The 115,014-nt window shown below is 61.4% G+C and carries 102 protein-coding genes, 3 tRNA genes and 1 pseudogene (1 of these 106 only partly in view); 37 read left to right on the forward strand and 69 right to left on the reverse strand.

All coding sequences use genetic code 11. The features are described from left to right. From CFII68_RS03945 to CFII68_RS03925, 5 genes are all read left to right on the forward strand, one after another. Window positions 1–267: type VI secretion system baseplate subunit TssG (locus CFII68_RS03945; protein ID WP_018612717.1), on the forward strand; the 267-nt coding region annotated here is incomplete at its 5' end. Between the two features lies 1 nt (window position 268). Then, complete coding sequence (tssH, locus tag CFII68_RS03940; RefSeq protein WP_018612719.1) at window positions 269–2,812, forward strand: type VI secretion system ATPase TssH; 2,544 nt, start codon at window positions 269–271, stop codon at window positions 2,810–2,812. Between the two features lie 45 nt (window positions 2,813–2,857). Next, window positions 2,858–3,340: a hypothetical protein gene (locus CFII68_RS03935; RefSeq protein ID WP_018612721.1), complete on the forward strand. Its 483-nt coding sequence runs from the start codon at window positions 2,858–2,860 to the stop codon at window positions 3,338–3,340. 45 nt (window positions 3,341–3,385) lie between these two features. Then, on the forward strand, window positions 3,386–5,395 hold the full coding sequence (gene tssI, locus CFII68_RS03930; RefSeq protein WP_018612723.1) for a type VI secretion system tip protein VgrG: 2,010 nt from the start codon (window positions 3,386–3,388) through the stop codon (window positions 5,393–5,395). 13 nt (window positions 5,396–5,408) lie between these two features. Continuing rightward, on the forward strand, window positions 5,409–5,951 hold the full coding sequence (locus CFII68_RS03925) for a toxin-antitoxin system YwqK family antitoxin (RefSeq protein ID WP_018612725.1): 543 nt from the start codon (window positions 5,409–5,411) through the stop codon (window positions 5,949–5,951). Window positions 5,952–6,146: 195 nt separating this feature from the next. Here CFII68_RS03925 and CFII68_RS03920 read toward each other — a convergent pair whose 3' ends face one another. Beyond that, window positions 6,147–6,542 (reverse strand): DUF4280 domain-containing protein, encoded by a 396-nt coding sequence (locus tag CFII68_RS03920; RefSeq protein ID WP_003202818.1) that lies wholly within the window; start codon window positions 6,540–6,542, stop codon window positions 6,147–6,149. A 198-nt stretch (window positions 6,543–6,740) separates the two neighbouring features. On the opposite strand from CFII68_RS03920, the gene CFII68_RS03915 reads away from it, so the two are divergent. The 3 genes from CFII68_RS03915 (at window position 6,741) to CFII68_RS03905 (ending at window position 9,950) form a co-directional block, all read left to right on the forward strand. Beyond that, window positions 6,741–7,808 carry a phosphotransferase family protein gene (locus CFII68_RS03915; RefSeq protein WP_018612729.1) on the forward strand — a complete coding sequence of 356 codons (1,068 nt, stop codon included), beginning with the start codon at window positions 6,741–6,743 and terminating at the stop codon, window positions 7,806–7,808. Window positions 7,809–7,832: 24 nt separating this feature from the next. After that, the gene (locus CFII68_RS03910; protein WP_018612731.1) at window positions 7,833–8,600 is read left to right on the forward strand and encodes an SDR family oxidoreductase; all 768 of its coding nucleotides are present in this window, start codon (window positions 7,833–7,835) and stop codon (window positions 8,598–8,600) included. Between the two features lie 234 nt (window positions 8,601–8,834). Next, window positions 8,835–9,950: a Gfo/Idh/MocA family protein gene (locus CFII68_RS03905; RefSeq protein WP_018612733.1), complete on the forward strand. Its 1,116-nt coding sequence runs from the start codon at window positions 8,835–8,837 to the stop codon at window positions 9,948–9,950. A gap of 4 nt (window positions 9,951–9,954) precedes the next feature. On the opposite strand, the gene CFII68_RS03900 is transcribed toward CFII68_RS03905, so the two are convergent. Next, a complete protein-coding gene (locus CFII68_RS03900) occupies window positions 9,955–11,499 on the reverse strand; it encodes an FAD/NAD(P)-binding protein (protein WP_018612735.1) in 1,545 nt (514 codons plus the stop codon). A gap of 15 nt (window positions 11,500–11,514) precedes the next feature. Beyond that, entirely contained in the window at window positions 11,515–12,078 is a 564-nt protein-coding gene (locus tag CFII68_RS03895; protein WP_018612737.1) for a helix-turn-helix domain-containing protein, read from the reverse strand. On the opposite strand from CFII68_RS03895, the gene CFII68_RS03890 reads away from it, so the two are divergent. From CFII68_RS03890 to CFII68_RS03860, 7 genes are all read left to right on the forward strand, one after another. Further along, on the forward strand, window positions 12,073–13,095 hold the full coding sequence (locus tag CFII68_RS03890) for a DMT family transporter (RefSeq protein ID WP_033062885.1): 1,023 nt from the start codon (window positions 12,073–12,075) through the stop codon (window positions 13,093–13,095). The genes CFII68_RS03895 and CFII68_RS03890 overlap by 6 nt on opposite strands. 296 nt (window positions 13,096–13,391) lie before the next feature. Next, window positions 13,392–16,316, forward strand: coding sequence for a monovalent cation/H+ antiporter subunit A (locus CFII68_RS03885; protein ID WP_033062886.1), 2,925 nt, complete (start codon window positions 13,392–13,394; stop codon window positions 16,314–16,316). After that, complete coding sequence (locus CFII68_RS03880; RefSeq protein WP_003202835.1) at window positions 16,316–16,660, forward strand: Na+/H+ antiporter subunit C; 345 nt, start codon at window positions 16,316–16,318, stop codon at window positions 16,658–16,660. Before CFII68_RS03885 ends, CFII68_RS03880 begins: the two co-directional genes overlap by 1 nt. Then, on the forward strand, window positions 16,657–18,342 hold the full coding sequence (locus tag CFII68_RS03875; RefSeq protein WP_018612746.1) for a monovalent cation/H+ antiporter subunit D: 1,686 nt from the start codon (window positions 16,657–16,659) through the stop codon (window positions 18,340–18,342). The genes CFII68_RS03880 and CFII68_RS03875 overlap by 4 nt, the downstream gene beginning before the upstream one ends. After that, window positions 18,339–18,827, forward strand: a complete 489-nt coding sequence (locus CFII68_RS03870; RefSeq protein WP_018612748.1) for a Na+/H+ antiporter subunit E — start codon at window positions 18,339–18,341, stop codon at window positions 18,825–18,827. Before CFII68_RS03875 ends, CFII68_RS03870 begins: the two co-directional genes overlap by 4 nt. Further along, the gene (locus tag CFII68_RS03865; RefSeq protein ID WP_018612749.1) at window positions 18,824–19,102 is read left to right on the forward strand and encodes a K+/H+ antiporter subunit F; all 279 of its coding nucleotides are present in this window, start codon (window positions 18,824–18,826) and stop codon (window positions 19,100–19,102) included. The genes CFII68_RS03870 and CFII68_RS03865 overlap by 4 nt, the downstream gene beginning before the upstream one ends. Then, entirely contained in the window at window positions 19,099–19,461 is a 363-nt protein-coding gene (locus CFII68_RS03860) for a Na+/H+ antiporter subunit G (protein WP_018612751.1), read from the forward strand. Before CFII68_RS03865 ends, CFII68_RS03860 begins: the two co-directional genes overlap by 4 nt. 177 nt (window positions 19,462–19,638) lie before the next feature. Here CFII68_RS03860 and CFII68_RS03855 read toward each other — a convergent pair whose 3' ends face one another. From CFII68_RS03855 to CFII68_RS03845, 3 genes are all read right to left on the reverse strand, one after another. Further along, window positions 19,639–20,076, reverse strand: coding sequence for a DUF3995 domain-containing protein (locus CFII68_RS03855; protein ID WP_018612752.1), 438 nt, complete (start codon window positions 20,074–20,076; stop codon window positions 19,639–19,641). Between the two features lie 140 nt (window positions 20,077–20,216). Further along, a complete protein-coding gene (locus tag CFII68_RS03850) occupies window positions 20,217–21,227 on the reverse strand; it encodes an ABC transporter substrate-binding protein (RefSeq protein ID WP_018612754.1) in 1,011 nt (336 codons plus the stop codon). Between the two features lie 119 nt (window positions 21,228–21,346). After that, window positions 21,347–21,796 carry a hypothetical protein gene (locus tag CFII68_RS03845; RefSeq protein ID WP_003202850.1) on the reverse strand — a complete coding sequence of 150 codons (450 nt, stop codon included), beginning with the start codon at window positions 21,794–21,796 and terminating at the stop codon, window positions 21,347–21,349. A 428-nt stretch (window positions 21,797–22,224) separates the two neighbouring features. Here CFII68_RS03845 and CFII68_RS28295 point away from each other — a divergent pair, with 428 nt between their 5' ends. The 3 genes from CFII68_RS28295 (at window position 22,225) to CFII68_RS03835 (ending at window position 23,153) form a co-directional block, all read left to right on the forward strand. Continuing rightward, window positions 22,225–22,461 (forward strand): hypothetical protein, encoded by a 237-nt coding sequence (locus CFII68_RS28295; protein ID WP_024619513.1) that lies wholly within the window; start codon window positions 22,225–22,227, stop codon window positions 22,459–22,461. A gap of 137 nt (window positions 22,462–22,598) precedes the next feature. Next, a complete protein-coding gene (locus tag CFII68_RS03840) occupies window positions 22,599–22,829 on the forward strand; it encodes a hypothetical protein (protein WP_003202853.1) in 231 nt (76 codons plus the stop codon). Between the two features lie 87 nt (window positions 22,830–22,916). Beyond that, on the forward strand, window positions 22,917–23,153 hold the full coding sequence (locus tag CFII68_RS03835; protein WP_018612759.1) for a DUF2789 family protein: 237 nt from the start codon (window positions 22,917–22,919) through the stop codon (window positions 23,151–23,153). 193 nt (window positions 23,154–23,346) lie between these two features. Here CFII68_RS03835 and CFII68_RS03830 read toward each other — a convergent pair whose 3' ends face one another. The 13 genes from CFII68_RS03830 to iolC form a co-directional block, all read right to left on the reverse strand. Then, complete coding sequence (locus CFII68_RS03830; RefSeq protein ID WP_371103556.1) at window positions 23,347–25,014, reverse strand: methyl-accepting chemotaxis protein; 1,668 nt, start codon at window positions 25,012–25,014, stop codon at window positions 23,347–23,349. Between the two features lie 116 nt (window positions 25,015–25,130). Continuing rightward, window positions 25,131–25,535, reverse strand: coding sequence for a TraR/DksA C4-type zinc finger protein (locus tag CFII68_RS03825; protein WP_003180518.1), 405 nt, complete (start codon window positions 25,533–25,535; stop codon window positions 25,131–25,133). A gap of 327 nt (window positions 25,536–25,862) precedes the next feature. Beyond that, complete coding sequence (locus tag CFII68_RS03820) at window positions 25,863–26,885, reverse strand: ABC transporter permease (protein ID WP_018612765.1); 1,023 nt, start codon at window positions 26,883–26,885, stop codon at window positions 25,863–25,865. A gap of 34 nt (window positions 26,886–26,919) precedes the next feature. Next, the gene (locus CFII68_RS03815) at window positions 26,920–28,473 is read right to left on the reverse strand and encodes a sugar ABC transporter ATP-binding protein (RefSeq protein WP_018612767.1); all 1,554 of its coding nucleotides are present in this window, start codon (window positions 28,471–28,473) and stop codon (window positions 26,920–26,922) included. Window positions 28,474–28,551: 78 nt separating this feature from the next. Beyond that, complete coding sequence (locus CFII68_RS03810; protein WP_018612769.1) at window positions 28,552–29,478, reverse strand: sugar ABC transporter substrate-binding protein; 927 nt, start codon at window positions 29,476–29,478, stop codon at window positions 28,552–28,554. A gap of 346 nt (window positions 29,479–29,824) precedes the next feature. Continuing rightward, window positions 29,825–30,877, reverse strand: coding sequence for a Gfo/Idh/MocA family oxidoreductase (locus tag CFII68_RS03805; RefSeq protein WP_033062887.1), 1,053 nt, complete (start codon window positions 30,875–30,877; stop codon window positions 29,825–29,827). A gap of 237 nt (window positions 30,878–31,114) precedes the next feature. After that, on the reverse strand, window positions 31,115–32,125 hold the full coding sequence (locus tag CFII68_RS03800) for a Gfo/Idh/MocA family protein (protein WP_018612774.1): 1,011 nt from the start codon (window positions 32,123–32,125) through the stop codon (window positions 31,115–31,117). A gap of 31 nt (window positions 32,126–32,156) precedes the next feature. Continuing rightward, complete coding sequence (gene iolD, locus CFII68_RS03795) at window positions 32,157–34,088, reverse strand: 3D-(3,5/4)-trihydroxycyclohexane-1,2-dione acylhydrolase (decyclizing) (RefSeq protein ID WP_018612776.1); 1,932 nt, start codon at window positions 34,086–34,088, stop codon at window positions 32,157–32,159. Window positions 34,089–34,254: 166 nt separating this feature from the next. Then, window positions 34,255–35,076: a TIM barrel protein gene (locus tag CFII68_RS03790; RefSeq protein ID WP_018612777.1), complete on the reverse strand. Its 822-nt coding sequence runs from the start codon at window positions 35,074–35,076 to the stop codon at window positions 34,255–34,257. A 36-nt stretch (window positions 35,077–35,112) separates the two neighbouring features. After that, window positions 35,113–36,615, reverse strand: a complete 1,503-nt coding sequence (locus tag CFII68_RS03785; protein WP_018612779.1) for a CoA-acylating methylmalonate-semialdehyde dehydrogenase — start codon at window positions 36,613–36,615, stop codon at window positions 35,113–35,115. A gap of 30 nt (window positions 36,616–36,645) precedes the next feature. Continuing rightward, window positions 36,646–37,455 carry a 5-deoxy-glucuronate isomerase gene (gene iolB / locus CFII68_RS03780; RefSeq protein WP_018612781.1) on the reverse strand — a complete coding sequence of 270 codons (810 nt, stop codon included), beginning with the start codon at window positions 37,453–37,455 and terminating at the stop codon, window positions 36,646–36,648. Next, on the reverse strand, window positions 37,452–38,345 hold the full coding sequence (gene iolE / locus CFII68_RS03775; protein ID WP_018612783.1) for a myo-inosose-2 dehydratase: 894 nt from the start codon (window positions 38,343–38,345) through the stop codon (window positions 37,452–37,454). Before iolE ends, iolB begins: the two co-directional genes overlap by 4 nt. Window positions 38,346–38,552: 207 nt before the next feature. Beyond that, complete coding sequence (gene iolC, locus CFII68_RS03770) at window positions 38,553–40,490, reverse strand: 5-dehydro-2-deoxygluconokinase (protein WP_018612785.1); 1,938 nt, start codon at window positions 40,488–40,490, stop codon at window positions 38,553–38,555. 313 nt (window positions 40,491–40,803) lie between these two features. Here iolC and CFII68_RS03765 point away from each other — a divergent pair, with 313 nt between their 5' ends. Both CFII68_RS03765 and CFII68_RS03760 read left to right on the forward strand, forming a co-directional pair. Beyond that, a complete protein-coding gene (locus CFII68_RS03765; protein ID WP_014337867.1) occupies window positions 40,804–41,727 on the forward strand; it encodes a MurR/RpiR family transcriptional regulator in 924 nt (307 codons plus the stop codon). Between the two features lie 30 nt (window positions 41,728–41,757). Beyond that, the gene (locus tag CFII68_RS03760; RefSeq protein WP_018612787.1) at window positions 41,758–42,369 is read left to right on the forward strand and encodes a glutathione S-transferase; all 612 of its coding nucleotides are present in this window, start codon (window positions 41,758–41,760) and stop codon (window positions 42,367–42,369) included. 200 nt (window positions 42,370–42,569) lie between these two features. On the opposite strand, the gene hcnC is transcribed toward CFII68_RS03760, so the two are convergent. From hcnC to hcnA, 3 genes are read right to left on the reverse strand one after another with little or no spacing between them, the layout of a single operon-like run. After that, window positions 42,570–43,829 carry a cyanide-forming glycine dehydrogenase subunit HcnC gene (gene hcnC / locus CFII68_RS03755; protein ID WP_018612789.1) on the reverse strand — a complete coding sequence of 420 codons (1,260 nt, stop codon included), beginning with the start codon at window positions 43,827–43,829 and terminating at the stop codon, window positions 42,570–42,572. After that, entirely contained in the window at window positions 43,822–45,231 is a 1,410-nt protein-coding gene (gene hcnB, locus CFII68_RS03750) for a cyanide-forming glycine dehydrogenase subunit HcnB (protein ID WP_018612791.1), read from the reverse strand. Before hcnB ends, hcnC begins: the two co-directional genes overlap by 8 nt. Continuing rightward, window positions 45,228–45,554, reverse strand: a complete 327-nt coding sequence (gene hcnA, locus CFII68_RS03745; protein ID WP_018612793.1) for a cyanide-forming glycine dehydrogenase subunit HcnA — start codon at window positions 45,552–45,554, stop codon at window positions 45,228–45,230. The genes hcnB and hcnA overlap by 4 nt, the downstream gene beginning before the upstream one ends. Window positions 45,555–45,830: 276 nt before the next feature. On the opposite strand from hcnA, the gene CFII68_RS03740 reads away from it, so the two are divergent. Both CFII68_RS03740 and CFII68_RS03735 read left to right on the forward strand, forming a co-directional pair. Beyond that, entirely contained in the window at window positions 45,831–46,514 is a 684-nt protein-coding gene (locus tag CFII68_RS03740; RefSeq protein ID WP_018612795.1) for a response regulator transcription factor, read from the forward strand. Next, window positions 46,492–47,877 carry a HAMP domain-containing sensor histidine kinase gene (locus tag CFII68_RS03735; protein WP_018612797.1) on the forward strand — a complete coding sequence of 462 codons (1,386 nt, stop codon included), beginning with the start codon at window positions 46,492–46,494 and terminating at the stop codon, window positions 47,875–47,877. The genes CFII68_RS03740 and CFII68_RS03735 overlap by 23 nt, the downstream gene beginning before the upstream one ends. A 158-nt stretch (window positions 47,878–48,035) precedes the next feature. Here CFII68_RS03735 and CFII68_RS03730 read toward each other — a convergent pair whose 3' ends face one another. The 4 genes from CFII68_RS03730 to CFII68_RS03715 form a co-directional block, all read right to left on the reverse strand. Then, window positions 48,036–48,281, reverse strand: coding sequence for a DUF1652 domain-containing protein (locus CFII68_RS03730; RefSeq protein WP_018612799.1), 246 nt, complete (start codon window positions 48,279–48,281; stop codon window positions 48,036–48,038). 239 nt (window positions 48,282–48,520) lie between these two features. Next, a complete protein-coding gene (locus tag CFII68_RS03725; RefSeq protein ID WP_018612801.1) occupies window positions 48,521–50,005 on the reverse strand; it encodes a helix-turn-helix transcriptional regulator in 1,485 nt (494 codons plus the stop codon). A gap of 84 nt (window positions 50,006–50,089) precedes the next feature. Continuing rightward, window positions 50,090–51,373 carry a Zn-dependent hydrolase gene (locus CFII68_RS03720; RefSeq protein ID WP_018612803.1) on the reverse strand — a complete coding sequence of 428 codons (1,284 nt, stop codon included), beginning with the start codon at window positions 51,371–51,373 and terminating at the stop codon, window positions 50,090–50,092. A gap of 150 nt (window positions 51,374–51,523) precedes the next feature. Further along, window positions 51,524–53,008, reverse strand: coding sequence for an NCS1 family nucleobase:cation symporter-1 (locus tag CFII68_RS03715; protein ID WP_033062888.1), 1,485 nt, complete (start codon window positions 53,006–53,008; stop codon window positions 51,524–51,526). A 613-nt stretch (window positions 53,009–53,621) separates the two neighbouring features. On the opposite strand from CFII68_RS03715, the gene hydA reads away from it, so the two are divergent. The 5 genes from hydA to CFII68_RS28025 all read left to right on the forward strand — a co-directional run bounded on the left by hydA (window position 53,622) and on the right by CFII68_RS28025 (window position 59,194). Then, the gene (gene hydA, locus CFII68_RS03710) at window positions 53,622–55,061 is read left to right on the forward strand and encodes a dihydropyrimidinase (RefSeq protein WP_018612807.1); all 1,440 of its coding nucleotides are present in this window, start codon (window positions 53,622–53,624) and stop codon (window positions 55,059–55,061) included. 174 nt (window positions 55,062–55,235) lie between these two features. After that, a complete protein-coding gene (locus CFII68_RS03705; protein WP_018612808.1) occupies window positions 55,236–56,603 on the forward strand; it encodes an NAD(P)-dependent oxidoreductase in 1,368 nt (455 codons plus the stop codon). Continuing rightward, a complete protein-coding gene (gene preA / locus CFII68_RS03700) occupies window positions 56,604–57,878 on the forward strand; it encodes an NAD-dependent dihydropyrimidine dehydrogenase subunit PreA (RefSeq protein ID WP_018612810.1) in 1,275 nt (424 codons plus the stop codon). It begins immediately after the preceding gene. Between the two features lie 241 nt (window positions 57,879–58,119). Then, complete coding sequence (locus CFII68_RS28020; protein WP_018612811.1) at window positions 58,120–58,626, forward strand: RHS repeat-associated core domain-containing protein; 507 nt, start codon at window positions 58,120–58,122, stop codon at window positions 58,624–58,626. Beyond that, on the forward strand, window positions 58,592–59,194 hold the full coding sequence (locus CFII68_RS28025; RefSeq protein ID WP_256211752.1) for a hypothetical protein: 603 nt from the start codon (window positions 58,592–58,594) through the stop codon (window positions 59,192–59,194). Before CFII68_RS28020 ends, CFII68_RS28025 begins: the two co-directional genes overlap by 35 nt. A 61-nt stretch (window positions 59,195–59,255) precedes the next feature. Here CFII68_RS28025 and CFII68_RS03690 read toward each other — a convergent pair whose 3' ends face one another. The 3 genes from CFII68_RS03690 to gcvA all read right to left on the reverse strand — a co-directional run bounded on the left by CFII68_RS03690 (window position 59,256) and on the right by gcvA (window position 61,853). Beyond that, entirely contained in the window at window positions 59,256–59,876 is a 621-nt protein-coding gene (locus CFII68_RS03690; RefSeq protein ID WP_003202912.1) for a TetR/AcrR family transcriptional regulator, read from the reverse strand. A gap of 563 nt (window positions 59,877–60,439) precedes the next feature. Further along, complete coding sequence (locus tag CFII68_RS03685; RefSeq protein ID WP_018612814.1) at window positions 60,440–60,901, reverse strand: GNAT family N-acetyltransferase; 462 nt, start codon at window positions 60,899–60,901, stop codon at window positions 60,440–60,442. A gap of 31 nt (window positions 60,902–60,932) precedes the next feature. Further along, window positions 60,933–61,853 (reverse strand): transcriptional regulator GcvA, encoded by a 921-nt coding sequence (gene gcvA / locus CFII68_RS03680; protein ID WP_018612816.1) that lies wholly within the window; start codon window positions 61,851–61,853, stop codon window positions 60,933–60,935. Window positions 61,854–61,959: 106 nt separating this feature from the next. On the opposite strand from gcvA, the gene CFII68_RS03675 reads away from it, so the two are divergent. Continuing rightward, window positions 61,960–62,568 (forward strand): LysE family translocator, encoded by a 609-nt coding sequence (locus CFII68_RS03675; RefSeq protein ID WP_018612818.1) that lies wholly within the window; start codon window positions 61,960–61,962, stop codon window positions 62,566–62,568. Between the two features lie 10 nt (window positions 62,569–62,578). Here the strand turns inward: CFII68_RS03675 and CFII68_RS03670 are convergent, their stop codons facing one another. From CFII68_RS03670 to ptsP, 5 genes are all read right to left on the reverse strand, one after another. Further along, window positions 62,579–63,715 (reverse strand): sugar ABC transporter permease, encoded by a 1,137-nt coding sequence (locus CFII68_RS03670; RefSeq protein ID WP_018612820.1) that lies wholly within the window; start codon window positions 63,713–63,715, stop codon window positions 62,579–62,581. Next, entirely contained in the window at window positions 63,716–65,272 is a 1,557-nt protein-coding gene (xylG, locus tag CFII68_RS03665) for a D-xylose ABC transporter ATP-binding protein (RefSeq protein WP_018612822.1), read from the reverse strand. 165 nt (window positions 65,273–65,437) lie between these two features. Then, complete coding sequence (locus tag CFII68_RS03660; RefSeq protein ID WP_018612823.1) at window positions 65,438–67,183, reverse strand: PTS fructose-like transporter subunit IIB; 1,746 nt, start codon at window positions 67,181–67,183, stop codon at window positions 65,438–65,440. Between the two features lie 14 nt (window positions 67,184–67,197). Beyond that, window positions 67,198–68,139, reverse strand: a complete 942-nt coding sequence (pfkB, locus tag CFII68_RS03655) for a 1-phosphofructokinase (protein ID WP_018612826.1) — start codon at window positions 68,137–68,139, stop codon at window positions 67,198–67,200. Beyond that, window positions 68,139–71,003 carry a phosphoenolpyruvate--protein phosphotransferase gene (gene ptsP / locus CFII68_RS03650; RefSeq protein WP_033062889.1) on the reverse strand — a complete coding sequence of 955 codons (2,865 nt, stop codon included), beginning with the start codon at window positions 71,001–71,003 and terminating at the stop codon, window positions 68,139–68,141. Before ptsP ends, pfkB begins: the two co-directional genes overlap by 1 nt. 288 nt (window positions 71,004–71,291) lie before the next feature. Between ptsP and cra the strand changes: the two genes are divergently transcribed. Continuing rightward, complete coding sequence (gene cra / locus CFII68_RS03645) at window positions 71,292–72,287, forward strand: catabolite repressor/activator (protein ID WP_014336586.1); 996 nt, start codon at window positions 71,292–71,294, stop codon at window positions 72,285–72,287. A 20-nt stretch (window positions 72,288–72,307) separates the two neighbouring features. Then, window positions 72,308–73,084, forward strand: a complete 777-nt coding sequence (locus CFII68_RS03640; RefSeq protein WP_018612830.1) for a TatD family hydrolase — start codon at window positions 72,308–72,310, stop codon at window positions 73,082–73,084. Window positions 73,085–73,234: 150 nt separating this feature from the next. Here CFII68_RS03640 and CFII68_RS28300 read toward each other — a convergent pair whose 3' ends face one another. The 5 genes and pseudogenes from CFII68_RS28300 to CFII68_RS03620 all read right to left on the reverse strand — a co-directional run bounded on the left by CFII68_RS28300 (window position 73,235) and on the right by CFII68_RS03620 (window position 79,164). After that, window positions 73,235–74,164, reverse strand: coding sequence for a methyl-accepting chemotaxis protein (locus CFII68_RS28300; RefSeq protein ID WP_371103557.1), 930 nt, complete (start codon window positions 74,162–74,164; stop codon window positions 73,235–73,237). Further along, window positions 74,141–75,232, reverse strand: a pseudogene (locus CFII68_RS28305) (methyl-accepting chemotaxis protein); the annotation flags it as partial. The gene CFII68_RS28300 and the pseudogene CFII68_RS28305, both read right to left, overlap by 24 nt. 260 nt (window positions 75,233–75,492) lie before the next feature. After that, entirely contained in the window at window positions 75,493–76,329 is an 837-nt protein-coding gene (gene ampE / locus CFII68_RS03630) for a regulatory signaling modulator protein AmpE (RefSeq protein WP_018612834.1), read from the reverse strand. Continuing rightward, entirely contained in the window at window positions 76,326–76,886 is a 561-nt protein-coding gene (ampD, locus tag CFII68_RS03625; protein ID WP_018612836.1) for a 1,6-anhydro-N-acetylmuramyl-L-alanine amidase AmpD, read from the reverse strand. Before ampD ends, ampE begins: the two co-directional genes overlap by 4 nt. 64 nt (window positions 76,887–76,950) lie before the next feature. Beyond that, complete coding sequence (locus CFII68_RS03620; RefSeq protein WP_018612838.1) at window positions 76,951–79,164, reverse strand: DUF1631 domain-containing protein; 2,214 nt, start codon at window positions 79,162–79,164, stop codon at window positions 76,951–76,953. Between the two features lie 226 nt (window positions 79,165–79,390). Here CFII68_RS03620 and nadC point away from each other — a divergent pair, with 226 nt between their 5' ends. Beyond that, window positions 79,391–80,239 carry a carboxylating nicotinate-nucleotide diphosphorylase gene (gene nadC, locus CFII68_RS03615; protein WP_018612840.1) on the forward strand — a complete coding sequence of 283 codons (849 nt, stop codon included), beginning with the start codon at window positions 79,391–79,393 and terminating at the stop codon, window positions 80,237–80,239. A 38-nt stretch (window positions 80,240–80,277) separates the two neighbouring features. Here nadC and CFII68_RS03610 read toward each other — a convergent pair whose 3' ends face one another. After that, window positions 80,278–80,583: a DUF6388 family protein gene (locus tag CFII68_RS03610; protein WP_018612842.1), complete on the reverse strand. Its 306-nt coding sequence runs from the start codon at window positions 80,581–80,583 to the stop codon at window positions 80,278–80,280. A 306-nt stretch (window positions 80,584–80,889) separates the two neighbouring features. Here CFII68_RS03610 and CFII68_RS03605 point away from each other — a divergent pair, with 306 nt between their 5' ends. Beyond that, complete coding sequence (locus tag CFII68_RS03605; RefSeq protein WP_018612844.1) at window positions 80,890–81,438, forward strand: hypothetical protein; 549 nt, start codon at window positions 80,890–80,892, stop codon at window positions 81,436–81,438. Window positions 81,439–81,447: 9 nt separating this feature from the next. On the opposite strand, the gene CFII68_RS03600 is transcribed toward CFII68_RS03605, so the two are convergent. The 16 genes from CFII68_RS03600 to rlmE form a co-directional block, all read right to left on the reverse strand. After that, a tRNA-Thr gene (locus tag CFII68_RS03600) sits at window positions 81,448–81,523 on the reverse strand. 125 nt (window positions 81,524–81,648) lie between these two features. Next, window positions 81,649–83,754 carry a polyribonucleotide nucleotidyltransferase gene (gene pnp / locus CFII68_RS03595; RefSeq protein WP_003197725.1) on the reverse strand — a complete coding sequence of 702 codons (2,106 nt, stop codon included), beginning with the start codon at window positions 83,752–83,754 and terminating at the stop codon, window positions 81,649–81,651. Between the two features lie 194 nt (window positions 83,755–83,948). Next, complete coding sequence (gene rpsO / locus CFII68_RS03590; RefSeq protein WP_018612847.1) at window positions 83,949–84,218, reverse strand: 30S ribosomal protein S15; 270 nt, start codon at window positions 84,216–84,218, stop codon at window positions 83,949–83,951. Window positions 84,219–84,361: 143 nt separating this feature from the next. After that, window positions 84,362–85,279 carry a tRNA pseudouridine(55) synthase TruB gene (gene truB / locus CFII68_RS03585; protein ID WP_018612849.1) on the reverse strand — a complete coding sequence of 306 codons (918 nt, stop codon included), beginning with the start codon at window positions 85,277–85,279 and terminating at the stop codon, window positions 84,362–84,364. A gap of 3 nt (window positions 85,280–85,282) precedes the next feature. Beyond that, a complete protein-coding gene (rbfA, locus tag CFII68_RS03580; RefSeq protein ID WP_003177871.1) occupies window positions 85,283–85,684 on the reverse strand; it encodes a 30S ribosome-binding factor RbfA in 402 nt (133 codons plus the stop codon). Window positions 85,685–85,843: 159 nt separating this feature from the next. After that, window positions 85,844–88,372 carry a translation initiation factor IF-2 gene (gene infB, locus CFII68_RS03575; RefSeq protein ID WP_018612853.1) on the reverse strand — a complete coding sequence of 843 codons (2,529 nt, stop codon included), beginning with the start codon at window positions 88,370–88,372 and terminating at the stop codon, window positions 85,844–85,846. Window positions 88,373–88,399: 27 nt separating this feature from the next. Continuing rightward, complete coding sequence (gene nusA / locus CFII68_RS03570) at window positions 88,400–89,881, reverse strand: transcription termination factor NusA (protein ID WP_003177868.1); 1,482 nt, start codon at window positions 89,879–89,881, stop codon at window positions 88,400–88,402. 59 nt (window positions 89,882–89,940) lie between these two features. Next, a complete protein-coding gene (gene rimP / locus CFII68_RS03565; RefSeq protein ID WP_024617718.1) occupies window positions 89,941–90,399 on the reverse strand; it encodes a ribosome maturation factor RimP in 459 nt (152 codons plus the stop codon). Between the two features lie 140 nt (window positions 90,400–90,539). Next, a tRNA-Met gene (locus tag CFII68_RS03560) sits at window positions 90,540–90,616 on the reverse strand. A gap of 97 nt (window positions 90,617–90,713) precedes the next feature. Then, window positions 90,714–90,799 (reverse strand) — tRNA-Leu (locus CFII68_RS03555). 21 nt (window positions 90,800–90,820) lie between these two features. After that, the gene (gene secG / locus CFII68_RS27215; protein WP_025211789.1) at window positions 90,821–91,204 is read right to left on the reverse strand and encodes a preprotein translocase subunit SecG; all 384 of its coding nucleotides are present in this window, start codon (window positions 91,202–91,204) and stop codon (window positions 90,821–90,823) included. Between the two features lie 4 nt (window positions 91,205–91,208). Beyond that, window positions 91,209–91,964: a triose-phosphate isomerase gene (gene tpiA, locus CFII68_RS03550; protein WP_018612860.1), complete on the reverse strand. Its 756-nt coding sequence runs from the start codon at window positions 91,962–91,964 to the stop codon at window positions 91,209–91,211. A gap of 66 nt (window positions 91,965–92,030) precedes the next feature. Next, window positions 92,031–93,368, reverse strand: coding sequence for a phosphoglucosamine mutase (gene glmM / locus CFII68_RS03545; RefSeq protein ID WP_018612862.1), 1,338 nt, complete (start codon window positions 93,366–93,368; stop codon window positions 92,031–92,033). 16 nt (window positions 93,369–93,384) lie between these two features. Beyond that, window positions 93,385–94,236, reverse strand: coding sequence for a dihydropteroate synthase (folP, locus tag CFII68_RS03540; protein WP_018612864.1), 852 nt, complete (start codon window positions 94,234–94,236; stop codon window positions 93,385–93,387). An 8-nt stretch (window positions 94,237–94,244) separates the two neighbouring features. Then, a complete protein-coding gene (gene ftsH / locus CFII68_RS03535; protein WP_018612866.1) occupies window positions 94,245–96,155 on the reverse strand; it encodes an ATP-dependent zinc metalloprotease FtsH in 1,911 nt (636 codons plus the stop codon). 200 nt (window positions 96,156–96,355) lie between these two features. Beyond that, window positions 96,356–96,988, reverse strand: a complete 633-nt coding sequence (gene rlmE, locus CFII68_RS03530) for a 23S rRNA (uridine(2552)-2'-O)-methyltransferase RlmE (RefSeq protein WP_003177853.1) — start codon at window positions 96,986–96,988, stop codon at window positions 96,356–96,358. 105 nt (window positions 96,989–97,093) lie between these two features. Between rlmE and CFII68_RS03525 the strand changes: the two genes are divergently transcribed. Further along, entirely contained in the window at window positions 97,094–97,402 is a 309-nt protein-coding gene (locus CFII68_RS03525; RefSeq protein WP_018612868.1) for a YhbY family RNA-binding protein, read from the forward strand. A gap of 10 nt (window positions 97,403–97,412) precedes the next feature. Here CFII68_RS03525 and CFII68_RS03520 read toward each other — a convergent pair whose 3' ends face one another. The 8 genes from CFII68_RS03520 to grpE form a co-directional block, all read right to left on the reverse strand. Next, entirely contained in the window at window positions 97,413–97,817 is a 405-nt protein-coding gene (locus CFII68_RS03520; protein WP_018612870.1) for a hypothetical protein, read from the reverse strand. 28 nt (window positions 97,818–97,845) lie between these two features. Next, window positions 97,846–98,322 (reverse strand): transcription elongation factor GreA, encoded by a 477-nt coding sequence (greA, locus tag CFII68_RS03515; protein WP_027911987.1) that lies wholly within the window; start codon window positions 98,320–98,322, stop codon window positions 97,846–97,848. Window positions 98,323–98,324: 2 nt separating this feature from the next. Further along, window positions 98,325–101,546 (reverse strand): carbamoyl-phosphate synthase large subunit, encoded by a 3,222-nt coding sequence (gene carB, locus CFII68_RS03510; protein ID WP_014336571.1) that lies wholly within the window; start codon window positions 101,544–101,546, stop codon window positions 98,325–98,327. 105 nt (window positions 101,547–101,651) lie between these two features. After that, entirely contained in the window at window positions 101,652–102,788 is a 1,137-nt protein-coding gene (gene carA, locus CFII68_RS03505) for a glutamine-hydrolyzing carbamoyl-phosphate synthase small subunit (protein ID WP_018612875.1), read from the reverse strand. A 255-nt stretch (window positions 102,789–103,043) separates the two neighbouring features. Next, window positions 103,044–103,850 (reverse strand): 4-hydroxy-tetrahydrodipicolinate reductase, encoded by an 807-nt coding sequence (gene dapB / locus CFII68_RS03500; RefSeq protein ID WP_014336570.1) that lies wholly within the window; start codon window positions 103,848–103,850, stop codon window positions 103,044–103,046. 9 nt (window positions 103,851–103,859) lie between these two features. After that, window positions 103,860–104,984, reverse strand: coding sequence for a molecular chaperone DnaJ (gene dnaJ / locus CFII68_RS03495; protein WP_014336569.1), 1,125 nt, complete (start codon window positions 104,982–104,984; stop codon window positions 103,860–103,862). Window positions 104,985–105,305: 321 nt separating this feature from the next. Beyond that, a complete protein-coding gene (dnaK, locus tag CFII68_RS03490) occupies window positions 105,306–107,258 on the reverse strand; it encodes a molecular chaperone DnaK (protein WP_256211756.1) in 1,953 nt (650 codons plus the stop codon). 65 nt (window positions 107,259–107,323) lie between these two features. Then, the gene (gene grpE, locus CFII68_RS03485; protein WP_018612879.1) at window positions 107,324–107,890 is read right to left on the reverse strand and encodes a nucleotide exchange factor GrpE; all 567 of its coding nucleotides are present in this window, start codon (window positions 107,888–107,890) and stop codon (window positions 107,324–107,326) included. A gap of 241 nt (window positions 107,891–108,131) precedes the next feature. Between grpE and recN the strand changes: the two genes are divergently transcribed. Continuing rightward, window positions 108,132–109,805: a DNA repair protein RecN gene (recN, locus tag CFII68_RS03480; RefSeq protein ID WP_018612881.1), complete on the forward strand. Its 1,674-nt coding sequence runs from the start codon at window positions 108,132–108,134 to the stop codon at window positions 109,803–109,805. A gap of 75 nt (window positions 109,806–109,880) precedes the next feature. Here recN and fur read toward each other — a convergent pair whose 3' ends face one another. Then, the gene (fur, locus tag CFII68_RS03475; RefSeq protein WP_003197684.1) at window positions 109,881–110,285 is read right to left on the reverse strand and encodes a ferric iron uptake transcriptional regulator; all 405 of its coding nucleotides are present in this window, start codon (window positions 110,283–110,285) and stop codon (window positions 109,881–109,883) included. Between the two features lie 97 nt (window positions 110,286–110,382). On the opposite strand from fur, the gene CFII68_RS03470 reads away from it, so the two are divergent. After that, window positions 110,383–110,910, forward strand: coding sequence for an outer membrane protein assembly factor BamE (locus tag CFII68_RS03470; protein ID WP_018612889.1), 528 nt, complete (start codon window positions 110,383–110,385; stop codon window positions 110,908–110,910). 59 nt (window positions 110,911–110,969) lie between these two features. On the opposite strand, the gene CFII68_RS03465 is transcribed toward CFII68_RS03470, so the two are convergent. From CFII68_RS03465 to CFII68_RS03455, 3 genes are read right to left on the reverse strand one after another with little or no spacing between them, the layout of a single operon-like run. After that, window positions 110,970–111,272 carry an RnfH family protein gene (locus CFII68_RS03465; protein WP_033062891.1) on the reverse strand — a complete coding sequence of 101 codons (303 nt, stop codon included), beginning with the start codon at window positions 111,270–111,272 and terminating at the stop codon, window positions 110,970–110,972. After that, window positions 111,269–111,712 carry a type II toxin-antitoxin system RatA family toxin gene (locus CFII68_RS03460; RefSeq protein WP_014336563.1) on the reverse strand — a complete coding sequence of 148 codons (444 nt, stop codon included), beginning with the start codon at window positions 111,710–111,712 and terminating at the stop codon, window positions 111,269–111,271. Before CFII68_RS03460 ends, CFII68_RS03465 begins: the two co-directional genes overlap by 4 nt. Before the next feature lie 7 nt (window positions 111,713–111,719). After that, the gene (locus CFII68_RS03455) at window positions 111,720–113,123 is read right to left on the reverse strand and encodes a sodium-dependent transporter (RefSeq protein WP_033062903.1); all 1,404 of its coding nucleotides are present in this window, start codon (window positions 113,121–113,123) and stop codon (window positions 111,720–111,722) included. 118 nt (window positions 113,124–113,241) lie between these two features. Here CFII68_RS03455 and smpB point away from each other — a divergent pair, with 118 nt between their 5' ends. Then, entirely contained in the window at window positions 113,242–113,724 is a 483-nt protein-coding gene (smpB, locus tag CFII68_RS03450; protein WP_003197663.1) for an SsrA-binding protein SmpB, read from the forward strand. Window positions 113,725–113,837: 113 nt separating this feature from the next. Here smpB and CFII68_RS03445 read toward each other — a convergent pair whose 3' ends face one another. Then, window positions 113,838–114,605 (reverse strand): FCD domain-containing protein, encoded by a 768-nt coding sequence (locus CFII68_RS03445; RefSeq protein ID WP_018612898.1) that lies wholly within the window; start codon window positions 114,603–114,605, stop codon window positions 113,838–113,840. Window positions 114,606–114,868: 263 nt separating this feature from the next. Between CFII68_RS03445 and CFII68_RS03440 the strand changes: the two genes are divergently transcribed. After that, window positions 114,869–115,014, forward strand: partial view of a lactate permease LctP family transporter gene (locus CFII68_RS03440; protein WP_018612900.1) — the 5' end (the start) only. It continues 1,549 nt past the right edge of the window; only the first 146 of its 1,695 coding nucleotides appear in the window; its start codon is at window positions 114,869–114,871; the stop codon falls past the right edge of the window.

Raw genomic sequence — 115,014 nt, forward strand, 5'->3', positions numbered from 1 at the left:
CGCCTGACCCTCGGCCCGCTGACCACGGGCCAGGCCAGCGGACTGCTGCCCAACGGCGAAGCCCATCCGCTGCTCGCCAGCCTCTACGCCCTGTACTTCGGCCCCGACCTGGATTGCACCCTGGTGTTGCTGATCCGCGGCGCCGGCCCGCTGCAACTGGACCGCCAGGCAGCGCCACGGCTGAACTGGAACGGCGGCCTGCAACGCCAGCCAACCCTCGCCGTGCAACGGATCGAAACCCGCCTTCGTCAGCCGGAGATTGCCTGAAATGGAACTGGCCAGCCTGATCGGACGCCTCAACCCGGACAACCGCCGCGCCCTGGAACGGGCCGCGCAACGTTGCATGCAGCGCAGCCATCATTACGTGGAAATCGAACACCTGCTGTTGGAATTGCTCGACATCGAGGGCGGCGACTTTGCCTGCCTGCTGCCACGTTTCGGTCTGGAGCGTGACGCGGTGGCGGCGCAAACCAACAAGGCCCTGGACCTGTTCAAATCCGGCAGCACCCGCACGCCCGCCTTGTCGGCACAAACCATCGGCCTGTTGGAAGACGCCGTGGTCCAGGCCAGCGTGCTGGGCCTGGACAGCATCCGCTCCGGGCTGTTGCTGCTGGCACTGCTGGACCGTGATGAGCGCCGCAGCCTGCTGCTCAACAGCGCCTCGTCGTTGCTGCGCATTCCCCGCGACGCCCTGCGCGCCCACCTATTGGAATGGACCGAAAGCTCCCGTGAGCATGTCGGTGGCGTGCGCCCGGCCAAACCCGGCGAGCCTCCCCAGAAACAGGACCCGGTTCTGGACCAGTACACCCAGGACCTGACCGCCGACGCCCGGGCCGGGCGCATCGACCCCATCGTCGGCCGCGACGGCGAGATCCGCCAGTGCATCGACATCCTGCTCCGGCGCCGGCAGAACAACCCGATCCTGGTCGGCGCACCAGGCGTCGGCAAGACTGCGGTGGTGGAAGGCCTGGCCCTGCGTATCGCCGCCGGGGATGTGCCGCCGTCGTTGCAGGAAGTCACCCTGCGTGTCCTCGACCTGGGCCTGTTGCAGGCCGGTGCCGGCGTCAAAGGTGAATTCGAACAGCGCCTCAAAGGCGTGATCGACGCGGTACGCAGCGCCGAAAAGCCGATCATCCTGTTCATCGACGAAGCCCATACGCTGATCGGCGCCGGCGGGGCGGAAGGCGGCAGCGACGCGGCCAACCTGCTCAAGCCGGCCCTGGCCCGAGGCGAACTGCGCACCCTGGCCGCCACCACCTGGCTGGAATACAAAAAATATTTCGAGAAAGACCCGGCCCTGGCCCGCCGCTTCCAACTGGTGCAGGTCGAAGAACCGGACGAACTGACCGCCGTGGAAATGCTCCGCGGCGTGGCAAGCAAACTGGAACAGCACCACGGCGTGCAGGTGCTGGACGCGGCCATCCACGAGGCGGTGAAGCTGTCCCACCGCTACATCTCCGGGCGACAGTTGCCGGACAAAGCCATCAGCGTGCTCGACACCGCCTGCGCCCGGGTCGCCCTCGGCCAGCACGACGTGCCGCCGCCGCTGGAAAGCCTGCGCCATCGGCAAAACAGCCTCAAGGACGAGGTCGAACGCCTGCGCCGGGAACAGGCGACCGGGCTCGATCACCGCGAACGCATCACCCTGTTGGAGAGCGAATCGACCAGCAACGTGCAAGCCATCCGCGAACTGGAAACCCGCTGGGGCGAAGAGCGCGAAGCCGTGCGCGAACTGCTCGACACCCGGCGCGAACTGCTTGCCCTGAGCGAACGCGCCGACGGTGAAAAAGCCGACACCGAGATCGATAACCGCATCGACCACCTGGCCGCCGAACTGCTGCGCCTGGAGGCGGGCCTGGATGCCATTCGCCAGGACGATCCGCTGGTGCCCGAACAGGTGGACAGCAAGACCGTCGCCGCGGTGATCGCTGGCTGGACCGGCATCCCGGTGGGCAAGATGCTCGCCGACGAAGCCCACGCCGTGCGCACCCTAGGCCAGCGCATGGGCCAGCGGGTCATGGGCCAGAGCACCGCGCTGAACACCATCGCCCAACGCCTGCAAGCCTACCGCGCCGGCCTCACCGACCCACAGAAACCGGTCGGGGTGTTCCTGCTGGTGGGCCCCACCGGCGTGGGCAAGACCGAAACCGCCTATGCCCTGGCCGACGCCTTGTACGGCGGTGAGCGCAACCTGATCAGCATCAACCTCTCGGAGTACCAGGAAGCCCACACCGTCAGCCAACTCAAAGGCGCCCCGCCCGGCTACGTCGGCTACGGCAGCGGCGGCGTGCTCACCGAAGCGGTGCGGCGCAAACCCTATTCCGTGGTGCTGCTGGATGAAATCGAAAAGGCCCACCCGGATGTGCTCGAAGCCTTCTACAACGTCTTCGACAAAGGCCTGATGGAAGACGGCACCGGTCTGGTGGTGGACTTCAAGAACACCGTGATGCTCGCCACCAGCAACGTCGGCGCCGAGCTATTGCTGGATACGCCTAGCGCGCAACTGGGCAGCGACGCCTTCAACGAAGCCTTGCACAAAGTGCTGCTGCAAGCGTTCCGGCCGGCATTTTTGGCGCGTATGACGGTGGTGGCTTATCGGCCGCTGGATGAAGCGACGCTGGAAGGGATTGTGTTGGCGAAGTTGGAGAAATTGCGCGGGCGCTACAAGGCCGCGACCGGCAAGCAGTTCGAGTTCGATGCGGGGATCGTCAAGGCTGTGTTGGCCAAGTGCAGCGCGGCGGGGGCACGGGATGTCGAGAATGTGTTGATGACGCAGGTGACGGGGAAGTTGGCGGAGTGGGTGTTGGAATGAAGCCTCGGAGGTACCCCGTCCCATATCCAGAGAGAGGGTTATTGAATGTCTGCGACAACCGTGTGGAGCTGCATCCAGTCGTACCGTACGAGCAAAGCCCAAGACTTTGACCGTATTTTCATATCGCAGCACAAGATAATTGAATGCCTGGAGGGCTATAGCGGAAAAGATGAATACCACGGTCACGAATCAGGCCCTTCCGGTGGACCGGAATCACCTGCCGCGACGATCAACCTAGACAAAGCGATTGCTTATCTTGAGCTGAACAAGCCCACGATCGCCCAGGAGGAAAAGAAAACAAACAGCATGAATCACCTGCAAAAAAAGAGCATGAGCCAGACCGACACGCTGATTCAGATCATCAAGGACACTAGCGATCTTGGCGCCATACCGGCGAAATTGCACAGCAAGACAACCGAGCTGAAAATATCGCAGCCCTGGTACGACATCCGCTTGGTCTGGCAGGCCTTTGAAAGTAAATACCACGGAAAAAAAGGAAAGAATCCGATAAAAACCAACTACAAATGAATCGGCAAGCACTGCTTGCGTCGTAGGCTCTGTCGAGGACGCTCCATGCCCCGCGCCACCGATAGCAACACCACCCTATCCCTCACCGCCACCTCGCTGTCGGCGCTGTACCCTGAATCGCTGTCCGGCGAAGAACGCCTCAACGGCTTGGGCTCGCACATCCTCAACGGCATCAACGATGGCGCCTCGCTGGACCTCACGACGGCCGTCGCCAGCCACGTGACCGCCACGCTGCACAAGGATGCCTTGCTGCGTCCGCTGGATTGGCTGGTGGCCGAGATCCGCCAGCTTCCTGCCGACGCCACCGCCGAGCGCTATCAGCTTTTGCTCCGGCCCTGGCTCTGGTGGCTGAGCCTGGCCAGCAACAACCGCGTGTTTCAGAACCTTGTCACCTCGGACATCGTCACGACGATTTTCAAGGGCCACGGCTTCACCGACTTCCAGCTCAAGCTCAGCGGCAGCTACACACCCCGCGAGTACTGCGTGCAGTACGGCGAAACCGACCTGGCCTTCGTCTCGCGCCTGCTGGAAGAAGACGGGATTTTCTGGTTCTTCAGTCATGAAGACGGTAAGCACACGCTGGTACTGGCCGACAGCAACGACGCCTTCGCGCCCATCCCCAACGGGCCGACGGTGAATTATCTCGGGCAGAAAATGGGCGAACGAGAACTGCACGGCATCCGCTCCGGACAAGTGTGCCTGCAAGCGGTGGCCGGGGTTTACCAGGCGACCGACTATGAATTCACCACGCCGACAACATCGCTCTACAGCCAGGCCGAAGCTGTGGCCGGGCCGAGCTCGGTGTACGAACATCCAGGCAGCTATACCGCCAAGGCCCAGGGCGATGCGCTGACCAAACAGCGGGTGGATGGCCTGCGCAGCCAGGAGAAACGCTTCGTCGGCGAAAGCGACTGCCGCTGGCTGGTGCCGGGGTATTGGTTCACCCTCGCCGGCCATGAAGACTCGACGCTGAATATCGATTGGGTCGTGACGGCGGTCAGCCATGAAGCCAGCCATGACAGCTATCGCAACCGCTTCGAAGCGATCCCCAAGGCCACGGTCTATCGACCGGCCCGCCTCACGCCAAAACCCCGCATGCACACCCAGACGGCGCTGGTGGTGGGCAAGGCCGGCGAAGAGATCTGGACCGATGAATACGGCCGGATCAAATTGCAGTTCCCCTGGGACCGCACCGGCAAGAACGACGAGACCTCATCCTGCTGGGTCCGCGTGGTCTTGCCCTGGAGCGGCAAGGGCTTTGGCATGCAGTTCGTGCCGCGCATCGGCCAGGAAGTCATCGTGACCTTCATCGACGGCGACCCGGACCGCCCCTTGGTCACCGGCTGCGTCTACAACGGCGACAATGCCCTGCCCTACGCGCTGCCGGCGAACCAGACCCAATCCGGGATCAAGACCAATTCGTCCAAGGGCGGTGGTGGTTTCAACGAGTTGCGCTTCGAAGACAAGAAGGACGCCGAAGAAGTGTTTCTCCAGGCCCAGAAAGACTTCAACATCAACGTGCTCAACGACACCACCGCCACCGTCGGCCACGACGAAACCCTCACGGTGCAGAACGCCCGCACCCGCACGGTAAAGGACGGCGACGAAACCGTGACCCTGGAGAAAGGCAAGCGCAGCGTGACCATCCAGACCGGCAGCGACAGCCTCGATGTGAAGGACACCCGCACCGTCACCGTGGGCTCGGACCAGAGCCACAGCACCGGCGGCAATTACGATCATAAGGTCACCGGCAATTACAGCCTGACGGTGGACGGCAACCTGACCATCAAAGTCAGCGGCACCCTGACCCTGCAAAGCGGCGGCAGCTTCGCGATCAAGAGCGGCGCCGACCTGGCCGCCCAGGCCAGCACGTCCATCAGCCAGAAAGCCGGCACGGCCCTGAGCAACCAGGCCGGTACCTCGCTGGAAAACAAGGCCGGCACCACCCTGACCAACGACGCCGGCATCAGCCTGGTGAACAAGGCGGCGGCCGAACAGACCGTGGACGGCGGCGGCATGCTGACCATCAAGGGCGGCCTGGTGAAGGTCAACTGACAGGAGCGCACCGATGGCCTCGAAAAAACTCGACCTGGAGCGTGGTGACAGCCAACTGAGCGGGCAACTGGTCGATGGTCAGCTCGACGGCCCGCTGCAAATCGAAGAAGCCCAACGCCCGCAAGCAAAACTCAACTACAGCCAAGGTGAACTGCAAGGCACCAGCACCCTGTATCACCCCAATGGCAAGGTCTCGGCGGTATTGCCGTTCGTGAGAGGCAAACTGCAAGGTGTGGCGAGCTTCTATGCAGCCGAAGGCGGGTTGCAACGCCAGGCCACGTACCGCCGCGGGTTGCTGCACGGTGAGGCGAACAACTACTTCCCCGACGGGCAACTGGCCGAAGCCGAGGTCTATCGCGACGGCGTGCGCGACGGCCGCTATCGCCGCCTGCACCCCAACGGCAACCCGGCGGTCGAGGCCCGCTACCTCAACGGCCAACTGCTGGAACCAGCCCAGGCCTACGCCGAAGACGGCCGGCCACTGGACGCCGAAGGCAAACCGATCTCCCGGGTGCGCTGGTGGTTCAGGCGCTGGAATGATCCAGCGCAGGCCTGAACACACCACTCCCACAAGAGATTTAGGGCAAGCACAAAACTTGAGGCCACTGAAGACCCAGTGTGGGAGCGGGCTTGCTCGCGAAGGCGGCCTAACAGTCGACATCAATACTGAATGTGCCACCCTCTTCGCGAGCAAGCCCGCTCCCACAGGGGATTGGAGGTGGGCAGCTAGCCTGCGTCCACCGCGCAACCATCAGGGGATGAGCATCTGCACCTGCCCCGGCACGACGATCTTGATCACCCCGGCCCAAGTGCACATCAAGGTGCTGTTGGCATCGATGGCCGGCATGTTGCCCAGCAACAGGGTCGGGGCGCCGCCGGGGATCCAGGGGGCGGCGGTGGCCGGGATGCAGGGCATGGGGGTCAACACGCCGAGTGCCGCCGCGGTGGCGGCGGCCACGGTCGGGTTCGCCAGGCTCATGCACATGCCAAACGTGGTGATGTTCACCAGCGGGATGTGATCCATGATATTCGCCGCCGGCATCCCGCCGGTCAGCAGGCGATTGACCGGCAGCACATTGAGCACCGCCGGGGCAGCGCCGAAGCTGCATTGCAAGGTCGCGGTGCCACAGACTTGCGGGCATCCCATCGCGGTTGCTCCTTTGAAAGCGACAGATCCCGAAACCTTAGCTCGCCCCTACCCAACGCGCACGCCGCCATGCATCAAGCCCGCTGATTATCCGGCAACACGCTAACCTATAAGACCCTGGCGTGCTTGTGACGCCTCCCACGCGCCATTAGATTAGCCAATGATCGATGGCCTCCAAAATAAGCAGAAGGGATAAGCATGGCGTTTACTGATCAGTCCACCCGCGTGCGCGACGGTGAAGAACTCGATGCCAACCTGATCGACCCGTACCTCAAGGCCCACATTCCCGGCCTGACCGGCGTGCCGCAGATCAGCCAGTTTCCCGGTGGCGCGTCGAACCTGACCTACCTGCTGGAATACCCCGAGCAGGAATTCGTCCTGCGCCGTCCACCGTTCGGCCACAAGGCCAAGTCTGCCCACGACATGGGCCGTGAGTTCCGCATCCTCAATCAATTGCGCGAGGGTTTCCCGTACTGCCCCAAAGCCTACGTGCACTGCACCGACGAGTCAGTGATGGGCGCCGAGTTCTATGTGATGGAACGGGTCAAGGGCATCATCCTGCGCTCCGACCTGCCGCCGGAACTGGGTTTCGACGCCGCCCGCACTGAAGCGCTGTGCAAGAGTTTCATCGACCGGCTCGTCGAGCTGCACCGTGTCGACTACAACGCTTGCGGCCTGGCCGACCTGGGCAAGCCCGAAGGCTACGTGGCCCGGCAGATCCGCGGCTGGAGCGACCGCTACGAAAAAGCCCTGACGCCCGATGCGCCGAAGTGGGAAGCGGTCAAGGCCTGGCTCAACGACAAGATGCCGGCCGACCATCCCACTTCGAGTATCGTCCACAACGACTACCGCTTCGACAACGTGATCCTCGATCCAGAGAACCCGATGCAGATCATCGGCGTGCTGGACTGGGAACTGACCACCATCGGCGATCCGTTGATGGATCTGGGCAACAGCCTCGCCTACTGGATCGAAGCCGCAGACCCGGCCCCCGTCCAACTGATGCGCCGCCAGCCAAGCCATGCCCCCGGCATGCTGACCCGCCGCGAGTTCGTCGATTACTACGCCGAGCGCGCCGGGATCCGCATCGACAACTTCGACTTCTATTACACCTACGGCCTGTTCCGCCTGGCCGGCATCGTCCAGCAGATCTACTACCGCTTCTTCCACGGCCAGACCCAGGACAAACGCTTCGCGCAGTTCGTTCAGATGAACACACTGCTGGAGCAGATGAGCCTGCAGGTCATCGACAAATCCACGCTCTGAGCGCACCTATAACAAGGAAACAGCATGTCCAAGACCCAGTTGTTCGACCTCGACGGTAAAATCGCCTTCGTTTCCGGCGCCAGCCGCGGCATCGGCGAGGCCATCGCCAAACTGCTGGCCCAGCAAGGCGCCCATGTGATCGTTTCCAGCCGCAAGCTCGACGGTTGCCAGCACGTGGCCGACGCCATCATCGCCGCTGGCGGCAAGGCCACCGCCGTCGCCTGCCACATCGGTGAAATGGAGCAGATCAGCCAGGTATTCGCCGGTATCCGCGAACAGTTCGGGCGCCTGGACATCCTGGTCAACAACGCCGCCACCAACCCGCAATTCTGCAACGTCCTGGACACCGACCTGGGTGCGTTCCAGAAAACCGTGGATGTGAACATCCGCGGCTACTTCTTCATGTCGGTGGAAGCCGGCAAGCTGATGCGCGAGAACGGCGGCGGCAGCATCATCAACGTGGCGTCGATCAACGGCATCTCGCCGGGGATCTTCCAGGGCATCTACTCGGTGACCAAGGCTGCGGTGATCAACATGACCAAGGTCTTCGCCAAGGAATGCGCGCAATTTGGCATCCGCTGCAACGCCTTGTTGCCAGGCCTGACCGACACCAAGTTCGCCTCGGCACTGGTCAAGAACGACGCCATCCTGAAGACCGCCCTGGCGCAGATCCCCCTCAAGCGCGTGGCCGACCCAAGCGAAATGGCCGGCGCGGTGCTGTACCTGGCCAGCGATGCGTCGAGCTACACCACGGGTGTGGCGTTGAATGTGGATGGCGGGTTCCTGTCCTGACAACAGGCTCCATGGCAGACCTGTGAAATCCCCTGTGGGAGCGGGCTTGCTCGCGAATGCGGTGCGTCAGTCACAGTTGCATTAACTGATCCACCGTATTCGCGAGCAAGCCCGCTCCCACAGGGGGATCCTCAGCAGTCACGGAAATGAATATTTATTCCAGTATTTGCAATTAACGAATATTTATTCCATAAATAGCCCTCCTGAAAATAACAATTCAAAGGGCTCTTTCTCATGCGTGAACTCGGCATCGGTCTGATTGGCACCGGCTTCATGGGCCGTGCCCATGCCTTGGCGTTCCACAATGCCAAGGCGGTGTTCGACCTCCCCCTGAACCTGAAACTGGCGGCTCTGGCCGACGCCGATCCGCAGCGTGCCCGGCAATGCGCCCACAGCTGGGGGTTCGAGACGGCCCACAGCGACTGGCAACAACTGATCGACGACCCGAAGGTCAACCTGGTCGCCATCACCACGCCCAACCACCTGCACTTCCCCATGGCCATGGCCGCGTTGGCGGCGGGCAAGCCGGTCTATTGTGAAAAGCCCCTGGCGGTGTCCCTGGAACAGGCCGAGCAGATGCGCCAGGCGGCCAAGGCAGCCGGAGTGGTGACGCGGGTCGGCTACAACTACCAGCACAACCCGATCATTCAACGGGCGCGGGACATGATCCAGCGCGGCGAACTGGGACAGATCATCAGTTTCCAGGGCGAATTCAGCGAAGACTTCATGGCCGACCCCGCCTCGCCGTGGTCATGGCGCTGCGAAGCCGCCCACGCCGGCGGCGCACTGGCGGACCTGGGCAGCCACTTGCTGGCCATGGCCCGGCACTTGTTGGGCGATGTCGAAGCGGTGTGCGCCGACAGCCAGACCGTGCACAGCCAACGCCCTGCCAGCGCGGGCAATGCCGAACAACGTGCCATCGCGGTGGACGACCAGGTCCACGCGCTGCTGCGTTTCGCCAATGGCGCCCGAGGCACGGTGAGCAGCAGTTGGCTCAAGCACGGCTACAAGAACCACCTGAGCTTCGAGATCAGCGGCACCCTCGGCACCCTGGCGTTCGATCAGGAACGGCTCAATGAACTGCGCCTGTGTCGCGTCGGCCAAGCGGGTTTCCAGCGCCTGCTGGCCGGCCCGGATTTGCCCGGTTATGCCGCGTTCAGCCCAGCCGCCGGTCACCAGTTGGGGTACAACGAATTGAAGACCCTGGAAGTCCAGGAACTGGTGATGACCCTCGCAGGCGAAGGCGGCAGCGGGACCGACTTCGAAGAGGCCTGGGAAGTGGAGCGGTTGGCGGCGGCGATTCGTGTGGCGGCGCGGGAGGAGCGTTGGGTCAAGGTCAGCAAGCTATAAGCGCTCATTTATGCCCATTTTGTGAATCCCTGTAGAAAGGGGATTTATCCCCATCTGTGGGAGCAAGGCTTGCCCGCGATGAAGATGACGCGGTCTCCCTGGGAACCGAATCTTGGGTTTGCAGTTCAACCAGCCACACCGCCAGCGCCTTAGCCTGGCTCGCCACATCAGTCACAGCAGTACTTTCCCACCACATCCCCCGCAACGGCGGGCCCATGGCGAACAGGCGCTCGGCAGGCTCGCCTCGGGCGTCCAGCACCGCACCGTCAGCACGCGCGGCGATGCCCAGGGCCAGCGGCCCGGGCTGGATCAGCCCCCGGGCCAGCAACTGTTGCGGCAACGGTCGTGCAACCCGGCGCCAGTCATATTCGATGCCACTGGAGTTGATCAGCGCCGCGCCCTGCACCACCGTCAGCCCGGTCTCGCCCCGGCGGCGGATGGTAATACCCAGCGTGCCCTCGGCAGAGGACGCCAGCCCCTTGAACGATGCCGCCTGAATCCGCAACCGCCCTTCTTCGTGCAGACGCGCCACCAGCTCCGCGCTCAACGGCGGCGAGCGATGATGATGACTCTCCCACCACGGCCGCACATGCCGCACGAACTGCCGGCGCTGCACATCGCTGGCCTGGTTCCACAACCGCCCGATGTGCGCGCGCACCGTGTCCAACGGGGCCTGCCAATCGATGCCTTGGGCCTGGGCCTGACGGCATTGCTCGCGCAGGGCCCGCATCAACTGGCGTGGCGACCGCAGGCTGTGATCGTCGGCGAGGAAATCCACCCAGGCGGGGGGCTGGCGGCGCACATGGGGCAACAAACCATGGCGGGAAAACACTTCGATCGGCCCACGGTGCCCGGACTGCTCCAGGGACACGACGGCATCAACCATGGTCAGCCCCGAGCCGATGATCAGCACCGTGGACTGCGGATCGAGCTGGCGCATCGCAGCCACATCCCAAGGGTCCAGGGCCGCGGCATTCAAGCCGCTGGATTCGGTTTGCGGGGTTCGCGCCGCCGGGAACATGCCGGTGGCCAGTACCGCGAAACGGCCGCGCAAGACCTGGCCGTCATCAAGCGTCAGCATTACGGCATCGTCGGCAACCCGCAGGTCCACGGCCTCCCCGCGCACGTGCTCGGCGGTCGAACCGTTTTGCGCGCCTATCTCGCGAGCCTCGGCCAGCCGTTGTTGCACATAAAGGCCAAACATTCCCCGGGGCGGGAACAACTCGCTGATGGGCACGTGCTGCTGATCCGACTCGGGCCAGCCGCCGGTCTCGATGAACGCGGTGAGCCATTGGGTCAGGTCATCGGCGTTGTCCGGGTCGACGCTCATGCGCGCCGCGTTGCCGTTCAAGGTGTGGCCCAGTTCCACGGCACTGTAGGCCTCGCCCCGGCCCAGTTCGCTGCGCGGCTCGACGATCAGTACCTCGCGCCGGCCCGGCAGGCGCAGCAGCTGCGCGGCCAACATGGCACCGCTCAGGCCGCCACCGATAATCAGGATATCGGCCTCCCGGGTGATGCCCTGCTCATGTCGCTCCAGCGCTGTTTCCATACCGCTCTCCAGGAATCAAATCACCACGTTGCGTACGAATCTCGCCGCCACCGGGCCATCGTTGCGATAGGCATGGGGCTGGTTGCTGGCGAACATGAAGAACTCGCCGACGCCTATGCGGCGCTCTTCGCTGCCCAGCAGCAACGTCAGGCAGCCTTCGAATACATAAAGTTGTTCGCTCCATCCATCTGCGTCGCACTCGGAATGGTAATGCTCGCCCGGCTCCAGCCGCCATTCCCAGAGTTCTACCTCACGGCTGGCGGTGGCCTTGGCGAGCAACACAGCTTTGCTGCCCGGGATCACACCGGCCCAGACCAGTTCGTTGATGCGGCTCGGGTCGCGGGCTTCGGGGGCCTGGATCAAGTCGCTGAAGGCCACGTCCAGGGCTTCGGCGACCCGGTCCAGGGTGGTCAGGCTGACGTTCTTTTCCCCAGCCTCAATGGCCACCAGCATCCGCCGGCTGACCCCTGACAGCTCGGCCAGCGCCGTCTGGCTGAGCTCGGCGGCATGCCGCAGACGACGGACGTTCTGGCTGACGTGTTGCAGGACTGAGGCCCGCTGGCCGGATTCTTTGTGCACTATATTGCTCACATGGCTGGGTTGCGCATTATACTGCCCAACTTCGGACGCATTGTGCGTCCGCCTCAAGTGGCGCGCAAGGTCATGGCATCGGTGAACTCCCCGCAAGCTTCCTCCCGTTTCTCAAGGTTCAGCAAGGCCGAATGCGTGCTGGTGCTGATTACCATGATCTGGGGTGGGACTTTCCTGCTGGTACAACACGCCATGACGGTCAGTGGGCCGATGTTTTTCGTCGGCCTGCGATTTGCCGCCGCGGCCGCGTTTGTCGCGCTGTTTTCCTGGCGGCATCTGCGGGACCTGACCCTCTTCGAACTCAAGGCCGGGTGCTTCATCGGTGTGGCGATCATGCTCGGCTACGGCCTGCAGACCGTCGGCCTGCAAACCATCCCCAGTAGCCAATCGGCGTTCATTACCGCGCTTTACGTGCCATTCGTGCCCTTGTTGCAATGGCTGGTGCTGGGCCGTCGGCCTGGTTTGATGCCGAGCATCGGCATCATGCTGGCGTTCACCGGGCTGATGCTGGTGTCGGGCCCGGCCGGGGCCTCGCTGAACTTCAGCCCCGGTGAAATCGCCACGTTGATCAGCGCCATCGCAATCGCCGCCGAGATCATCCTGATCAGCGCTTATGCCGGCCAGGTCGATGTGCGCCGGGTGACCGTGGTGCAACTGGCAAGCACCGCGGTGCTGGCCTTCCTGATGGTGGTGCCGACCCAGGAAAAAATTCCGGATTTTTCCATGTTGCTGCTGGTCAGCGCCGTCGGCCTGGGCGCCGCCAGCGCAGCGATCCAGGTGGCGATGAACTGGGCACAGAAAAGCGTCTCGCCGACCCGTGCCACGCTGATCTATGCCGGTGAGCCGGTGTGGGCCGGCATCGCCGGGCGCCTGGCGGGCGAGCGGTTGCCGGCGATTGCCTTGTTCGGCGCGGCACTGATCGTGGCGGCGGTGATTGTCAGTGAGCTGAAGACCCGCGGAAAAGGTGTTGTCGAGGTGGATGAGGGGCTTGAGCAGGAGCAGTGAGGCCGGTAGAAGCTTAGAAGCCGTGCAGGAGCTGTGTAGGAGCTGACGAGTGCAACGAGGCTGCGATCTTTCCCCAGACACTTGAATCCCAAGCGAAAGACCAAGATCAAAAGATCGCAGCCTTCGGCAGCTCCTACACAAGCCCAACGGGAGCAAGCTCCCTCGCCACGGGTGATGTGTAGGGCGCAAAGTAAGAAAACTCCACCTCTCTTGTAGGATTCTGCGACACCCTCGCGGTTGGTGATCGGGAATACGCCACGTATGATCCCTCACAACCTCCCGCCGAATAGAAGCCTATGTCACTGATAGTTCTATTGCTTTTGCCCTTCATCGGCAGCTGTGTCGCGGCGCTGCTGCCGCATAACGCCCGTAACGCCGAATCACTGCTGGCCGGCCTCGTCGCCCTGGCCGGCACGGTTCAGGTGGCCTTGCTGTACCCGCAGATCGCCGATGGCGGCGTGATCCGTGAGCACTACACCTGGTTGCCCAGCCTGGGCCTGGATTTCGTATTACGCCTGGACGGCTTCGCCTGGCTGTTTTCGTTGCTGGTGCTGGGCATCGGCACGCTGGTGTCGCTGTACGCTCGCTACTACATGTCGCCGGATGATCCGGTGCCGCGCTTCTTCGCATTTTTCCTGGCGTTCATGGGCGCCATGCTCGGGTTGGTGATCTCCGGCAACCTGATCCAGATGGTATTTTTCTGGGAACTGACCAGCCTGTTCTCGTTCCTGCTGATCGGCTATTGGCACCACCGCGCCGACGCTCGACGCGGTGCCTACATGGCGTTGATGGTGACCGGGGCTGGCGGGCTTTGCCTATTGGCCGGGGTGATGCTGCTCGGCCATGTGGTGGGCAGCTATGAGCTGGACAAGGTCCTGGCCGCCGGCGACCTGATCCGTGCCCATGCCCTCTACCCCATCCTGTTGCCGCTGATCCTGATCGGCGCCTTGAGCAAAAGCGCCCAGTTTCCGTTCCACTTCTGGCTGCCCCATGCCATGGCCGCCCCCACGCCGGTGTCGGCGTATCTGCACTCGGCCACCATGGTCAAGGCCGGGGTGTTCCTGTTGGCGCGGTTATGGCCGTCGCTGTCGGGCAGCGAAGAGTGGTTCTACATCGTCGGCGGCGCGGGAGCCTGTACGTTGCTGCTGGGCGCCTACTGCGCGATGTTCCAGAACGACCTCAAGGGCCTGCTGGCCTACTCCACCATCAGCCACCTCGGGCTGATCACCCTGCTGCTGGGCCTGAACAGTCCACTGGCGGCCGTGGCGGCGGTGTTTCATATCCTCAACCACGCCACGTTCAAAGCGTCGCTGTTCATGGCCGCCGGGATCATCGACCACGAAAGCGGCACCCGCGACATTCGCAAGCTCAGCGGCCTGGTGCGACTGATTCCGTTCACCGCGACCCTGGCCATGGTCGCCAGCGCGGCGATGGCCGGGGTGCCGTTGCTCAATGGTTTCCTGTCCAAGGAAATGTTCTTCGCCGAGACCGTGTTCATTTCCGCCACGGCCTGGGTCGAACTGGCGCTGCCGATCATCGCTACCATCGCCGGGACCTTCAGCGTCGCCTACTCCTTGCGGTTCACCGTGGATGTGTTCTTCGGCCCCACCGCCACCGACCTGCCCCATACCCCTCACGAACCACCGCGCTGGATGCGCGCGCCAGTGGAGTTGCTGGTGTTCACCTGCCTGTTGGTGGGGATTTTTCCGGCCCAGGTGGTCGGCTCGTTGCTCGCGGCCGCCGCGTTGCCGGTGGTGGGCGGCACACTGCCTGAATACAGTCTGGCGATCTGGCACGGCCTGAACGCACCGATGATCATGAGCCTGGTGGCCATGTCCGGCGGCATCGTCCTGTACCTGCTGCTGCGCAAACAGCTCCGGCAAGGGCACATCAAGCACCCGCCGTTCATTGGCCGGCTCAGTGGCAAGCGCTTGTTCGAGCGCTGCCTGGTGCTGATGATGCGCCAGGGTCGGCGGTTGGAGCGCAAGATCAGTACCCGGCGCCTGCAAGCCCAACTTTTTTTCCTGGTGCTGGCGGCGGTATTGGCCGGGCTGATCCCGATGCTGCACAGCACGCTCGTCTGGGGCGACCGGCCGAAGATCCCCGGTTCCATCGTCTTCGTCACCCTGTGGCTGCTGGCGATCGCCTGTGCCCTGGGCGCGGCCTGGCAGGCCAAGTATCACCGGCTCGCGGCCCTGACCATGGTCAGCGTCTGCGGCCTGATGACCTGCGTGACCTTCGTCTGGTTCTCCGCCCCCGACCTGGCCTTGACGCAACTGGTGGTGGAAGTGGTTACCACCGTGCTGATCCTGCTGGGCCTGCGCTGGCTGCCACGGCGGATCGAGGACGTCTCGCCGCTGCCCAACAGCGAGCGGCGCGCGCGTATCCGACGCCTGCGGGACTTGCTGCTGTCCATCGCCGTCGGCGGCGGTATGGCGCTGTTGTCCTATGCGATGCTCACGCGCCAGACGCCTAACGACATCTCTTCGTTCTACTTGAGCCGTGCTCTGCCCGAAGGCGGCGGCAGCAATGTGGTGAACGTGATGTTGGTGGACTTCCGGGGCTTCGACACCCTCGGGGAAATCACCGTGCTGGTGGCGGTGGCCCTGGCGGTGTTCGCCCTGCTGCGGCGTTTCCGCCCACCGAAGGAAAGCATGCAGTTGCCAGCGCAACAGCGCCTGCTGGCGCCGGACGTGGTCACCGATCTGGTCAACCCGCGCCATGCCAGCGATACCGCATTGGGCTTCATGATGGTGCCGTCGGTGCTGGTGCGCCTGCTGCTACCGATCGCCCTGGTGGTGTCGTTCTACCTGTTCATGCGCGGCCACAATCAACCCGGTGGCGGCTTCGTGGCCGGGCTGGTGATGTCCGTGGCGTTCATCCTGCAATACATGGTCGCCGGCACCCAGTGGGTCGAGGCGCAAATGAGCCTGCGGCCGCTGCGCTGGATGGGCACCGGGCTGTTGTTCGCCACCGCCACCGGCCTGGGATCGATGGCCGTGGGTTATCCGTTCCTGACCACCCACACCTGGCATTTCGAATTGCCGCTGCTGGGGGATATCCATCTGGCCAGCGCGCTGTTCTTCGACATCGGTGTGTACGCCGTGGTGGTCGGTTCCACCCTGTTGATCCTCACCGCCCTGGCTCACCAGTCGGTACGGGCCCATAAGCCGGGCCTGCAAGCCAAACCCGTCGCCGCCGTCAAAGGAGCCACCGCCTGATGGAAGAAGTCATCGCAATCGCAATCGGCGTACTGGCCGCCTCCGGTGTCTGGCTGGTGTTGCGGCCACGGACCTTCCAGGTGGTCATGGGCCTGTGCCTGCTGTCCTACGGCGTCAACCTGTTCATCTTCAGCATGGGCAGCCTGTTCATCGGCAAGGAACCGATCATCAAGGACGGCGTGCCCCAGGACCTGCTGCACTACACCGACCCGCTGCCCCAGGCGCTGGTGCTGACGGCCATCGTGATCAGCTTCGCCATGACTGCGCTGTTCCTGGTGGTGCTGCTGGCGTCCCGGGGCCTGACCGGCACCGACCACGTGGACGGCCGGGAGCCCAAGGAATGATCTTGACGCCCCATCTGATCGCCGCGCCCATCCTGCTGCCGCTGCTGACCGCCGCGTTGATGCTGATGCTGGGCGAGAAGCACCGCCCGCTCAAGGCCCGGATCAATCTGCTTTCCAGCCTGCTGGGCCTGGGCATCGCGGTGCTGTTGCTGTACTGGACCCAGGACCAGGCCCTGCCCGCGTCCATTGGCGTGTACCTGCCCGGCAACTGGCAGGCGCCGTTCGGCATTGTCCTGGTGGTCGATCGCCTGTCGGCGCTGATGCTGGTACTGACCGGCATCATCGGCGTCAGCGCCCTGCTCTTCGCCATGGCCCGCTGGGACGGCGCCGGGGCGAGTTTCCATGCGCTGTTCCAGATCCAGTTGATGGGCCTCTACGGCGCCTTCCTGACGGCAGACCTGTTCAACCTGTTCGTGTTCTTCGAAGTGCTGCTGGCGGCCTCCTACGGCTTGATGCTGCACGGGTCGGGCCGGGCGCGGGTGTCGTCAGGCCTGCATTACATTTCCATCAATCTGCTGGCCTCGTCGTTGTTCCTGATCGGCGCGGCGCTGATCTATGGCGTCACCGGCACGTTGAACATGGCCGACCTGGCCCTGAAAATCCCGCTGGTGCCAGAGGCCGACCGCGGCTTGCTGCACGCCGGGGCAGGCATCCTTGCGGTGGCGTTCCTGGCCAAGGCTGGGATGTGGCCGCTGAACTTCTGGCTGGTGCCAGCCTATAGCGCCGCCAGCGCACCGGTGGCGGCGCTGTTTGCGATCATGACCAAGGTTGGCGTCTACACGATCCTGCGCCTGTGGACGTTGCTGTTCTCCGGCCAGGCCGGCGCCTCGGCGTATTTCGGCGCCGACTGGCTGGTCTATGGCGGCATGGCGACGATCGCCTGCGCCGCCATTGCCATTCTCGCGGCCCAACGGCTGGAGCGCATGGCGAGCCTGAGCATCCTGGTCTCGGCCGGGATCCTGTTGTCGGCCATCGGCTTCGCCCAACCGAACCTGGTGGGGGCGGCGCTGTTTTACCTGGTGAGCTCGACCCTGGCGCTTTGCGCGCTGTTCTTGCTGGCCGAGCTGATCGAACGCTCGCGCTCGGCCAATGAACTGTCCCTGGACGACGACTTCGACACCTTGCCGCGACCGCTGGAATCCCTGCAACCGCCCAAGGGCATCAACCTCGACGACGAGCAGAAAGCCGTGGTCGGGCAAGTGATTCCCTGGACCATGGCCTTCCTTGGCTTGAGCTTTATCTTCTGTGCGCTGTTGATTATCGGCATGCCGCCGCTGTCGGGGTTCATCGGCAAGCTGAGCCTGCTGAGCGCCTTGCTCAATCCCCAAGGCTTCGGAGCCAGCGGCGGGGAGTCGGTATCAAACCAGGCGTGGGGCCTGTTGGCCTTGCTGATCCTCTCGGGGCTAGCCTCGCTGATTGCCTTTTCACGCCTGGGCATCCAACGTTTCTGGACGCCCCAGGAACGCCCGTCACCGTTGCTGCGGCCGTTCGAATGCCTGCCGATCGTCGTGCTGCTGGGCCTGGGCATCGCCCTGACCTTCAAGGCCGAACCGTTGCTGCGCTACACCCAATCCGCCGCCGATACGCTGAACAATCCGGAACATTATGTGATGTCGGTACTCGCCACCCGCGCCGTGCCCAACCCCGAGACCCGCACCGCATTGCGGGAGGTGCAGCCATGAAGCGCCTGTTGCCCGCCCCGTGGTTGTCCCTGGCGCTGTGGTTGCTGTGGCTGGTGTTGAACCTGTCCGTCAGCGCCGGGCATCTGCTGCTGGGCGCAGCGCTGGGCTTCCTGGCGCCGTTGATGATGCGCCCGTTGCGCCCACGGCCCATCCGTATCCGCCGGCCGTGGGTGGTGTTGCGCTTGTTCCTGCTGGTGGGCCGTGATGTGCTGGTGTCCAACGTGGCGGTGGCCTGGGGGGTGCTGAACGCCGGACGCCGCCCGCCTCGCTCGCGGTTCATCAAAGTGCCGCTGGACCTGCACGACGCCAACGGCCTGGCCGCGTTGTCGATGATCACCACGGTGATCCCGGGGACAGTCTGGTCGGAACTGGCCCTGGACCGCAGCATCCTGCTGATGCACGTGTTCGATCTGGAAGACGAGGCGTCTTTCATCGCGCATTTCAAGGCTACGTACGAGCGCCCGTTGATGGAGATTTTCCAATGAGCCCCCTGCTGTCCAATGCGATCCTGTTGAGCCTGTTCCTGCTCTCCCTGGCGATGGTGTTGACCCTGTGGCGACTGTTCAAGGGCCCTTCGGCGCAGGATCGGGTATTGGCCCTGGACTATCTGTACATCGTGGCGATGCTGATGATGCTGGTGCTGGGCATCCGTTATGCCAGTGACACCTATTTCGAGGCGGCGCTGCTGATCGCCCTGTTCGGCTTTGTCGGCTCGTTTGCCCTGGCCAAGTTCCTGTTGCGTGGCGAGGTGATCGAATGACCGGCGAACTGTCGATGTGGGTCGAAATCCCGGTGGCGATCCTGCTGGTGCTCGGCAGCCTCTTCGCCCTGGCCGGAGCGATCGGCCTGGTGCGGCTGAAGGATTATTTCCAGCGCATGCACCCTCCGGCCCTGGCATCCACACTGGGCGCCTGGTGCGTGGCACTGGCTTCGATCGTGTATTTTTCGGCGCTCAAGTCCGCGCCGGTGTTGCATGCCTGGCTGATCCCGATCCTGCTGTCCATCACCGTCCCGGTGACCACCCTGCTGCTGGCCCGGGCGGCGTTGTTCCGCAAGCGCATGGCTGGGGATGATGTGCCGGCGGAAGTGAGCAGTCGCAGGACCGGGCACGACGGCTGACCGCTACCTTAAGGCAAACACCCTTTGTGGCGAGGGGATTTATCCCCGCTGGGCTGCGCAGCAGCCCTAAGTGCAGTCACCTCGGTGTGTCTAGCTAGTTGTGCTCTGCCTTTTTGGGGCTGCTACGCAGCCCAGCGGGGATAAATCCCCTCGCCACAGGCCGGGTGACGGAGTGACTCAGGCCCACGCCACCGCCAGCAACCCGGCCCCAAGCACCACGCACAGCGGCGAATAGACCCAGGTGTCGAGCCTGGCGAATGTCGAGTCCTTGACCTCCTTGAAGAAGCCCACCAGGTTCGACTCGCCAATGGCCCGGGCGAACATCAGCAAGGCAATCGCGCTGATCAGCCACTGCAACGCCCGATGAGTGACCGGCTGCGCCAGCAGGCCGACCCGCAGGCACACCAGCAGCGCCACCATCAGCAGCGCCAGGGCCACCAGCAAGGTCAGCCAGCCCGAGGGATCGAACGCCGGTCGCAGCGCCTCCCCCTGCTTCACCGGTACCTGAGGCACCACAGCCTTGGCCGCCCACCGCCCACCCAGGGCCCAATACATATGAATCAAGCTGATGGTCGCAAACACTGCGACCAGCGACCGAGCCAATAAAAGCGTCATTCGCCAGCCTCCTGAAAAGGGTTGAACAATCATCCTAGCTCGAATTTGGCATTTCGCTGGACGGGCGCAGATTGCCAGTTCCCAGCGAATGATTCATTGCCCAGGATCAAGCGTTCAACCTGCTGGCACGCGAGAACGCCCTAGAGACCGGCAGACACCTTGTCCGCCACCTCCTTGGGCAGCCAGGCCTGCCAGACCTGTGGATGCGCCTTGAGGAACGCCTCGGCGGCTTCACGAGGTGGGATGCGCTTCTCGCTCATGTCGGCCAGAGCCTTGTTCAACGGTTCGATGGGCAAGTCGACCTTGCTGAAGAACTCGGCAATCTCCGGGTATTGCTTCTGGAACGGCGCAGAGACGCCAATCGACAGTTTCGAGGCCAGTGAGCGGGTCGGCTTCGGGTTGGGGTTATCGGCGTCGGTCAGGGTTTTCCAGGCCTCGGCATCGAACGGCGGCTCTTGCAACTGCACCAGCTTGAAGCGCCCGAGCAGTGGCGTGGGCGACCAGTAATAAAACAGGATCGGCTTGCCCCGGCGGATCGTCGAGCTGATTTCCGCATCCAGCGCCGCCCCCGAACCGCTGCGAAAATTCACGTAGCTGTCAGACAGGCCATACGCCTTGAGCTTCTGTTTGTTGACCACCTCGGAGGTCCAGCCAATGGGGCTGTTGAGGAAGCGCCCCTTGTCGGGGCTCTCCGGGTCCTTGAACACATGCTTGTAGCGCGACAGGTCCTCGACACTGCGCAGGTTCGGCGCCAGGGGCTTGATGCCCTTGGCTGGGTCGCCCTTGATGACGTATTCGGGCACCCACCAACCTTCCGTCGCGCCTTTGACCGTATCGCCCAGGGCGATCACCTTGCCTTCGGCCTCGGCCTTGACCCACACCGGGCTGCGGCCGGCCCATTCCTCGCCGATCACCTGGATGTCGTTATTGGCCAGGGCGGTTTCCAGGGTAATGGTGGTGCCCGGCAATGTGTCGGTCTGCAACCCGTAGCCTTTTTCGACGATGATCCGCAGGATATCGGTGATCAGGCTGCCACTTTCCCAGTTCAAGTCGGCAAAGTGGATCGGCGCTGTGGCGGCCGACGTCGGAAGGGGTGAAACCAACACCGCGAAGGTGGCCCAGGCAGCCAGCCACTGTCGAACTCGTTTCATGCTTTGCACCTCATGCCAGATACAGCAATCGCTGAACGGCCCTGCGCAACCGAACGCAAGCCCTGAATAGTTCAGTCAATTGACTGTAGCCGAGGTTCCAGCGAGATCTTGCGAAACGGTCACTCGCTGGCCTTGAAGGTCACCAGTTCGCCCTTGCGCCACTTGGCGGCCTTGGCGGTGACCGCCTTCAAGGTCTTGGTCAAGCCTTCCTGCAACTGTTCGTTGGCCGCAAACACGGTCACCACGCTGTGGCCTTCCTTGAACAGGATTGCCTGACCACCGGGGGTCGTGACGAAAGCGTAATCGCCAAGGCCATAGACCGTCAGCTTGATTTCGCGAAAGCGGATTTCAAACTTGCCACCTTCGCGGCTGGGCAATACCGCCGCGCGAAAATGATCACCGACCTTGAGCTCCAGCCTGGGCTTGTCATCGACCACCAGGGCCGACTCGGTGTCGATTTCGGCGACATAGATACCTTCGGCTGTCTGCTCGGTGATGTAGACGAAACGTGACTGGAAGAGTTTGACCAGTTTTGCCCGCAGGTCACCAAGTACGAATAACGCATGCATGTCGAGATTACTTACTGCCAAGGAAACATCCCCATCATTTGAAAAAGGCCCGTCCTGCACAAAGGACGGACCACGAGAACCCGTACCGACTGTAGTGTCGTAATGGACCTGTAACTGAAATTCGAAGTGAACGGAGCGCCCTGTCCCGGGCCGAGAGCAGACTAAAGGTTGCCGCTCTCGCCGTCTTTCCCGGGGGGTCGCCAGAGGCTGAAGGAAAAAGCCACTCTGAGCATCGGAAAAGATGGGACTACTAACTTTAGGGAAATTTCTCACTTAAAAAAGCATTTTTCTGACATCGAGCCCAAAAAAAATTGCTTTAGATAGGCGCAACCGTCCACACGACACTGCCGATTCTAGAGCAGCCGACAGCGTGGAGACTACTCGAAGTACCCGACAATTCGTCGGTAAACCATAGAAAAGGAATTCACATGGCCACTTTTACAACCCTGCCCCACCCCGTCGCCCCTTGCATCGTCGACACAGATGACACCTTTGACGGGGTCGATTGCTTGCCCATTTCGTTGATTCAACCACGTTATCGGGTCGTTTTGGCCGGCAAGTGTTTTTTTCACATTGAGGAAACATCGACTGGACGAGTAAGAGGTTTCCGAACCGACCATAACGAAGCCTGCTACCTGGCCAGGCGTCTCGAACGCAGCGCCTGAGCCTATATATGCCCGTCCATGACTTAACTCAGCCGCCGACGGGCAACTGCTGCCATACTGCCCGCCCAGCGAAGCCGTCGCCCATCGACGGATTGCGCACCCATAGCATGAGTATGACTTCGAGGAGAAGGCGCGACGTGACGGAATTTGATATCGGCGAATTTTTTATCCGGGGCGAAGCCAGAGAAGTCGAAGGCGAGTTCCAGGCCGTCATCGTTATGCGCGCCAAGCCACCCTTGACCACCGTCAGTTGCCACCAGGTGGAGAAGGATCGCTGGTTCAAGACCGCGGAGATCGCTGCCGAGGCCGCCAGGGAAGCGGCCAAGGCGTTGAAGGCCGCCGTGGATGAAGGGGCCTTGAAAGCCTGAGCCCGATCGAACTCCTGATGAGCGCTTGCCTCAGATAAAGGGAAGCACCGAGGCGCCACGACGGCGCCCCGACCAAAGGAGACTCCCATGGAACAACCTTCCCACGAACTCAAGACCCTGTTCGACCAACTGGGCCTGCCCTCCGACGACAAGGCCATTGACGACTTCATCATCGCCCACCCCCTGGCCCCGGAGATCAAGCTGGTGGAGGCCGATTTCTGGTCGAACCAGCAGAAAGACCTGCTCCGGGAATGGCTGCTCGCCGACGGCGAAGAAGCGGTGCTGGTGGATCAGCTGAACGTGCGTCTGCACGGTGGCAAATAGCCTCAAGAGCCACCAGCGCTTTTTGTGGCGAGGGGGATTTACCTGTGGGAGCAAAGCTTGCTCGCGATGAAGACGACGCGGTTTTCCAGGAAACCGAGGCGCTTGCATCGCGAGCAAGCTTTGCTCCCACAACCACAGCGGTGGCGCATCGCGGGCAAGCCTTGCTCCCACAGCCACTCGGTGCTATTGAAGCCTAGCGCGGCTTCTCGGGTTTGTAGCCCAGGCGCAAACCACCCCAGTGACGCCCCTTGAGCATGATCGGTACGGAAAGATCGTGCATCAACTCACCCGTGTCTCGGGTGTAGGTCTGGAGCAGCACTGGCTGCTGGTGGCTGCCGCAGCGGATCCCGGTGCGGTCGGAGAATTTGCGCTTGGTACGGTTATTCAGCGTGTCCACCTGGGGATCGCCGGTCAGCGGCTGGCTGAAGACCTTGTTATGGGTCGGCACGTAGCCCTGCTGGGTGCAGGCAATCGCAAACACCAGGCCCTCATGCCGAGCAAGCAAGGGCTCTTGGATCGCCGGCAGTACCTGGTCGGTGTAACGGTCGAAACGGGTCTGGAATTTGGCTGGCTGGGTATTGGGGATCGGCTGGTAGTTGCGGTCGAACAGATCCTCCAGGCTGACACGGCCCTGGTCGATATCGGCCTCGAACTGCGCGGCGATCTGGCCCGCCCCTTCGCGCGCCAGGTCGTAGACCCGTTGGTGATAATCGTCGAGGCCCACCTCGGCCAGGCGTTCGCTGATGGTTTCGGCCTGGCCTTCCATTTGCACCGCCGCTTCGGCCAGGCGCTGGGTCTGCTGGTCGCTGATGGACAGGTCGCCGCGCATCTGCTCGATGGCGTGGAACAGGCTATCGAGTTGTTCGCGATTGGTGTCGGTGCCTTCGGCGATGGCGCTGACCTGGGTTTCGACGCCGGCGGCGAGCCGGGCGATGTTTTCCAGATGCTGGCCGGTGTGCTCGACCTGCTGCACGCCAATGTCCAGGTCAGCGGCCAGTTGACGGATCTGCTCCACCACCTGGGCGGTGCGCTGCTGGATGTCGGCCACCATCACCCCGACCTCGCCGGTCGCTGCCGCGGTACGCCCGGCCAGGCCACGGACTTCATCGGCCACCACCGCGAACCCACGGCCATGCTCACCGGCCCGTGCCGCCTCGATGGCCGCGTTCAGCGCCAGCAGGTTGGTCTGGCTGGCGATCGACTGGATCACCAGGCTGACCCGCTGGATTTCATCGCTGCGTACGCTCAGGGCTTCGATCAACTCACGGCTGTCGTTTGCGCGCTGGCTGAGCTGGTGCATGCGGCTGATGGACTCCACCAGTTCGCTGCGCCCGGCCACGCTGCTGCGATGGGCCTCGCTGGCGGCGCTCAGGGCCTGCTGGCTGAGTTGCGAAGTGGCTTGCTCGGTGGCGATCATCGATTCGGCATTGCTGACGATCTGCGCCGCCGCATCGAGTTGGGACTGGACCTTGCCGGCCAGTTGCTTGACCGAATAGGCGACACCGGCCGCTGACAGCGCGTTATGGCTGGTGGTGTAGGACAGGTCGCGGGTCAGCTCGGCCAATGTGTCGGTCGCGGGTGCGGGCGCCGCGGCCACGCGCGAACGCAGGCGCGGTAACCAGACGATGAGCATGACCAGCGGCAGGCCCAAGTACAGCGACCAGCCGCCCAGGGCCATACCGCACAGCAGCAAGACCAGGGCGAGACTCTGCAAGGTCGGCGTCAGCCAGCGCGCCGCGCTTTTTGTCTCAGGTACCGAGGCCGGCACCGCACCCGCCAGCGTTCCGTCTGTCGCCATGTTCGTCACCCACATTCTCGTTGTTATGAGCGCATTAAACGCCACTACCGAGCCATTATCCATGGTCCATTAGTCGCGTTCTTGCAGCAGATCAACAGGAGTAGACGAACGAGCACGGGCGAAAGCAAAAGATCGCGGCCTTCGTCAAAAGGTCGCGATCTTTTGTTGGAAAACGCGAATCAGGCCTGACGCTGGTGCTTGTCGATCTGTTCGTGACGTTCCTGGGCTTCGATGCAGTACTTGGTGGTCGGGCTGATCAGCAGGCGCTTGAGGCCAATAGCCTCGCCACTGTCGTCGCACCAGCCGAAGCTGTCGTCGTTGATGCGGTCCAGGGCTTGCTCCAACTGAGGCAGCATGCGCTGGTCGCGATCGATGGCATTGACCAGCCAGGTACGCTCTTCTTCTACGGAAGCAGCGTCCGCCGGGTCAGCCGGGGTGTCCAGGCTCTCAATGGCGATTCGGTTCTGTTCGATGCGCTCGTGGGTTTCGACCTTCATGTTCTGCAACAGCTTGGTGAAGAAAGCCAGCTGCTCGGCATTCATGTAGTCATCCGCCGGCATGGCCAGCAACTTTTCCTTTGTCATTGATATCTCTATAAAAAAACGTGCATTAAGGCGAATTATGGAGCGTCCCGCAGCGCAGCTGCCACGCTCATCAGGAAGGCGCCGTCTATTCCAAGCGCCACCCGGCACTCAATTTACGAGGGGCGGCAGTCTAAGGCCGAGTCGAGGCCTCAGCAACTGAAAACATAGGGAAAATGTCCGACAACCCCTTCAAATGTTCTCTGACAGGCTTTTGGCAGTCATCGGAGTGCGTTTATAACAAGAAATTCGGTGCAATAGCTGTATTAAGAAGACAAATGGCAACGCCACGCGGGTCAGGCGTGGCGCTTTGTCGCAACTTCCCGGGTCTCAGCGCTTGAGTTTGCGCTTGTTGCGGTACTGGTCGATGACCACCGCCACCACGATGATCAGCCCCTTGATGATGTCCTGGATGTAGGCATCGACACCGACGAAGGTAAAGCCGCTGGCCATCACCCCAAGGATCAGCGCGCCGATCACGGTGCCGGTGATGCGCCCCACCCCGCCTGCCAGGCTGGTGCCGCCGATCACGGCCGCGGCAATCGCGTCCAGTTCATAGGACATGCCCATGCCCGCCTGCCCGGTCGCCGCCCGCGCCGAGGCCACCACGCCGGCCAACCCCGCCAGCAACCCGGCGATGCTGTAGACGATCACCAGGTGGCGCTTGACGTTGATGCCCGAGGTACGCGCCGCCTGCATGTTGCCGCCGATGGCATAGGTGTACTTGCCATACTTGGTGTAGCGCAGGGCGATGTGGAAGATCACTGCTACCACCAGGAAGATGATCACCGGCATCGCGCCATGCCCAATGGCGGTATAGGAATCGGACAGCATGCTCACCGGTTGGCCTTCGGTGTAGTAGCGCGCCAGGCCACGGGCCGAGACCATCATGCCGAGGGTGGCAATGAACGGCGGAATACCGGTCATGGCGATGATGCTGCCGTTGATCGCCCCGGCCAGCAGCCCTACCCCGAGCCCCGCCACCACCGGTATCCACACCGGCAAGTCCGTCAAGGAGGGAAACACCGCCCGGGCGAAGTCAGAAGTCTGGGCCAGGCTGGCGGCGATCATCGCCGATAGCGCCAGCACCGAGCCGGACGACAGGTCGATACCGGTGGTGATGATCACCTGGGTCACGCCGATGGCCAGCAGACCGATGATCGACACTTGCAAGATCATCAGCACCAGGCGCTGGGAGTTCATCAGGAAACTCTGGTCACGCATGATCCAGCCGAACATTTCGAACACCAGGCCGATGCCGATCAGCACCAGGAAGATACTCAGTTCCGTCGGCAGTCGCCGGCGCGCCCTGGCCGGTGCGGCCGCGGGTTTGTTTTCCAGTATCGCGTTCATAACCATTCACCTTTTTTATCTGGACTGACGGGCATCAGGACAGGCCTGAAGCCAATTGCATGACTCGTTCCTGGGTCGCTTCGCTGCGGTCGAGGGTGCCCATCAGGTCGCCTTCGTGCATCACCATGACCCGGTCGCTCATGCCCAGTACTTCCGGCAGCTCCGAGGAAATCATGATCACCGCCATGCCTTCGCTGGCGAGGAAGGCAATCAGCCGATAGATTTCGGCCTTGGCGCCGACATCGATGCCACGGGTCGGCTCGTCGAGGATCAGGATCCGCGGGTTGGTCATCAGCCAGCGGGCCAGCAGCGCTTTCTGCTGGTTGCCGCCAGACAAAGTGTCGATGCACTGCTCCAGCGACGGGGTCTTGACCCGCAGCTTCTTGCACATGTCCTCACACAAGGCGCGCAGGGCTTTCTGCTGGATGAAGCCGTTGCCCACGTAATGAGGCAACACGGCCATCTCCATGTTTTCCAGCACCGACAGGCACGGGAACAGGCCACTGAGCTTGCGGTCCTCGGTCAACAGCGCGAAGCCTTTCTCGATGGCCATGTGCGGGTCGCTGATGCGCACCGGTTGGCCGTCCAGCAGGATTTCGCCGCCGGTACTCGGGGTCACGCCGAAAATCGCCTCGGCCACGTTGGTCCGGCCCGAGCCCATCAACCCGGCGATGCCCAGGATCTCCCCGGCATGCAGGTCGAAGGACACGCCTTTGAAGATGCCGTCCAGACTCAGGTCGCGCACCGACAGCACCAATTCACCGATGGGTTGCTCGCGCACCGGGAACAACTGGCTCAGTTCGCGCCCGACCATCATCGAAATCAGGCTGTCGCCATCCATGCTGTCGGCCCGTTGCAGGCCGATGTAGGCGCCGTCGCGAAACACCGCCACTTCATCAGCGATGGCGAACACTTCGTTCATCTTGTGGGTGATGTAGATGATGCCCTTACCCTGGGACTTGAGGTCGGCAATGATCGAGAAGAGGTGGGCGACTTCGGTCTCGGTAATGGCCGAGGTCGGCTCGTCCATGATCAGGATGTCGGAGTCGTAGGACACGGCCTTGGCGATTTCGACCATCTGCCGCTCGGCGATACTCAGGTTGCCCACCTGCTCCTCGGGGTCGAGGTTGATGCGCAGGCGCTCCAACAGCCGGGCAGTGCAGCGATGCATTTCGCCATGGTCGACCATGTGCAGGCCGTTGAGCTGCTCGCGGCCGATCCAGATGTTCTCGGCGATGCTCATGTGGGGCATCAGGTTCAGTTCCTGATGGATCATCGCGATGCCAGCCTGCAAGGCCGCCAGGGGCGTGTCGAATTTCACCGGTTTGCCGCGCAAGCGCAGTTCGCCGGCGTCCGGCTGATAGATGCCGGCGACAATCTTCATCAAGGTGGATTTGCCCGCACCGTTCTCGCCCATCAGGGCCAGTACGGAACCGGGGCGTACCCGCAGTTGTACATCGGACAGGGCCACCACGCCGGGAAAGCCTTTGCTGACATTGACGACTTCCAGCAGATACGGTTCATCAGGTATTACGTCCGGCCGGAAAGTCATCGCCGGGGCGCTCGAAGCAGTCGCTGAAGCGAACATGATCAGGTACTCCCTCGGCAAGGTCGGCGTTGCAACCTTGCCTGTTTTATTGTTGTGGTGGGACCGGTGCGTCAAACGTCACTTGAACTGATCGACGTTTTCCGGCGTGATCAGGCGATACGGCACCCAGACGGACTGTTCGACCGGTTGTTTCTTGACCATTTTCACCGCCGTATCGATCGATCCATCGGCCTGGCCCTTGGCGTCCTGGAACACCGAGACCGCCATGTCGCCTTTCTTGATCGCGTTCAAGCCGTCCGGTGTGCCATCGACCCCGGCAATCAATACGCTGCCCTTCTTGGTGCCCGCTTGCTTGAGGGCCATGGCGGCGCCGATGGCCATCTCGTCGTTGTTGGACACCACGGCATTGAAATCGCGACCCTGGGTCAGCCAGTCGTTGACCAGGGTCATGCCCTTGTCCCGGGACCAGGTACCGGTCTGTTCCTGCTCGATCTTGATGTTGGGGTATTTGGCCAGCACCTCCTTGACGCCCTTGGTGCGGTTGGCGGTGGAGTTGTTGGCCAGGTCGCCCAGCAGGATCACGATGTCGCCCTTGCCGCCCATCTTGTCGGCCAGGTATTGCATCTGCATGCGCCCGGCTTCCAGGTCATCGGAGGCCACGGTGACCACGCCTTCTGGCAACTTCGGATCGTCCGGGCGGCGGTTGACGTACACCAGTGGGATACCGGCGGCCACGGCGGCCTTGGTGATGCGCTGGGTCGCGGCGGTGTCCACCGGGTTGACGATGAGCGCGTCGACCTTCTGGCTGATGAAGCTTTCCACCTGGCTCAGCTGCTTGACCACGTCACTGCGCGCGTCTTCGAACTGCAGGGTGACGCCGTCCGGCAGGGACTTGGCTTTCTTGTCCATGGATTCGCGCAGGTACGTCAACCAGGTGTCATCGAACTGGGACATGCTGACGCCGATCTTCAGGTCCGCCAGGGCAGCGCCGCTGGTGAGCATCAACGACAGGGCCAGCGAGGCGATACGGGTCTTGGTCTTCATGAACGGTCTTTCTCCACTTTTTTGTTGGTTTTATGGATAAGGCGTGACGGATCAGGAACGGGGCAAGCGCACGATGGGCGCGCCGGGCATGCAACACACCATGGCGCCGTTACGCTGGATACACAGGGATTCGAACAGGGGAAGGACTGCGGACAGGCGCAGCAGATGTGACAGGTGAAACGCAGAGCGGCTGAAGGTTTTCATCGACGGTACCTAGCTGTGTTTCTTGTTTTTGTTTCGTCTATCGTCCGTTCAAGGCTGGCTTGGCGGGAGACAGACAGGATTGTCGGTAACCTGGAATCGACTTTATTGGAAAATATTTTCCATATCAACTAATTTTAGAATTTTATTCGTTTTTTATTCCATGGCCCACAGGCGTGGATAAACGCACCACTTCGCCCTGCTCGGCACTCTGCCGGGCAGCATCAAGGATGCGCGTGGTCGCCAGTGCATCACGGGCCTCCACCGGCAGCGGGCCAGCGCCCTGCAATGCGGTTTGCAGCTGTTGGTAGAACGCCAGCCAGCAGCCACGCTCCGAGGTCACCCGCTCGCGCTCGGTGCCGTGTTCGAACCAGCCCCAGCGCCGATGTTCTTCAGCGCCCCAGCGTTCACCCTCGGTCGCCGGGCTCAAGCCCGCCAATGCCTGGGCCTCTTGCCCGTCCAAGCCTTCTACGGTGTAGCACCCTTGGGTGCCGTTGACCCGAAAGCGTGGGCGCGCCGCGTTCTGCACACAGTTGCCGCTCAAGTGGGAAATCACGCCGCTGGCATGGGTCAAGGACAGGAAGAAGCCGTTGTCGAACACCTGGTCGGGCTGGCGGTAATCCAGCTCGGCGTAGACCCGCGCCACCGGCCCGAACAGTTGCAGCGCCTGGTCCACCAAGTGGCTGCCCAAGTCGCGCAGGAACCCGCCACCGCTGCCTTTGCCGACCGAGGTCGGCGAATAGCGCTCGACGCTGGATTCAAAACGAATGACCTGCCCCAGGGCGCCGGACGCCAGCAGCTTGCGCAGGGTCAGGAAATCCGAATCCCAGCGGCGGTTCTGGTACACGCTCAGTGGCACGTTGCGGCGTTCGGCGGCCAGCACCAGCGCCTCGGCCTGGGCGGCGTCAGGGGCGAACGGTTTGTCGCTGACCACCGCCACGCCGAGTTCGATGGCTTGCATCACCACCTCCGGGCGACCGTCCAGCGGTGTGGACACCACCACCGCATCGACGCCGGCCGCCACCAACTGCTCTAGGGTGTCGAAGGCCTGGGCATCCGGGTGATCGCTGGCCAGTTGTTGGCGCCGTTCAGCGGACCGGGTCACCACGCCGACGAACGTAGCCCCGGGCAGACTGCTGATCAGCGGCGCGTGAAAGAACCGCCCACCCTTGCCGTAGCCCACTAGTCCGATTCGCATGAAAGCTCCTTGTTGGTCACTGAATGAGTGCAATCCCTGTGGGAGCTGAGCTTGCTCGCGATGGCGGCGGCGGCACATTCAGCATCAATGCAAGCTGATCCACCGCCATCGCGAGCAAGCTCAGCTCCCACAGTTTGTTCTCGGGTAACTGCGGGAACTCTGCTCACAACAGATCCCCTGTGGGAGCGAGCAGGCTCGCTCCCACAATTTGACCGCATCCCAAAAGGAGAAATGTGGTCAGCCGTAGAAACGCGGGCGCTCGGGCAGGTCGACCTTGACGATCTGCCCACTCTGCTGCGCTGCCACACAGGCATCCGCCGCCACCGCTGCGGCAAAACCATCCCAGGCCGACGGCCCGCCCACCTGCCCGGCGCGCACGCCGTCGATGAAGGCCTGCAATTCGACGTCGTAGGCTGCGATGAAACGGTCCTTCCAGTCCATCAGGATCGCATTGGACAACTTGGCGCCACTGCGCAGTTGCACCTGGGACGGTTCCGGGAGCTTGGCGATGCCGGTCTCCCCCACCACTTCGCACTGGATGTCGTAGCCGTACTGGCAGTTGACGAACACTTCCACATCGATGCGCGTGCCCCGGGCGGTTTCCAGCAGGACGATCTGCGGATCGCGCAAGTGGGCCAGGGCCTTGCTGGTCTTGCGCGGAAACACCACCTGCACCGACACATAGTCATCGGCCAGCAGCCAGCGCAACACATCCAGCTCATGGATCAAGGTGTCGGTGATCGCCATGTCGGTCTTGTAGTTTTCGCCCACGCTCGGGTTGCGGTGGGCGCAATGCAGCATCAGCGGTTCGCCGATCTGGCCGCTGTCGATCACCGCTTTCAGTGCCCGATAACCTTCATCGTACGGGCGCATGAAGCCAACCTGCACCAGGCGCTTGCCGTGGGCCACTTCGGCCTCGACGATCTTGCGGCAGCCTTCGGCCGTGACCGCCAGGGGCTTTTCACAGAACACCGGTTTGCCCGCCGCAATCGCCGCCAGCACGAATTCTTCGTGGCTCGGGCCCCAGGAGGTGACGAGGATCGCTTCCACGTCCGGCGCCTTGATCAATGCATGACCGTCGGGGTAGACCTCGGCGGTCAACTTCAGATCGGCAACGACCTTGGCCGCTTGTTGCAGGTTGATGTCGGTCACCGCCACCACCTGGCTGTTGAGCAAGGTCTGGCTGCAACGACGGATATGGTCCTGGCCGATGGCCCCGGTGCCGATGACGCCCAGCTTCAAAGACATGTAGAGAACTCCTTTCGTATTGTTGGGGCAATCAGTATTGACGGGCCTTGGCCAGTCGTTCATTGAGGGTCTTGGCGACGGCATCAGTGCGGGCGCTGGTGGAGACTTGCGCCACGCCAACCCGCCACCACGACAGGTATTTGTGGATCATGGTCTTGGGCAGGACCTTGATGTCGATCAGCGTCGAGACGCTCTGGCGCCGCGCATCGGCCAGGGCCGCGTGCAGTTCGTCGAGGGTCTTGACCTTGTAGGTCTTGCAACCGTAGGCCGCGGCGCTCATGGCGAAGTCCACCGGCACAAAACCGCCGTCGAGCTTGCCGGTGTCCGGGTTGCGGAAGCGGAACTCGGTGCCGAAGCTGTCCATGCCGTGTTCCATTTGCAGGTTGTTGATGCACCCGAAGGTCATGTTGTCCAGCAGCACCACATTGATCTTGCGGCGCTCCTGGATCGAGGTCGCCAACTCCGAGTGCAGCATCATGTAGGAGCCATCGCCCACCAGCGCGTAGACCTCTTTGTCGGGCTCGGCGAGTTTCACCCCCAGCGCCGCATTCACCTCATAGCCCATGCACGAATAACCGTACTCGACGTGATAGGTATTCACGCCCTTGCTGCGCCAACTGCGCTGCAAATCGCCGGGCAGGCTACCGGCGGCGGCGACGATGATGGCGTCATCCGCCAGGGTCTGGTTGAGGGTGCCGAGCACGCGGCTCTGGGTCAGGCAGGAACCGGTGAGTTCGATGAATTCGCGAAACACCGCCGGGTCCATGTGATCGTTGATTTCCGGGACAAAATCCTCGGTCTGGAAATCCGCCTGATAGATCCGGTCCACTTCGGCGTCGAGCTGGGCCTTGGCATCGGCGATCTGTCCGCCCCATTCGGCGCGATAGTCGCCCATCGCGGCGGACATCGCTTCCAGCCCCGAACGGGCGTCCGCCAGCAGTTGCACGCCGTCGAGTTTCAAGGCATCGCACGGGCTGATGTTGAGATTGAGGAACTGCACATCCGGGTGCTGGAACAGCCATTTCGACGCGGTGGTGAAATCGCTGTAGCGGGTGCCGATGCCGATGATCAGGTCGGCTTTCTTGGCCAGCAGGTTCGCCGCCAGACAACCGGTTTCACCGACACCGCCAACGTTCAGCGGGTGACTGGACACCACCGCGCTCTTGCCGGCCTGGGTCTCGGCGAACGGAATGTCGAAGCGCTCGGCAAAGGCCTGCAACGCGGCGTTGGCGCCGGAGTAGCGCACACCGCCGCCACAGATGATCAACGGCTGGCGCTTGCCCTTGAGCAGCGCCAGGGCATCGCTGAGCATCGCTTCGGTGGCCGGGCGGCGGTCGATGCGGTGCACACGTTTTTGCAGGAAGTAATCCGGGTAATCGTAGGCTTCGGCCTGCACGTCCTGGGGCAAGGCCAGGGTCACCGCGCCGGTTTCGGCCGGGTCGGTCAGTACGCGCATCGCATGAATCGCGGCGGTCATCAATTGCTCGGGGCGGTTGATGCGATCCCAGTATTTGCTCACGACCTTGAAGGCATCGTTGGTGCTGATGCTCAGGTCGTGGAACTGCTCGATCTGCTGCAGCACCGGGTCCGGCTGGCGACTGGCATAGACATCGCCGGGCAACAGCAGCAACGGAATGCGATTGGCCGTGGCGGTGGCCGCGGCGGTCAGCATGTTCGCCGCACCGGGGCCGACCGACGAGCTGCAGGCGTAGATCTTGCGCCGCAGATGCTGCTTGGCAAACCCGATGGCGGCATGGGCCATGCCTTGCTCGTTACGGCCCTGATGGACCACCAGGTCGCCGCTGTCCTGCTCCAGCGCCTGGCCCAGGCCCAGCACGTTGCCGTGGCCAAAAATGGTAAAGACCCCGGCGACGAACTTGCTCTGGACGCCATCGACTTCGATGTACTGGTTATCGAGGAATTTCACCAGGGCCTGGGCCATGGTCAGTCGTGTTGTGGTCATGCTTGCACCTTGTCTGGAATGCAAATTTGGCGGTTTGCTCAATCCCCTGTGGGAGCGGGCTTGCTCGCGAAAGCGGCATGTCAGTCGACATCAATGTTGGATGTACTGCCGCCTTCGCGAGCAAGCCCGCTCCCACAAGGGGATCTTCATCAGGTCGATAACGGGGTCAGGCCTGGGAGCTTTGCAAGTGGTTCATGCTCGCCCCCAACGCCTGGCGGATGTCGGCCAGGTCATGGACGCTCTCGGCGAACGGTTCGAAGGACAGATAGCCCTCGTAGCCACCGGCCCGCAGCGCCTCGATCTGCACGGCATTGCCAAGGATGTCAGCCGCACCCACCAGCACCCGGTGGCCGTCACGGATCGTCGCCAGCGGCGCCTGGGCATCCTCGACACCGGAGATGTGCACCAGCCCGGTCAGCTCGGGGAAGAATTCCTGTTCACCGGCCAAATGATGGTGAAAGGTGTCATGCACCAGGCGGAACACATCCAGCCCGCCAATGCTCTTGATCGCTTCCACCGCCGTGCGCTTGCGGCGCAACGAGCACTCTTCGAAACCCAGGGGCTCGATGAACCCGTAGATGCCAAAGGCGCGCAGGATCGGCGCCAGTTCGCTGAGGGCTGTACGCAGCCCAGCCGCGCGTTCAGCCTCGCTGCGCGGGTCGGCGCGGTCGTTGAGCGGGCACATTACCAGGCCCTCGGCACCGCATTCGCGGGCGTAATCGGCCAACCGCACGGCCTGGGCACGACGCTCTTCGTTCCACACGTCAAAAGGATACAGGGCGTTGATCGACAGCACCTTGATGCCGCGCGCCTCGCACAACTCGCGCACCCGGGCCGGCGGCATACCGTCTTCGATCTCGACGCCCTTCAGATCGTTGCGGATCTCGATGGCGTCGGTTTTCAACGCCAGGGCCAGGTCGATGAAAGCGGGCAGTGACAGGCGTGGGGCAACCATTCGGTTCAAGGCAAAACGCAGGGGCTTGTTCATTGTTGTTCTCCCTCCGGCAGACATTCGAAAAATGCGTTATTGGGCAGTCGGCATGCTGAATTCAGGCCCCTTGGCGATGCTGTCGGGCCAGCGCTGCATCACGCTTTTGTAGCGACTGTAGAAGCGCAGGCCTTCTTCGCCGTAGGCATGGTGATCGCCGAACAACGAACGCTTCCAGCCGCCAAAGGAATGCCAGGCCATGGGCACCGGAATCGGTACATTGATGCCGACCATGCCAACCTTGATATTGCGGGCGAACGCCCGGGCAATGCCGCCGTCACGGGTGAAGCACGACACGCCGTTGCCGAATTCATGGGCGTTGATCAGCGCCACCGCCGTGGCGAAATCCGGTACACGGACGATCCCCAGCACCGGGCCGAAAATCTCTTGCTGGTAGATGCTCATCTCGGCGGTGACCTGGTCGAACAGCGTCGCGCCGACAAAGAACCCCTGCTCGGCCCCGGGCACCTTGAAACCACGGCCATCGACGATCAGCCGAGCGCCCTCGGCCACGCCGGCGTCGATGAAACCTTCGACCTTGGCCTTGTGTTCGGCGGTGACCAGCGGCCCCATGTCGGTGCCGGGCTGCTGACCGTTACCGATCTTCAGTTGGTCGATACGGGGCAACAGCTTGGCAATCAATTCATCGCCCACGTCGCCCACTGCCACAGCGATGGAAATCGCCATGCAGCGCTCGCCGGCCGAACCGTAGGCGGCGCCGATCAGGGCATCCGCCGCCTGGTCGAGGTCGGCGTCAGGCATGACGATCATGTGGTTCTTGGCCCCGCCCAGGGCCTGCACACGTTTGCCGTGTGCCGTGCCCTGCTGGTGGATGTACTCGGCAATCGGCGTGGAGCCGACAAAGGATATCGCTTCGATGTCCGGGTGCTGCAACAGCGCATCCACCGCCACCTTGTCGCCCTGGACCACGTTGAACACACCGTCCGGCAAGCCGGCTTCGGTCAGCAACCGGGCCATCAGCAGGCTGGCGGAGGGATCGCGCTCCGAAGGCTTGAGGATGAAGCAGTTGCCGGCAACCAGCGCCAGGGGAATCATCCACAACGGCACCATCACCGGGAAATTGAACGGCGTGACCCCGGCGCAAACGCCCAGGGGCTGGCGCAGATTCCAGTTGTCGATGCCGCCGCCGATGTTGTCGCTGAAATCGGTCTTGAGCAGGTTCGGCGCACCGCAGGCGTACTCGACGATCTCGATGCCTCGGGTGACTTCGCCGTGGGCGTCGGACAGCACCTTGCCGTGTTCACGGCTGATGATCTGCGCCAGTTCGTCGTGGTGCCGGTCCAGCAGTTCCTTGAACTTGAACATCACCCGCGAACGGCGCAATGACGACTGCTCGGACCAGGCCGGGAACGCCGCCAGCGCCGAGGCCACTGCCGCGTCGACGGTGCCCGGCTCGGCCAGGGCCACCCGGGCCTGCACCGCACCGGTGGCCGGGTTGAAGACATTGCTGAAACGCGTGCTGTCGCGGTCCTGCACGTGGCCGTTGAGGTAATGGCCTACTACCGGGGCGTCACTCATTGTTCTTGTTCTCCGTGCGAATGTTGGAAATCAGAGGTCCAGCAGCCAGCTGTGCTGCGGATCGTTATGGAACTGCCAGACCCGCTTCGGGCCGGCCATGACGTTCAGGTAATACGACTCGTAACCGTAGGGCACGCTGACCGGGTGATAGCCCTTGGGCACCACCACCAGGTCGCTGTTCTCCACGGCCATGGCCTGGTCGATGCTGCGGTCGTCGGTGTAGACCCTCTGGAACACGAAGCCTTGGGACGGGTTGACCTGGTGGTAATAGGTTTCTTCCAGGAAGCTCTGGTGCGGCAGGTCGTCGGTGTCGTGCTTGTGCGGCGGGTAGCTCGAGGAGTGCCCCGACGGTGTGCGCACTTCCACCACCAGCAGCGAATGGGCCGGTTCGCTGTCGGGCAGGATGTCGCAGACATAGCGGGTGTTGGCGCCCTTGCCGCGCACACTGCGCTTCATGCTGTCCGGGCGGATCAGCCGTGGGGCATAACTGTTTTGCGCAGAACCCGGCGCGGCGCACACGGCAATCTGCACATCACTCAACGCGGTGACCTGGGCCTGACTGCCGGGCGGCAGGTAAGCGGCATAGGGTGACTTGTCCTCGAACACCGACTGGCGATCACCGAGGTTGTCCCAATGGAAAGCGCCCTGCCCCGGCGCTTCGCCCTTGAGGCTGATGCGCCCGCTGAGCAGCACCAGGCACAATTCCTTGTCACCGGCGGCCACCGGCAGGGTTTCACCGAGGCTCAGGCGGTAGGCGGCGAACCCGACGTATTCCAGCTCACCTGCCGGCAACTGGACCATGGTTCGACCGCTGGCATGGCTCTTGATCAACAAGCTCATGACGGACTCCTTTCTTGCAGCAAGGCACGCAGCGTGTCGTAGCCCTTCTTGGCGTAGGCATAACTCGGTGCTACGGCAGGGTCCTGCTCGGCTTCCACCACCAGCCAGCCTTGGTAATCGGCGGCCAGCAGGACGTCGAGCAACGCGGCGAAGTCGATGTCGCCGTCCCCCGGCACGGTGAAGGTGCCGTTGATGATGCAGTCGGGAAAACTCCACAGGTTATTGCGCGCCAGTTGCACCACCGGTTTGCGCACGTCCTTGAAGTGCACATGGCAGACTCGCTCGATGTGTTTGCGCAGCACCTGCAACGGTTCGCCACCGCCCATGTAGCAGTGGCCCGAGTCGAACAGCAGGCCCACTTCGCTGCCGGTCAGGGCCATCAGCTTGTCGATGTCCGCGGGTGACTCGACATAGGCGCCCATGTGGTGGTGATAGGCCAGGCGCACGCCCCGGGACAAGGTGAAGCGCGCCAGCTCGGTGAGCTTGTCGGCGTAGGCTTGCCAGGCTTCATCCGTATGGAAACGCGGCCGCTCGATCAGTGAAATGCGTTGGCCTTGAATGGAATCGGCGACTTCACCATAGACCAGCACGTTGGCGCCGTTCTGTGCCAGCAGCTCGACGTGGCTGGCGATGGCGTCGATTTCCTCAGCCGCCGAACGCCGGGCCAGGCGGCTGGAATACCAGCCGGAGACCAGCGCCAGGTCATAAGGACGCAGCACATCGCCGACACCCTTGGCGTCCTTGGGGAATTTGCCGTTGAGTTCAAAACCTTCGTAGCCGATTTCCTTGCCCTCGCTCAGCGCCGTGCTCAACGGCGTCTCGCCGCCCAACGACGGCAAGTCATCGTTGCTCCAGGAAATCGGGTTGATGCCAATTCGAATAGCGGGCATGGCTGCACCTTTTATTGTTTTCAAACTGAATATCGAAAACCGTTTGGAATACTTATTGTGGCTAGGGGATTTATCCCCGCTGGGGTGCGAAGCAGCCCCAAACCCAGCAGCTCGGTGTGTCAGGCAAATTGAATTAAACCTTTAAGGGGCCGCTTCGCAGCCCAGAGGGGATAAATCCCCTCGCCACAAGAGCCGGCGCAACATCCATCAAGCACGGGCACTGCGCCACGCCTCGATCAATTCCACAAACCTGCCCTGCACCTGCCGGATCAGCGTCTCATCATCGATTTCCCCGGCCAGCCAGGCCCGGCTCGGTTCCTGGAAGATCGTGCGGCCCACGGCGAAACCGCGGCAGGTGGTGCTCTGGCTGGCCTGGCGGAAGCCTTCGGCCAGGGCGGCGGCCGGGGCGTTGAGGCCCAGCAGGACCACGCCACGGCAATACGGGTCGCGGTGCTGGATCAGCTCATCGAGCTGTTTCCATTCCTCCGCGCTCTGGGCCTCGATCTTCCACCACGCCGGGAAAATACCCAGGTTGTAGAGGCGCTTGAGGGCGCGATAGAGCACGTCCGGGTGGGGTGACGGATGATCCTTGGGCGGAATGACTTCCAGCAGCAATTCATGGCCGCTGACCTGGGACGCCTTGTACAAGCCCATCAATTGCGCTTCCTGCTCCAGGCGCAGCAGTGGTTCGTCGTCAGGGTGAAATTGCACCAGGCACTTGATGATCTGTTCCTGTGGCCAGGCGATCAGATTGCTGCCAATGGAGCGCCCGTGTTCGAACGCCAGTGGCCGCGAGCCCTGCACTTCCACCGGCCGCGCCACCCACCAGCCACGTCCGGTGGCAGCGTTCAGCGAGTCCTGGCCGAAGCGCTGGTCAGCCAGCAGACCGACGTCGGCCTCGACGCCTTGGCGTTGCAGGTCGGCTTCGACCCGCTCCACCGCCTGGATGAACAATTGCTTGAGGTCACCAATGCAGCTCAGGTCGCGGCCGCCCTTCTGCGCCAGTTCCACCAGTTGCCAGCGATGGTCGAACGCAAAGATGAACAGTTGTTTCCAGGTCTTGCGGGGCACGCTGACCTGATGCAGTCGTTGCAGCACGGCATCCTGGTCCGGACGGGTAATCGGCACCGGGCTCTTGAATAAATAGTCGAGCTCGGCCCGGGTCGGCATCGCCGGGGCACAGGCATGACGCGACACCACCAGGCCGCCGCAGGCATTGGCCAACTGACAGCAGCGCTCATCGCTGGCGTCCTGCAGCCAGCCGGCGAGGAACCCCGACATGAATGCATCACCGGCGCCCAGTACATTCAAGACCTCGACCCGGACACCAGGGTAAAGGGCGCCGTCTTCAAGGCGGGCGGGAATGGCGCCATGAATCACCGTGCAACCTTGCGGGCCAAGCTTGACCACCAGGGTCGCCGCCGTCAGCGAGCGCACGGTGCGCAGCGCGGTCAGCAGATCTTCGCTGCCGCCAGCGATGAGGAATTCTTCTTCGGTGCCAACGATCAGGTCGAAACGCGGCAGGATGCCTTGCACATGCTGGCTGACCTTCTGGTCGGCCACAAAACGGGTTTCCCCATCGGCCTTGCCCGCCAGCCCCCAGAGCACTGGTCGATAATCGATGTCCAACACGCATTTGACGTTGTGTTTCTCAGCGTAATCCAGCGCCTGGGTACTGGCCTTGTAGACGCCATCGGTAGAGAAATGCGTGCCGGTGATCAGCAGCGCCTTGCTGGAGGCAATGAAGGCTTCGTCGATGTCTTCGGCGCGCAACGCCATGTCGGCGCAGTTTTCCCGGTAGAACACCAGGGGAAAGGTTTCCCGGTCCTTGATCCCCAGCAGGACCATGGCCGTCAGGCGTTCGGAATCGACCTTGATGCCACTGACATCGCAGCCTTCACGTGCCAGGGATTCCACCAGGAAGCGGCCCATGTGGTCGTCCCCTACCCGGCTCAGCATCGCCGACCGGAGCCCCAGGCGTGCCGTGCCGAAAGCGATGTTGGCCGACGAACCGCCCAGGTACTTGGCGAAGCTTGCGACATCTTCCAGGCGCGCGCCGACTTGCTGCGCGTAAAGGTCGACGCCCAGGCGTCCCAGGCAGATCACATCCAATTGACGCCCACTGGCAAAACGAGTCTGGCCCATGCTGGCTCCTGTTATTTTTATCAGCCTGCGCTTGTCGCCAAAATCGACGCCAGCGCTGTTGGTGAATGCAGACTAAAACGAGCGGCGCGCAATAATCAATAATTATTCTATAAATTTTTTACGTGGAATATTTTTTCCAATACGCTATGAGCAAAGCGAGCCAGGCGCAGTGCATCGTTTCAGCAGATGCTGCAACATTTGTCCGCCCATGATTTTCCCTGCGCCTACGCTGTAGACTGCGACCAGCCAACCTATTGTCGAGGGCCGGCCTTTTTTCGGGCCGCCCTATAAGAACAAGCCAGAAGGATTTTCTATGACCCGCCCTGATGATCTGCCGGCGCCGTCCGAGAGCGCGTCCGAACCCGCCCTCTCGAGCCCACCGATCAATGCCGAGCGCCTGCTGCAACTGATCACCGATGAATACGAAAGCCTGCCGCGCCAGCTCAAACGCATCGCCAGCTACATGAGCCAGCAGAGCGACCGGATCATGGTCGACCGCATCAGCGACATCGCCCGGGAATGCGAAGTGCACCCCTCGGCCATCGTCAGGTTTTCCCAGCGCTTCGGCTTCAGCGGGTTCAGCGAAATGCAGGCGTTGTTCCGCGAGGCCTACACCCACAAGACCACGCCGGTGCAGAACTACCAGCAGCGCATCCGCAGCATGATCGCCAACAAGTCGCAGAAGGCCAGCGGCGGCGACCTGGCCCGCGAGTGCGTCAACGCGACCCTGTCGGGCATCGAGCGACTGGGGTTGGAGCTGGACGACCAGGCGTTCGAAAAGGCCGTGGACCTGGTGGTCAACGCCGACAACATCTACGTGGTGGGTGTGCGCCGCTCGTTCGCGGTCGCCGATTACCTGGTCTACAACCTGCAACACACCAATAAACGCATTCACCTGGTGTCCGGCCTGGGGGGCAGTTACCGCGAGCAGATGCGCAGCGTGCGCGCCAACGACCTGGTCATCGCCATCAGCTTCACGCCCTATGGCAAGGAAACCCAGCACTGCCTGCGCATTGCCCAGCACCACCAGGCCAAGACCCTGATCATCACCGACAGTAACCTGTCGCCCCTGGCCAAACGGGCCAACGCGGTGTTGCTGGTCAACGAAGGCAGTTCGTTCGCCTTCCGCTCCCTGAGTGCCACGTTGTGCCTGTGCCAGGCGTTGTTCATCGCCGTGGCTTACCGACTGGAACTCAAGGTCGATGAAATCCATGAACAGGTCGGGTTCGAGGATTAACGCCCGCAAAGGATTACTCAAGGAGAAGTCATGAAACTGATCGGCATGCTGGACTCGCCCTATGTAAGACGCGTCGCCATTTCCGCCAAGTGCCTGGGGGTTGCCCTGGAGCACGATTCCGTTTCGGTGTTCAGGCATTTCGAACAGTTCCAGCGCATCAACCCGGTGGTCAAGGCCCCGACCCTGGTACTGGACGACGGCAACGTGCTGATGGATTCCACGTTGATCATCGACTACCTGGAGGCCTTGGCCGCCCCGGGGAAAAGCTTGATGCCGGTCGACATTGGCCAACGGCTGCGCGCACTGCGCCTGATTGGATTGGCCCTGGCGGCGTGCGAGAAGTCGGTGCAGATCTACTACGAACGCAACCTGCGGCCAACGGAGATCCAGCACGCCCCCTGGGTTGAACGCGTGGAAGGCCAACTGGCGGCGGCTTATGGAATGCTGGAGCAGGAACTGGAGAAGCAGCCGCTGGGCACTGATGGCAAACTCGATCAGGCCGGCATCACCGTGGCAGTGGCCTGGAGCTTCACCAACCTGGTGGTGCCAGACCAGGTGCAAGGCAAGGCTTTCCCGTTGATCAGCGCATTCACCGCCTATGCCGAAGGGTTGGAGGCGTTTGTCAGCACGCCGATGGAATAACCGGCTGTGAACAAAAAAGCCTGGGGGTAATCAGAGTACCTGTGGGAGCAAAGCTTGCTCGCGATAGCGGTATACCAGTCAACATTGTTGCTGGATGATCCAGCGCTATCGCGAGCAAGCTTTGCTCCCACAGGCTCCCCACAGGCGCACACAGTTTGTTTTCGGGTGACTGCGAGATTTTTGTTCCTCACCGAGTTTCTTCAGGCCAGTTCCATTTCCTGGGGCTTTACTGTCGGCGCCACCTCGAAGCGATCTTCCAGGAAGGGGGTGATGTCCAGCGGCAAGGGTTCGTTGTTCACCAGCTTGTCCAGCAGCACCCCGGTGATGGCCGAGGTCAGGATGCCGGTGCGGAAATGCCCGCAGGCATTGAGATAGCCTTCCACCCCGCGCATCGGCCCCAGGATCGGCAATTCATCAGGTGACCCCGGGCGCAGGCCGGCCCAGGTTCGTTTCAGGTTGATGTCGACCAACTGCGGAATACAGCGCACCGCGCCTTGCACCAGCCCTTCGATCTCGGGATAGGTCGTGGTCACGTCGAAGCCTTTGTCTTCGGTGGTGCTGCCAATGAGGATCTCACCGTTGTCTTTCTGCGCCACGTAGCAGTCGCTGGTGGTCAGGCAGCCGTTGAGGATTTTCGGCATGCGCTCGGTCAACAGGATCTGCCCCTTGACCGGTTTGACCGGAATCCGCACGCCAGTGGCCTGCTCACTCAGGTCCGCCGCCCAGGCACCGGCCGCGTTGATCAGGGTCCGGCAGTTGAACGTCCCCGCCTCGGCGGTTTTCACACCTGTCACCCGCGTGCCGCTGCGCAGCACCTCGGTCACGCTGGTGTTGAAGAACAGGTCGACACCGTTCTGCCGGGCGCCTTCGGTGTAGGCATCGGCCAGGCGGAACGGGCTGACCTGGTGATCGCAGAGAAACTCCAGCGCACCCAAGGCTTCATGGCTGACACTCGGCTCCGCCTCACGCAGGGCCGCCTGGTCCAGCCAGCGCACCTGGTCAGCCAGGTGAGGAATGCAGGCGACGATGTGCTCGGCGTACAAACGGTCTTCGTCGTCGTAGATCACGAACTTGAGCCCGGTCTCCTCGAACTTGAAATCCATGCCGTGGTTGTCGATCAATTCGCGGTGCAACTGCGGATACATCGCGTTGGACTGCAAGGCGAAATCAAAGAACGACTGGGGCAGGATGTGCGGCGTACTGGCATCCACCGCCACGGCGGCGCCCTGGGTCTGGCGCTTGCGGTTGGCCGACATCATGCGAAAGAAAATCACCCCGCAACCCAGGCCCACCGACTCACCAATGGCCCACAGTCCGCCTGCCGAGGCACGGGTCGCGTTGCCGGGGCGCTTGGCGTCGATCAGGGCGATCTTCAGGTGTTTGCGCTTGGACAGTTGATAGGCACAGGAGGCCCCGATCACACCGCCACCGGCGATGACCACGTCATAATCCTTAATCATGGGAAACGGCCTCCATGCCGACATTCTGGAACGCTGAAAAGGGAATCGGATCGATGGGGAAACGCGGTCGCAGCCAGCCCACGTCGGCACGCCCGGTGGCTTCGCGCAAGCGGTCGCTGCAGTAGCCGACGCACATCCGCCCCTGGCAATCGCCCATGCTCACGCGGGTGCGCATCTTCAGGCTGGCCATGTCTTGCACGCCTTGCTCCAGTGCCCGGTCGATGTCGGCGCGGGTGGCGTGCTCGCAGCGGCAGATCACCGTATCGGCGGCCGGCAACGCGGTTTGCCCGGCGCCACGCTGGGTGTAGCGATCCACGGCGGCGCGAAAGCGAATGATCCGCTCCAGTTGCGCCTGGTAGCGTTCGCGGTGCGCCAGGGCCGTGGACGGATCGAGCACGTTGCGTTGCATCAGGATCGACAGCGCCGCGATGCGTCCACTCAGCATGGCCGCTTCACCGCCGCGCATCCCGCCCATGTCGCCGGCCAGGTGAATGTGCGCTTCGCTGCTTTGTTGCCAGGCATCGGACACGGCCCGCAAATAGCCGTCGTCGCTGAAACCGTGCTCCAGGCCCATCTGCTGGCTCAATTGAGTCCGCGGGATAAACCCGTAGCCGACCGCCAGCGTCTGGGCCGGCACCTGTTCCGCGCGTTTGAGGTCGGGTTCCCAGGTCGTGGAATAAGGCGCGACGGTAACGACGCTCAACTCACCCTCGCCGTCAGCCTGCACCACGCCCCAGCCATAGCGCACGGGAATGCGCTTGAGCTTGAGGTAGGCCAGCATGCTCAGGCCGTCGAGGAACAGTTGCGGCTTGTTCAGCAACGCCAGGCTTTCCTTGGCGATCCGGCCGAACGCACAGGCCTCATACACCCCCGCCACCGCGACGCCCGATGCGTGCAGTTGGCAAGCCACCAGTGGCAGCAACGGACCGGTGCCAGCGATCACCACCGGGCTCGGCGGTTTGACCACACCGCTCTTGATCTGCAATTGCAGGCCGCCGAGCATCATCACGCCCGGCAGGGTCCAGCCAGGAAACGGCACGCTGCGTTCGTGACAACCGGCCGCCAGGACCAGATGGGAATAGGCGACCTCGCCCAGGCGCTCGTCGGCATCCAGCAGCATCAGCGCCCGGAAGCCTTCGGCACCGATGACCCGGCTGCTCAATCGCACGTCGATCAGGCCGGCGTGTTGCTGGAATTCACCGTGGAGTTTCTCCAGGGCGTCGCTGTAGCGCGGGCCCAGGTAATCCAGGCGCACGCCATCGCGTAACGGTCCGCGATACACCACGCCACCCAGGCGCGGCGCTTCTTCGAGCAAGGTGCAGCGCACGCCGTGGGAGGCCAGTTCAATGGCCGCGGCCATGCCCGCCGGCCCACCGCCGACAATCACCGGATCGAGGCTCATGGCGCCTCCGTTTCGGTGATGCGGTTGACCCGGGTTTCGATCTGCATGCCGGGGCGTACCAGGGTCTGGCAGGCGCGGCGCTTGTGGCGGCCGTCGATCCTGACCAGGCAGCATTGGCACACGCCCATGCCGCAGTAGGCGCCGCTGATCTGGTCGTGGTCGTTGCGGGCCACCTGGCGTTGCCCCAGGGACTGGATGACGGTGAGGACGGTTTCACCGTGGGCAGCACTGACAGCCTGCCCGTCCAGGCGCACCGTCATATCGGCCTGTGCCAGCGGCTGGATATCGAATTTTCGGCGTAGAAGGTCTGAAGGTTGCATCATACGGCTCTTCCTTGAAGATTCTGTGGGGGCTCGGCTCCTTGCGGCACACCATCACCGGTTCGCATCAGTACCCGGCAGCGGCGGTGCGCCAAAGCAGGGCAACAGACGCCACATGATAGTGCGCAAGAAAATTATGTTAGGGATTATTTGTGACCAAGTGTTGATCCAGGCCAGCGAATCGGCTCGTCGGCTCATGAACTTTTTTTCAGAAAGCCGACAGGTATTCTTTGGCAGAATGCTGCGCAATAGCACCAACTTCCCAACACGGTACCGCCCATGAACCGCATCCTGACCATCGAAGACGACGCCGTGACCGCCCGTGAAATCGTCGCCGAGCTGACCCGCAACGGCCTGGACGTCGATTGGGTCGACAACGGCCGCGAAGGCCTGGAACGGGCGGTCAGCGGCGACTACGACCTGATCACGCTCGACCGCATGCTGCCCGAGCTCGACGGCCTGGTGATCGTCACCACGCTGCGCACCATGGGCGTGGCCACACCGATCCTGATGATCAGCGCCCTTTCCGATGTGGATGAGCGTGTGCGTGGCCTGCGGGCCGGCGGCGACGACTACCTGACCAAGCCGTTCGCCACCGACGAAATGGCCGCCCGGGTCGAAGTGCTGCTGCGACGCAACAACGGTACCCGCGAGCCGGAAACCGTGCTGCGGGTAGCCGACCTGGAGCTGAACCTGATCAGCCGCGAAGCCAGCCGCAACGGCCAACTGCTCAGCCTGCTGCCCACCGAGTACAAGCTGCTGGAGTTCCTGATGCGCAACAGTGGGCAGATTCTTTCGCGCATGATGATTTTCGAGGAAGTCTGGGGCTATCACTTCGACCCCGGCACCAACCTGATCGATGTCCACATCGGCCGCCTGCGCAAGAAAATCGACCCGCCGGGCCTGGAACCGCTGATTCGCACGGTACGGGGCTCCGGCTATGTCATTGCTGAACCCCGCTAAGGGCTGGCGCTCCTCCAGCAGCCGTCTGCTGGCGCTGTACAGCTCGCTGTTCGTGATCTGGAGCGCGATTCTGATGGGGGTCATGTATTACGAAGTATTCGGCTACCTCGACAGCCTGGCCAAGCACTCCTTGATGCAACGCCAGCACCTGTTCGCCCGCATCCATGGCAATCAACTGGAAGACGCGCTCATGGCCAGCCTGACGCTGGACGAGCGCGGCGTCGATGCCTACGGCCTGTTCGATCCGCAATTGCGCCATCTGAGCGGGCCGATCCAGCGCGTTCCCGCTGACCTGCCGCTGGACGGCAAGATCCACATGCTCGGCGGCTGCGTCGATTCCGATGAACCGGGCGTGCCTTCCGACAGCTGCGACGCGGTGGCGACCCGGACCCAGGACGGTCGCTGGCTGGTCCTGGCCCGGGACAACGGCTCGCTGTTCGCGGTGACGCGGATCATCTTGCACGCGCTGTTCTGGGGAGTATCGCTGACGATCCTGCCGGGCATCGCTGGCTGGCATCTGCTGCGCCGGCGACCGTTGCGGCGGATTCGCAAACTGCAGGCCAGTGCCGAAGCCATCGTCGCCGGCGACCTGACCCATCGCCTGCCGCTGTCGAGCCGACGTGATGAACTGGACATGCTCGCGGCGATCGTCAACGCCATGCTCGAGCGCATCGAACGCTTGATGAATGAGGTCAAGGGCGTGTGCGACAACATCGCCCATGACCTGCGCACCCCATTGACGCGTCTGCGTGCCCAACTTTATCGCATCCAGCAGCAAGCGCCGGACGGCTCGCCCGAGGCCTTGCAAATGGACCAGGTGATCGCCGAGACCGACACGCTGATGGCGCGGTTTCGTGGCTTGTTGCGGATTTCCGAGCTGGAAGACCAGCAGCGGCGCTCGGGCTTCGTGCGCCTCGACCCGTTGCAGTTATTGCAGGAGCTGCATGACTTTTACCTGCCGCTGGCCGAGGAAGGCGAACTGACCTTCATCCTCGAAGTGCCTGATGCGCTGCCCCTGCTCAACGGCGACCGGGCATTATTGTTCGAGGCTGTGTCGAACCTGCTGAGCAACTCCATCAAGTTCACGCCGCCGGGAGGCACCGTGATCCTGTGTGGGGTCGATCAGGGCGACAGCACCCGCATCGAAGTGCTCGATTCGGGCCCGGGCATCCCCGAGGCGGAGCGCAAGGCCGTGTTTCGCCGCTTCTACCGCGCCGAGGGCAGCAGCCAGCACGGCGGATTCGGCCTGGGCCTGTCGATCGTCGCGGCGATCGTCAATCTGCATGGGTTCACGCTGGAGGTGGGCAGCAGCGAACACGGCGGCGCGCGGTTGGTGCTCGATTGCCGGGCGACGTTGTTGTAAACACTGCAGGGCATGAGGTGCAAACACATACTTGTGGCGAGGGGATTTATCCCCGCTCGGCTGCGAAGCAGACGCCAGTCGTTATAACTGATTGGGCCTGCTTCGCAGTCCAGCGGGGATAAATCCCCTCGCCACAATGGATTCTGCTCACTGCTCGATCAGGACTCACTGCGATGCAACGGGGTGTTTTGCAGCTCATAGCGCAGCTCATCGATCAACTTGGCGATACTTTCTTCCGAGCGGACGCTGTCGACACTCATGCCACTCACCACCAGGTCCACCTCACCGCTTTCACGGTGATACAGGCGCACAGTGAGGGTGCCGTCACCATTGAGGCTGCATTCACAAGCCAGCGGCGTAAAGCTTTCTTCCAGGCGGGTGCGCAAGGGGGCCAGATGGGTCATGCGATGCACCTCAGCCCCGGGGGCGCAAATGAACGGTGGACAGCGCCGACCTCCTGGTCCGCATAGGCATCCTGTCGCGCTCATACTGGGTTGGTTCGCTGCACATTGTGGCGTATTCCTTGACTGTTTCGTGGGGACGCGACATCACAGACGATGTCGCACACTGACAGCCTAAGGAACCGCCCCCCCCTGCAAAACCCGAATTTGCACCAGCCTGCCCGGTGCATTTGCACTGGCTATCATGGTGCCTTCATTCGCCATTCGTTAGCGAACAAACCCCGCTCCCGCGCCCAGACAATCGCCTCGCTGCGGCTATGGACATCCAGTTTCGAATACAGCGTCGCCACGTGATTACGCACAGTGTTAGGCGCCAGCTTCAGGCGCGCGGCGATTTCCTTGTCGGCCAGGCCTTCGCAGATCAGCCCCAGCACGTCGCGCTCCCGGGCCGTCAGCTCGGTGAATGACACGCTGGGCACCTGGGCGTTGATGCTCTTCACGTTAGCCAATTTTTCAATCAGGGTCCGGCTGAACCAGGACGCGTCTTTCATCACCTCTTCGATAGCCGCCACCAGCTCCAGCTCCGAGCGCTTGCGCTCGGTGATGTTCATCAGCACCAGCAGATAGCAGGGCTTGTCCTGGATCAACACCGTATCAGCGGCCACCTCACAGTCGATGAGCTCGCCGCCCTTCTTGTGCACCTTGACGTCGATACTCGAGACCGCGGCGGCCTTTTCCAGCCGGGCGAACAGCGCGGCGCTGGCGTTCTTGTCGAGAAAGCCGATTTCCTCCACGGTTTTACCCAGCAGCTCTTCGCTGGCGTAACCGGTGGTCTGGAGAAACGCTTCGTTGATTTCCAGCAACTGCTGTTCGGCGCTGCACACCAGGGTCGGTACGGGCGACAGGCGGAAAGACTTGGCAAAGCGCTCCTCGCTCTGGCGCAGCGCCGTTTCCGCCTTGCGTCGCGGCTCCATGTCCATGAAGGAAAACAGCATGCAGTCTTCGTCATGCAGGTCCAGGGGCTGGCCGGCGACGATGACCTGCTTGATGGTGCCATCGGGCAATTTCAACTCGGCCTGCATTTGCGGAATGGTCGCGCCCTGCCCCAGGCGTTCGATGGCCAGGTCGCGCCTTTCGGCGGCTTCAAGCACATCAAGCTCGTACACCGAACGCCCGATCACCTGCTCGCGGCTGTAGCCGGTCATCTCCAGGAACCCCGGATTGACCTTGATGTAACGCAGGTCACTGAGGCGACAGATCACCGCCGGCGCCGGGTTGGCCCCGAAGGTTTTTTCGAAACGCTGCTCGGCGCTGGCCCATTCGGTGGCATCGCTGAGGATCAGCACGAGCAGTTCCGGCTCGCCGTTGCGGTCGGCCAGCACCATGCTGCGGATGCGATGGACCCAGGTGCGATCCGGATCAGCCTGGGGCGTGACTTCCACCAGCACATCGCTGAACTCATCACCACGGGCAACCCGGGCGATGGGGTAGTTGTCGTCGGTCAGTGGGTGGTTGTTGCGATAACGCAGATTGAAACGCCGGGCGTATTGCCTCCCCGTGGTGCCCAGCTCACTGAGGTCCTCGACCCCGTGCATCGCCAAGGCCGCCGCGTTGGCCCAGGCAATGGTCTGGTCGACCTCGATCAACATCACCCCGTCGGACAGCCCGGCAATGATCTGCAGCAATTGACGACGGTTGGTATCGGTGGTCGGGACTTGCTGATTCATTGGGTCTCCATGTGGTCAGTAGGTTTCAAGCATGGATGCGTTGAAGGTTACGACCACATGGGTTTGCAATAGTGCATCGGCCCTTCAAGCCGCCATGCGCCCCTCGGCAATCGCCTGGGAGGCCGCCAGCATCGCTCGCAGCAGCACCGCGCAACCGGCGGCGAGGTCGTCAGGGGCGGCGTTTTCGATTTCGTTGTGGCTGATGCCGCCTTCGCAGGGTACGAAAATCATCCCGGCCGGGCCCAGTTCGGCGAGGAAGATCGCGTCATGGCCGGCACCGCTGACGATGTCCAGGTTGGACAGGCCCAGCCCCTGGGCAGCGCCGCGTACGGCGTCGACGCAGCCCTTGTCGAAATACAGCGGCGGGAAGTCGGCCGTGGGTTTCAAATCGAAGGTCAGGCCGTGCTGCCGGCAGGTGTCTTCGATCACCTGCTTGACCTCGGCGATCATCGAATCCAGCCGCGCCGGTTCCAGGTGACGAAAATCCAGGGTCATGCGCACTTCGCCGGGGATGACATTGCGCGATCCCGGATAGGCTTGCAGGCAACCGACCGTGCCGCAGGCATGGGGTTGATGACCGAGGGCGGCACGGTTGACGGCGCCGACGATGATCGAGGCGCCCACCAGGGCGTCCTTGCGCAGGTGCATCGGGGTCGGGCCGGCGTGAGCTTCGACACCTCGCAAGGTCAGGTCGAACCACTTCTGCCCCAGGGCGCCCATCACCACGCCGATGGTCGTGCCCTCGTCTTCGAGGATCGGCCCCTGCTCGATGTGCGCCTCGAAATACGCCCCAACCGGATGCCCACTGACCGGACGCGAGCCAGCATAGCCGATGGCATTGAGCGCCTGGCCCACGCTGATGCCTTCGGCGTCGACCTTGGCGAGGGTTTCTTCGAGGGTGAATTTCTCGGCGAACACGCCGGAGCCCATCATGCACGGAGCGAAACGCGAGCCCTCTTCGTTAGTCCACACCACCACTTCCAGCGGTGCTTCGGTTTCGATGTTCAGGTCATTGAGGGTGCGCAGCACCTCCAGCCCGGAAAGCACGCCAAAGCAGCCGTCGAACTTGCCACCGGTGGGCTGGGTGTCGATGTGGCTGCCGGTCATTACCGGCGGCAGGTTCGGATTGCGCCCCGGGCGACGGGCGAAGATATTGCCCACCGCATCGATGCTGACGGTGCAGCCCGCCGCCTGGGTCCATTGCACGAACAGGTCGCGGGCCTGGCGGTCGAGGTCGGTCAGGGCCAGCCGGCACACACCGCCCTTGACCGTGGCACCGAGCTGGGCCAGGTCCATGAGCGATTGCCACAGGCGATCGCGGTTGATGTGCTGATGGGTGGATTGCAGAACGTCGATGGCTGCGTTCATGGGGATCTCCTTCAGGCAGTTATCTCATTTCGACGCGGTCCAGTGTGGGAGCGGGCTTGCTCGCGAAGGCGGTGTATCAGCCAGCAGTGATGTTGATTGACCCACCGCATTCGCGAGCAAGCCCGCTCCCACAGGAACCGCATTCATCTGTTATTGCAGCGGTGACTTGGCGACAGCCGGGCTGGCTCCCTGCATACTGCACAACCCGTAATAAATCACCCCGCCCAGCGCCGAGCCGGTGAACCAGCCATAGCTGTAGAACCAGCTGAACGCATCGCTGCCCAGGGACAGCAGCGTCAGCACCACCGGCACGCCAAAGGCGATAAAACCGTTCCAGTTCCACGCCGGGTAAACGTCGTCGCGGTACAACCCGGCCAGGTCCAGTTGCTGTTTCTTGATCAGGAAATAGTCCACCACCATGATCCCGGCAATCGGCCCCAACAGGCTCGAATAACCCAGCAGCCAATTGGAATAGACCGACTCCAGGCTAACCTCGGACACGATCAGGCCGAGTTTTTTCAGCAGCTCGTGGGCCATCAGCGCCAGCCCCACCAGCCCGGTGAGCATCACCGCCTTGGTGCGGCCGATCAGCTTGGGTGCCAGGTTCTGGAAGTCGTTGGTGGGCGAGACGATGTTGGCGGCGGTGTTGGTCGAGAGCGTGGCGACAATGATCAGCACCATCGCCAGGGCCACCCAAACAGGGCTCTGGATGTGCCCTATCAAGGTCACCGGGTCGGAGACGGTCACCCCCACCAGCTTTTCCGAGGCCGCGGTCATGACTACGCCGAGGGAGGCGAACAGGAACATGGTCAATGGCAGGCCGATGATCTGCCCCACGACCTGGTCTTTCTGGCTCTTGGCATAACGGCTGAAGTCCGGAATGTTCAACGACAGCGTGGCCCAGAAACCGACCATCGCCGTCAGCCCGGCGAGGAAATAGCTCGTCACCCCGGCGCCTTCGGGCCGCTTGGCCGGGACCGCCATCAGTTCAGTCAACGAAACGTTGGGCAACGCCCACACCAACAGCCCGACGCCCACCAGTACCAGCAGCGGCGCAGACAAGGTTTCCAGCCACTTGATCGACTCGGCACCGCGCAGCACCACCCATAGGTTGATGACCCAGAACACCATGAAGCCGATCACTTCGCCGGTGCCCCCCAGGCTCTTCCAGCCGTCGAACACCGAGCCGAGAAACAGGTGGATCGCCAGCCCGCCGAACATGGTCTGGATGCCGAACCAGCCGCACGCCACCAGCGCGCGGATCAGGCACGGCACGTTGGAGCCGATGACGCCAAAGGACGAGCGCAACAGCACCGGAAACGGAATGCCGTACTTGGTCCCGGCGAAGGCATTCAGGGTCAGGGGGATCAGCACGATGATGTTGGCAAACAGTATCGCCAGCAGCGCCTCGCCCACCGTCAAGCCGAAATAGGCGGTGAGCACGCCGCCGAGGGTGTAGGTCGGCACGCAGATCGCCATGCCCACCCACAAGGCGGTGATGTGCCATTTGTTCCAGGTTCGCTCGTGCACCTTGGTCGGCGCGATGTCGTGGTTATAACGGGGGCTGTCGAGGACGTCGTTGCCGGCTTCAAGCTCGAACAACCCGTCGCGCTCAGTCACTGTTGATCTGGTCATGTCCGCTCCACTGTTTTCATTATTTTTGCTCATCGACTGGCGATGGCCGGAGTACTTGCACGCGTGCTACCGACCACCCCGCCAGACCACGACGGCACTCAATAACCGTGCCGAATAACGCGCCGAGCTGACCAGATGATCGATATAACCTTCTCAAACATTTGATATTTAAAGATTTAAAGCCAATTAATCGCCCTGCTTCACTTCGTACTCATCAACTTGAGGCTAGATGACCTGTACGTCCTGTCGAGTTCGAGATTCAAAGTGGTGCACCCCGAATCAAGACGAGGTGTCTGGACCGCACTTCAAGCGCTTTCAAGCCGCTGATTTACCATGACAAATCTCGCTCAAATAACGATCCTGTCAAGTGCGTCAAAATGGTGAGCACGCTCACCATTTTGGGGATTTTATTATTTAATTCTTTAGTTTCAATGAGTTAACAAGAGTATAAGCTTATAAAAAATTATCTTGCTCATTTCAATAACTCCAGCTAGCGTCTAATCCTGACAGTTGTGACAAGAATGAAAATCTGCACGACGTCGTCACTTAATAACCGTGATCGATAAAACATAAAGAACCGGCAACAGTCGGTCATGCCTGCGAGGAACTCGGAATGTCTCTGTTGATCCGTGGTGCCACCGTTATTACCCATGATGAAAGTTATCGCGCCGATGTGTTGTGTGCCGACGGCGTGATCAAGGCCATTGGTGAAAACCTGGATGTTCCGGCCGGCGTCGAAGTGCTCGATGGCAGCGGCCAATACCTGATGCCCGGCGGCATCGACCCCCATACGCACATGCAGTTGCCGTTCATGGGCACGGTCGCCAGTGAAGACTTCTTCAGCGGCACGGCGGCAGGCCTCGCCGGCGGCACCACCTCGATCATCGACTTCGTGATTCCCAACCCCCAGCAGTCGCTGATGGAAGCCTTTCATCAATGGCGTGGCTGGGCCGAGAAAAGCGCCAGCGACTACGGTTTTCACGTGGCGATCACCTGGTGGAGCGAGCAGGTCCGCGAGGAAATGGCCGAGCTGGTCAGCCATCACGGCGTGAACAGCTTCAAGCACTTCATGGCCTACAAGAACGCAATCATGGCCGCCGACGACACCTTGGTGGCGAGCTTCGAGCGCTGCCTGGAACTGGGCGCGGTGCCCACCGTGCACGCCGAGAACGGCGAACTGGTCTATCACCTGCAACGCAAACTGCTGGCCCAGGGCATCACCGGGCCCGAAGCCCATCCGTTGTCGCGTCCCTCGCAAGTGGAAGGCGAAGCCGCGAGCCGCGCCATCCGCATCGCCGAAACCCTGGGTACACCGCTGTACCTGGTGCACGTATCCACCAAGGAAGCACTGGATGAAATCACCTACGCCCGCAGCAAGGGCCAACCGGTCTACGGTGAAGTACTCGCCGGGCACCTGTTGCTGGACGACAGCGTCTATCGCGACCCGGACTGGCAGACCGCCGCCGGCTACGTGATGAGCCCGCCGTTCCGCCCGCGCGGGCATCAGGAAGCACTCTGGCACGGCTTGCAATCCGGCAACCTGCACACCACCGCCACCGACCACTGCTGCTTCTGCGCCGAACAGAAAGCCGCCGGCCGTGACGACTTCAGCAAGATCCCCAACGGCACCGCCGGCATCGAAGACCGCATGGCGGTGCTCTGGGAAGAAGGGGTCAACAGCGGCAAATTGTCGATGCAGGACTTCGTCGCCCTCACCTCCACCAACACCGCGAAGATCTTCAACCTCTACCCACGCAAGGGAGCGATCCGCGTCGGCGCCGATGCCGACCTGGTGCTTTGGGACCCGCAAGGCAGCCGCACGATTTCCGCCAAGACCCACCATCAGCAAGTGGACTTCAACATCTTCGAAGGCAAGACCGTGCGCGGCGTGCCCAGCCACACCATCAGCCAGGGTCGGCTGGTCTGGGCCGATGGCGACCTGCGCGCCGAACGCAGCGCGGGGCGTTATATCGAACGGCCGGCGTATCCGGCGGTGTTCGATTTGTTGAGCAAGCGGGCGGAGTTGAATAAACCCACTGCCGTGAAACGCTGACCCCAGGATCGTTCCCACGCTCAGCGTGGGAATGCCTCTGGGGACGCTCCGCGTTCCGCTTTGGGACGCAGAGCGTCCCGGGCTGCATTCCCACGCGGAGCGTGGGAACGATCAGGTCGACCGAATAACACTGCCCACCAGAGGCAGCACCTCAAACACCGTGAGGCCCACTCCATGATCCAGCCCTTGAGTCACCTCCCCCATTCCCAGGAAGACCCGGCCACCCTCGCCGCCCGCTTCAGCGACCTGGCACCGCCACTCAACGCGCGCCAGGCCCACCTGGAAGCGTCCCGGTGCCTGTACTGCTACGACGCGCCGTGTGTGAACGCCTGTCCAAGCGAAATCGACATTCCCTCGTTCATCCGCAACATCCATCAGGACAACGTCCAAGGCGCGGCGCAGAAGATTCTTTCGGCCAACATCCTCGGCGGCAGTTGCGCTCGGGTCTGCCCCACCGAGGTCCTGTGCCAGCAAGCCTGCGTGCGCAACAACGCCCATGAATGCGCGCCCGTGCTGATCGGCTCGCTGCAACGCTACGCAGTGGACAACGCCCACTTCAGCGAACACCCCTTCCAGCGTGCCGCCGCCACCGGCAAGCGCATCGCCGTGGTCGGGGCTGGGCCGGCGGGCTTGTCGTGTGCGCATCGCAGCGCAATGCATGGCCATGAGGTGGTGATGTTCGAAGCCCGGGAGAAAGCCGGTGGCCTCAACGAATACGGGATCGCCAAGTACAAACTGGTGGACGACTACGCCCAACGTGAGCTGGACTTCCTGCTGGAAATTGGCGGCATCGAAATCCGCCACGGTCAGAAACTCGGCGAGAACCTGAGCCTGAGCGACCTGCATCAACAGTTCGACGCAGTGTTTCTCGGCCTCGGTTTGGCCGCCAGCAAACAACTGGGCCTGAGTGACGAACAAGCGCCAGGGCTGCTGGCCGCCACCGAATACATCCGCGAATTGCGCCAGGCCGACGACCTCAGCCAGTTGCCCCTGGCCGAGCGTTGCATCGTCCTCGGCGCTGGCAACACCGCCATCGACATGGCCGTGCAAATGGCTCGCCTCGGCGCCCGGGACGTCAACCTGGTCTACCGTCGCGGCCTTGAAGACATGGGCGCCACCTTGCACGAGCAAGACATCGCCAAGGCCAATCAGGTACGCCTGCTGACCTGGGCCCAACCGCAGCAGGTGTTGCTCGATGACGCCGGGCAGGTGCGCGGCATGCGCTTCTCTCGCACGCATCTGGAGAACGGCCGGCTGGTCATCGGCACCGACACCTTCGACCTGCCCGCCGACGCCATTTTCAAAGCCATCGGACAAGCCTTCGACGACAACGCGCTGGTGGATCCGCTGGCCCGGGAACTCAAGCGCCAGGACGGGCGGATCTTGGTGGACGAACACCTGCGCACCAGCATTCCCGGTGTCTACGCCGGCGGCGACTGCACCAGCCTGGACCAGGACCTCACCGTGCAGGCCGTGCAACACGGCAAGCTCGCCGCCGAGGCGATCAACGCTCAACTGATGCTCAATGTGGAGGCTGCGTAAATGGCCGATCTGTCGATTGTCTTCGCCGGCATCAAAGCGCCCAACCCGTTCTGGCTGGCCTCCGCGCCGCCCACCGACAAAGCCTACAACGTCGTGCGTGCCTTCGAGGCCGGCTGGGGTGGCGTGGTCTGGAAAACCCTCGGTGAGGACCCAGCAGCCGTGAACGTGTCCTCGCGCTATTCGGCCCACTACGGTGCCAATCGCGAGGTCTTGGGCATCAACAACATCGAGCTGATCACCGACCGTTCCCTGGAGATCAACCTGCGGGAAATCACCCAGGTGAAGAAGGACTGGCCGGACCGGGCGTTGATCGTGTCGCTGATGGTGCCCTGCGTTGAGGAGTCCTGGAAGAGCATCCTGCCCCTGGTGGAAGCCACTGGCGCCGACGGCATCGAGCTGAACTTCGGTTGCCCCCACGGCATGCCGGAACGGGGCATGGGCGCGGCGGTCGGCCAGGTGCCGGAGTACGTCGAGCAAGTGACCCGCTGGTGCAAGACCTATTGTTCGCTGCCGGTGATCGTCAAGCTCACGCCGAACATCACCGACATCCGCGTCGCCGCCCGCGCGGCCCATCGCGGCGGTGCGGATGCGGTGTCGTTGATCAACACCATCAACTCCATCACCAGCGTCGACCTGGACCGCATGGTCGCCCTGCCCAGCGTCGGCAGCCAGAGCACCCATGGCGGTTACTGTGGCTCGGCGGTTAAACCCATCGCATTGAACATGGTCGCCGAAATCGCCCGCGACCCGCAGACCCAAGGCCTGCCGATCTGCGGCATCGGCGGCATCGGCAGTTGGCGCGACGCCGCCGAATTCATCGCCCTGGGCAGCGGCGCGGTGCAGGTCTGCACGGCGGCGATGCTGCATGGTTTTCGCATCGTCGAAGAGATGAAGGACGGCCTGTCGCGCTGGATGGACGATCACGGACATGCCAACCTCCAGGCGTTTTCCGGTCGCGCGGTGGGCAACACCACTGACTGGAAGTACCTGGACATCAACTACCAGGTCATCGCCAAGATCGATCAGCAGGCCTGCATCGGTTGCGGTCGCTGCCACATCGCCTGCGAAGACACCTCACACCAGGCCATCGCCAGCCTCAAGCAGGCGGATGGCACCCATGTGTATGAGGTGATCGATGACGAATGCGTGGGCTGCAACCTGTGCCAGATCACCTGCCCGGTGCAGGACTGCATCGAGATGGTGACGGTGGACACCGGCAAGCCGTTTCTGGATTGGAATCATGATCCGAGGAATCCCTACCATGTAACGGCTTGAGGGCTGCGGTGTCTGGACTGGCGCCATCGCGAGCAGGCTCGCTCCCACATTGGATTTGTGGCGAACACAAATTTTGTGTTCACAACCGATCCCCTGTGGGAGCGAGCCTGCTCGCGATGAGGCAATCCGCTTCACCACAAACCTCAAGGCGCCCCCCTCGGACTAACAGTTCTGCTAGTAGACACCCCCCGAAAAATACCCGAGCCTGACCCAGCCAAGCCCATCAACAAGAGCCAAGCCCATGTCGACGTCAGCGATGAAGATACTGTGCCGCTACCAATACGACCCCCTGGACCGCCTGACAGGCTTGAAGCCTGCGGAGCACCTGGACACACAGCGCTTCTACCAGAACGACGAGTTGGTCAACGAGATCGAAGGCCAGGTGGAACTCACCCTCCTTCGCCACGAAACCCAGCCCCTGGCGCAACGTATTACCAACGCCAATGTCACCGAGACGACGCTGCTGGCAACGGACCAGCAGCGCTCGGTTTTGCAGACGCTGGCTGGCACTGATACCCAGCCGATGGCTTATACCGCCTATGGGCATCGGTCTACGGAAAGTGGTTTGAGTAGTTTGCTCGGGTTCAATGGTGAACGTCCGGATCCGTTTACCGGGCATTACTTACTGGGACAGGGTAATCGGGCTTTTAATCCGGTGTTGATGCGGTTTAATAGCCCGGATGAGTTGAGTCCTTTTGGGGATGGGGGGATTAATGCGTATGCGTATTGCGGGGGGGGATCCGGTTAATCGGTATGATCCGAGTGGGAATATTCCTCTCCGACTTTGGGACATCCCAATGAAAAATAAAATATTTAGGCCATGGGAACAACCAAAGGCGCTGAATCTCTCATCTAAAGCTATTTCCCGAGCCAAACATCAGACAGCAACTGGCCAGGCAATAGCTTCACTACTCCGACCTAGCGTAAGTACATCAGCCCCCACCGTACCCGCCACTCCCAAGCCAATACCCTTCGAGAGAGCCTCCAGCAACATAAAAGTTAGGAGCACAAAAGCAGAAGCTCAAGCACAAACAACACGCAGGGAGAAGGCACGCGCCTACGACGCTCACGTACAAAAAAATCCAAACTTTAAAATAAAAGAAAACAGCACGTTGCGGGCAAACTTTGAAACAGCCAGTTCGCATTATAGTAGTTTTAAACAAGAAAAAGATCATCTAATAGCTGAACTTGGAACTAATGAATACTACAAGCAGTATCGCGACGCATTATCGAGATACCAAAACACTCGAATCACCCTCAAGATCAGCAATCTCTCTATACTTGAAGAAACAATAAAACAAACTCGCAGACAATAGCACGAATAACAACTCACCATTACTTCATACACTAGCGCGCCTACCAATCCTGGCGCGCAAGTTATGGCTCCAACCCAATCCCCCGCAATATCACACTGGTCACCGTCTGCACCGCCCGTTCGAACTGCATGTCCGACAGCGGCTGGTGGTCGTTGAGGATATTGATCTGGTGGTCGAAGTCGGCGTAGTGCTGGGTCGAGGCCCAGATCATGTAGAGCAGGCTTGAAGGCTCCACCGGGAGGATGCGTTTGTCCTCCACCCACTGGCGGATTTTCGCTTCTTTCATCTTGGCCCAGTCATAGAGGCTGGCGTCCAGCGCCTGGCCCAGCGTCGGGGCGCCGTGGATGATTTCGTTGGCCCAGACCTTGGAGCCGTAGGGCCGGCTGCGGGAGTGGTTCATCTTGGCGCGGATGTAGCTGCTGAGCACCACCCGCGGGTCGTCGAACATTTCGAAGCACAAGGCGTCCTGTTTCCAGACCTCCAGCAGGTCGAACAGCACGGCGCTGTACAGCTCGCTCTTGGTGCTGAAGTAGTAATGCAGGTTGGAACGAGGCAATTGCACTTCGGCGGCGATGTCGGCCATGGCGGTGCTGCCGAAGCCTTTCTCGGCAAAGACCTTCTCGGCGGCCAACAGGATTTTCTCGACGTTACTGCGACGAATCTCGATCTTGTGATTGCCCATGAGGGCTCCCTGGCAACAGCGTTGAGCAAGACTAGCATTCACCCACTCTTGAAAACACCGCAGATCCCTGTGGGAAGGCTTTTGTGGCGAGGGAGCTTGCTCCCGCTCGGCTGCGCAGCAGTCGCAAAACCGGTGCCTGCGGTGTGCCTGGCGAAATAAGGTGCCTGGTTTGGGGCCGCTTCGCAGCCCAGCGGGGATAAATCCCCTCGCCACAGAGGTAAATTCCTACGAGATTTTCGGACCGATTTTTGCCGCTACCACTGGAGTGCATGGCTTTCTGTGGGAGCAAAGCTTGCTCGCGATGCAGACACCTCGGTTCCCCGGAAGACCGCGTCGTCTTCATCGCGGGCAAACCTTGCTCCCACAGGAACAGGGCTCCCACAGGAGGCTTGCGGCGAGTATTTTCAGATTTTTCTAGCGACAGCCGCGAAAAAAAGCCCTGATATCCTCCGCCAACAACTCAGGCAGCCTTGCGTTCAGCAGGCGGTGCCGAAGCTCCTTGAGGGCGCTGTCGGGGATGTCGATGGCGAAAGGCTCGATGAGCCTGCGTGTTTTCGTCCTGATTACCCAACATCTGAAAATGATAGGACATGGGTCGCAAAATCATCTTCTACCGGCCGAAATCCGCAGCGAAGGTAAAAGGCTGCGCCTTCCGGTGTATCCGTGGACAAACGCACCACACTGAAGTTTTGCGCTGCATACCCAAGAAGCCGCTGCACTAACGCTTTCCCCACATGTTGACCCCTTGCTGCACGCCAGACGTATACCCTACGCAGCCTGCCGATATCCGCCCCGGCATAGGGATCATTTGACAGGCCACCAATGGCAACCAGCTGCCCATTGCTGAAAGCTCCAAAAAGACCCTCCCCGGGTTGATCGAACCGATTGGAACCGTCTTTCCAATCAGCAATCAGGCGCGTGAGAAACCTGAAACCTTCCGTTATTGCCTGCGCTTCTAGCCGCAGAATTTCCGGGGGAAGTGCTGAGATCTGACGTATCGCGAGTTCATCCGTTGGTGTAATCATTGGAGATCCATCTGACTGAACAAATCGAGCATCAAAAACCGGCATCGATTCTAGATGTCGCGGCGGCTGCATCTTGCTGGATCTGAGAAAACAACCAATCAACAAAAACCTGCGTCTCAGCCACCGCATCCCTGGACACCCCGTAGTAATAGCGGGCTAACGGCAGGCGCAACGACGGCAGTGGACAGGTCAGGCGCCCGTTGGACAAATCCTTGCCCAGCAGCGAAACCGGACACAACGCTACGCCCAGCCCATCGACGGCGGCCTGCAGCACGAGGTGCATGTGATCGAATTGCAGGGTCGGCAGGTTGTTCAATGGCTCGATCCCTGCGTGTTCCGCCCAGTCTTGCCAATCGCTGCTGCGCGTCCTGCCCGACAATAAGGTGTGTCGGGCCAGATCGTGGATGTTTTCCAATGGCACGCTGTGCAGCAACGACGGTGCGGCGACCAGCAGCAGGTCGTCTTCCAGCAGCATCGTGGGCTGTACATGGGGCGACCAGCCGGCGTGCCCGCGACGGATGACCACGTCGAACGTTTCCCGTGATGGATCGGGAGGCCGGGTGCTGGTGACGACGTCGGGCTTGATGTCTGGATGGCGCGCCATGAAGTCCGGCAGCCGAGGGATCAACCAACGCACCGCGAAGGAGGGGCGCACGTTGATGGTCACTTTGCGCTGGGCCGCATTGCGCGTCAGTGCGCTGGCGGCGTTGGCGATCTGGGTCAGGGCCTCGCTGACCTGCTCGTAGAAAACCCGACCGGCCGGGGTGAGCAAGGACTGGCGGGTTCGACGTTCGAACAGCAGCACGCCCAAGCGCTCTTCGAGCAACTTTACGTGGCGGCTGACGGCGCTGTGGCTGACGTGCAGTTCTTCGGCGGCGCGGCTGAAACTCTGGTGGCGAGCGGCAGCGGCGAAGGCGCGGACGGCGTTCAACGGGGGGAGGTTGGCGATCATGTGTCTAATTTAGTCACATAGGCGCTGCAATTAAAGCGTTTGTCAGCGTCCCGGTGCCACGCCACCCTGAAGGCCACAGTAATTCGCCTTCAATGTGGAGTGATGCATGGCCGGTTACGGACTTTTTCTGATCCTGGCGACCCTGACGGTGCTCAGCCCGGGCCCCGGTGTGGTGCTGACGATTTCCAATGCCTTGCGCCATGGCTGGCGCGGCGCACTGCCGGGCATCTTCGGGATCGCGTCGGGCGCGTTTATCGTGGCGGGTATCTGCGCCAGCAGCTTGGGGTTGATCCTGGCCGCCTCGGCAACGGCCTTCACGCTTTTGAAATACATCGGGGCGCTGTACTTGTTGTACCTGGGCATCAAGATGTGGCGCACCCAACGCTTCGTGCCCGAACTCACGGTCACGTCCACGCGCCCGTGGCGGCGATTCGGCGAGGCGCTGTCGATCCAGTTGCTCAACCCCAAGGCCGGGTTTTTCTTCCTCGCCGTGTTCCCCCAATTCATCAAGCCGGCGGGTGACTACTACAGCCAGTTCTTCTTGCTGGTGTCGTCCTATAGCGTGCTTGTGGTGCTGGTGCATTGCGGTTATGCGCTGACGGCCAATGGCGCCAGGGGCTGGCTCTCCTCAAGCCAGGGCGCCAGGATTGTCGGTAAGTTGTCGGGTATCACCTTCCTGGGTTTCGGCGTGCTGATGGCGTCTGCCAGCAAGTGACGAGTACAGGTCAGCGCCGCCCCGTCCGCGTACTCACGTCCACCCACACCGCCAGCACCAGAATGCTGCCTTTGACGATCATCTGCCAATAACTGTCGACGTCGAGCATGGACATGCCGTTGTCCAGGCTAGTGATGACCAGCGCGCCGAGGAGGGCGCCGTAGACCGTGCCGGAGCCGCCGCGCATGGAGGTGCCGCCGATGAAGCAGGCGGCGATGGCGTCGAGTTCGCCCATGTTGCCGGCCGAGGGTGAGCCAGCGGCCAGGCGTGCGGTGTTGACCACGCCGGCGAGGGCGCACATCACGCCCATGATGCCGAAGATCCACAGCTTCACGGCCTGTACGTTGATGCCGGACAGGCGCGTGGCTTCCATGTTGCTGCCCACCGAATAGACACGTCGGCCGAACACGGTCTGGCTGGTGACGTAGCTGAATACGCCCAGCAGGATCAGCAGGAGCAGCACCGGCACCGGGATGCCGTCGTAACTGTTGAGGGTATAGACGAACCCGGCCAGCACTGCGCCGATCACCACCACGCGCAAAACGTCGCGCACCAGGGAGTGGGCCGCGAGGCCATGGAGGGCACGGTTGCGCCGCTGTTTCCAGGTCAGGAACAGGGTCAGGGCGAACAGCAGGATGCCGAGCCCGGTCCCGACCGTGTGCGGCAAGTAACCCTGGCCCACGTAGACCAGTTCCGGTGACACCGGGGCAATGGTGGTGCCGCCGGTGACTCCCAGCAGGACGCCGCGAAACGCGAGCATGCCACCCAGCCCGACGATGAACGATGGGATGCGCAGGTAGGCGGTCATGTAGCCGTTGCCCAAGCCGATCACCAAGCCGCACAGGGCCACCAGGCTCAGGTTCGCCAGCAGCGGGATGTGATAGACCACATCGAGAATCGCCGCCAGGCCACCCAATAGCCCAAGCAACGAACCCACCGACAAATCGATTTCGCCACTGATGATCACCAGCACCATGCCGCAGGCAAGGATCCCGGTGATGGACATTTGCCGCAGCAGGTTGGAGAGGTTGCGCGGGGTCAAGAATCCGCCGTCGGTCTGCCAACTGAAGAACAGCCAGATCAGCGCCACGGCGATCACCAGCGCGAGCATTTTGTAGCGGGAAAACAGCTGTTTGACCTGATTCATCTACGCGGACTTCCGATCATTATTGTTATGGCCATCGGGATGGCTGAGCGCGGCGGCGAGCACCTGTTCCTGGGTCAGTTCGTGGTTGATGAAGTCGCCGCGCAACTGGCCTTCGCCGATCACCAGGACACGGTCGGAAACCCCCAGCACCTCGGCCAACTCCGAGGATACCATGATGATCGACACGCCTTCGGCCGCCAGCGCACCCATCAACTTGTAGATCTCGTACTTGGCGCCGACGTCCACGCCGCGGGTGGGTTCATCGAGAATCAGCACGCGGGGTTTGGTCAGGAGCATTTTCGCCAACACGGCTTTTTGCTGGTTGCCACCGGAGAGGCTGGTGATCGGCAGGAACGGGCTCGCGGTCTTGAGGTGCATGCGCGCGATTTCCTTGTCGATGCTGCCCAGTTCGGCTTCGGCGTCGATGCGGGTCAGTTTCGAATAATTGTCCAGCACCGCCAGGGTGATGTTCTGGCCCACGCCCAGGTCCGGAATGATGCCTTGGCGCTTGCGGTCTTCGGGGACCATGCACAGGCCGGCACGGATCGACTTGAGTGGTGTGCGCGTGTCGATTTTTTGGCCGCCCAGCCAGACTTCACCTTCGTAGCGGCCGGGGTAGGCGCCGAACAGCGCTGACACCAGTTCCGTGCGGCCGGCGCCGACCAGCCCGGCGATGCCGAGGATTTCCCCACGCTTGAGAACGAATGAAATATCGTCGACCCGTTTGCGCCTGGGGTTGTCGACGTCGTAGCAGGTGACGTGGCGCGCCTCGAAAATCACCTCGCCGATGTCGTGGGGTTCGGTGGGGTAGAGGTTGCTCATTTCCCGTCCGACCATCTGGGTGATGATCTTCGGGATGCTCATGTCCGCCATGGCGGTGGTAGCGATGTGTTTGCCATCGCGGATCACCGAGATGGTGTCACACACGGCGGCCACTTCATCGAGCTTGTGGGAGATGTACACGCAAGCGACGCCCTTGGCCTTGAGGTCGCGGATGATGTCCAGCAGCACCTCGATTTCCGAACGAGTCAGGGCCGAGGAGGGCTCATCGAGGATCAACAGCCGCGCCTGCTTGTTCAGCGCCTTGGCGATTTCCACCAGTTGCTGGTAGCCACCGCCGTACTGCGAAACCGGCAGCGAGACGTTCATGTCCGGCACTTTGAGTTCACGCATCAGGGCTTCGGCGCGGTGGATCATCGCCGGGTAGTTCATGCGCCCGCCGGGCAGCGTGAGTTCGTGGCCCATGAAGATGTTTTCAGCCACCGACAGGTCGGGGACCAGGGTCAGCTCCTGGTGAATGATGACGATCCCGGCGGCTTCGGTTTCGCTGATGGACTGCGCCTTGAGCGGCTGGCCGTCCCAAAGAATCTCACCCTCCCAGGTGCCGTAGGGATAGACCGCCGACAGCACCTTCATCAGCGTGGATTTGCCGGCGCCGTTCTCACCGCACAGGCCGACACACTCACCCGGCCTGACCTTGATGTCGATGCCGTTCAGGGCTTTGACACCACCAAAGGTTTTGACGATGCCGTTCATTTGCAGCAGGTAGTCGGACATGGCAAGGACTCATGAAAAAGGGCTCACACATCAGCAGTGGGGCAGGTGTGACCTTGTGGGAGCGGGCTTGCTCGCGAAGGCGGTATGTCAGGCACCATCAATGTTGACTGGTGCACCGCTTTCGCGAGCAAGCCCGCTCCCACAGGTAGGGTGGTGTGACTTAAATCAGGCTTTTGCCGGCTCCAACGCCATCTCTACCACTTCCGGCCGCTTGAGCAGCGCATACGCCACCCCCGTCAGCAGGCTCCCCGCCACGATCGCCAGCAGGTACAACAATGCATGGTTGATGGCGTTGGGGATCAGCATCACGAACAGGCCGCCGTGGGGGGCCATGAGCTTGCAGCCGAAGTACATCGACAGCGCACCAGTCAGCGCGCCGCCGGCAATGCTGGCCGGGATCACCCGCAGCGGATCCTTGGCCGCGAACGGGATCGCGCCTTCGGAGATGAAGCACAGCCCCAGCACCAGCGCGGCTTTACCGGCCTCGCGCTCGGTCTGGGCGAATTTGCGCCGGGCGATGAAGGTGGCGATGCCCAGGCCAATCGGCGGCACCATGCCGGCGGCCATGGCCGCGGCCATCGGTGCATAACTCTGGGAAGCCAGCAGCCCCACCGAAAACGCGTAGGCCGCCTTGTTGATCGGCCCACCGAGGTCGACGCACATCATCGCCCCCAACAACACGCCCAGCAGAATCGCATTGGTGGTGCCCATGCTGTCGAGGAAGTGGGTCAGGGCGTCGAGCATGCCCGCCACCGGTTTACCGACGATGTAGATCATCACCAGGCCGGTGAACAGGCTCGCCAGCAGCGGAATGATCAGGATCGGCTTGAGCGCTTCCAGGCTCTGGGGCAAACGCGCATAGCGATTGATCGCCTTGGCCGTGTAACCGGCCAGGAAACCGGCGATGATCCCGCCAATGAAGCCGGCGCCAAGGGTGCTCGCCAGCAACCCGCCGATCATGCCTGGCGCCAGGCCTGGCCGGTCGGCGATGGAATAGGCGATGTAGCCGGCCAGCAACGGCACCATCAATTTGAACGCGGTTTCGCCGCCGATCTGCATCAGCGCGGCAGCCAGGGTTCCAGGTTCCTTGAAGGCCTCGATGCCGAATACGAACGACAAGGCGATCATCAAACCACCGGCCACCACCATCGGCAACATGAACGATACGCCCGTCAGCAGGTGCTTATAGGCACCGCTTTTTTCCGCTTTCGCCGGCCCCGAGACGGCGCCACTCGCCGCGCTTTCCTGGCGCCCTTCGGCCAAGGCTTTTTTCAGCGTGGCTTCGGCCTGTTTCAAGGCAATGCCGGTGCCACAACGATAAATTTTCTTGCCGGCAAAACGTTCGGTGGCGACTTCGATATCAGTCGCCAGCAGTACCACATCGGCCTCGGCGATTGCCTCGGGGCTCAACGGATTGCGCGCGCCCACCGAGCCTTGGGTTTCGATCTTCAGGTCGTAACCCAAGCGCGCCGCCGCCTGCTGCAAGGCTTCGGCGGCCATGAAGGTATGGGCAACGCCCGTTGGGCATGCGGTGATGGCAACCAGGCGCGGCGCACGCTCGGTCGACACCGCGGGGGCCTCCTCCACGACATCCGAGGCGAGAAAAACCTCGGCCTCTTCGGCGCCACGACGCAGCACCGCATCAACGTCCTGGAGAGCCAGGGCCGGTGTGCTGCGGAACACCCGCTTGCCAACAAACCGCGACAGGTCCACCGGGCCGCTGGCGACCAGCAACACCCACTCGGCCGCTTCGAGGGTCGCGGCCGACAACTGGCGCTCCGGATGGGCCGCGTCATGGACTTCGACACTGGTGCTCCAACCCTGGCGCTGCGCCGCAGCGTCCAGCAGGCGAGCGCACAACACACTGGTGACCATGCCGTTCGGGCAGGCCGTCACAATGGCTAGTTTCATTCTTGCTAACCCTCTTATTGTTCTGTCAGGGGGCGCACGCGCACGCCCTGTTCAAGCGACGCCAGCAACGCGGTGTCGTGGATGCCAAAACCGATCTGCGTGACCGCCATGGCAGCGATGGCCGTGGCGGTGCGCAACGTCTGTTCCGGGGTGTCGGCGCTGAGCAGGCCGTGCAGCATGCCCGCCAGCAGCGAATCCCCGGCGCCCACGGTGCTGGCGACGCTGACCTTGGGTGGCGAGGCATGCAGCGCCGTACCGACACTGAACCAGTTCACGCCATCGGCACCGTGGGAAATCACCACATGCTCGACGCCCTGGGCGTGCAGGCGCTGCGCCGCTTGCGCCTGGGCCAATTCGCTCACCACCTCGCAACCCAGCGCGTCGGCCAGCTCCTCGGTGTTCGGCTTGATCAACCAAGGCCCCGCCGCCAGGGCGACACGCAAGGCTTCGCCACTGGTGTCGAGGGCCACGTTCAGGCCGAGTGTTTTCAAACGCGTGATCAAGGCCTGCAACCACTGCGGGCTGACACCCCGGGGCAAGCTGCCCGCCACCACAACCACGTCGTGACCGGGGGCGATTTGCTCAAGGCGCGCCAGCAAGGCGTGCTGTGCGGCTTCATCAACCACCGGGCCCGGGCCGTTGAGGTCAGTGATGCGTCCGTCCTGCTCAGCCAGTTTGATATTGCTGCGAGTTTCGCCGGGAACACGGATAAAAGCATCGACAAAACCACGCTGGGCAAACAGCGTCTCGAACACCTGGGCATTGTCTTCGCCCAGAAAACCACTGACCGTCAGCGTATGGCCGAGATCGGCCAACACCTGGGCCACGTTCACGCCCTTGCCGGCGGCGTGGGCGTGCATGCCGTCGCTGCGGTTGACCTGGCCCGGCTCCAGGCGCGCCAACTCCACCGTGAGGTCGAGCGCCGGGTTGAGGGTCAGGGTAAGAATCTTCGCCATTACAGCGCCTCCACTAATGCGCGCACATCATCGGCGCTGCCCACGGCCAAGGCCTCTTGGGCCAGGGTTTGTACTTGCGCCAGGCTCAATTCGCGGACCCGCGCCTTGACCTCGGCAATGCTGCGGGCCGAGACACTCAGTTCGTCCACGCCCAGGCCCACCAGCACCGGCACCGCCAGTGGGTCGGCCGCCAGTTCGCCACACACACCGACCCATTTGCCATGGGCATGGGCGGCGCGCACGGTGATGTCGATCAGTTGCAGCACGGCCGGGTGCAAGCCATCGGCCTGGGCCGACAGGGTCGGATGACCACGGTCGATCGCCAGGGTGTATTGCGTCAGGTCGTTGGTGCCGACGCTGAAGAAGTCGACTTCCTTGGCGAGCACCGGCGCCAGCAATGCGGCGGACGGCACTTCGATCATGATCCCCAGTTGCAGGTCTGCCACGGGGATTTCCCGGCGCAGGCGCTCGGTCATGTCCCGGGCCTGGCGCCACTCATCGACGCTGCCCACCATCGGGAACATGATCCGCAGCGGACGGCTGTCCGCCGAACGCAACAAGGCCCGCAGTTGCGCTTCCATGACCTGCGGACGCTGCAAGGTCAGGCGGATGCCACGCACGCCGAGGAACGGGTTTTCTTCTTTCGCGATCGGCCAGTACGGCAGCGGCTTGTCACCGCCAACATCCAGCGTACGCACCACCAGCGGTCGACCGGCCAGGCCGTCGAGCACCTTGCGGTATTCGGCTTCCTGGGTCGCTTCATCCGGCGCCTGGGTGTGGGCCATGAAAATCAGTTCGGTGCGCAACAGGCCAATGCCTTCGGCGCCCTGCTCCACCGCGCTGGCGACGCCGGCGCTTTCGCCAATGTTGGCAAACACTTCCACGGCATGACCGTCACGGGTCACCGCCGGTTCGTGACGCTGCTCGGCGGCCACCTTGAGGCGCTGCTCGCGGGTGTCGCGCTCTTCAGCAGCCCGTTGCAAGGTGGCAACGTCAGGGTCCACGTGCAGGCGACCGCGCTGGCCATCCAGCAGCAAGGACGTGCCCGGCGCCAGCAACAATACCGCCGCACCGGCGCCCACCAGCGCCGGAATGCCCAGGGCCCGGGCGACAATGGCGCTGTGGGCGGTGGCGCCGCCACGGGCGGTGAGAATCCCCGCCACCCGCGTCGGGTCCAGGCGGGCCACGTCGGACGGGCCGACTTCGTCCATCACCAGGATGTAGGGTTGATCAGGTTCGTTCGGGGTTTCGACGCCGCACAGTTGCGCCAGCACCCGACGGCCGACGTCTCGCAGATCGGCGGCCCGTTCGGCCAGCAAGGCGTCCTGCAAGGCTTCCTGTTCTTTCGCGGCGGCTTCAACCACCCCCATCCACGCCGCTTGCGCACTCTCGCCCAGCTTCAAGCGAGTGTCGACTTCGTCGCTCAGCTCCGGGTCGTCGAGCATTTCCTGGTGGGTGATGAATATCTCGCGGATGGCCTTGGCCTTGGCGCGTTCAATCAGGCCTTGGATATCGCGGCGCACCTGGTTCAAGGCGTTTTGCAGGCGTTCGCGCTCGATGGCCGCCGATTCACCGCGCAACGGGTAGTCGATGGCCTGCAATACCTGGATGTGGGCCGGGCCGATGGCGATGCCCGGGGCGGCGGCGACGGCCTGGATCAGGCTGCCAGATTCGGGCGCCAACACGACAGTCGCCACTTCGGCCATCACGGTTTCCCGCGGCGCACTCGGCGGCGGCAGCGGTTCGACTTCTTCGCCAAGGCCTTCTTCGATGGCCGCCAACAGTGCCGGCAACGCATCGGCGGCAATGCTCGGTTCGGCGATGAACTCCAGGACCTGGCCGCGACGGGCGCCCAGGCTCAACAGCTTGCTCAGGCTCTTGGCCGACACGGCACTGTCCTGGCCGTCGACGATGCGCACGCGGATCTCGCCTTCGAAACTCTTCGCCAACTGAGCGAGGATTTTCGCCGGGCGTGCATGCAGGCCATGGGCATTGGCCAGGCCGATGCGCGCGCTGGGCCAATCGGCGGGCAATTCGCCGCCGAGCACTTCCAGTACTTTGCGGCTGCTGGTGGCGCGACCCAGTTCGTGGCCGCGGCCTTCGATCAGCAAGGCACAGAGCCTTTCCAGCAGGGCCTGGTGAGCCTCGCCGAGACTGGCGAGGCAGAACAGACCGCTCAACGGTTGACCCAGGTAGCGGATGGGCTTGTCCGGCGTGACGAACGCCAGGCCCGGACGCTTGACGGTCTGTTCGCTGTGCAGCCACCACAAGCCATCGCCCAGGGGCAGCGCATCGACTTGTTGCAACACCCCGGCAAAGCCGTTGCTCACGCAATCGGCCTGGCGCAGCAAGCGGGCGCCGCGCCATACCAGCTCTTCGAAATCGTCAGCCGACACACCGAGGCCGATCATCTGGGCATCCAGGGCCAGTTCCTGCGGCGCGCCTTGCAGCAGCTTCAGCAACGCTTCGGCGGAACTGGCACGGCGCAGGGCCTGGCCCAGGTCCGTCTCGCCGAGGGCGCGGGTCAGCAGTTGCAGCAGGCGCAGGTGTTCGTCGGACTTGGCCGCGATGCCGATCGCCAGGTAGACGATCTGACCATCGCCCCAGTCCACGCCCTCGGGGAATTGCAGCAGGCGCACACCGGTCGAATGAACCAGGTCGCGGGTCTGCGGGGTGCCGTGGGGGATGGCAATACCTTGGCCAAGAAAGGTCGAGCCCTGGGCTTCGCGAGCCTGCAAGCCGGCGAGGTAACCCTCAGCCACCAAGCCATCGGCCACCAGTTTGTCGGCGAGCAGTTGCAGTGCAGCGTCTTTATCCACAGCCGTCTGAGCCATGGATATCTGCTCTAGAGTGAGCTCGAGCATGCTTTCTCCTTTTTGGCGTCCGGTTGGCGCCAGGTATTGTTTTGAATGAATCAGCTTAGCGTTGCAGGATGATTTTTGGCGTGATCACGGCAGAAGGGCCAAAAATCCTGCTAGCCTTGAAAATACGCTTGCTGAAACGTTTAATCTAGAAAGATTGGCACGTTACTCGATAATCTCTCATCCTTGAAGTGCAACTTGTCGTAAGCGCTTGGACGGTGACCGTCGGCTTGAATCGGGTAGGATGGCCCTTATCGTCGGGGCTAACTCGAAAAAACAAGGAAAACCGGGTTGAAACTCAGTGATATTGCCCAACTGGCCGGTGTGTCCGTGACCACCGCCAGCTATGTCATCAACGGCAAGGCCGAACAGCAACGCATCAGCAGCGCTACCGTCGAACGGGTGCGGGCGGTGGTCCAGGAACACGGCTTCACGCCCAATCCCCAGGCCGCCGGGCTGCGCAGCCGCCACACCCGCACCCTGGGCTTCATCCTGCCAGACCTGGAAAACCCCAGTTACGCACGCATCGCCAAGTTGCTGGAGCAAGGCGCGCGGGCGCGGGGCTACCAATTGCTGATCGCCAGTTCCGACGACGCCCCCGACAGCGAACGACAGCTGTTGCAGTTGTTCCGCGCCCGGCGCTGCGATGCGCTGATCGTCGCCAGTTGCCTGCCGGCCGGCGACGACAGTTACCAGCAGTTGCAGGCCAAGGGCATTCCGATCATCGCCATCGACCGGGTGATGGAGCCGGCGCATTTCTGCTCGGTGATCAGCGACGACCGCCAGGCCAGCCTGCAATTGACCCGCAGCCTGTTGGAGACCCACCCTCGACAAATCGCGCTGATCAGCGCCCGTCCCGAGCTGAGCATCAGCCAGGAACGGGCCGCAGGCTTTCGCGAGGCCTTGGCCGGGTTCGAGGGCCAGGTGCTGATCGAGCATGGCGAGTCGTTCAGCCGTGAATGCGGCCGCCAGTTGATGGAGGAAATGCTCGCGCGCCTGGGGCATCTGCCCGACGCGCTGATCACCACGTCCTATGTGCTGCTGCAAGGGGTGTTCGACGCCCTGCACGATTTCCCGCTCAAGTCGCGGCCGTTGCGCCTGGGTACGTTTGGTGACACGCAGTTGCTGGATTTCCTGCCGCTGCCGGTCAATGCCATGTCCCAGCAGCACCAACTGATCGCCGACAAAGCCCTGGAACTGGCCCTGGCGGCCATCGAAAACGATGACTACCAGCCCGGCGTGCAGGCCATCGCGCGGACGTTCAAGCAGCGTATTCACCAAGGCTGACGCTTCTTCAGGATTGATCCATGGAGTTGATCGACACCCACACCCACCTGGATTTTCCAGACTTTGATGCGGACCGCCCGGCACTGCTGGCCGAAAGCCGCGCCTTGGGCGTGCGGCAAATGGTGATACTGGGCGTGTACCGGGACAACTGGCAGCGGGTCTGGGACCTGGTGCAAAGCGACCCGGACCTGCATGCCGCACTGGGCCTGCACCCGGTGTATCTCGATCAGCACCGACCCGACGACGTGGCGCTACTGCGCGAGTGGCTGAGCCGCCTGGCCGGACATCGGCAATTGTGTGCGGTAGGGGAAATCGGCCTGGATTACTACATCTCCACCCTGGATCGCGAACGCCAGCAGGCACTGTTCGACGCACAACTGCAACTGGCAGTGGAGTTCGAACTGCCAGCGCTGATCCATGTACGCCGCAGCCATGCCGACGTGATCGCGACCCTCAAGCGCATGGGCTCCAACCGCGCCGGGATCATCCACGCCTTCGCCGGCAGCTTCGAAGAGGCCCGCGAATACATCAAGCTCGGCTTCAAACTCGGCCTGGGCGGTGCCGCGACTTGGGCCCAGGCCTTGCGCATGCACCGGGTGCTGGCGCAATTGCCGCTGGACGCGGTGGTGCTGGAAACCGATTCCCCGGACATGGCCCCGGCGATGTTCCCCGGCCAACGCAACAGCCCGGCGCATTTGCCGGCGATTTGTGAGGCGCTGGCCGGGATCATGGGTATCAGCCCGGAACGCTTGGCCGAGGCCAGTACGGCCAATGCCCGCCAACTGTTCAACTGGTAAAAAAACCTGTGGGAGCGAGCTTGGTGGGAGCAAGGCTTGCTCGCGATCCAGGCACCGCAGCACTCAAGAGACCGCGGTGTTTTCATCGCGGGCAAGCCTTGCTCCCACCAAGCTCGCTCCCACATTGGACCTGCGGTGAATCAGCGGCAATCACACCCGAAACGCATTGATCAACTGCTTGAGCTGCACCACCTGGGCAGACAATTCGCGGCTGGCGTCTTCGGTCTGGTGGGCACCTTCGGCGGTGCGTTCGCCGGCGCGGTTGATTTCGACGATGTTCTGGTCGATGTCATGGGCCACGGCCGTCTGCTGCTCCACAGCGGCGGCGATCTGCTGGTTCTGGTCGACGATCATGCCGACGGCACCGAGGATATTTTCCAAGGCCTGCTGGACCTTTTCCGATTGGCTGACCGTGCCGCTGGCCATCTCATGGCTGGTGCCCATCGCCTTGACCGCGGCGCCGACACCACCGTGCAGGCGGGTGATCATCGCTTCGATTTCTTCAGTCGATTGCTGGGTTCGCTTGGCCAGGGTCCGCACCTCATCGGCCACCACCGCAAAGCCGCGCCCCTGTTCACCGGCCCGGGCCGCTTCGATGGCGGCATTGAGGGCCAGCAGGTTAGTCTGCTCGGCGATGCTCTTGATCACATCCAGCACGCGACTGATGGCCTGGCTGTCGGTCGCCAGTTGATTGATCACCTGCACCGACTGATCGATCTCGCTGGCCAAGCGGGCGATGCTGCCCTGCTGGGATTCCACCAGCCCGCGCCCGCTGAGGGTCTCGTCGTTCACGCTGTGGGCACTGCTCACCGCTGCAGCGGCACTGCGGGCCACTTCCTGGGCCGTGGCCGACATTTGGTTCATCGCCGTGGCCACCAGTTCGATCTGGCTGCGCTGGCCGGCGACGGCCTGGTTGCTCTGGGCCGATACCGTTTCCACCTGCCCGGCCTGGCGTTCGACTTCGGCGACGGTGCGGCCGACCTGTTCGATCAGGTCATGGATCTTCGCCACCGTACCGTTGAACACTTCACCCAGCTCACCCAGTTCGTCTTTGCTGCGCGCGACGAAATTGACCGTCATGTCCCCCGCCGCCACCTTGTCCATCATCTGGCCCAGGTGCTGGAGCGTGGTGCGGGTCGAGGCGTAGAAACCGGCGTACAGGTAAAAAATCAACAGGAACACCAGCACCAGCGCCACGGCTTGCAGCACCATGTGACTGCGATTCTGTTCCAGGCGCTGCTGCAACTGCACGCCGAGAAAGCCCTGGGTCGCTTCGTTCAGCCGATAAGTCTGCTCCATCAGGCCGCTGACCTGCTCAAAGAATGCCGGCCAGGGCGCATCGAGGGTGTCGGCCATCACCACCTGCTCCTCGATCAGTTCCGAGGCCTTCTTGAGGGCACTCTTGCTGCCGCTGGCCTGGGCGGCCAGGGTTTGTCCAGCCGCCTGGCTGGAGCCGAGGGCGTCCTGCAGTTTCAAGTCGTACTCGCCCTGGAGCTTTTCGATCTGCGCCAGCAACTCGTCGAAGCGGGTGCTCGACGCCGAGTTGAGAAACCCCAGCCCCAACGAGGACGCGCCCAGCGCCCGGCCTTCACCGAGAATCTGGGTGACCTTGGGGGTCGTGCCGATGATCAGCTCACTGAGCTGGCGGATGTCGCTCTGGTTGTCGCGGCTCAGCCCCGCCTGGCTGGCGATGATCTGGCCGAACATCTGGGCGCTGTTGAGCAACTTGCCGATCAGCGCACTTTTGCTCTGCAGGGAGCTTTCGGCCTGCTGGGCCTTGAAAGCACCGATCATTTCGTCGCGCTTGGCCTCGAAGGCACTGACCTGCTCAGGCTCGATGGCCATGGCCGTCATGCCTTGCAGCCGTGCGAGGACCTGTTGTTCCAGGCTGCCGATCTTCGCTTCGACATCACCGGCCTTGCCGGATTGGCCCAGGCTGGCGTTGATCTGCACCAGATTATTGAGGGTTTCCAGGTCCCGGCGCAGGGTCAGGCTGCTGCCCAGCAGGTCGAGGCTTTGCAGCTCCACTTGGGTGCCCTGGAATTCCCGATAGGAATCGCGCACCAGAAAGAAGTTGGTCACCAGCATGGGCAGCAGGAACAGCACGCTGATCAGGCTGAACTTCATGCCGAAGCTCAGGCGGTTCATCAGCGCGACGGCGGGCCAGAGCAAACTCTTCACAAGGAAGTCTCCCGGTAGTGTTCTTATTGTTATGAGCTCGCGCACGGAGACAGCAGAAAGCCACTATTCGGGCGCTGCTCTTGTATAGCCTAAATTGGCGGGGAGATTTGTAACTTAAGGTTAACGAGAAGGACTGACACGGTTCAGCTGTGGCTAGGGGATTTATCTGTGGGAGCAAGGCTTGCTCCCACAGAATCCCTCGCCACAAGGAAATGTGTTGGTTGTTCTCAGGCCAACACCGTCCACAACGCAAACCCGGCATACCAGAGCACCGCCGCACGCAGCAACAATTCCCAGAGACGGTCCAGGCTGTTGATGCCGTCCGGCCCGGCGACGGGTCGGGGGATCTCGCCCGCCACCAGGCCGACCTTGTCGATGAGGGCGGCGGCGCTGATGTTCCAGTTCAGCAGCTCATGCAGCATGACCCGGCTGACCGCAACGAAATTGCCCACCAGGGCGAAGCTCGCCGCCAGCAACCGCACCGGCACCCAATCGAAGGCATGGCGCATTTGTGCTGCCCGCTCGGCCACGCCGGGGTTCTGGCTGTGCTCGGCGGCTAGCGCCAGCAGCCGATAACTCAGGGCGGCGACCGGGCCCAACACGAAGTACCAGAAAATTACCGCGAAAAAGCTCTGGTAGGCCTGCCACAACAAATGCCCCTGGACCCGCTCCAGCAACTGCTCACCGTCATCGGCTTCAATGTCCAGGTCGCGCTTGGCCACATGGGCCGCCGCTTGCAGGTCTTCCCGACGCCACGCGTCGCGAAACGGCCCGAGGCCGGCCAGCAGATCACCACGCCCCAGGCTGTAGATCACCACCAGCAAATGCACCGGCAGCGCCAGCAGACCATAGGCCACCGGCTCCAGCACCCACAAAAGCAACGCCAGCAGCGCCACGGGCAGCACCACCATCAGCGTCAGCACCAGCCAGGGTCGGCTGAGCCAACGCGGGCTCGCCTCGAGCTTGTTCAGCTCGAGCAGCCAGCCGCCGTCGCGCTGGACCCGCTGGCGCAAGGCCGAGAACTTCTCGATCCAGACGGCCAGCAGCAACACCAGAAAACTCATTGTCCTTCCCCTTCTGTCAGGGCCGCGCGATAGCGCACCCAGTCGAATGCCGGTCCCGGATCGGTCTTGCGTCCCGGTGCGATGTCGCTGTGCCCGCAGATACGCTGCACAGTGATCGCCCTGAACGCCGCTTGCAACTGCCGGGTCAGGTCCACCAATGCGACATATTGCGCGTCGGTGAACGGCAGATCATCCGTGCCCTCAAGCTCGATGCCCAGGGAAAAATCGTTACAAGTCTCACGCCCCTCGAAGCACGAGACACCCGCATGCCACGCGCGATCCAGACAAGAGACAAACTGGGTCACGGCGCCGTCACGCTCAATCAGAAAATGCGCAGAAACGCGAAGGTCGGCGATACCCAGAAAGTAGGGATGTTCCGTGACATCCAGACGATTCTGGAAGAATTCCTGCACCTTGCCCGTGGCGAACTGTGCCGGTGGCAGGCTGATGTTGTGGATCACCAGCAGGGAGATTTCGCCTTCCGGGCGCGCATTGAAGTTGGGCGATGGGCAATGACGCACCCCCTCGCACCAACCGCTCGCGGAGTCCAACTGCATACAGGTTCCTTCGATGACGACGCTGAATGCCGCCAGTATGCCGTGATCGGACCGGGCTGCGCGATCACTTGCCGCGATTGAGCTGGCGCAGATTGCCCAGCACCGACTCCAGCGCGCGGTCGAACAACAGGGTGTCGTCCAACAGCCGCGCCGCTCCCCGGCGAAATTCCAGGGCCAGGCTGGTGCGGCTATGCTCCAGCACCTTGAGGCCGGTGCGATTGACGAAGACGTATTTGCCGGTGGCCTCGATGATCGCCGCCAGCTTGCAACGCAGGGTGTTGTCATCGTCCTCCTGGAACTCGACCCAGCTTCCCAGGTGCAACTGGTCGACCTGCAGCAGGCCCACATCATCGGCCGGCAAATGCACCGCGACGCTCTCCCCCGCCGATTTCTGCGGGGCACGCAGGACGATTTTTTCCAGCACCTCGACCATGGCCGGCGAATCGAACGACTGGGCCTGCTCCGTTGCCTGGCCCATGCGCTCGAGCGCCTGGACATGCAGGAGCTCCAGTTCACTGAAAAACTCGCTGGTGGCAAACGGGTCGAACGCTGAGCGGCTCAGGCCTTCACGCAGGGCCTTGAGCAGTTCGGGCACCATTGCCAGCAAGCGCAGGCCGGCGTCGGGTTCGTCGTGAGGCTGGACGCTCCAGATCAATTGCTCCAGGGTCAAGACGTCGGCCTGCCATTCGGCGGAATACTTGCCATGCTTGAAGCACGTCAGCAGCAACACTTGGCTCCAGGCGTGTTGCACGAACTCCACCACGGCTTGCGGCAAGACTTTGCCCAACATCACCTGGTTCAGCGCCCCTTCAACGCGATGACGCGCCAGTTCGGCCTTGGCCCGGCCCTCTTCGGCGTCGCGAATACGCTGTTCAAGCAATTCGCTGCGGCGGCGCTCGTCACTGGTGAAGGCCAGGAAATCGGCCAACAGCTCGGAGAAAATCGCCGGGTCATCGACGAAGTCGTTCAGCAGGCGCTGCACCACCTGCTCGATGCGCAGGTACAGGCTGTCGCGCTGATGGTCGTCGCAATCGCCCCAGCCCATGGCCGCAGCCGCGATTTCGTTAAGCAGCCGCCGGGCCGGATGATTGCCACGGCTGAAGAAGCTCTTGTCCTGCACCGCGACCTTGAGCATCGGGATTTGCAGGCGGCCGATCAGGGCCTTGAAGGAGTCTGGCAGGTTATGATCGTCGAGGATGAATTCGAACATCATCGAGATCAGGTTGATCACGTCTTCATCGGCGCCTTCGACCACCCGGGACTTGCCACTGCGCACGCTGACCCGGGTCAACAATTGTTCGAGCTGGCTACGCAAATCGAACTCGTCGTGAACGGTAGGCGCCGGTACGTATTGCTGCAAATGAGAGAGCAACCGTAGCAGGTCACGGGTAGAAATCGGCTGGGGCGGTACGCTGGGTTCCAGGGTCGGCGCCACGCTGCCACGCACCTGCATCAGCAGTTTCTGCAAGGCGGCGAACACTTCCTGCACGCTGTCATCGACCTCGGCATCGCCGGGCTTGTCAGCGACCTCGGCGCTGGGCCGCAGAGTTTCCTCGGGGCGATCCGACGTCCGGCGCGCCGGCGTAACCTTGAGCTCCGGCAGCACGCCTGTGGCGGCCAGCAACTGGTTGGCCTCGGTATAGAGTTGGTCGCAATCGCTAAGCACATAACGCTCGAACAGCTTGAGCAGGATCAGCTTGACCTTGATGCCCACGCCCAGGTTGCGCCCGGCCTGCAGGAACTTCTCGCACAGCAGTGCCGGGCTCAGGGGATTGTGCTGATTGGCCAGCGGTCGGCCCAGCAGCGCACCGAGCCGGGCCGTCAGTTGCTCCAGCGCCACGCCATCGCGCCTGAACACCCGAGTGACCATCGCCTCGACCGCCAAATGGCGCTCCAGCTCGTCCTGGGAGCGCTGGGCTTGGCTGTCCGGCGCCAGGGTGGGCGCCAAGCTGGTGTGGGTCAGGTCGTACTGGGCAAGGCTGACGAAGGTCTCGAAAAACTGCTCGATGAATTCACGCTCGATGCTTTTACGCTTCAGGCGCAGGTCGCGCATGGCCTCGAAGTACAGGTTCTGCTCGACGTCGTCGCGTGCCCGGTCGGCCATTTCAAACAAGGTGTCGTCGGCGTTATCGAACAGCCCTTGCAGGCCCAGGCGCAACTGCTGGGCAGCCTTGTCGCGAACCTGAAGCAGAATCACAGGCAGGCGGGCGAGCGGCGAGGGATTCGCCTGATCGGTAGCGACCTTGTGCAAAGGCACTACATTCCCGTCGTTGTGCATCCTGGCCTCCTGAAACGGCTTTCTTCGGCTCGTAACGTCAAAGCTATGACGTCAATCGAAAGGCGGATTATCGGGTAAAACAACCCTGTCGTACCAGCACACTCTGTGATCCATCTCGAAATACGGCGCAATAAGTGACCCGGGAAATGAGGAAATGTTGCGAGGACGCGACCAAATGCAGGTTTCGACACCCTATAATCAGGCCACTTTGTTTGTGGAGCCCGTTATGCCGAATCTACGCCTCGCCGATCTGACCGCCGAAATCGAAGCCAACGTGCGCCGTGCGTTGCTTGAAGACATCGGCAGCGGCGACATCACCGCGCAACTGATCCCCGCCGAACGCCTGGCCAAGGCCACCATCATTACCCGCGACGCGGCGATCATCAGTGGCACGGCCTGGGTCGATGCCGTGTTCCGGCAACTGGACCCGCGTGTCGCGGTGCATTGGCAAGTGCGCGACGGCGACCGGGTCAACCCCGATCAGGTGCTGTTCCACCTGGAAGGCCCGGCCCGCTCGCTGCTGACCGGCGAACGCAGCGCGCTGAACTTCCTGCAAATGCTTTCCGGCGTTGCCACGCGGGCCCGTTACCTGGCCGACTTTGTCGCCGGTACCCAGGTCAAGCTGCTGGACACCCGCAAGACCCTGCCCGGGTTGCGCCTGGCCCAGAAGTATGCGGTCACCTGCGGTGGCTGCCACAACCACCGCATCGGCCTGTACGATGCCTTCCTGATCAAGGAAAACCACATCGCCGCCTGCGGCGGAATCGCCCAGGCCATCGCGGCCGCCCACAAGATCGCACCGGGCAAACCGGTGGAAGTCGAAGTGGAAAGCCTGGCGGAATTGAAAGAAGCGCTGGCGGCTGACGCCGACATCATCATGCTCGACGAACTGAGCCTGGACGACATGCGTGAAGCCGTACGCCTCAATGGCGGCAAGGCGAAGCTGGAAGCCAGCGGCGGGATCAACGAAAGCACGTTGCGCCCGATTGCCGAGACTGGGGTGGACTACATCTCGATCGGCGCAATGACCAAGGATGTGAAGGCAGTGGATCTGTCGATGCGCTTGAGCCTCTGACAATAAAAAACGCCAGCCTTGAAGGCTGGCGTTTTTTTTCAGACCACCAGATTGTTCATCTCGCAGTACTCATCCCATTCCACACCCAGCACCTCGGCCGCTTCCTTGTGCAACGCAAGACGCTGCGCCTCGAATTCTTCAGGTGGGCTGGTGTACTTGAGCGTCAACTCCCAAGGCTGCAAGCCCTGGGCTTCGGCCTCGTCCTCGAACGCCCATTGGATCTGGTCTTTTTGATCATCGGCAGACAAGTCCTTGATCTCTTCCAGCAACTGGGGCGCATCCAACACATACTTCTTCAGCGCTTCTTCGTGCCTGGCTTCCTGGGTCAATTCTTTAACAGTCATGGCGTTCTCGTTGATCTGGGGAATGGAAGATGGATCTGGATCATCAAGGATCTCTCTGACGCAAAAAAACCGCTTGAAGCCCGGTTTATCTGGCCTTCAGAACCATTCGGGGATCATCTGAAAACTGCTGGGCGATGCACATGCAGGCAATGAATATAGGACGTTTTGCCGATGATTTACACGGTTCTTTACATCTATCCCACAAAAAAACCATGCGCCTGAGAAACCAGGGAAGCTTGGGAACATCTGTCAAAATAACCAGTCATAGCCATGTGCCATGCCGGCACTTCACAAGGAACCCCAGTGATGCGCAGCTTTTCGAAACGTTCGTTGACCCGGCTTGCTACCGCGACCTTGCTGCTCGGCAGCCTGACCTTGACCGGCGTTGCCCAGGCGGCTGTTGAAGTCTCCTCCGATGGGCCGTCTTCCGACGACACCATTCCTGCCCTGCGTTTTGACCGATTTGATAAGTACGTACTCGTCAAGACCAACGTCAACGTCAGTGCCTTGGAAAACCTGCCAAAAACCGTGAAGAACAACGCCGAGGAACTGGAAAGCCAGAAACGCACCCTCAGCGAGCAGGCCCGTCAGATCGAAGAACTCAAGCGCAACAGCGGCTCCAGTTCCACCTCCAGCAGCAAGGAAATTGACGAGCTCAAACGCACCATAAAGGAACAGGAACGCGACCTGAACGATCTGGGCAAGCAAGTGGAAGAACTCAAGCGCAATAGCGGCTCCAGTTCGAGTTCGAGCAACAGCGAGATCTCGTCCCTGAAACGGGAGCTCAGCGATCAGGATCGCGAGATGGATCAGCTCAAACGCACGGTCGAGGAGCTGAGCAGGAAAGTGAAATAACGAGGGGGATGGTGCCCGAGACAGGAATCGAACCTGCGACCTTCGCGTTACGAGTGCGCTGCTCTACCGACTGAGCTACACGGGCGGTGGCTAAACCTAGCACCGTCCCCTGTGGCCAGGCAACCCGCGACACAGGGATTTTCACCGCACAGCAAAACGCCCCGAACCAGTCGGGGCGTTTGCTTGTTCAGCGGTTAGGCTACGGGGTGATTAAACGCCCGATGCCTTGGCTGCTGCGACGTCCTTGATGGACAGTTTGATACGGCCGCGGTTGTCCACGTCCAGTACCAGCACTTCCACTTCCTGGCCTTCTTTGAGGATGTCGGTCACTTTCTCGACGCGAGCATCGCTCAGCATGGAGATGTGAACCAGACCGTCCTTGCCCGGCAGGATGTTGACGAACGCGCCGAAGTCGACGATGCGCTCAACCTTGCCGACGTAGATCTTGCCGATCTCGGCTTCTGCGGTGATACCCAGGACGCGCTGGCGTGCTGCTTCTGCCGCTTCCTTGGTTTCGCCGAAGATCTTGATCGAACCGTCGTCTTCGATGTCGATCGAAGCCTTGGTTTCTTCGCAGATCGCACGGATGGTCGCGCCGCCTTTACCGATGACATCACGGATTTTGTCGGTGTCGATTTTCATCGCGATCATGGTCGGAGCATTTTCCGACAGTTCGGTACGGGACTGACCGATAATCTGGTTCATCTGACCGAGGATGTTCAGGCGCGCTTCCAGGGCCTGGCCCAGGGCGATTTCCATGATCTCTTCGGTGATGCCCTTGATCTTGATGTCCATCTGCAGTGCGGTGACGCCTTTGGCGGTACCGGCCACTTTGAAGTCCATATCGCCCAGGTGGTCTTCGTCACCCAGGATGTCGGTCAGGACGGCGAATTTCTCGCCCTCTTTAACCAGACCCATGGCGATACCGGCAACCGGCGCCTTCATCGGCACACCGGCGTCCATCAGGGCCAGGGAAGCGCCGCAGACCGAAGCCATCGAGCTCGAACCGTTGGACTCGGTGATTTCCGATACCACGCGAATGGTGTACGGGAACACGTCAGCGGCAGGCAGCATGGCCTGGACCGAACGACGGGCCAGACGGCCGTGACCGATTTCGCGGCGACCGGCGCCACCCATGCGACCACACTCGCCCACCGAGAACGGAGGGAAGTTGTAGTGCAGCATGAACGGGTCTTTCTTTTCGCCTTCCAGGGTGTCCAGCAGTTGCGCGTCACGGGCGGTGCCCAGTGTTGCAACGACCAGCGCCTGGGTTTCGCCACGGGTGAACAGCGCCGAACCGTGGGTCTTTGGCAGAACGCCGACTTCGATGTTCAGCGGACGTACGGTACGGGTGTCGCGACCGTCGATACGTGGCTTGCCGTTGACGATGTTTTCGCGAACGGTGCGGTATTCGATTTCACCGAAAGCGGCTTTGACGTCGCTGGCCGATGGTTGGCCTTCTTCGCCGGACAGCTTGGCAACGACCTGGTCTTTCAGCTCGCCCAGGCGTGCATAACGGTCGGCCTTGACGGTGATGGTGTAGGCCTGGGAGATGGCTTCGCCGAACTCGGCACGGATCGCGCCCAGCAGCTCGGTGGCTTCGGCTTGCGGAGCCCAGGTCCAGGTTGGCTTGGCGGCTTCGGCGGCCAGTTCCTTGACGGCGTTGATCACCACCTGGAACTCGTCGTGGGCGAACAGTACGGCGCCCAGCATCTGGTCTTCGGTCAGCTCTTTGGCTTCGGATTCAACCATCAGCACGGCTTCGGAAGTACCGGCCACGACCATGTCCAGGCTCGACGCCTTCAGTTGCTCGTAGGTCGGGTTCAGCAGGTAGCCGGTGCTTTCGTGGAACGCGACGCGGGCAGCGCCGATCGGGCCATCGAAAGGAATGCCGGAGATCGCCAGGGCAGCCGAGGTACCGATCATCGCAGCGATGTCCGGATCGGTTTTCTTGCTGGTGGAGACGACGGTGCAGACAACCTGCACTTCGTTCATGAAGCCTTCTGGGAACAGCGGACGGATCGGACGGTCGATCAGTCGGGAAGTCAGGGTTTCTTTCTCGGAAGGACGGCCTTCGCGCTTGAAGAAACCGCCAGGGATCTTACCGGCAGCGTAAGTCTTTTCCTGGTAGTGGACAGACAGAGGGAAGAAGCCCTTGCCTGGATCGGCTTGCTTGGCACCGACAACGGTCACCAATACGCTGACGTCGTCGTCAACGGTGACCAGCACTGCGCCGGAGGCCTGACGGGCGATACGGCCAGTCTCGAGGGTAACGGTCGACTGACCGAACTGGAATTTTTTGATTACCGGGTTCACGGTGTCCTACCTTCTTTGTGGCTCTTGGGGAACTTGTCTTCTTGCGAAATTCTTGGGCAATGGCGGGAATCGGCCCGACGTCTGTCCAGGGTAAAACGTGTATCCAGATAAAACTTGAGGCTGGGAGCCTGCCATGCGCCAGCGGGAAACCCACTGACGTACGACAGACCACCAACCTCTAGCGCAATCGCTGATTAGCGACGCAGACCCAGGCGAGCGATCAGAGCGCTGTAACGGCTCAGGTCCTTGCCTTTCAGGTAGTCCAGCAGCTTACGACGCTGGTTTACCATGCGGATCAGACCACGACGGGAGTGGTGATCTTTACCGTTGGCCTTGAAGTGACCTTGCAGTTTGTTGATGTTGTGGGTCAGCAGTGCAACTTGCACTTCTGGCGAACCAGTGTCACCAACAGCTTGCTGGTAGTCAGCTACGATTTGAGCTTTTTCTTGAACGTCGAGAGCCATGAGGCAATCCTTTTAGTCAGGAAACTGTTTCAAGGAAACAGCTTCAACAGGCCAGGGACAAATCCCTGTATCTATAAATGAGTAGTGACCGTGCCTGTTAACAGCCACACTCGCCAACCTGCTGTTACGCAGGCTGGTTCCGGTCATTCCGACCGAATCAGTCGACGCGGCGCAATGCGCCCGTCTTCGCTCACTTCACCGATACCGATGAAGCGACCATTATGATCCTGCACCCGGACCATGCCGAACTTCGGCGCATCCGGGGCACGTACCGGCTGGCCGTTGAGCCAGTAGAACGCACTGTGTTCCGAGAACTGCAACAGCGGCCAATCCAGCAACCCGCTGTCCGATGGCATCAGGAAACGGTCGACCGCTTCGTTGCCGCCTTCGGCATGTACCGCTTCAAGCTCTTCCAACGTGACCGTCTGGGCCAACGTGAAAGGCCCGGCCTGGGTCCGTCGCAATTCTGCCACGTACGCGCCACAGCCGAGCTGTTCACCAATATCCTCCACCAGGGTGCGGATATAGGTGCCCTTGCTGCAATCCACGACCAGCCGCGCAGTATTACCGTCAAAGGCCAGCAATTCCAAGCGCGCAATAGTAACAGAACGCGGTTCACGCTCCACTACTTCGCCTGCACGAGCCAGTTTATACAGCGGCTGGCCATCACGCTTCAGAGCCGAGTACATCGGCGGTATCTGACTGATTTGCCCGCGAAATTTCGGCAACACCGCTTCGATATCGGCCTGACCAACGGTCACCGGGCGCTCCAGCAAAACCTCACCTTCGGCATCCGCCGTGGTGGTGGTCTTGCCCAGTTGCGCCAGGGTTTCATAACCCTTGTCGGAATCGAGCAGGTACTGGGAGAACTTGGTCGCCTCGCCAAAGCACAGCGGCAGCACGCCGGTGGCCAGCGGATCGAGGCTACCGGTGTGCCCGGCCTTTTCAGCATTGAGCAGCCAGCGAACCTTCTGCAACGCCGCGTTGGACGTGAACCCCAGCGGCTTGTCGAGCAGGATGATACCGCTGACGTTACGACGGATACGTTTGACCTGAGCCACCGATTACTCCTTGGTGTCTTCGGGTTCAGCCGCAACCGGGTGCTGACTGTCTTCAGCCACGGCGCGTTCGATCAGGGCCGACAGATGCGCACCACGCACGACGCTTTCGTCGTAGTGGAAGTGCAACTGTGGAACGCTGCGCAGCTTCATCTCCCGGGCCAGCTGCATACGCAGGAAGCCGGCGGCCGAGTTGAGCACCTTGATGCTCTGGGCGATTTCTTCGGCGCTGTCCTGGCCCATCACGGTGATGAAAATCTTGGCGTGACCGACGTCACGGCTGACTTCCACTGCGGTAATGGTGACCAGGCCGACGCGCGGGTCTTTGACTTCACGACGGATCAGTTGGGCCAGCTCACGCTGCATCTGATCGCCGATTCGTTGGGTACGGCTGTACTCTTTTGCCATGTCTTGTTACCTGTTACTGCCCCACGGTGAAACCCGCGAGGTCTGAAAGCGGCAAACGCCCGGCCTGGCAAAAGCCAGACCGGGCGTTGCGTTTAGAGTCCGCCAGCAAGGCAGCGCATGTTCATGCGGCTGCCCGGCGCGGCTCTTGAAGTGCGCGAGTCAGAGGCTGCGAGCAACCTGGACCTTCTCGAAGACTTCGATCTTGTCGCCGACCTTGACGTCGTTGTAGCTCTTGACGCCAATACCGCATTCCATGCCAGCACGTACTTCGGAAGCGTCATCCTTGAAGCGGCGCAGGGATTCCAGCTCGCCTTCGAAGATCACGATGTCTTCACGCAGTACACGGATCGGACGGTTACGGTGAACAACACCCTCGATCACCATGCAGCCAGCGATCGCGCCAAACTTCGGCGAACGGAACACGTCACGCACTTCAGCGGTACCCAGGATGTTCTCGCGAACATCGCTGCCCAGCATACCGGTGAGGGCTTTCTTGACGTCTTCAATGATGTCGTAGATCACGTTGTAGTAACGCATATCCAGGCCTTCCTGCTCGACGATCTTGCGAGCGCCGGCATCGGCACGCACGTTGAAGCCGAACAGTACAGCGTTGGAGGCCAGTGCCAGGTTGGCGTCGGACTCGGTGATACCACCGACACCGCCACCGACAACACGCACTTGCACTTCGTCGTTACCCAGGCCGTTCAAGGCACCGTTCAACGCTTCCAGCGAACCACGGACATCGGACTTGAGGACGATGTTAAGCGTCTTCTTCTCTGCCTGGCCCATGTTCTCGAAGATATTTTCCAGCTTGCCGGCGTGAGCGCGAGCCAGTTTGACTTCGCGGAACTTGCCTTGACGGAACAGAGCCACTTCACGGGCTTTCTTCTCGTCCGACAGCACGCTCATCTCGTCGCCAGCGTCCGGGGTACCGTCCAGGCCGAGGATCTCGACAGGGATGGAAGGACCGGCTTCCTTGATTGGCTTGCCGTTCTCGTCGAGCATGGCACGTACACGGCCATAGTTCGAACCGACCAGCACCATGTCGCCTTGGCGCAGGGTACCGTCTTGAACCAGAACGGTAGCAACCGGACCACGACCTTTGTCGAGGCGCGATTCAACCACGACGCCTCGGCCTGGAGCCGAAGGAGTCGCTTTCAGTTCCAGAACTTCAGCTTGCAGCAGAACAGCTTCGAGCAACTCGTCCACACCAGTACCGACTTTCGCCGAAACCGATACGAACGGGGTGTCGCCGCCCCACTCTTCCGAGGTCACGCCGTGAACCGACAGTTCGCTACGGATGCGATCGAGATCAGCGCCCGGCTTGTCGATTTTGTTCACTGCAACAACCAGTGGAACGCCGGCAGCCTTGGCGTGCTGGACCGCTTCAATGGTCTGCGGCATTACGCCGTCGTCCGCTGCAACGACCAGAATCACAATGTCAGTCGCCTTGGCACCACGAGCACGCATTGCGGTAAACGCGGCGTGACCCGGGGTATCGAGGAAAGTGACCATGCCGCGGTCAGTTTCAACGTGGTACGCACCGATGTGCTGGGTGATACCGCCGGCTTCGCCAGCAGCTACCTTGGCACGACGGATGTAGTCGAGCAGCGAAGTCTTACCATGGTCAACGTGGCCCATTACGGTCACGACTGGCGCACGGGAGAACGTCTCACCTTCAAACTTCAGGGACTCAGCCAGGGAGTCTTCCAGGGCGGTATCGCTGACCAGAGTCACTTTGTGGCCCAGTTCTTCGGCTACCAGTTGAGCAGTTTCCTGATCAAGCACCTGGTTGATGGTCGCTGGAGTACCCAGTTTGAACATGAACTTGATGATTTCAGCAGCCTTGACCGACATCTGATTGGCGAGATCGCCAACAGTGATGGTCTCGCCGATCTGCACATCACGCACGACAGGGCCGGTAGGGCTCTGGAAACCGTGGGCGTTGCGCTTCTTCAGCTTGGCCTTGCCGCGACCACCACGACGGAAGCCATCGCTTTCTTCGTCGGTAGTACGTGGGGCAACGCGTGGAGCAGGCGCTTTCTCTTTGACCGAGGCACGATGCGGAGCGTTTTTGCGCTCACCATCACCGCTACCACGACGACTGTTATCGTCGGCACGTGGCTTGTCCGGACGGCGCTGTTCGTTCTGCTTGTTGCGAACGTCAGCAGACGGTGCTGGAGCAGCGGCTACAACCGGTGCGCTTTCGCGTACTGGCTCGGCAACTGCAGCAGGCGCTGCAACGGCGTCGTTAGTAGCGGCTTGCGCAGCAGCAGGCTGGCGGCGCGCTTCTTCTTCGGCGCGACGCTTGGCTTCTTCTTCAGCCTTCTGACGAGCAGCATTTTCTACTGCGCGACGTTCTTCCTGTTCGCGTTTGCGCTCGGCTTCGATTTCTTCCGGGCTGCGCTGTACGAAGACTTTCTTCTTGCGTACTTCAACGCTGATGCTTTTGCTACCGGCAACACGCAGGGTGCTGGTGGTTTTACGCTGCAGAGTGATCTTGCGCGGTTCTTCCACTTTCGCCTTGTGACTGCTCTTCAGGTGAGTCAGCAGGGACTGCTTCTCACTGTCGGTCACATGTTCCTCGGCGGCGGTGTGCGGCAGACCTGCCTCACGCATCTGCTGCAACAGGCGCTCTACCGGTGTTTTGACCTCATCGGCCAGTTGTTTCACCGTGACTTGCGTCATGCACTTCTCTCCTCAGGCCGCGCCTAATTACTCGAACCAGTGGGCTCGGGCGGCCATGATCAACTTGCCGGCACGATCATCGTCAATGCCGTCGATGTCGAGCAGATCGTCAATAGACTGCTCGGCCAGGTCTTCGCGGGTAATTACGCCGCGCACCGCCAGTTCCATCGCCAAATCCTTGTCCATACCCTCAAGCGAGAGCAGGTCTTCGGCCGGATGGGCGTCTGCCAGCTTTTCCTCAGTAGCGATGGCTTTGGTCAACAAACGATCCTTGGCCCGAGCGCGAAGCTCGTTGACGATCTCCTCGTCAAAGCCGTCGATGTTGAGCATTTCCTCCACCGGTACGTAGGCAATCTCTTCCAGGCTGGTAAAGCCTTCATCCACCAGCACCTGTGCCAGCTCTTCATCGACTTCAAGCTCTTCGATGAAGTTGCGCAGGATGTCACCGGTTTCAGCTTGCTGCTTAGCCTGGATGTCCGATTCGGTCATCACGTTCAGGGTCCAGCCAGTCAACTGGCTGGCCAGACGCACGTTCTGACCACCGCGACCGATGGCCTGAGCCAGATTGTCTGCGCCAACGGCGATGTCCATGGCGTGGGCATCTTCGTCGACGATAATTGCCGCCACTTCAGCAGGCGACATGGCATTGATCACGAACTGAGCCGGGTTGTCGTCCCACAGGACGATGTCCACGCGCTCGCCGCCCAACTCGCCGGATACGGCCTGGACACGCGAACCACGCATGCCGATGCAGGCACCTTGCGGGTCGATGCGCTTGTCCTTGGAGCGGACCGCGATCTTGGCACGCGAACCCGGATCACGGGAGGCGGCCATCACTTCGATCAGGCCTTCGGCAATTTCCGGCACTTCGATGCGGAACAACTCGATCAGCATTTCCGGCGCTGTACGCGACAGGATCAGCTGCGGGCCGCGATTCTCGGTGCGGATTTCCTTGAGCAGCGCACGCAAGCGCACGCCAACCCGGAAAGTTTCGCGAGAGATGATGTCTTCGCGAGCCAGCAACGCTTCGGCGTTGTTGCCCAGGTCGACGATCACGTTGTCGCGGGTCACTTTTTTCACGGTACCGGAGATGATTTCCCCCAGGCGCTCGCGATAAGCGTCGACAACTTGCGCGCGTTCGGCTTCGCGAACTTTCTGCACAATAACCTGCTTGGCAGTCTGTGCAGCGATGCGACCGAACTCAATGGACTCGATTTTTTCTTCTACTACATCACCGACCTTGGCGCCCGGATGCGTTTCTGCAACCTTGCTCGGCCAGGTTTCGATAGCCGGATCGTCCAGGTCGGCTTCCTCGACCACCGTCCAGCGACGGAAAGTCTCGTAGGCACCGGTGTGGCGATTGATTTCCACACGCAAATCAACTTCGTCTTCAAACCGCTTCTTGGTAGCAGTGGCCAGAGCCAGCTCCAGCGCTTCAAAAATAACGTTAGCCGGTACGCCCTTTTCATTGGATACCGACTCAACAACCAGCAGTACTTCTTTGCTCATCGTACGCCTCGCCTTTCGCAAGCCATTGGATCCGCGGGATCCGCAGTATCTGGCACGTATCAGTCAAAACTGGGAATAATGTTGGCCTTGTCGATCATATCGATCGGCAACAGGAACTCATGGTCATCTACCTGCACCACGACGTCCTGCTCTTCTACACCGCGCAGAAGGCCTTGGAAGTTGCGTCGACCTTCGAAAGGCGAGCGCAGCTTGATCTTCACTTGTTCACCGGCAAACGAAGCGAACTGTTCAATTGTGAACAGGGGGCGCTCCATGCCAGGCGAGGAAACTTCAAGGGTGTATTCGGAGGTGATTGGATCTTCAACATCCAGTACACCGCTGATCTGACGGCTGACGATGGCGCAATCATCCACCAACACGCCGCCTTCCTTATCGATATAAACGCGCAACAGTGAGTGGCGACCTTGAGCCGAGAACTCAATACCCCAGCATTCATAGCCAAGGGCCACGACCACCGGGGCCAACAAGGCCTGCAACTGTTCTAGCTTGCTCGACACCTGAACCCCCTCGTGCATGTTTGTGCATGCTGTGCAAATAAAAAAAAATGGGCGAATCGCCCATCCCTGAAACGCCGTCGAACAGCGGCGTTGTAAAGTGTCCAGCTAACAAAAAGCCCCTTGGAAGGGGCCCCTGAAACTGGTTGCGGGAGCCGGATTTGAACCGACGACCTTCGGGTTATGAGCCCGACGAGCTACCAGACTGCTCCATCCCGCGACAAAGCTGGGGCGGAAGTATACGACCGATCCCTTACAGGGTCAATGTAACCCTTCCACCTACAAGAAAGCCCGCAATCGCGGGCTCTCCTGATAATTGGTACCGAGAAGGGGACTCGAACCCCTACACCCTATGGGCACAACCACCTCAAGGTTGCGTGTCTACCAATTCCACCACCTCGGCAATACAGCGTTTGAAACCTTCTTACTTCTGCTCTTGAGCTGGAGGTACGTCAGTCGCCGGGTTGGCCGACTTTTGCTCTTGAAGCACCGGGACATCATCAGAAGCCGGTTGTTGCTTTGGCGCTTCCAGTACCGCTGGGTTTGGCAAACCTACTTGAGTCAGCTCATGAGCTTTCTCTTTAGCAAAGTAACCTAACCCTAAGCTGGTTATGAAGAAACCGGCGGCAAGTATAGCAGTAAACTTACTAAGAAAGGTAGAGGAACCTTGGCTTCCGAACACAGTATTTGAAGCACCTGCACCGAAAGACGCACCAGCATCCGCACCTTTACCCTGCTGCAGCAATACGAGAGCAACTACGCCCAGTGCACCCAGCAGATGAAAAACGACTACGACTGTTTCCAGCATTTTTTCAGTTTCCCGCGGCGCGACAAATCGCACCGAACTCATCTGCATTCAGGGACGCTCCACCAATGAGCCCCCCATCGATATCCGGCATGCCGAACAGTTCGACCGCATTGGCCGCCTTCACGCTGCCGCCGTATAGAAGCCGCACACCTCGTGCCACTTCAGAATTCTCTGCCGCCAACTGTGCGCGGATGGCTGCATGCACATCCTGCGCCTGTTGCGGCGAAGCAGTCAGCCCGGTGCCAATGGCCCAGACCGGCTCGTAAGCAATGACCGCCTTTGCAAAAGCACCGACACCCAGGTCTTCGATGATGCTGCCCAGCTGACGCCCGACAACTTCAAGGGTCTTGCCGGCTTCACGCTGCTCGAGGGTTTCCCCTACGCACAACACCGGAATCAGACCGCAGGCCTGAGCCGCAGCAAACTTGCGGATCAAGGTCTTGTCCTGCTCGCCCATGATCTGGCGACGCTCGGAGTGCCCGACCAGGACCAGGGAGCAACCTGCATCCACCAACTGACTCGGCGCAATCTCGCCTGTCAGCGCACCTTGCATGGATTCCACCGCAGAATTCTGCGCACCGACCGAAATCGATTTACCTTTCAAGCCATCAACCACTTGGTTGATATACAGGCAAGGCGGGAATACCGCGACATCAACACCGCTAGGCAAGGCCAGATGACGAAGGCCATTGATCAGCTCAGCGACGCTGGCGCGGGTACCGTGCATCTTCCAGTTACCAGCTACCATAGGGCGACGCATGCTGTACCTCGTCGGTCAAAGTGGGCGCAGATGTTACCCAACCGATTCATGACTGGCAAGCCGAATTCAGGCAGAAACTTCAGTAACCAGTTTTGCCAGCTCTTCGGCATAACCGCGAACTTGCGCTTCATCCTCTCCTTCGACCATGACACGCACCAAAGGCTCTGTGCCGGACTTGCGCAACAACACGCGCCCACGCCCGGCCATTGCCTGCGTCACACGCTCACTGGCCTGCTTGACCTTCGCATGCTCGAGAGGATTTACACCGCCACCGAAACGCACGTTGATCAACACTTGCGGGCATTTGCGCAATGCCTGGCGCGACTGCGCAAGCCCTTCGTTACGCGCCTTGAGTGCCATCAGCACTTGCAGGGCCGCAATGATCGCATCACCCGTGGTGGTATGGTCGAAGCACACGATGTGGCCGGAGTTCTCGCCACCGATCACCCAGTTGCGCTCCAGCAGCTCCGAGATCACGTAGCGGTCACCCACGTTAGCCCGCACGAACGGGATATCCAGGTCCGCCAGGGCCAGTTCAAGGCCGAGGTTGCTCATCAACGTACCGACCACGCCGCCCTGCAGCTTGCCACGCCCATGCAGGTCGCGAGCAATGATGAACAGCAGCTCGTCACCATCGACGACCGTACCGGTATGGTCAACCATCAGGACCCGATCACCGTCGCCATCGAAAGCGATCCCCAGATCAGCCTGCTCGGCCAGCACCGCAGCCTGCAACGCCTCGGTATGGGTGGAACCACAGTTGTCATTGATGTTCAGGCCATTAGGCTGGGCGGAAAGCACCACCACCTCGGCGCCCAGCTCGCGAAAGACGCTCGGCGCGACCTTATAGGTTGCCCCGTGTGCGCAATCGACGACGATTTTCAGGCCGGAAAAACTGGTGCCGGTCGGCACACTGCCTTTGCAGAACTCGATGTAGCGACCCGACGCATCGTTGATCCGCGACACTTTGCCGATCTTGCTCGACTCAACCACAGTCATCGGCGTGTCCAGCAGCTCTTCGATCATCAGCTCGATATCATCCGGCAGCTTGGTACCCTGGCCGGAGAAGAACTTGATGCCGTTGTCATCATGCGGGTTGTGCGAGGCACTGATCACGATGCCTGCCTGGGCCTGGAACGTACGCGTCAGGTAGGCAATGGCTGGCGTCGGCATCGGGCCCAGCAGCATCACATCGGCACCCGCCGATGTCAGGCCGGCTTCGAGTGCCGATTCGAACATGTAGCCGGAAATTCGCGTGTCCTTGCCGACCAGCACCTTGCACGCGCCCATTTTGCGGAACGCCATGCCGGCCGCCCAGCCGAGCTTGAGCATGAAATCAGGGGTAATAGGGTATTCGCCGACCCGACCACGAATACCGTCGGTGCCAAAGTATTTCTTGCTCATAAGTGCTCCGTCATTCTTATTCGGCTGAATCCACAGCTGCGATCATCCGCACGACATCCATCGTCTCGGCTACATCGTGCACGCGCAATATGCGTGCACCTTTGGCAAGGGCCAAGGCCGCAAGGGCGAGACCGCCATACAGGCGCTCGCCCACCGGGCGGCCCAAGGCATTGCCTATCATGCTCTTTCGCGAGACCCCAACCAACAGGGGCCGCCCCAGGGCATGCAAGGCTTCCATATGCTTGAACAGGCTCAGGTTGTGAGCCAGAGTCTTGGCAAAGCCGAACCCGGGGTCAAGAATGATCCGCTCGGCGGGAATGCCCGCGGCGGCACACTGGTCCAGACGCTCCGCCAGGAATTCACTCACTTCCCTGGTTACATCATCATAGTGCGGGTCATTCTGCATGGTCCCCGGCTCACCGAGCATATGCATCAGGCACACCGGCAACCCGGTGGCCGCCGCCGCATCCAGGGCTCCATCGCGCCGCAAGGACCGAACATCATTGATCAGGCCCGCCCCCAGTCGCGCAGTCTCACGCATGACCGCAGGCGTGGACGTATCGACCGAGATAATGACATCAAGTTCACGATGGATACGCTCGACAATCGGCGCCACTCGCTCCAACTCTTCGGTAGGCGAGACCGCACGTGCGCCCGGCCGGGTCGATTCACCACCCACATCGATCAGCGTTGCGCCCGCGACCACCATGGCCTCGGCATGCCGCAGCGCAGCATCGAGCTGGCTGAATCGACCACCATCGGAAAAGGAATCAGGCGTGACATTGAGAATGCCCATGACATGCGCATGGGCCAAATCAAGAACCCGGTTGCCGCAAGGCAACCGGGTCGAGGACTGAACAGAAGTCATTTCAAGCCTTAGACATCAGCGGCCGGACCGCCAATCGGTGTTTCCGGACGCTCACCCTGTACAGCCGGAGGTGTACCGGAGGTGCCAGTACCACCCGACCAGTCACGAGGCTCGCGAGGTACGCGACCCGCCATGATGTCGTCAATCTGCTCGGCATCGATGGTTTCGTACTTCATCAGGGCATCGGCCATGGCATCGAGCTTGTCACGGTTGTCCGTGAGAATCTGCCGGGCTGTGCCGTAGCACTGGTCGATGATGCTGCGCACTTCGGAATCGATCAGCTTGGCCGTTTCGCCAGAGAAGCTTGCATGCTGGCCACCGCCACCACGACCGAGGAATACTTCCCCCTCTTCTTCGGCATACATCAGCGGCCCCAACTTCTCGGACAGGCCCCACTTGGTGACCATATTCCGGGCGATCTGACTCGCACGCATGATGTCGTTGGACGCGCCAGTGGTCACACCGTCGAAGCCCAGCGTCATCTCTTCAGCGATACGGCCGCCGTACAACGAACAGATCTGGCTGATCAATGCACGCTTGGACAAGCTGTAGCGATCTTCTTCCGGCAGGAACATGGTCACGCCCAGGGCACGACCACGCGGGATGATCGAGACCTTGTAGACCGGATCATGCTCAGGCACGACACGACCGACGATCGCGTGACCCGCCTCGTGATACGCAGTGTTCTGCTTTTCTTTCTCCGACATGACCATGGATTTGCGCTCCGCGCCCATCATGATCTTGTCCTTGGCCAGCTCGAATTCCTTCATTTCCACGACGCGCTTGCCGGTACGAGCAGCAAACAGCGACGCTTCGTTGACCAGGTTCGCAAGGTCGGCGCCGGAAAAGCCCGGCGTACCACGCGCGATGACTGCCGGGGCGACGTCGTCACCCATTGGCACCTTGCGCATATGAACCTTGAGGATCTGCTCGCGGCCGCGAATATCCGGCAACCCCACCACGACCTGACGGTCGAAACGACCTGGACGCAGCAGCGCAGGGTCAAGTACGTCAGGACGGTTGGTGGCGGCAATCACGATGATGCCGTCGTTCATTTCGAAACCGTCCATCTCGACCAGCAACTGGTTGAGGGTCTGTTCACGCTCGTCGTGACCGCCACCCATGCCGGCGCCACGGTGGCGACCGACGGCGTCGATTTCGTCGATGAAGATGATGCATGGCGCGTGTTTCTTGGCCTGCTCGAACATATCGCGAACACGACTGGCGCCCACGCCGACGAACATTTCGACGAAGTCGGAACCGGAAATCGTGAAGAACGGCACCTTGGCTTCACCGGCAATCGCCTTGGCCAGCAAGGTTTTACCAGTACCTGGTGGGCCCACCATCAGTACGCCGCGCGGGATACGGCCGCCCAGACGCTGGAACTTGCCCGGATCACGCAGGAACTCGACCAGCTCGCCCACTTCTTCCTTGGCTTCGTCGCAACCTGCGACGTCGGCCAGGGTGGTTTTCACCTGGTCTTCGGAAAGCAGCCGAGCCTTGCTCTTGCCAAAGCTCATCGGCCCGCCCTTGCCTCCACCGCCACCCTGCATCTGGCGCATGAAGAACATGAACACGGCGATGATCACCAGGATAGGGAAGCTGGCGACCAGGAGCTGGGTCCAGATGCTTTGCTGCTCAGGCTGCTTGCCTTCGACCACGACACGGTTGTCCACCAGATCGCCGATCAGGCCATTGTCCTGGATTGCCGGACGAATGGTCTTGAAGCTGTCGCCATCGGTGCGCTTGCCGGTAATCACATAGCCATCAACGGCTACACGCTCGACCTTGCCATCCTTGACCTGCTGGATGAAGTCGGAATAGTTGAGGGTCTGCGGCTCGTTAGGACTGGAGAAGTTGTTCATCACGGTCACAAGGACAGCGGCGATGATCAACCACAGGATCAGATTCTTTGCCATATCGTTCAATTAACTACCCTCTGAAGCAAGCTCCGCTACTGGCGCGTGCTTCGCATGATATTCACCGGCCTAACTTACTACATTACCTACGACTCTGGCAGGCGCCGTCTGTAACCCTTTGTGAAACACTTTCTACACAGTATTCGCTAATGCTCACGGGACGAAATACGAAAAACCTATCGCCCCGGTCGAAAAACCTCTTATTCCTCACTGCGACCACGGAAGCCACGGCCCAGCAGGTACTGCTCACGGGAGCGATCACGCGATGATTTCGGCTTGCGCGTCGTGACCTTCTCGAACTGCTTGCGCACGCTCTTGTGGTATTCGTCGAAGCCTTCACCCTGGAAGACCTTGATCAAAAAATCACCACCTGGCTTCAACACCCGAGTCGCAAGATCCAGTGCCAACTCGCACAGGAACATCGATCGCGGCATATCAACAGATGCCAGTCCACTCATATTGGGGGCCATATCGGAAATCACAAGGTCCACCTCGTTTTTTCCAACCGCTTCAAGGATCTGCGCCAGTACGGCGTCCTCGGTAAAGTCGCCCTGAATGAAGGTCACATCCGGGATGCTGTCCATTTCCAGGATATCGGAAGCGATCAGGGTGCCTTGCCCACCAATCAGACGACTGGTCACTTGGGACCAGCCACCCGGGGCGGCGCCCAAGTCGATCACGCTCATGCCTGGACGGATCAAACGGTCTCTTTCCTGAATCTCCAGCAGCTTGTAGCTGGCACGGGAACGATACCCGTCTTTTTGCGCCATTTTCACGAATGGGTCGTTGAAATGCTCTTGCAGCCATTTAAGACTTGTCTTGGAACGGGCCACGGGCCACCTCAAAAATAAAACGGGTCGTGATTAAGTGGGCGGTCCCGGACTTGCTCGGGTAAACTGGCCGCCGCTTTTTACAAGATCAGACGCAGGGGTCAGATTATGCCGCTCACTCAAGAGCAGAAGAAACAATACAAATCCATTGGCCACTATCTGAAACCGGTTTTGACTGTGGCTGACAACGGTTTGACTGAAGGTGTACTCGCCGAACTGGAACGCGCATTGGGCGATCACGAGCTGATCAAGATCAAGCTCAACATCCTCGATCGCGAAGCCCGCCTGGCTGCCGTTGCCGAACTGTGCAAGACCGGCAAGGCCGACCTGGTGCAGGTCATCGGCAAGATGGCACTGATTTATCGCAAGAATTTCAGCGTCAACAAGCAACTGTCGAACGTTCACCGCTTCAAGTGATGTCAAAGGGTCAAGGGTGTGCTTCGCGCACCCTGCCACTCCAGCCGGGAACCGGTTGCAACACCAGCACCAATCCGGAAAAACCCAGCACCAGGTAACTGAATGCCTGCCACTGGCTCGCATCCGGCCAGCCGAGACGCACCGCGAAGAACATCCCGCACGCGTACAACGACATGAGCAACAATTGCCCACGAATGTCGCGCCATAGACTGGCAAGGCCCTCGGCCTGAACCAGCACCAAAGCCTGAAACATTACGCACGCCGCGGAAAAACCCACCAGCAGCGCCGTCAGCATGCCTGCGATTTCATCGATGAGCAGCGGTGCCAGGCCGACTCGACCCAGCACCGGCAGCAAACCGACGTGCAACAACCAGACACCGCCCACCCACAACATCTGGGTGAGCTGCCAGAGCATGGCGCCCGCTCGCAGCGGGCACCTTCGTTCAGATGTGACGGACTTCGACAATCTCATACTCGATGACACCACCTGGCGTCTTCACCACCACCACATCGCCCTCTTCCTTGGCAATCAAGGCGCGAGCGATGGGCGAACCAACGGAGATCTTGCCGAGCTTGATGTCTGCCTCGTCCTCTCCCACGATCTGGTAAGTGACGCTTTCATCGGTCTCGACGTTGGCGATTTCCACGGTAGTGCCAAAGATCACCTTGCCGGTGTGCGGGATCGTCGTGACATCGATGATCACCGCATTCTGCATGCGACCTTCGATATCACGGACACGCGCCTCGACCATCCCCTGCTCCTCTCGGGCAGCGTGGTATTCAGCGTTTTCCTTGAGATCGCCCAGCTCACGCGCTTCACCAATTGCCTGGCTCAAGCGGGGACGCTCGACCTTGGTCAGGAAAGCGTGTTCTTCTTCCAGGGCCTTCGCGCCCTGAACTGTCATCGGGTACTTGGTTATGCTCATGCCTTCAATCCTGCATGTAGATCCTGCAAGCGACGCACGGTCTTCTCGGGACCGAACTTGAGCGCTTCGCAGATCGCTTCGCCCGCAGCAATGGTCGTGGTGCAGTAGATCTTGTGCTGCAGCGCATTGCGACGAATGGAGTAGGAGTCGGCGATCGACTGGCGACCTTCGGTGGTGTTGATGATCAGCGTGACTTCGTCATTCTTGATCATGTCGACCACGTGCGGACGCCCCTCGGTCACCTTGTTCACGCGGCGCACTTTCAGGCCTGCCGCTTCGATCAGCCTGGCAGTACCGGCAGTGGCGACCACTTCGAAGCCCAAGTTGATCAGATCACGGGCTACGCCTGCAACCAGTGGCTTGTCGTCATCACGCACGCTGATGAACGCCGTGCCGCCAGTCGGCAACACTTCGCTGGCACCCATCTGGGCCTTGGCGAAGGCTTCACCAAAGGTATCGCCCACACCCATCACTTCACCGGTGGACTTCATCTCTGGGCCGAGGATCGGATCGACGCCAGGGAACTTGGCGAACGGGAACACCGCCTCTTTCACACTGTAGAAGTTCGGAATGATTTCCTTGGTGAAATTCAGTTCCTTCAGGGTTTTGCCCGCCATGACCCGTGCAGCGATCATCGCCAGGGAAACACCGATGCACTTGGAGACGAACGGTACGGTCCGGGAAGCGCGCGGGTTGACTTCGATGACGTAGATGTCTTCGCCCTGCAGGGCCAGTTGCACGTTCATCAGGCCGATAACGCCCAGTTCCAGGGCCATTTTCTTGACCTGCTCGCGCATCTCGTCCTGGATGTGCGCCGGCAGCGAGTAAGGCGGCAGCGAGCAAGCGGAGTCACCGGAGTGAACGCCCGCTTGTTCGATGTGCTGCATGATCGCGCCGATCACCACGTCCTTGCCATCGCTGACCGCGTCCACGTCCATTTCGATGGCGCAGTTGAGGAAGTGATCCAGCAACACCGGGCTGTCGTTGGAGACCTGGACCGCTTCACGCAGGTAGCGCTTGAGCTCGTCTTCCTGATAGACGATTTCCATCGCACGGCCGCCCAGTACATAGGACGGACGCACCACCAGCGGGTAACCGATCTTGGCGGCGGCACGAATCGCTTCGTCTTCGCTGCGCACGGTAGCGTTTGGCGGCTGGCGCAGGTTCAGGCGCTCGACCATCTGCTGGAAGCGCTCACGGTCTTCGGCGCGGTCAATCGCATCCGGGCTGGTGCCAATGATCGGCACGCCGGCGGCTTCAAGGGCACGCGCCAGTTTCAGCGGGGTCTGGCCACCGTACTGGACGATCACGCCTTTTGGCTTCTCGACGCGGACGATTTCCAGCACGTCTTCCAGGGTCACTGGCTCGAAGTACAGGCGATCGGAGGTGTCGTAGTCGGTGGACACGGTTTCCGGGTTGCAGTTGACCATGATGGTCTCGTAACCGTCGTCGCGCAGGGCCAGTGCCGCGTGTACGCAGCAGTAGTCGAACTCGATGCCTTGGCCGATCCGGTTAGGACCGCCACCCAGGATCATGATCTTGTCGCGAGTCGATGGCGCGGCTTCGCACTCTTCTTCGTACGTGGAGTACAGGTACGCAGTGTCGGTGGCGAACTCGGCCGCGCAGGTGTCGACGCGCTTGTAGACCGGGAACACTTCCAGCTTGTGGCGATGCGTGCGCAGGCTCTTCTCGGTCACACCCAGCAGCTTGGCCAGGCGCATGTCGGAGAAGCCTTTGCGCTTGAGGCGGTACATCATGTCGCGGTCGATGCTGGACATGCCCAGGGTCTTGACCTTCTCTTCTTCCTTGATCAGATCTTCGATCTGTACCAGGAACCAAGGGTCGATCATGTTCATGCCGAAGATCTGCTCGACGGTCATGCCGGCGCGGAAGGCGTCGGCCACGTACCAGATGCGCTCGGCGCCCGGCACGGTCAGCTCGCGCTTGAGCACGCTCATGCTTTCCGGGTCGGCCAGGTCCAGCTTCGGATCGAGGCCGCAGACGCCCACTTCCAGACCGCGAAGGGCTTTCTGCAAGGACTCCTGGAAGGTCCGGCCGATGGCCATGACTTCACCGACCGACTTCATTTGGGTGGTCAGGCGGGCGTCAGCCTTGGCGAACTTCTCGAAGGCGAAGCGTGGCAGCTTGGTGACGACGTAGTCGATGGACGGTTCGAAGGACGCCGGGGTCTTGCCGCCGGTGATGTCGTTCGACAGCTCGTCCAGGGTGTAGCCCACGGCCAGCTTGGCCGCGACCTTGGCAATCGGGAAACCGGTGGCCTTGGACGCCAGGGCCGACGAACGGGATACCCGCGGGTTCATCTCGATGACCACCATGCGACCGGTGTTCGGGCAGATGCCGAACTGGACGTTGGAGCCGCCGGTTTCCACGCCGATCTCACGCAGCACCGCCAGGGAGGCGTTACGCAGGATCTGGTATTCCTTGTCGGTCAGGGTCTGGGCTGGTGCGACGGTGATCGAGTCACCGGTGTGCACGCCCATCGGGTCGAAGTTCTCGATGGAGCAGACGATGATGCAGTTGTCCTTTTTGTCGCGGACAACTTCCATTTCATATTCTTTCCAGCCGATCAGGGATTCGTCGATCAGCAGTTCCTTGGTCGGCGACAAGTCGAGACCACGGGCGCAGATTTCTTCGAACTCTTCACGGTTGTAGGCGATGCCGCCACCGGTGCCGCCCATGGTGAAGGACGGACGGATGATGCACGGGAAGCCAAGGCGTTCCAGGACAGCGTTGGCCTCTTCCATGCTGTGGGCGATGCCCGAGCGTGGGCAGTCCAGGCCGATGGATTTCATCGCCTTGTCGAAGCGCGAACGGTCTTCGGCCTTGTCGATGGTGTCGGCGTTGGCGCCGATCATTTCCACACCGAACTTCTCCAGGACGCCTTCGCGTTCCAGGTCCAGGGCGCAGTTCAGCGCGGTCTGGCCGCCCATGGTCGGCAGCAGCGCGTCCGGGCGTTCCTTCTCGATGATCTTGGCAACGGTCTGCCACTTGATCGGCTCGATGTAGGTGGCGTCGGCCATGGCCGGGTCGGTCATGATGGTGGCCGGGTTGGAGTTCACCAGGATGACGCGGTAGCCCTCTTCGCGCAGGGCCTTACAGGCCTGGGCGCCGGAGTAGTCGAATTCGCAGGCCTGGCCGATCACGATCGGGCCAGCGCCGAGAATCAGGATGCTTTTTATGTCTGTACGTTTTGGCATGGGTTTGTCACTCAAATCCGCAGGTCAGTCGGCTAGGCCGTCGAACAATCTTTGAAGCGCCCGAAGGGGCCGCCGCGCTCGGGGCCGCCCTCGGGCTTCTCGCGGTCAGCGTCGCTTGGCCATCTCGTTGATGAAGCGATCGAACAGCGGCGCCACATCGTTCGGGCCCGGGCTGGCTTCAGGGTGGCCCTGGAAGCTGAACGCGCTCTTGTCGGTACGCTCGATACCTTGCAGCGTGCCGTCGAACAGCGACTTGTGAATCGCGCGCACGTTGGCCGGCAGGGTAGCTTCGTCCACCGCGAAACCGTGGTTCTGGCTGGTGATCATCACCACGCCGGTGTCCAGGTCCTGCACGGGGTGGTTGGCACCGTGGTGGCCGTGCCCCATCTTCAAGGTCTTGGCGCCCGAAGCGAGGGCCAGCAGTTGGTGACCGAGGCAGATACCGAATACCGGGATCTCGGTTTCCAGCACGTCCTTGATCGCCTGGATCGCGTAGTCGCAAGGCTCCGGGTCACCCGGGCCGTTGGACAGGAACACACCGTCGGGCTTGAGGGCCAGGACGTCGGCAGCCGGGGTTTGGGCCGGCACCACGGTGACGCGGCAACCACGCTCGACCAGCATGCGCAGGATGTTCAGCTTGACGCCGTAGTCGTAGGCCACCACGTGGTAAGGCAGCTCGCAAGCCTCGATCGTCGCGTGACTGTCGGTCTTCAGGTCCCAGACCGTGGAGCGCCATTCGTACTGCTTCTTGGTGCTGACGACTTTCGCCAGGTCCATGCCCTTGAGGCCGGGGAAGCCCTGGGCAGCGGCGATGGCGGCTTCTTCGGAAATGTTGTCGCCGGCCATGATGCAGCCGTTCTGCGCGCCTTTTTCCCGAAGGATGCGGGTCAGGCGACGGGTGTCGATACCGGCGATCGCCACGACGTTGTTGGCTTTCAGGTAGTCGGACAAGGACATCGTGTTACGCCAGTTGCTCGCTACCAGCGGCAAGTCACGGATGACCAGGCCGGCGGACCAGACACGATCAGACTCGGCGTCTTCCGGCGTGGTGCCGGTGTTGCCGATGTGCGGGTAAGTCAGGGTAACGATTTGTTGGGCGTAGGAAGGATCGGTAAGAATTTCCTGATAGCCGGTCATTGCGGTGTTAAACACCACCTCACCAACGGTCTGACCGTCGGCTCCAATGGCTTCGCCGCGAAAAATGCTGCCATCAGCAAGGGCGAGTATGGCTGGCTTAGTCAAGAAGACCTCCCGTAAATAAAGCCTGAAAGGGCGATCGCAGATTGTAAAAAAGCGGAGTGACGTATGGACACGTCACCCCGCTTGTTCACTGAATTATTCTGCGCGCTTTTAGTGGACACACTAAAGCTGTAGCTTACAGAAAAAGGCTTTTTTGGTCCACCGCTAATGAGCCTTAAAGGCAGGGGAATGCGACAGGACGTCGCGAAGCGGTGTAAAACGGGGCGCAGTATAACCTGAACCCCGCACTTAAGGGCATCAACGCAGGTCGAGAACGTCCTGCATATCGTACAAACCAGGCTCGCGGCCATCCAGCCACAGCGCGGCACGTACCGCCCCCTTGGCGAAAGTCATCCGGCTCGATGCCTTGTGGGTGATCTCCAGGCGCTCGCCTTCAGTGGCGAACAGCACGGTGTGGTCGCCCACCACATCACCGCCACGCACAGTGGCGAAACCGATGGTGCTGCGCTCACGCGCACCGGTGTGCCCCTGGCGCCCATACACGGCCACTTCCTGCAGATCGCGACCCAGCGCATCGGCAATCACTTCGCCCATGCGCAAGGCCGTTCCCGAAGGCGCGTCGATCTTGTGCCGGTGATGCGCCTCGATGATTTCGATATCCGCATCGTCACCCAAGACCCGGGCCGCCATGTCCAGCAGCTTCAGCGACAGGTTCACACCCACGCTGAAGTTCGCCGCGAACACGATCGGAATATCTTTGCCCGCATCGGCCAGCAATTGCTTCTGGGCAGCATCCAACCCCGTCGTACCGATCACCATGGCCTTGCCGTGCTTGCGGCAGATCGCGAGGTTTTTCAGCATCACGTCCGGCAGGGTGAAGTCGATCAGCACGTCGAACTCGTCGAGCACCTTCTCCAGGCCGCCGGACATCGGCACGCCGATACGCCCCAGCGAGGCCAGCTCGCCCGCATCGGCGCCCACCAGCGTACTGTCGGGCCGAACGATGGCCGCCGTCAGGCCGGAAAGCGGCGAGCGCTGCTGCACCGCCTCGACCAGTGCCTTGCCCATGCGCCCCGCAGCGCCCATCACAGCTATACGTCGCATGCGAACTCCTTACAGGTCGCCGAAGAAGCGTTTCACGCCTTCGAACCAACCGGTGGTTTTCGGGGAGTGGCTGTTGTCATCCGCCAGCGAGTTGCGGAATTCTTCCAACAGCTCACGCTGACGCCGACCCAGGTTGACCGGAGTCTCCACCGCCACGCGGCACATCAGGTCGCCCGCACCACCGCCACGCACTGGCGCGACGCCTTTGCCACGGATCCGGAACTGCTTGCCGGTCTGCGTGCCCTCGGGGATCTTCAGCTTGACGCGACCGTCGAGGGTCGGGATCTCAAGCTCGCCACCCAAGGCCGCATCGACGAAGCTGATCGGCACTTCGCAGAACAGGTGCTTGCCGTCGCGCTGGAAAATCGCATGTTCGCGCACGTTGATGACCACATACAGGTCGCCGGTCGGGCCGCCCTGGGCACCCGCCTCGCCTTCGCCGGACAGGCGAATGCGGTCACCGGTGTCGACACCGGCCGGTACTTTGACCGACAGCGTCTTGTACTCTTCGACACGCCCTTCGCCGTGGCAGGAGTCGCACGGGTCGGAAATGATCTTGCCTTGGCCATGGCAACGCGGGCAGGTCTGCTGCACCGAGAAGAAGCCCTGCTGCATGCGAACCTGGCCAATACCGCCGCAGGTTGGGCAGGTAACAGGCGAGGAGCCCTTCTTGGCACCCGAGCCATCGCACGGCTTGCAATTGACCAGTGTCGGAACACGGATATTGACGGTGGTACCGCGCACCGCTTCTTCCAGGTTCAACTCCAGCGTGTAGCGCAGGTCACTGCCACGCTGGGCGCCACCACGGGCACCGCCGCGACCACCGCCGAAGAAATCGCTGAACACATCACCGAAAATATCGGAGAAGTTCTGGCCGCCAAAACCGGCACCGCCGCCGCCCATGCTCGGGTCGACACCGGCATGCCCGTACTGGTCATACGCCGCGCGCTTGCTCGAATCAGACAGTACTTCGTAAGCCTCGTTGGCTTCCTTGAACATCTCTTCCGACGCTTTATCGTCGGGATTACGGTCCGGGTGGTGCTTCATCGCCAGGCGACGATAGGCCTTTTTCAGGTCCGCCTCGCTGGCCCCCCGCTCGACACCCAATACTTCGTAAAAGTCACGCTTTGCCATTGGTCTTTGCACTCTCATGGACGTCCGGCAAACCTCTCCTGAACCTTGCCAAACTCGTTGAGCCCCAATACAGGCCCGGACCCAACTCACGTCAATTCAACGATCCTGGTCATATTTCTTTCAGCCAGGGACCCGGCCAAAACGCGGTGCATGTCGCTCGGAAAGCAGGAGCATTCCCGAACACACCGCCAGCACCCGAACACCGTCGCATGCTGTAAAAATTCATTAGCTCCAGACACGCCAACGCGGGAGCAAGCTCCCGCGCGGCGACATCCTACCAGCCACCGCACAAATGCAGTCAACCGGCCGACCAACAAGCGATTACTTGTGGTCTTTCACTTCTTCGAACTCGGCGTCAACGACGTCGTCGGCTTTCTCGGCCGATTCGCCCTGCGCAGCAGCGCCTTCGGCAGGCTGAGCCTGTTCGGCGTACATCTTCTGAGCCACTGGCGCGGAGACCTTGGACAGCTCTTCGATCTTCGCCTCGATGGCCGCCTTGTCGTCGCCTTTTACAGCAGCTTCCAGGGCAACCACGGCCGCTTCGATGGCGGTTTTCTCTTCCGCGGTCACTTTCTCGCCAGCATCAGCGATCATCTTGCGGGTCGAGTGCACCAAGGCATCGCCCTGGTTGCGGGCGCTGGCCAGCTCTTCGAACTTGCGGTCTTCCTCGGCGTTGACTTCAGCATCGCGAACCATCTGCTGAATTTCTTCCTCGGACAGACCGGAGTTGGCCTTGATCACGATCGACTGAGTCTTGCCGGTAGCCTTGTCTTTCGCGCCGACGTGCAGGATGCCGTTGGCGTCGATGTCGAAGGTCACTTCGATTTGTGGCACGCCACGTGGTGCTGGTGGAATCTCGGCCAGGTCGAACTTGCCCAGGGACTTGTTCTGTGCGGCTTGCTTACGCTCACCTTGCAGTACGTGAATGGTCACTGCACCCTGGTTGTCGTCGGCCGTCGAGAACACTTGCGATTTCTTGGTAGGAATCGTGGTGTTCTTCTCGATCAGCGCGGTCATCACGCCGCCCATGGTTTCGATACCCAGGGTCAGCGGGCTGACGTCGAGCAGCAGAACGTCTTTCACGTCACCAGCCAATACCGCGCCCTGGATAGCAGCACCCATGGCAACAGCTTCGTCAGGGTTGACGTCTTTACGTGCTTCTTTACCGAAGAAATCGGTCACCAGTTTCTGAACCAGTGGCATACGGGTCTGACCGCCAACCAGGATCACGTCGTTGATCGAACCAACGTCGATACCGGCGTCTTTCATGGCGATGCGGCAAGGTTCGATGGTGCGCTGAACCAGGTCTTCCACCAGCGCTTCGAGCTTGGCGCGGGAGATTTTTACGTTCAGGTGCTTAGGACCGGTGGCGTCTGCAGTGATGTACGGCAGGTTCACGTCGGTCGACTGGCTCGAGGACAGTTCGATCTTGGCTTTTTCAGCGGCTTCTTTCAGGCGCTGCATGGCCAGCGGGTCACCCTTGAGGTTCATGCCGCTTTCTTTCTTGAACTCGTCGACGAGGTAGTCGATCAGGCGGATGTCGAAGTCTTCACCACCGAGGAACGTGTCACCGTTGGTTGCCAGCACTTCGAACTGGTGCTCGCCATCGACTTCAGCGATCTCGATCACGGAGACGTCGAAGGTACCGCCACCCAGGTCGTAGACGATCACGGTGTGATCGCCTTTGGCCTTGTCCATGCCGTAGGCCAGAGCGGCCGCGGTTGGTTCGTTGATGATACGTTTTACGTCCAGGCCCGCGATGCGGCCGGCGTCTTTGGTCGCCTGGCGCTGGCTGTCGTTGAAATAGGCAGGAACAGTGATGACCGCTTCAGTCACCGCTTCGCCGAGGTAATCTTCGGCGGTTTTCTTCATTTTCTTGAGGATTTCAGCCGAGATCTGTGGCGGTGCCATTTTCTGGCCGTTCACTTCAACCCAGGCGTCGCCGTTGTCAGCCTTGGCGATTTTGTAAGGCACCATCTTGATGTCTTTCTGGACGACTTCTTCGTCGAACTTGCGACCGATCAGACGCTTCACCGCGTACAGGGTGTTATGCGGATTGGTCACTGCCTGACGCTTGGCCGACTGGCCAACCAGAATCTCGCCATCATTGGCGTAAGCGATGATCGACGGCGTGGTACGCGCGCCTTCAGCGTTTTCGATGACTTTGGCCTTGCCGTTTTCCAGCACGGAGACGCACGAGTTGGTGGTCCCCAGGTCGATACCGATAATCTTGCCCATGTTAACTCTCCCGGAACTTGGATTTGGTTGCCGCAGCAGTGGTGGCTAACTGCGGTAGCACTTAAACGCTTGACATATAGATGGGGCCGCTACGACCGATTTCAAGCCTGCTCATCAATAGAAGGCGAAACCGGCGCTGGCGTCTTGCTGACCACGACCATGGCCGGGCGTAGCAGGCGACCGTTGAGCAGATAGCCTTTCTGGAAAACCTTCAGCACACTGTTTGGCTCGACGTCGGCACTTTCCTGCATCGCCATGGCCTGGTGATGCTCGGCGTTGAACGGTTCGCCATGCGGATCAAGGGTTTCGAGCTGATAACGCTTGAGAGTGTCCTGGAACATTTTCAGGGTCAGCTCGATGCCTTCACGCATCGGACGAATGTTTTCGTCATCCGGGTTGGACAGCTCAAGGCCGCGCTCCAGGCTGTCGATGATCGGCAGCAGGTCGCCGGCGAAACGCTCCAGGGCGAATTTATGAGCCTTCTCTACATCTTGCTCGGCGCGACGGCGGACATTCTGCAGGTCGGCTGCTACACGCAACGCCTGATCCTGCGCACCGGCCAGTTGCTCCTCGAGCACTTGTACACGTGCCGCCAGGTCTTCACCGCAAACCTGGGAAGCCTGATTGGCGTCTTGATTTTGCGTGTCCTGAGTCTGTTCGTCAGCCATAGATTTCTCCTCTCAACTTCGTCCGCGAGCTCGACTCGCGCTTCTGCCCCGGTATATGGGGTCGGGTTTTTCAGCTTCAAGGGCCACCTGACGAATTAACCTTACAAAAAACAGCTGCATAACCATTCCTCGCCGCGCTAAGAAAATCATTTTCCCAAGCAAATCGAGCTAAGCGAGGGCATTGTCAGGCCGAAACAAAACACTGTATAAATAACCAGACCTAAAGCCTGGGAGCGGCCTTATGCTGGTGCACCTGTCCGTACACAACTACGCCATCGTCGAACATCTCGACCTCGAACTCGATCGAGGCATGAGTGTGATCACCGGTGAAACCGGCGCAGGCAAGTCGATCATGCTCGATGCCCTGGGCCTGACGCTGGGCGATCGCGCCGACAGTGGCGTGGTGCGCCCCGGAGCGGACAAGGCCGACATCCTGGCGACGTTCGACCTGGTCGACATCCCCGAGGCCAGCGCCTGGCTGGCCGAACGCGACCTGGACACCGACGGTTTGTGCATCCTGCGCCGGGTCATCACCGCCGAAGGCCGCTCCCGAGGCTACATCAACGGCACGCCCTGCCCCTTGGGCGATCTCAAGGCCCTCGGCGAGCTGCTGATCGACATTCACAGCCAGCATGAACACCAATCCCTGCTCAAGACCGACACCCATCGCCGCCTGCTGGATGAATACGCCGGCGCCACGGACCTGGCCCGGCAAGTCCAACTGGCGGCCCAACGCTGGCGCCAAACCCGGCAGGAACTGGATCGACTCTCCAATTCCGGCGACGAGCAGCGCGCCCGCCACCAGTTGTTGAGCTACCAGCTCGAAGAGCTGGAGAACCTGGCCCTGGGTGAAAATGAACTGGAAGAACTGGAGCAGGAACACAAGAACCTGACCAACGCCGAAACCCTGCTGGGCATCTGCCGCCAGGTGGTCGAACAATGCAGCGAGAGCGATTCGGGCAATGTCCTCAATGCACTGACAGCGAGCCTGAACCGACTCTCCAGCGTGAACAATTCAGTGGGCGCCTTGAACGAAGCGACCAACCTGCTGACCAGCGCGCAGATCCAGGTCGAAGAGGCCGTCGGGGAGCTGAATCGGTTCCTCGATCATTTCGATGCCGACCCGGCCCGCCTGCAGTACCTGGAAGAGCGCCTGGACACCATCTATACACTGGCGCGCAAGCACCGCATCCAGCCGACCGACGTTGCCGAACTCCAGCAACGGCTGCTGGAAGAACTGGAAACCCTGAACGCCAACGATGAGTCCATCGAGCGCCTGGGGGACGAACTGGCGTCCTATGCCCGTCATTACCAGGAAAAGGCCAGGGAGCTCAGTGAATTGCGGCAGCATGCCGCAACAGGGCTGGCCAGTGCCGTCGAGCAGGAAATCCAGCGCCTGGGCATGCCGGGCGGGCGCTTCACCATCGAATTGCGCCCCAACGCTGGCGACGAGCTCCAACCCAATGGGCTGGAACAGGTGGAATTGCTGGTCAGCGCCAACCCCGGACAACCGCTCAAAGGCTTGGCTAAAGTCGCCTCCGGCGGTGAGTTGTCGCGAATCAGCCTGGCCATCCAGGTCATCACCGCACAAACCTCTCGCGTACCGACGCTGGTATTCGACGAAGTGGACGTGGGTATCGGTGGCCCTACAGCGGAAATTGTCGGCCAGTTGCTGCGTCGGCTGGGGGAACGTGGCCAGGTGCTGACCGTCACTCACCTGCCTCAGGTCGCCGCCCAGGGACACCAGCATTTATTTGTGCACAAGGTGCGCGGCGAGGACGCGACTCGTACCGCCGTGTCCAAGCTCAACAAAAACGAGCGCGTGGAAGAGGTGGCACGAATGCTCGGGGGCATCGACCTCACCAAGGAATCCCTGGCCCACGCGAAAAAAATGGTCGTTACCGCGAAAATCTGAGAACGGCAGAAAGCACGAAGGCGACCCTGGGGTCGCCTTCGTTCGTTTCGCGAACCTTAAGTCCGCGCGACATGCTTACTTTTTCTTGCGTACGTACAGCACAAGATTGTGATCAACCATCTCGAAGCCATACTTGTCGACGATTGCTTTCTGCAGCCGCTCGATTTCTTCGTCGAAGAATTCGATCACTTCACTGGTCTCGACGTTGACCATATGGTCGTGATGCTTGCCGTCGTCCAGCTCGAAGACCGCATGGCCTCCGTCGAAGTTGTGTCGCACCACAAGGCCAGCTGCCTCGAACTGGGTCAGAACACGGTAAACCGTGGCCAGACCGACGTCCTCGCCAGCCTCCATCAGCGCCTTATAGACATCTTCAGCACTCATGTGGCGTTGCTCGGCGGAGTCGAGCATTTGTAGAATCTTGACCCGTGGCAGGGTCACTTTGAGGCCGGCTTTGCGTAGTTCGCTATTTTCAACCATGGTCAGCTTTCTCGCGATGCTGCTTCGCAGCTTCTCTTAATGCGGGTATGATCGGCGTTTACGTTGTCCCAGCCAAGATAGTGGAAGTCGCCCACCGATGCAAAACACCAAGCTCTTGCTAACCAGTTTCACCTTTGTGGGACTGCTCGCACTCGCCGGTTGTTCATTCCCCGGGGTTTACAAAATCGACATCCAGCAGGGCAATGTCGTCACGCAGGACATGATAGACCAGTTACGCCCGGGAATGACCCGCCGGCAAGTACGGTTTATCATGGGCAACCCCCTGCTGACCGACACGTTCCATGCCGATCGCTGGGATTACCTGTACAGCTTGCAGCCAGGCGGCGGTGAGCGCCAGCAGGAACGCATCAGCGTTATCTTCAGCCCCAATGACCAACTCGTCAGCCTGTCGGGCGATTTCATGCCTGGCGTGAGCCGCGACGAGGCCATCATGGGCAAGGACAGCGGCACCACCGTGACCGACCCGGCCCAGAATGCCGAACAGCCAAAACCGGAAAAACCGGCCAAGCCAGGTTCGTTGCAGGACCAGATCCAGAAAGACGTGGACCAGGTCGAGACTGTACCCGTCCCGACGCCAGAGCCTCTGGACACCTCGCCGCAATAAATCGCGACAATAAAAAACCCGGCATGCCGGGTTTTTTATCGCCTGCCATTGCGGCCAGGTTATTGCTCCGATTGGCGCGCCTGGGCAGCCTTGGCCGCGCGCAGGCGCCGAATCTCCTTCGGATCGGCCAACAACGGGCGATAAATCTCCAGTCGATCAGCCGCCTGCACCACCTGGCGCTCTGGATCGGCAACCTGCTTGCCAAAAATCCCCACCGGGCAAGTCGCCAGGTCCAGCTCCGGGAATGCATCGGCAATCCCCGAGGCCACCAGCGCTGCGCGAACACTGGTGCCTTCCTGCACCACGCATGCGCGCAAGACCTGACGCTCCACCGAGGCATACACCACTTCTATCTCAATCAACGCTTGAGCTCTGCATTCTGCTTGGCCCGCTGGCAGAACGCGTCGACCAGGGTATTGGCAGCCTGATTGAACAGCGGCCCCAACGTCGCCCGCACCAGTGGGCCGGCGTAGTCGAACGACAGGTCCAGGCTGATCTTGCAGGCCTTTTCACCCAACGGCTTGAACACCCAGACACCGTGGAGCTGATTGAAAGGCCCTTCTTCCAGGTTCATCTCGATGGAATGCCCCGGCACCAGCGTATTGCGTGTGACGAAGCGCTGGCTCAAGCCACTCTTGGCAATGTTGAGGCTGGCGCGCATATGGGTTTCAGAGCTCTCCAGCACCTCGGCCGACGAGCACCACGGCAAAAACTCCGGGTAGCTCGCCACATCGTTGACCAGGTCATACAGCGCCTGCGCCGGGTAGGGCAGCAAGGCCGAGCGTTGAATATGTGTCGTCATGTAAGCGTCACTTCCACAGCTGGGCGGCAAACACTACAAGAATGCCAATGGGCGCCACGTAGCGCATCAAGAACAGGCTCAAACCAAACAATACCGGGCTGCGCAGCGACAGTTCATCACGCACCGCTTCACGCCCCATGATCCATCCTGCAAACACTACGAAACACAAACCACCCAATGGCAGCATGATCCGCGAGGTGAAGAAATCAATCACGCCGAAGAAATCCAGCCCTCCGGTTGCGCCCCACTGGTAGAGATGGAACAGCCCGTCTTCGTTCACGAAAAACTTCGCCTGCTTCCATATATTGAAAGAAAACACCGTACCCAGGCCGACAAACCAGCAGGTGAAGGCCAACCAGAAGGTTACCCAGGCGCGGCTGAGCCGGGTCCGTTCAACCAGGTAAGCCACCATGGGCTCCAACAGGGAGATGGCCGAACTCCAGGCCGCGATGGCCACCAGGAGGAAAAACACCACGCCCATCACTTGACCGAAGGCCATGCTGCCGAAGGCAAAGGGCAGGCTGACAAACATCAACCCCGGCCCTTCGCTGGGGTTCAGGCCGGCCGCGAACACAATCGGAAACAATGCCACACCCGCCAGCAGCGACACGAAGGTGTCCAGCAGCGCGACGCCGAAGACAGTCCGGGTCAGGGAGGCGTTCTTGGGCATGTAGGCGCCGTAGATCATGATCGATCCCACGCCGACGCTCAGCGAAAAAAACGCATGCCCCATGGCCGGCAGCAGGCCGTCGAGGACTTTCTCCGGCTGGAAGTCGAACATGAAATGCACGCCTTCCATGAAGTGTCCGGTGGTCATGCTGTAGCCCAGCAACACCAGGATCATCACGAACAGCAACGGCATCATGATCCGCAGGCTGCGCTCAAGCCCGGCCACCACGCCCCGGGCAATCACCACCGCCGAGAGCACCATGAAGATCGTGTGCCAGAGGGTCAGCCGCCAGGGATCGGCGATCACATTACCGAAGTAGGCGCCCACCTGATCCGGCGTGGCCCCTTGGAAATCCCCGCGGCCCATGTCGATGATGTAGTCCAGCGACCAGCCACCGACCACGCTATAGAAAGACAGGATCAACAGCGCCGTGATCATTCCGGCGAAGGCGCCCCACGACCACTTGGGCGAATGCCCTGCTTCCACCGCCAGCACCTTCAGGGCATTGGCCGGGCTTTGCCGGGCACGACGACCGATCAGGGTTTCGGCCAGCATCACCGGTGCGCCGATGAGCGCAATGCACGCCAGGAACATCAATACGAAGGCACCGCCACCGTAGACGCCGACCATGTACGGAAACTTCCAGATACTGCCCAGCCCCACGGCGGAACCGGTGGCCGCGAGTATGAAGACCCAGCGGCTAGCCCAACTGCCGTGGACAGAAACCTTGTCTGTCGACATCGTGATCACGCCCAAGCGTTCGAAAAAGAGGCCGCATTGTCCGGGATTCACTCAACGTGCTCAAGCACGCAGCTTCACCGTAGCCGACACGCACGCAACTGCCTATAATGCCGCCCCTATGGCTAAACAGAAGAAACACCCCACAGGGACCATCGCGCAAAATAAAAAGGCGCGACACGATTACTTCATCGAACAGCGTTTCGAGGCTGGCATGGTCCTGGCCGGCTGGGAAGTAAAGAGTCTGCGTGCCGGCAAGGCGCAACTGGTCGACAGCTACGTGCTGCTCAAGGACGGCGAGGCCTGGCTGCTGGGCAGTCATTTCACGCCGCTGACCACCGCCAGCACCCACGTGATCGCCGACCCGACGCGCTCGCGCAAGCTGCTGCTCAACAAACGCGAGCTGGAAAAACTCTTCGCCTCCGTGCAACAGAAGGGTTACACCTGCGTCTGCACGTCGTTGTACTGGAGCAAGCACTTGATCAAGTGCGAAATTGCCCTGGGCAAGGGCAAGAAGGAATACGACAAGCGCGACACCGAACGCGAACGCGATGCCGGCCGCGAGCTGCAGCGCGCGGTGCGCAACAAGGGCAAGGAAGACTAGCCCGGGATCAACTGTGGGAGCCGAGCTTGCTCGCGATGGCGTCGACACATCCGGCATTGATGTGTCAGACAGACCGCTATCGCGAGCAGGCTCGCTCCCACAGGGTTCGTGCGCTACATGCCTTTACGCCGTTCCGCCCGCGCCACGCGCTGCACTTCCTGACGCACCTCCTCCAAGACTTCCTGCACATACAAGATATGCCGGCTGGACACTTCCCGCGCCTGTTCGGCATGCCCGTCCATGATGGCTTGGTACAGCTCTCGGTGCTGGCTGATCAGCATGTCGCGAGTTTCACTGCGCTGCTTGTACATGCCGCCGATGTTGGTGACGACGTTGCGCTTGAGCAGGTCGAACAAGCCGCGGATGGTGTGCAGCAACACCGCGTTATGACTGGCCTCGGCGATCGCCAGATGAAACCGGGCATCCGCCGCGCCCTCCTCCGCCCGGCTTATCTCGTCGTGGCGCGAGTAACAATCCTGGAGCTCGTCGAAGGCCGCCGTCAGCCGCTCGCGATCCACCTCCGTAGCCCGCAATGCCGCGTAATAAGCGCAGGACGCTTCCAGGGTGTGACGGAACTCCAACAAGTCACGCTGCGCTTCGGGATTGCTTTCCAACAGTTGCAGCAGCGGATCACTGAACGTCGAGCCCAGCGACTCCACCACATAGTTGCCGCCGCCCTGACGACTGACCAACAAGCCTTTGGCCGCCAGTTTCTGGATCGCCTCGCGCAACGAAGGACGTGACACGCCGAACTGCTCAGCCAGGGTCCGCTCGGCAGGCAACCGCTCACCGGACTTGAGCGTGCCCTCAAGGATCATGCCTTCAAGCCGCTCGACAATATCGTCAGACAAACGGCGCTGACGAATCTGATCAAACCCCATAACTCAATTCTCCACGATCCCGACGGCTCGCCGGGCTCTCTATTCTGGCCCATCCGGGCCTTGTCCACACCCATCAAAAGCTGTTTTCACCACCGGATCAGATGCCCTCTGCACCGCTTATTCGACGAAAGTTTCAGGGCGGCAAATTGACACACGACAACCAAGGCTTTTACCCTAGCCAACAGCGCTTGTAAATTGGTATTACCAATTACCCAAAACCGCTGACCAGTGCCTGACCAACAACAATTAGGGGCCCACCCATTATGCAAACCTGGCAACAGCTCTACAGCCCGCTCGGCAGCCTCGGCTTGTCCGCCCTCGCGGCCGTTATTCCCATCGTATTTTTCTTCCTGGCCCTGGCGGTGTTTCGCCTCAAGGGGCATGTGGCCGGCAGCATCACCCTGGCGCT

The organism is Pseudomonas sp. CFII68 (assembly GCF_000416195.1).
Taxonomy (GTDB): Bacteria; Pseudomonadota; Gammaproteobacteria; order Pseudomonadales; family Pseudomonadaceae; genus Aquipseudomonas; species Aquipseudomonas kilonensis.

What these genes read in the sequence shown, in the direction of transcription:
- CFII68_RS03915 (WP_018612729.1), top strand. Translation starts at nt 6,741, where the DNA reads ATGGCGTTTACTGATCAGTCCACCCGCGTGCGCGACGGTGAAGAACTC.
- CFII68_RS03830 (WP_371103556.1), bottom strand. Translation starts at nt 25,014, where the DNA reads ATGGATAATGGCTCGGTAGTGGCGTTTAATGCGCTCATAACAACGAGA.
- CFII68_RS03825 (WP_003180518.1), bottom strand. Translation starts at nt 25,535, where the DNA reads ATGACAAAGGAAAAGTTGCTGGCCATGCCGGCGGATGACTACATGAAT.
- CFII68_RS03835 (WP_018612759.1), top strand. Translation starts at nt 22,917, where the DNA reads ATGGAACAACCTTCCCACGAACTCAAGACCCTGTTCGACCAACTGGGC.
- CFII68_RS28025 (WP_256211752.1), top strand. Translation starts at nt 58,592, where the DNA reads ATGCGTATGCGTATTGCGGGGGGGGATCCGGTTAATCGGTATGATCCG.
- gcvA (WP_018612816.1), bottom strand. Translation starts at nt 61,853, where the DNA reads ATGATCGCCAACCTCCCCCCGTTGAACGCCGTCCGCGCCTTCGCCGCT.
- carB (WP_014336571.1), bottom strand. Translation starts at nt 101,546, where the DNA reads ATGCCAAAACGTACAGACATAAAAAGCATCCTGATTCTCGGCGCTGGC.
- CFII68_RS03815 (WP_018612767.1), bottom strand. Translation starts at nt 28,473, where the DNA reads ATGTTCGCTTCAGCGACTGCTTCGAGCGCCCCGGCGATGACTTTCCGG.
- dapB (WP_014336570.1), bottom strand. Translation starts at nt 103,850, where the DNA reads ATGCGACGTATAGCTGTGATGGGCGCTGCGGGGCGCATGGGCAAGGCA.
- CFII68_RS03445 (WP_018612898.1), bottom strand. Translation starts at nt 114,605, where the DNA reads ATGGGGTTTGATCAGATTCGTCAGCGCCGTTTGTCTGACGATATTGTC.
- CFII68_RS03705 (WP_018612808.1), top strand. Translation starts at nt 55,236, where the DNA reads ATGATCCAGCCCTTGAGTCACCTCCCCCATTCCCAGGAAGACCCGGCC.
- CFII68_RS03520 (WP_018612870.1), bottom strand. Translation starts at nt 97,817, where the DNA reads ATGCTCTGGCAGCTCACCCAGATGTTGTGGGTGGGCGGTGTCTGGTTG.
- CFII68_RS03850 (WP_018612754.1), bottom strand. Translation starts at nt 21,227, where the DNA reads ATGAAACGAGTTCGACAGTGGCTGGCTGCCTGGGCCACCTTCGCGGTG.
- pfkB (WP_018612826.1), bottom strand. Translation starts at nt 68,139, where the DNA reads ATGGCGAAGATTCTTACCCTGACCCTCAACCCGGCGCTCGACCTCACG.
- CFII68_RS03715 (WP_033062888.1), bottom strand. Translation starts at nt 53,008, where the DNA reads ATGACCAGATCAACAGTGACTGAGCGCGACGGGTTGTTCGAGCTTGAA.
- glmM (WP_018612862.1), bottom strand. Translation starts at nt 93,368, where the DNA reads ATGAGCAAGAAATACTTTGGCACCGACGGTATTCGTGGTCGGGTCGGC.
- ptsP (WP_033062889.1), bottom strand. Translation starts at nt 71,003, where the DNA reads ATGCTCGAGCTCACTCTAGAGCAGATATCCATGGCTCAGACGGCTGTG.
- CFII68_RS03905 (WP_018612733.1), top strand. Translation starts at nt 8,835, where the DNA reads ATGCGTGAACTCGGCATCGGTCTGATTGGCACCGGCTTCATGGGCCGT.
- CFII68_RS03725 (WP_018612801.1), bottom strand. Translation starts at nt 50,005, where the DNA reads ATGAATCAGCAAGTCCCGACCACCGATACCAACCGTCGTCAATTGCTG.
- nusA (WP_003177868.1), bottom strand. Translation starts at nt 89,881, where the DNA reads ATGAGCAAAGAAGTACTGCTGGTTGTTGAGTCGGTATCCAATGAAAAG.
- recN (WP_018612881.1), top strand. Translation starts at nt 108,132, where the DNA reads ATGCTGGTGCACCTGTCCGTACACAACTACGCCATCGTCGAACATCTC.
- CFII68_RS03730 (WP_018612799.1), bottom strand. Translation starts at nt 48,281, where the DNA reads ATGACCCATCTGGCCCCCTTGCGCACCCGCCTGGAAGAAAGCTTTACG.
- grpE (WP_018612879.1), bottom strand. Translation starts at nt 107,890, where the DNA reads ATGGCTGACGAACAGACTCAGGACACGCAAAATCAAGACGCCAATCAG.
- CFII68_RS03920 (WP_003202818.1), bottom strand. Translation starts at nt 6,542, where the DNA reads ATGGGATGCCCGCAAGTCTGTGGCACCGCGACCTTGCAATGCAGCTTC.
- tpiA (WP_018612860.1), bottom strand. Translation starts at nt 91,964, where the DNA reads ATGCGTCGCCCTATGGTAGCTGGTAACTGGAAGATGCACGGTACCCGC.
- CFII68_RS03880 (WP_003202835.1), top strand. Translation starts at nt 16,316, where the DNA reads ATGGAAGAAGTCATCGCAATCGCAATCGGCGTACTGGCCGCCTCCGGT.
- CFII68_RS03860 (WP_018612751.1), top strand. Translation starts at nt 19,099, where the DNA reads ATGACCGGCGAACTGTCGATGTGGGTCGAAATCCCGGTGGCGATCCTG.
- CFII68_RS03670 (WP_018612820.1), bottom strand. Translation starts at nt 63,715, where the DNA reads ATGAATCAGGTCAAACAGCTGTTTTCCCGCTACAAAATGCTCGCGCTG.
- nadC (WP_018612840.1), top strand. Translation starts at nt 79,391, where the DNA reads ATGCCGAATCTACGCCTCGCCGATCTGACCGCCGAAATCGAAGCCAAC.
- CFII68_RS03865 (WP_018612749.1), top strand. Translation starts at nt 18,824, where the DNA reads ATGAGCCCCCTGCTGTCCAATGCGATCCTGTTGAGCCTGTTCCTGCTC.
- iolC (WP_018612785.1), bottom strand. Translation starts at nt 40,490, where the DNA reads ATGGGCCAGACTCGTTTTGCCAGTGGGCGTCAATTGGATGTGATCTGC.
- CFII68_RS03790 (WP_018612777.1), bottom strand. Translation starts at nt 35,076, where the DNA reads ATGAACAAGCCCCTGCGTTTTGCCTTGAACCGAATGGTTGCCCCACGC.
- CFII68_RS03675 (WP_018612818.1), top strand. Translation starts at nt 61,960, where the DNA reads ATGGCCGGTTACGGACTTTTTCTGATCCTGGCGACCCTGACGGTGCTC.
- ampE (WP_018612834.1), bottom strand. Translation starts at nt 76,329, where the DNA reads ATGAGTTTTCTGGTGTTGCTGCTGGCCGTCTGGATCGAGAAGTTCTCG.
- fur (WP_003197684.1), bottom strand. Translation starts at nt 110,285, where the DNA reads ATGGTTGAAAATAGCGAACTACGCAAAGCCGGCCTCAAAGTGACCCTG.
- CFII68_RS28295 (WP_024619513.1), top strand. Translation starts at nt 22,225, where the DNA reads ATGGCCACTTTTACAACCCTGCCCCACCCCGTCGCCCCTTGCATCGTC.
- preA (WP_018612810.1), top strand. Translation starts at nt 56,604, where the DNA reads ATGGCCGATCTGTCGATTGTCTTCGCCGGCATCAAAGCGCCCAACCCG.
- CFII68_RS03925 (WP_018612725.1), top strand. Translation starts at nt 5,409, where the DNA reads ATGGCCTCGAAAAAACTCGACCTGGAGCGTGGTGACAGCCAACTGAGC.
- CFII68_RS03470 (WP_018612889.1), top strand. Translation starts at nt 110,383, where the DNA reads ATGCAAAACACCAAGCTCTTGCTAACCAGTTTCACCTTTGTGGGACTG.
- CFII68_RS03735 (WP_018612797.1), top strand. Translation starts at nt 46,492, where the DNA reads ATGTCATTGCTGAACCCCGCTAAGGGCTGGCGCTCCTCCAGCAGCCGT.
- CFII68_RS03845 (WP_003202850.1), bottom strand. Translation starts at nt 21,796, where the DNA reads ATGCATGCGTTATTCGTACTTGGTGACCTGCGGGCAAAACTGGTCAAA.
- CFII68_RS03900 (WP_018612735.1), bottom strand. Translation starts at nt 11,499, where the DNA reads ATGGAAACAGCGCTGGAGCGACATGAGCAGGGCATCACCCGGGAGGCC.
- CFII68_RS03875 (WP_018612746.1), top strand. Translation starts at nt 16,657, where the DNA reads ATGATCTTGACGCCCCATCTGATCGCCGCGCCCATCCTGCTGCCGCTG.
- CFII68_RS03525 (WP_018612868.1), top strand. Translation starts at nt 97,094, where the DNA reads ATGCCGCTCACTCAAGAGCAGAAGAAACAATACAAATCCATTGGCCAC.
- hcnB (WP_018612791.1), bottom strand. Translation starts at nt 45,231, where the DNA reads ATGAGCCTCGATCCGGTGATTGTCGGCGGTGGGCCGGCGGGCATGGCC.
- CFII68_RS03660 (WP_018612823.1), bottom strand. Translation starts at nt 67,183, where the DNA reads ATGAAACTAGCCATTGTGACGGCCTGCCCGAACGGCATGGTCACCAGT.
- CFII68_RS03620 (WP_018612838.1), bottom strand. Translation starts at nt 79,164, where the DNA reads ATGCACAACGACGGGAATGTAGTGCCTTTGCACAAGGTCGCTACCGAT.
- CFII68_RS03870 (WP_018612748.1), top strand. Translation starts at nt 18,339, where the DNA reads ATGAAGCGCCTGTTGCCCGCCCCGTGGTTGTCCCTGGCGCTGTGGTTG.
- CFII68_RS03640 (WP_018612830.1), top strand. Translation starts at nt 72,308, where the DNA reads ATGGAGTTGATCGACACCCACACCCACCTGGATTTTCCAGACTTTGAT.
- hydA (WP_018612807.1), top strand. Translation starts at nt 53,622, where the DNA reads ATGTCTCTGTTGATCCGTGGTGCCACCGTTATTACCCATGATGAAAGT.
- secG (WP_025211789.1), bottom strand. Translation starts at nt 91,204, where the DNA reads ATGCTGGAAACAGTCGTAGTCGTTTTTCATCTGCTGGGTGCACTGGGC.
- CFII68_RS03785 (WP_018612779.1), bottom strand. Translation starts at nt 36,615, where the DNA reads ATGAGTGACGCCCCGGTAGTAGGCCATTACCTCAACGGCCACGTGCAG.
- rpsO (WP_018612847.1), bottom strand. Translation starts at nt 84,218, where the DNA reads ATGGCTCTCGACGTTCAAGAAAAAGCTCAAATCGTAGCTGACTACCAG.
- infB (WP_018612853.1), bottom strand. Translation starts at nt 88,372, where the DNA reads ATGACGCAAGTCACGGTGAAACAACTGGCCGATGAGGTCAAAACACCG.
- CFII68_RS03765 (WP_014337867.1), top strand. Translation starts at nt 40,804, where the DNA reads ATGACCCGCCCTGATGATCTGCCGGCGCCGTCCGAGAGCGCGTCCGAA.
- CFII68_RS03910 (WP_018612731.1), top strand. Translation starts at nt 7,833, where the DNA reads ATGTCCAAGACCCAGTTGTTCGACCTCGACGGTAAAATCGCCTTCGTT.
- CFII68_RS03810 (WP_018612769.1), bottom strand. Translation starts at nt 29,478, where the DNA reads ATGAAGACCAAGACCCGTATCGCCTCGCTGGCCCTGTCGTTGATGCTC.
- ftsH (WP_018612866.1), bottom strand. Translation starts at nt 96,155, where the DNA reads ATGGCAAAGAATCTGATCCTGTGGTTGATCATCGCCGCTGTCCTTGTG.
- iolD (WP_018612776.1), bottom strand. Translation starts at nt 34,088, where the DNA reads ATGACCACAACACGACTGACCATGGCCCAGGCCCTGGTGAAATTCCTC.
- CFII68_RS03685 (WP_018612814.1), bottom strand. Translation starts at nt 60,901, where the DNA reads ATGATTACACCAACGGATGAACTCGCGATACGTCAGATCTCAGCACTT.
- hcnC (WP_018612789.1), bottom strand. Translation starts at nt 43,829, where the DNA reads ATGATTAAGGATTATGACGTGGTCATCGCCGGTGGCGGTGTGATCGGG.
- iolB (WP_018612781.1), bottom strand. Translation starts at nt 37,455, where the DNA reads ATGAGCTTGTTGATCAAGAGCCATGCCAGCGGTCGAACCATGGTCCAG.
- tssH (WP_018612719.1), top strand. Translation starts at nt 269, where the DNA reads ATGGAACTGGCCAGCCTGATCGGACGCCTCAACCCGGACAACCGCCGC.
- iolE (WP_018612783.1), bottom strand. Translation starts at nt 38,345, where the DNA reads ATGCCCGCTATTCGAATTGGCATCAACCCGATTTCCTGGAGCAACGAT.
- CFII68_RS28020 (WP_018612811.1), top strand. Translation starts at nt 58,120, where the DNA reads ATGTCGACGTCAGCGATGAAGATACTGTGCCGCTACCAATACGACCCC.
- CFII68_RS03760 (WP_018612787.1), top strand. Translation starts at nt 41,758, where the DNA reads ATGAAACTGATCGGCATGCTGGACTCGCCCTATGTAAGACGCGTCGCC.
- CFII68_RS03455 (WP_033062903.1), bottom strand. Translation starts at nt 113,123, where the DNA reads ATGTCGACAGACAAGGTTTCTGTCCACGGCAGTTGGGCTAGCCGCTGG.
- ampD (WP_018612836.1), bottom strand. Translation starts at nt 76,886, where the DNA reads ATGCAGTTGGACTCCGCGAGCGGTTGGTGCGAGGGGGTGCGTCATTGC.
- dnaJ (WP_014336569.1), bottom strand. Translation starts at nt 104,984, where the DNA reads ATGGCAAAGCGTGACTTTTACGAAGTATTGGGTGTCGAGCGGGGGGCC.
- CFII68_RS03605 (WP_018612844.1), top strand. Translation starts at nt 80,890, where the DNA reads ATGCGCAGCTTTTCGAAACGTTCGTTGACCCGGCTTGCTACCGCGACC.
- smpB (WP_003197663.1), top strand. Translation starts at nt 113,242, where the DNA reads ATGGCTAAACAGAAGAAACACCCCACAGGGACCATCGCGCAAAATAAA.
- CFII68_RS03935 (WP_018612721.1), top strand. Translation starts at nt 2,858, where the DNA reads ATGTCTGCGACAACCGTGTGGAGCTGCATCCAGTCGTACCGTACGAGC.
- folP (WP_018612864.1), bottom strand. Translation starts at nt 94,236, where the DNA reads ATGACTTCTGTTCAGTCCTCGACCCGGTTGCCTTGCGGCAACCGGGTT.
- CFII68_RS03885 (WP_033062886.1), top strand. Translation starts at nt 13,392, where the DNA reads ATGTCACTGATAGTTCTATTGCTTTTGCCCTTCATCGGCAGCTGTGTC.
- CFII68_RS28300 (WP_371103557.1), bottom strand. Translation starts at nt 74,164, where the DNA reads ATGACGGTCAATTTCGTCGCGCGCAGCAAAGACGAACTGGGTGAGCTG.
- CFII68_RS03820 (WP_018612765.1), bottom strand. Translation starts at nt 26,885, where the DNA reads ATGAACGCGATACTGGAAAACAAACCCGCGGCCGCACCGGCCAGGGCG.
- CFII68_RS03690 (WP_003202912.1), bottom strand. Translation starts at nt 59,876, where the DNA reads ATGGGCAATCACAAGATCGAGATTCGTCGCAGTAACGTCGAGAAAATC.
- CFII68_RS03460 (WP_014336563.1), bottom strand. Translation starts at nt 111,712, where the DNA reads ATGACGACACATATTCAACGCTCGGCCTTGCTGCCCTACCCGGCGCAG.
- CFII68_RS03610 (WP_018612842.1), bottom strand. Translation starts at nt 80,583, where the DNA reads ATGACTGTTAAAGAATTGACCCAGGAAGCCAGGCACGAAGAAGCGCTG.
- CFII68_RS03805 (WP_033062887.1), bottom strand. Translation starts at nt 30,877, where the DNA reads ATGCGAATCGGACTAGTGGGCTACGGCAAGGGTGGGCGGTTCTTTCAC.
- CFII68_RS03720 (WP_018612803.1), bottom strand. Translation starts at nt 51,373, where the DNA reads ATGAACGCAGCCATCGACGTTCTGCAATCCACCCATCAGCACATCAAC.
- CFII68_RS03740 (WP_018612795.1), top strand. Translation starts at nt 45,831, where the DNA reads ATGAACCGCATCCTGACCATCGAAGACGACGCCGTGACCGCCCGTGAA.
- rbfA (WP_003177871.1), bottom strand. Translation starts at nt 85,684, where the DNA reads ATGGCAAAAGAGTACAGCCGTACCCAACGAATCGGCGATCAGATGCAG.
- hcnA (WP_018612793.1), bottom strand. Translation starts at nt 45,554, where the DNA reads ATGATGCAACCTTCAGACCTTCTACGCCGAAAATTCGATATCCAGCCG.
- tssI (WP_018612723.1), top strand. Translation starts at nt 3,386, where the DNA reads ATGCCCCGCGCCACCGATAGCAACACCACCCTATCCCTCACCGCCACC.
- xylG (WP_018612822.1), bottom strand. Translation starts at nt 65,272, where the DNA reads ATGTCCGACTACCTGCTGCAAATGAACGGCATCGTCAAAACCTTTGGT.
- CFII68_RS03855 (WP_018612752.1), bottom strand. Translation starts at nt 20,076, where the DNA reads ATGACGCTTTTATTGGCTCGGTCGCTGGTCGCAGTGTTTGCGACCATC.
- CFII68_RS03800 (WP_018612774.1), bottom strand. Translation starts at nt 32,125, where the DNA reads ATGTCTTTGAAGCTGGGCGTCATCGGCACCGGGGCCATCGGCCAGGAC.